General features: G+C 65.1%; 104 protein-coding genes, 2 tRNA genes and 2 pseudogenes (2 of these 108 only partly in view). 52 read left to right on the plus strand and 56 right to left on the minus strand.

Annotation, left to right across the window (positions count from 1 at the left end):
* The 5 genes from addB to ACVWY5_RS38470 form a co-directional block, all read left to right on the plus strand.
* On the plus strand, positions 1 to 2,792 hold the 3' portion of the coding sequence (gene addB / locus ACVWY5_RS38450; protein WP_028337551.1) for a double-strand break repair protein AddB. The gene continues 355 nt to the left of window position 1, outside the view; only the last 2,792 of its 3,147 coding nucleotides appear in the window; its start codon lies off the left edge, out of view; the stop codon is at positions 2,790 to 2,792.
* Positions 2,786 to 6,259 carry a double-strand break repair helicase AddA gene (addA, locus tag ACVWY5_RS38455; protein WP_028337550.1) on the plus strand — a complete coding sequence of 1,158 codons (3,474 nt, stop codon included), beginning with the start codon at positions 2,786 to 2,788 and terminating at the stop codon, positions 6,257 to 6,259. Before addB ends, addA begins: the two co-directional genes overlap by 7 nt.
* A gap of 116 nt (positions 6,260 to 6,375) precedes the next feature.
* Positions 6,376 to 6,696, plus strand: coding sequence for a thioredoxin (trxA, locus tag ACVWY5_RS38460; protein ID WP_016847387.1), 321 nt, complete (start codon positions 6,376 to 6,378; stop codon positions 6,694 to 6,696).
* A 96-nt stretch (positions 6,697 to 6,792) separates the two neighbouring features.
* Positions 6,793 to 7,857, plus strand: a complete 1,065-nt coding sequence (locus ACVWY5_RS38465) for an ATP-dependent DNA ligase (protein WP_321177134.1) — start codon at positions 6,793 to 6,795, stop codon at positions 7,855 to 7,857.
* A gap of 84 nt (positions 7,858 to 7,941) precedes the next feature.
* Positions 7,942 to 8,400, plus strand: a complete 459-nt coding sequence (locus tag ACVWY5_RS38470; RefSeq protein WP_028337548.1) for a DUF2231 domain-containing protein — start codon at positions 7,942 to 7,944, stop codon at positions 8,398 to 8,400.
* Between the two features lie 106 nt (positions 8,401 to 8,506).
* On the opposite strand, the gene ACVWY5_RS38475 is transcribed toward ACVWY5_RS38470, so the two are convergent.
* From ACVWY5_RS38475 to aroA, 12 genes are all read right to left on the minus strand, one after another.
* On the minus strand, positions 8,507 to 9,247 hold the full coding sequence (locus ACVWY5_RS38475) for a metallophosphoesterase family protein (RefSeq protein ID WP_028337547.1): 741 nt from the start codon (positions 9,245 to 9,247) through the stop codon (positions 8,507 to 8,509).
* A gap of 145 nt (positions 9,248 to 9,392) precedes the next feature.
* On the minus strand, positions 9,393 to 10,637 hold the full coding sequence (locus ACVWY5_RS38480) for a bifunctional folylpolyglutamate synthase/dihydrofolate synthase (protein WP_283090705.1): 1,245 nt from the start codon (positions 10,635 to 10,637) through the stop codon (positions 9,393 to 9,395).
* Between the two features lie 95 nt (positions 10,638 to 10,732).
* Complete coding sequence (gene accD / locus ACVWY5_RS38485; RefSeq protein WP_028337545.1) at positions 10,733 to 11,674, minus strand: acetyl-CoA carboxylase, carboxyltransferase subunit beta; 942 nt, start codon at positions 11,672 to 11,674, stop codon at positions 10,733 to 10,735.
* Between the two features lie 104 nt (positions 11,675 to 11,778).
* Entirely contained in the window at positions 11,779 to 12,615 is an 837-nt protein-coding gene (gene trpA, locus ACVWY5_RS38490) for a tryptophan synthase subunit alpha (protein ID WP_028337544.1), read from the minus strand.
* The gene (gene trpB / locus ACVWY5_RS38495; protein WP_028337543.1) at positions 12,612 to 13,829 is read right to left on the minus strand and encodes a tryptophan synthase subunit beta; all 1,218 of its coding nucleotides are present in this window, start codon (positions 13,827 to 13,829) and stop codon (positions 12,612 to 12,614) included. Before trpB ends, trpA begins: the two co-directional genes overlap by 4 nt.
* Before the next feature lie 120 nt (positions 13,830 to 13,949).
* Positions 13,950 to 14,651 carry a phosphoribosylanthranilate isomerase gene (locus tag ACVWY5_RS38500; RefSeq protein ID WP_028337542.1) on the minus strand — a complete coding sequence of 234 codons (702 nt, stop codon included), beginning with the start codon at positions 14,649 to 14,651 and terminating at the stop codon, positions 13,950 to 13,952.
* A gap of 76 nt (positions 14,652 to 14,727) precedes the next feature.
* Entirely contained in the window at positions 14,728 to 15,114 is a 387-nt protein-coding gene (locus tag ACVWY5_RS38505; RefSeq protein ID WP_028337541.1) for a lipopolysaccharide assembly protein LapA domain-containing protein, read from the minus strand.
* 84 nt (positions 15,115 to 15,198) lie between these two features.
* A complete protein-coding gene (locus tag ACVWY5_RS38510; protein ID WP_016847379.1) occupies positions 15,199 to 15,528 on the minus strand; it encodes an integration host factor subunit beta in 330 nt (109 codons plus the stop codon).
* A gap of 174 nt (positions 15,529 to 15,702) precedes the next feature.
* Positions 15,703 to 16,680: a signal peptide peptidase SppA gene (sppA, locus tag ACVWY5_RS38515; RefSeq protein ID WP_028337540.1), complete on the minus strand. Its 978-nt coding sequence runs from the start codon at positions 16,678 to 16,680 to the stop codon at positions 15,703 to 15,705.
* 470 nt (positions 16,681 to 17,150) lie between these two features.
* The gene (gene rpsA / locus ACVWY5_RS38520) at positions 17,151 to 18,860 is read right to left on the minus strand and encodes a 30S ribosomal protein S1 (protein ID WP_028337539.1); all 1,710 of its coding nucleotides are present in this window, start codon (positions 18,858 to 18,860) and stop codon (positions 17,151 to 17,153) included.
* A gap of 393 nt (positions 18,861 to 19,253) precedes the next feature.
* Positions 19,254 to 19,883 (minus strand): (d)CMP kinase, encoded by a 630-nt coding sequence (cmk, locus tag ACVWY5_RS38525; protein WP_018269281.1) that lies wholly within the window; start codon positions 19,881 to 19,883, stop codon positions 19,254 to 19,256.
* Positions 19,880 to 21,217, minus strand: a complete 1,338-nt coding sequence (gene aroA / locus ACVWY5_RS38530) for a 3-phosphoshikimate 1-carboxyvinyltransferase (protein ID WP_028337538.1) — start codon at positions 21,215 to 21,217, stop codon at positions 19,880 to 19,882. Before aroA ends, cmk begins: the two co-directional genes overlap by 4 nt.
* 145 nt (positions 21,218 to 21,362) lie before the next feature.
* On the opposite strand from aroA, the gene ACVWY5_RS38535 reads away from it, so the two are divergent.
* Both ACVWY5_RS38535 and ACVWY5_RS38540 read left to right on the plus strand, forming a co-directional pair.
* Positions 21,363 to 21,770 carry a TIGR02300 family protein gene (locus ACVWY5_RS38535; RefSeq protein ID WP_028337537.1) on the plus strand — a complete coding sequence of 136 codons (408 nt, stop codon included), beginning with the start codon at positions 21,363 to 21,365 and terminating at the stop codon, positions 21,768 to 21,770.
* Positions 21,771 to 21,864: 94 nt separating this feature from the next.
* Positions 21,865 to 21,940 (plus strand) — tRNA-Ala (locus tag ACVWY5_RS38540).
* A gap of 106 nt (positions 21,941 to 22,046) precedes the next feature.
* Here ACVWY5_RS38540 and ACVWY5_RS38545 read toward each other — a convergent pair.
* A complete protein-coding gene (locus ACVWY5_RS38545; protein WP_028337536.1) occupies positions 22,047 to 22,508 on the minus strand; it encodes a MarR family winged helix-turn-helix transcriptional regulator in 462 nt (153 codons plus the stop codon).
* A gap of 168 nt (positions 22,509 to 22,676) precedes the next feature.
* Here ACVWY5_RS38545 and ACVWY5_RS38550 point away from each other — a divergent pair, with 168 nt between their 5' ends.
* From ACVWY5_RS38550 to ACVWY5_RS38585, 8 genes are all read left to right on the plus strand, one after another.
* Positions 22,677 to 23,102, plus strand: a complete 426-nt coding sequence (locus tag ACVWY5_RS38550) for an organic hydroperoxide resistance protein (RefSeq protein ID WP_028337535.1) — start codon at positions 22,677 to 22,679, stop codon at positions 23,100 to 23,102.
* Between the two features lie 188 nt (positions 23,103 to 23,290).
* The gene (locus ACVWY5_RS38555) at positions 23,291 to 24,496 is read left to right on the plus strand and encodes a CaiB/BaiF CoA transferase family protein (RefSeq protein WP_028337534.1); all 1,206 of its coding nucleotides are present in this window, start codon (positions 23,291 to 23,293) and stop codon (positions 24,494 to 24,496) included.
* A 290-nt stretch (positions 24,497 to 24,786) separates the two neighbouring features.
* Positions 24,787 to 26,103, plus strand: coding sequence for a sn-glycerol-3-phosphate ABC transporter substrate-binding protein UgpB (gene ugpB, locus ACVWY5_RS38560; protein WP_028337533.1), 1,317 nt, complete (start codon positions 24,787 to 24,789; stop codon positions 26,101 to 26,103).
* Positions 26,104 to 26,266: 163 nt separating this feature from the next.
* Positions 26,267 to 27,148, plus strand: coding sequence for a sn-glycerol-3-phosphate ABC transporter permease UgpA (ugpA, locus tag ACVWY5_RS38565; RefSeq protein WP_028337532.1), 882 nt, complete (start codon positions 26,267 to 26,269; stop codon positions 27,146 to 27,148).
* Positions 27,148 to 27,996 carry a sn-glycerol-3-phosphate ABC transporter permease UgpE gene (ugpE, locus tag ACVWY5_RS38570; protein ID WP_028337531.1) on the plus strand — a complete coding sequence of 283 codons (849 nt, stop codon included), beginning with the start codon at positions 27,148 to 27,150 and terminating at the stop codon, positions 27,994 to 27,996. Before ugpA ends, ugpE begins: the two co-directional genes overlap by 1 nt.
* Positions 27,996 to 29,078: a sn-glycerol-3-phosphate import ATP-binding protein UgpC gene (locus ACVWY5_RS38575; protein ID WP_028337530.1), complete on the plus strand. Its 1,083-nt coding sequence runs from the start codon at positions 27,996 to 27,998 to the stop codon at positions 29,076 to 29,078. The genes ugpE and ACVWY5_RS38575 overlap by 1 nt, the downstream gene beginning before the upstream one ends.
* A gap of 170 nt (positions 29,079 to 29,248) precedes the next feature.
* On the plus strand, positions 29,249 to 29,674 hold the full coding sequence (locus ACVWY5_RS38580; RefSeq protein WP_021082592.1) for an Hsp20 family protein: 426 nt from the start codon (positions 29,249 to 29,251) through the stop codon (positions 29,672 to 29,674).
* A gap of 50 nt (positions 29,675 to 29,724) precedes the next feature.
* A complete protein-coding gene (locus ACVWY5_RS38585) occupies positions 29,725 to 29,994 on the plus strand; it encodes a BQ00720 family protein (RefSeq protein ID WP_016843536.1) in 270 nt (89 codons plus the stop codon).
* A 71-nt stretch (positions 29,995 to 30,065) separates the two neighbouring features.
* On the opposite strand, the gene ACVWY5_RS38590 is transcribed toward ACVWY5_RS38585, so the two are convergent.
* Positions 30,066 to 30,413 carry a DUF6665 family protein gene (locus tag ACVWY5_RS38590; protein ID WP_028337529.1) on the minus strand — a complete coding sequence of 116 codons (348 nt, stop codon included), beginning with the start codon at positions 30,411 to 30,413 and terminating at the stop codon, positions 30,066 to 30,068.
* Positions 30,414 to 30,686: 273 nt separating this feature from the next.
* On the opposite strand from ACVWY5_RS38590, the gene ACVWY5_RS38595 reads away from it, so the two are divergent.
* Positions 30,687 to 31,244 carry a cytochrome P460 family protein gene (locus tag ACVWY5_RS38595; protein WP_028337528.1) on the plus strand — a complete coding sequence of 186 codons (558 nt, stop codon included), beginning with the start codon at positions 30,687 to 30,689 and terminating at the stop codon, positions 31,242 to 31,244.
* Between the two features lie 117 nt (positions 31,245 to 31,361).
* On the opposite strand, the gene ACVWY5_RS38600 is transcribed toward ACVWY5_RS38595, so the two are convergent.
* The 3 genes from ACVWY5_RS38600 to ACVWY5_RS38610 all read right to left on the minus strand — a co-directional run bounded on the left by ACVWY5_RS38600 (position 31,362) and on the right by ACVWY5_RS38610 (position 34,985).
* On the minus strand, positions 31,362 to 32,891 hold the full coding sequence (locus ACVWY5_RS38600; protein WP_028337936.1) for an AMP-binding protein: 1,530 nt from the start codon (positions 32,889 to 32,891) through the stop codon (positions 31,362 to 31,364).
* A gap of 123 nt (positions 32,892 to 33,014) precedes the next feature.
* Positions 33,015 to 34,145, minus strand: coding sequence for a DUF5938 domain-containing protein (locus tag ACVWY5_RS38605; protein WP_028337937.1), 1,131 nt, complete (start codon positions 34,143 to 34,145; stop codon positions 33,015 to 33,017).
* Positions 34,146 to 34,181: 36 nt separating this feature from the next.
* Complete coding sequence (locus ACVWY5_RS38610; protein ID WP_028337938.1) at positions 34,182 to 34,985, minus strand: SDR family oxidoreductase; 804 nt, start codon at positions 34,983 to 34,985, stop codon at positions 34,182 to 34,184.
* A gap of 366 nt (positions 34,986 to 35,351) precedes the next feature.
* Between ACVWY5_RS38610 and ACVWY5_RS38615 the strand changes: the two genes are divergently transcribed.
* Positions 35,352 to 35,957 carry a TetR/AcrR family transcriptional regulator gene (locus tag ACVWY5_RS38615; RefSeq protein WP_026192040.1) on the plus strand — a complete coding sequence of 202 codons (606 nt, stop codon included), beginning with the start codon at positions 35,352 to 35,354 and terminating at the stop codon, positions 35,955 to 35,957.
* 226 nt (positions 35,958 to 36,183) lie between these two features.
* Here ACVWY5_RS38615 and ptsN read toward each other — a convergent pair whose 3' ends face one another.
* The 9 genes from ptsN to ACVWY5_RS38660 all read right to left on the minus strand — a co-directional run bounded on the left by ptsN (position 36,184) and on the right by ACVWY5_RS38660 (position 45,517).
* Entirely contained in the window at positions 36,184 to 36,645 is a 462-nt protein-coding gene (ptsN, locus tag ACVWY5_RS38620; RefSeq protein ID WP_016843543.1) for a PTS IIA-like nitrogen regulatory protein PtsN, read from the minus strand.
* 231 nt (positions 36,646 to 36,876) lie between these two features.
* Positions 36,877 to 37,476 carry a ribosome hibernation-promoting factor, HPF/YfiA family gene (hpf, locus tag ACVWY5_RS38625; protein WP_028337939.1) on the minus strand — a complete coding sequence of 200 codons (600 nt, stop codon included), beginning with the start codon at positions 37,474 to 37,476 and terminating at the stop codon, positions 36,877 to 36,879.
* Between the two features lie 185 nt (positions 37,477 to 37,661).
* Positions 37,662 to 39,317 carry an RNA polymerase factor sigma-54 gene (gene rpoN / locus ACVWY5_RS38630; protein ID WP_028337940.1) on the minus strand — a complete coding sequence of 552 codons (1,656 nt, stop codon included), beginning with the start codon at positions 39,315 to 39,317 and terminating at the stop codon, positions 37,662 to 37,664.
* Between the two features lie 205 nt (positions 39,318 to 39,522).
* A complete protein-coding gene (gene lptB / locus ACVWY5_RS38635) occupies positions 39,523 to 40,509 on the minus strand; it encodes an LPS export ABC transporter ATP-binding protein (protein ID WP_028337941.1) in 987 nt (328 codons plus the stop codon).
* Between the two features lie 342 nt (positions 40,510 to 40,851).
* Positions 40,852 to 41,583 (minus strand): LptA/OstA family protein, encoded by a 732-nt coding sequence (locus ACVWY5_RS38640; protein WP_038378080.1) that lies wholly within the window; start codon positions 41,581 to 41,583, stop codon positions 40,852 to 40,854.
* Positions 41,580 to 42,305, minus strand: a complete 726-nt coding sequence (lptC, locus tag ACVWY5_RS38645; RefSeq protein WP_028337943.1) for an LPS export ABC transporter periplasmic protein LptC — start codon at positions 42,303 to 42,305, stop codon at positions 41,580 to 41,582. Before lptC ends, ACVWY5_RS38640 begins: the two co-directional genes overlap by 4 nt.
* A gap of 154 nt (positions 42,306 to 42,459) precedes the next feature.
* Positions 42,460 to 43,074 carry a ribonuclease H-like domain-containing protein gene (locus ACVWY5_RS38650; RefSeq protein WP_028337944.1) on the minus strand — a complete coding sequence of 205 codons (615 nt, stop codon included), beginning with the start codon at positions 43,072 to 43,074 and terminating at the stop codon, positions 42,460 to 42,462.
* 215 nt (positions 43,075 to 43,289) lie between these two features.
* Positions 43,290 to 45,026, minus strand: coding sequence for an autotransporter outer membrane beta-barrel domain-containing protein (locus tag ACVWY5_RS38655; RefSeq protein WP_051376406.1), 1,737 nt, complete (start codon positions 45,024 to 45,026; stop codon positions 43,290 to 43,292).
* Positions 44,969 to 45,517 carry a hypothetical protein gene (locus ACVWY5_RS38660; protein ID WP_456671756.1) on the minus strand — a complete coding sequence of 183 codons (549 nt, stop codon included), beginning with the start codon at positions 45,515 to 45,517 and terminating at the stop codon, positions 44,969 to 44,971. Before ACVWY5_RS38660 ends, ACVWY5_RS38655 begins: the two co-directional genes overlap by 58 nt.
* A gap of 26 nt (positions 45,518 to 45,543) precedes the next feature.
* Between ACVWY5_RS38660 and ACVWY5_RS38665 the strand changes: the two genes are divergently transcribed.
* Positions 45,544 to 46,161 (plus strand): hypothetical protein, encoded by a 618-nt coding sequence (locus ACVWY5_RS38665; protein WP_456671757.1) that lies wholly within the window; start codon positions 45,544 to 45,546, stop codon positions 46,159 to 46,161.
* A gap of 357 nt (positions 46,162 to 46,518) precedes the next feature.
* Positions 46,519 to 47,785 (plus strand): annotated as a pseudogene (locus ACVWY5_RS38670) (MFS transporter).
* 84 nt (positions 47,786 to 47,869) lie between these two features.
* Here the strand turns inward: ACVWY5_RS38670 and ACVWY5_RS38675 are convergent.
* Positions 47,870 to 47,956 (minus strand) — tRNA-Leu (locus ACVWY5_RS38675).
* Positions 47,957 to 48,102: 146 nt separating this feature from the next.
* Here ACVWY5_RS38675 and ACVWY5_RS38680 point away from each other — a divergent pair.
* On the plus strand, positions 48,103 to 49,071 hold the full coding sequence (locus ACVWY5_RS38680) for a complex I NDUFA9 subunit family protein (protein WP_028337947.1): 969 nt from the start codon (positions 48,103 to 48,105) through the stop codon (positions 49,069 to 49,071).
* A 141-nt stretch (positions 49,072 to 49,212) separates the two neighbouring features.
* Here ACVWY5_RS38680 and ACVWY5_RS38685 read toward each other — a convergent pair.
* Positions 49,213 to 50,020, minus strand: a pseudogene (locus ACVWY5_RS38685) (undecaprenyl-diphosphate phosphatase).
* Positions 50,021 to 50,283: 263 nt separating this feature from the next.
* On the opposite strand from ACVWY5_RS38685, the gene ACVWY5_RS38690 reads away from it, so the two are divergent.
* The 3 genes from ACVWY5_RS38690 to ACVWY5_RS38700 are packed head-to-tail and all read left to right on the plus strand — an operon-like array spanning position 50,284 to position 52,947.
* Positions 50,284 to 50,976 carry a glutathione S-transferase family protein gene (locus ACVWY5_RS38690; protein WP_016839974.1) on the plus strand — a complete coding sequence of 231 codons (693 nt, stop codon included), beginning with the start codon at positions 50,284 to 50,286 and terminating at the stop codon, positions 50,974 to 50,976.
* Positions 50,925 to 52,115 (plus strand): tRNA epoxyqueuosine(34) reductase QueG, encoded by a 1,191-nt coding sequence (gene queG / locus ACVWY5_RS38695; protein ID WP_028337950.1) that lies wholly within the window; start codon positions 50,925 to 50,927, stop codon positions 52,113 to 52,115. Before ACVWY5_RS38690 ends, queG begins: the two co-directional genes overlap by 52 nt.
* A gap of 34 nt (positions 52,116 to 52,149) precedes the next feature.
* On the plus strand, positions 52,150 to 52,947 hold the full coding sequence (locus tag ACVWY5_RS38700; RefSeq protein WP_028337951.1) for an acyl-CoA thioesterase domain-containing protein: 798 nt from the start codon (positions 52,150 to 52,152) through the stop codon (positions 52,945 to 52,947).
* A gap of 127 nt (positions 52,948 to 53,074) precedes the next feature.
* Here ACVWY5_RS38700 and ACVWY5_RS38705 read toward each other — a convergent pair whose 3' ends face one another.
* Complete coding sequence (locus tag ACVWY5_RS38705) at positions 53,075 to 53,542, minus strand: nuclear transport factor 2 family protein (protein ID WP_028337952.1); 468 nt, start codon at positions 53,540 to 53,542, stop codon at positions 53,075 to 53,077.
* A 25-nt stretch (positions 53,543 to 53,567) separates the two neighbouring features.
* A complete protein-coding gene (locus tag ACVWY5_RS38710; protein ID WP_028337953.1) occupies positions 53,568 to 54,362 on the minus strand; it encodes an alpha/beta hydrolase in 795 nt (264 codons plus the stop codon).
* Between the two features lie 229 nt (positions 54,363 to 54,591).
* On the opposite strand from ACVWY5_RS38710, the gene infC reads away from it, so the two are divergent.
* The 3 genes from infC (at position 54,592) to rplT (ending at position 56,369) form a co-directional block, all read left to right on the plus strand.
* Positions 54,592 to 55,131, plus strand: coding sequence for a translation initiation factor IF-3 (gene infC / locus ACVWY5_RS38715; protein WP_028337954.1), 540 nt, complete (start codon positions 54,592 to 54,594; stop codon positions 55,129 to 55,131).
* 603 nt (positions 55,132 to 55,734) lie between these two features.
* Positions 55,735 to 55,935 (plus strand): 50S ribosomal protein L35, encoded by a 201-nt coding sequence (gene rpmI, locus ACVWY5_RS38720; protein WP_008539890.1) that lies wholly within the window; start codon positions 55,735 to 55,737, stop codon positions 55,933 to 55,935.
* A gap of 74 nt (positions 55,936 to 56,009) precedes the next feature.
* A complete protein-coding gene (rplT, locus tag ACVWY5_RS38725) occupies positions 56,010 to 56,369 on the plus strand; it encodes a 50S ribosomal protein L20 (RefSeq protein WP_018269297.1) in 360 nt (119 codons plus the stop codon).
* Between the two features lie 15 nt (positions 56,370 to 56,384).
* Here the strand turns inward: rplT and ACVWY5_RS38730 are convergent, their stop codons facing one another.
* Positions 56,385 to 56,795 carry a hypothetical protein gene (locus ACVWY5_RS38730; RefSeq protein ID WP_028335743.1) on the minus strand — a complete coding sequence of 137 codons (411 nt, stop codon included), beginning with the start codon at positions 56,793 to 56,795 and terminating at the stop codon, positions 56,385 to 56,387.
* Between the two features lie 208 nt (positions 56,796 to 57,003).
* Between ACVWY5_RS38730 and pheS the strand changes: the two genes are divergently transcribed.
* The 4 genes from pheS (at position 57,004) to ACVWY5_RS38750 (ending at position 62,535) form a co-directional block, all read left to right on the plus strand.
* Complete coding sequence (gene pheS / locus ACVWY5_RS38735) at positions 57,004 to 58,086, plus strand: phenylalanine--tRNA ligase subunit alpha (RefSeq protein WP_028335744.1); 1,083 nt, start codon at positions 57,004 to 57,006, stop codon at positions 58,084 to 58,086.
* A gap of 73 nt (positions 58,087 to 58,159) precedes the next feature.
* Positions 58,160 to 60,568 carry a phenylalanine--tRNA ligase subunit beta gene (gene pheT, locus ACVWY5_RS38740; RefSeq protein WP_028335745.1) on the plus strand — a complete coding sequence of 803 codons (2,409 nt, stop codon included), beginning with the start codon at positions 58,160 to 58,162 and terminating at the stop codon, positions 60,566 to 60,568.
* 210 nt (positions 60,569 to 60,778) lie between these two features.
* Positions 60,779 to 61,555: a sulfite exporter TauE/SafE family protein gene (locus ACVWY5_RS38745; RefSeq protein ID WP_028335746.1), complete on the plus strand. Its 777-nt coding sequence runs from the start codon at positions 60,779 to 60,781 to the stop codon at positions 61,553 to 61,555.
* 35 nt (positions 61,556 to 61,590) lie between these two features.
* Positions 61,591 to 62,535 (plus strand): MBL fold metallo-hydrolase, encoded by a 945-nt coding sequence (locus ACVWY5_RS38750; RefSeq protein ID WP_028335747.1) that lies wholly within the window; start codon positions 61,591 to 61,593, stop codon positions 62,533 to 62,535.
* A 268-nt stretch (positions 62,536 to 62,803) separates the two neighbouring features.
* On the opposite strand, the gene ACVWY5_RS38755 is transcribed toward ACVWY5_RS38750, so the two are convergent.
* The gene (locus tag ACVWY5_RS38755; RefSeq protein ID WP_028335748.1) at positions 62,804 to 64,213 is read right to left on the minus strand and encodes an FAD-dependent oxidoreductase; all 1,410 of its coding nucleotides are present in this window, start codon (positions 64,211 to 64,213) and stop codon (positions 62,804 to 62,806) included.
* A 199-nt stretch (positions 64,214 to 64,412) separates the two neighbouring features.
* Between ACVWY5_RS38755 and ACVWY5_RS38760 the strand changes: the two genes are divergently transcribed.
* Positions 64,413 to 65,294 (plus strand): YiiX/YebB-like N1pC/P60 family cysteine hydrolase, encoded by an 882-nt coding sequence (locus ACVWY5_RS38760; RefSeq protein WP_244978478.1) that lies wholly within the window; start codon positions 64,413 to 64,415, stop codon positions 65,292 to 65,294.
* A gap of 3 nt (positions 65,295 to 65,297) precedes the next feature.
* On the opposite strand, the gene ACVWY5_RS38765 is transcribed toward ACVWY5_RS38760, so the two are convergent.
* Positions 65,298 to 67,388 (minus strand): TonB-dependent receptor domain-containing protein, encoded by a 2,091-nt coding sequence (locus ACVWY5_RS38765; protein ID WP_080667155.1) that lies wholly within the window; start codon positions 67,386 to 67,388, stop codon positions 65,298 to 65,300.
* A 257-nt stretch (positions 67,389 to 67,645) separates the two neighbouring features.
* On the opposite strand from ACVWY5_RS38765, the gene nikR reads away from it, so the two are divergent.
* Positions 67,646 to 68,083 (plus strand): nickel-responsive transcriptional regulator NikR, encoded by a 438-nt coding sequence (nikR, locus tag ACVWY5_RS38770; RefSeq protein ID WP_028335750.1) that lies wholly within the window; start codon positions 67,646 to 67,648, stop codon positions 68,081 to 68,083.
* Between the two features lie 104 nt (positions 68,084 to 68,187).
* Here nikR and ACVWY5_RS38775 read toward each other — a convergent pair whose 3' ends face one another.
* Positions 68,188 to 69,135, minus strand: coding sequence for a hydroxymethylglutaryl-CoA lyase (locus ACVWY5_RS38775; RefSeq protein ID WP_028335751.1), 948 nt, complete (start codon positions 69,133 to 69,135; stop codon positions 68,188 to 68,190).
* A gap of 7 nt (positions 69,136 to 69,142) precedes the next feature.
* The gene (locus tag ACVWY5_RS38780; RefSeq protein ID WP_028335752.1) at positions 69,143 to 70,312 is read right to left on the minus strand and encodes a CoA transferase; all 1,170 of its coding nucleotides are present in this window, start codon (positions 70,310 to 70,312) and stop codon (positions 69,143 to 69,145) included.
* A 170-nt stretch (positions 70,313 to 70,482) separates the two neighbouring features.
* On the opposite strand from ACVWY5_RS38780, the gene ACVWY5_RS38785 reads away from it, so the two are divergent.
* The 3 genes from ACVWY5_RS38785 to ACVWY5_RS38795 all read left to right on the plus strand — a co-directional run bounded on the left by ACVWY5_RS38785 (position 70,483) and on the right by ACVWY5_RS38795 (position 73,860).
* The gene (locus ACVWY5_RS38785; protein WP_028335753.1) at positions 70,483 to 71,406 is read left to right on the plus strand and encodes a LysR family transcriptional regulator; all 924 of its coding nucleotides are present in this window, start codon (positions 70,483 to 70,485) and stop codon (positions 71,404 to 71,406) included.
* 184 nt (positions 71,407 to 71,590) lie between these two features.
* Positions 71,591 to 73,003: an MFS transporter gene (locus ACVWY5_RS38790; RefSeq protein ID WP_028335754.1), complete on the plus strand. Its 1,413-nt coding sequence runs from the start codon at positions 71,591 to 71,593 to the stop codon at positions 73,001 to 73,003.
* Between the two features lie 104 nt (positions 73,004 to 73,107).
* On the plus strand, positions 73,108 to 73,860 hold the full coding sequence (locus ACVWY5_RS38795; protein WP_028335755.1) for a sulfate transporter family protein: 753 nt from the start codon (positions 73,108 to 73,110) through the stop codon (positions 73,858 to 73,860).
* Here the strand turns inward: ACVWY5_RS38795 and ACVWY5_RS38800 are convergent.
* The 6 genes from ACVWY5_RS38800 to nth form a co-directional block, all read right to left on the minus strand.
* Positions 73,857 to 75,359: a DHA2 family efflux MFS transporter permease subunit gene (locus tag ACVWY5_RS38800; protein WP_028335756.1), complete on the minus strand. Its 1,503-nt coding sequence runs from the start codon at positions 75,357 to 75,359 to the stop codon at positions 73,857 to 73,859. The two genes, ACVWY5_RS38795 and ACVWY5_RS38800, sit on opposite strands and share 4 nt — an antisense overlap.
* Before the next feature lie 62 nt (positions 75,360 to 75,421).
* Positions 75,422 to 75,934 (minus strand): isoprenylcysteine carboxyl methyltransferase family protein, encoded by a 513-nt coding sequence (locus tag ACVWY5_RS38805; protein ID WP_028335757.1) that lies wholly within the window; start codon positions 75,932 to 75,934, stop codon positions 75,422 to 75,424.
* The gene (locus ACVWY5_RS38810) at positions 75,931 to 76,983 is read right to left on the minus strand and encodes a 3-oxoacyl-[acyl-carrier-protein] synthase III C-terminal domain-containing protein (RefSeq protein WP_028335758.1); all 1,053 of its coding nucleotides are present in this window, start codon (positions 76,981 to 76,983) and stop codon (positions 75,931 to 75,933) included. Before ACVWY5_RS38810 ends, ACVWY5_RS38805 begins: the two co-directional genes overlap by 4 nt.
* A gap of 140 nt (positions 76,984 to 77,123) precedes the next feature.
* A complete protein-coding gene (locus tag ACVWY5_RS38815; RefSeq protein WP_028335759.1) occupies positions 77,124 to 78,752 on the minus strand; it encodes an MFS transporter in 1,629 nt (542 codons plus the stop codon).
* The gene (locus ACVWY5_RS38820) at positions 78,739 to 79,884 is read right to left on the minus strand and encodes an HlyD family secretion protein (RefSeq protein ID WP_028335760.1); all 1,146 of its coding nucleotides are present in this window, start codon (positions 79,882 to 79,884) and stop codon (positions 78,739 to 78,741) included. The genes ACVWY5_RS38815 and ACVWY5_RS38820 overlap by 14 nt, the downstream gene beginning before the upstream one ends.
* Before the next feature lie 106 nt (positions 79,885 to 79,990).
* On the minus strand, positions 79,991 to 80,776 hold the full coding sequence (gene nth / locus ACVWY5_RS38825) for an endonuclease III (RefSeq protein WP_028335761.1): 786 nt from the start codon (positions 80,774 to 80,776) through the stop codon (positions 79,991 to 79,993).
* A 22-nt stretch (positions 80,777 to 80,798) separates the two neighbouring features.
* Here nth and ACVWY5_RS38830 point away from each other — a divergent pair, with 22 nt between their 5' ends.
* Positions 80,799 to 81,359, plus strand: coding sequence for a DUF2244 domain-containing protein (locus tag ACVWY5_RS38830; protein WP_028335762.1), 561 nt, complete (start codon positions 80,799 to 80,801; stop codon positions 81,357 to 81,359).
* Positions 81,360 to 81,466: 107 nt separating this feature from the next.
* Positions 81,467 to 82,363, plus strand: coding sequence for a methylated-DNA--[protein]-cysteine S-methyltransferase (locus ACVWY5_RS38835; RefSeq protein WP_028335763.1), 897 nt, complete (start codon positions 81,467 to 81,469; stop codon positions 82,361 to 82,363).
* A 96-nt stretch (positions 82,364 to 82,459) separates the two neighbouring features.
* On the opposite strand, the gene ACVWY5_RS38840 is transcribed toward ACVWY5_RS38835, so the two are convergent.
* The 8 genes from ACVWY5_RS38840 to dnaK all read right to left on the minus strand — a co-directional run bounded on the left by ACVWY5_RS38840 (position 82,460) and on the right by dnaK (position 89,556).
* Positions 82,460 to 83,083, minus strand: coding sequence for a 2,3-bisphosphoglycerate-dependent phosphoglycerate mutase (locus ACVWY5_RS38840; RefSeq protein ID WP_028335764.1), 624 nt, complete (start codon positions 83,081 to 83,083; stop codon positions 82,460 to 82,462).
* Positions 83,084 to 83,130: 47 nt separating this feature from the next.
* Positions 83,131 to 83,943: a 4-hydroxy-tetrahydrodipicolinate reductase gene (gene dapB, locus ACVWY5_RS38845; RefSeq protein ID WP_016841511.1), complete on the minus strand. Its 813-nt coding sequence runs from the start codon at positions 83,941 to 83,943 to the stop codon at positions 83,131 to 83,133.
* Positions 83,944 to 84,008: 65 nt separating this feature from the next.
* Positions 84,009 to 84,311, minus strand: coding sequence for a DUF1330 domain-containing protein (locus ACVWY5_RS38850; protein ID WP_028335765.1), 303 nt, complete (start codon positions 84,309 to 84,311; stop codon positions 84,009 to 84,011).
* Between the two features lie 21 nt (positions 84,312 to 84,332).
* Entirely contained in the window at positions 84,333 to 85,043 is a 711-nt protein-coding gene (gene pyrF / locus ACVWY5_RS38855) for an orotidine-5'-phosphate decarboxylase (RefSeq protein WP_028335766.1), read from the minus strand.
* A 6-nt stretch (positions 85,044 to 85,049) separates the two neighbouring features.
* A complete protein-coding gene (locus ACVWY5_RS38860; protein ID WP_028335767.1) occupies positions 85,050 to 85,628 on the minus strand; it encodes an NAD(P)H-dependent oxidoreductase in 579 nt (192 codons plus the stop codon).
* Positions 85,629 to 85,676: 48 nt separating this feature from the next.
* On the minus strand, positions 85,677 to 86,279 hold the full coding sequence (locus ACVWY5_RS38865; RefSeq protein WP_028335768.1) for a class I SAM-dependent methyltransferase: 603 nt from the start codon (positions 86,277 to 86,279) through the stop codon (positions 85,677 to 85,679).
* Positions 86,280 to 86,378: 99 nt separating this feature from the next.
* Positions 86,379 to 87,506 carry a molecular chaperone DnaJ gene (gene dnaJ / locus ACVWY5_RS38870; RefSeq protein ID WP_028335769.1) on the minus strand — a complete coding sequence of 376 codons (1,128 nt, stop codon included), beginning with the start codon at positions 87,504 to 87,506 and terminating at the stop codon, positions 86,379 to 86,381.
* 148 nt (positions 87,507 to 87,654) lie between these two features.
* Positions 87,655 to 89,556: a molecular chaperone DnaK gene (dnaK, locus tag ACVWY5_RS38875; RefSeq protein ID WP_028335770.1), complete on the minus strand. Its 1,902-nt coding sequence runs from the start codon at positions 89,554 to 89,556 to the stop codon at positions 87,655 to 87,657.
* Between the two features lie 567 nt (positions 89,557 to 90,123).
* Here dnaK and ACVWY5_RS38880 point away from each other — a divergent pair.
* From ACVWY5_RS38880 to ACVWY5_RS38895, 4 genes are all read left to right on the plus strand, one after another.
* Positions 90,124 to 91,059 carry a hypothetical protein gene (locus tag ACVWY5_RS38880; protein ID WP_028335772.1) on the plus strand — a complete coding sequence of 312 codons (936 nt, stop codon included), beginning with the start codon at positions 90,124 to 90,126 and terminating at the stop codon, positions 91,057 to 91,059.
* Between the two features lie 84 nt (positions 91,060 to 91,143).
* Complete coding sequence (gene pncA / locus ACVWY5_RS38885; protein ID WP_028335773.1) at positions 91,144 to 91,854, plus strand: bifunctional nicotinamidase/pyrazinamidase; 711 nt, start codon at positions 91,144 to 91,146, stop codon at positions 91,852 to 91,854.
* 22 nt (positions 91,855 to 91,876) lie between these two features.
* Positions 91,877 to 92,731, plus strand: coding sequence for a helix-turn-helix domain-containing protein (locus ACVWY5_RS38890; protein ID WP_028335774.1), 855 nt, complete (start codon positions 91,877 to 91,879; stop codon positions 92,729 to 92,731).
* Positions 92,732 to 92,799: 68 nt separating this feature from the next.
* Positions 92,800 to 93,225, plus strand: a complete 426-nt coding sequence (locus tag ACVWY5_RS38895; RefSeq protein WP_028335775.1) for a VOC family protein — start codon at positions 92,800 to 92,802, stop codon at positions 93,223 to 93,225.
* 49 nt (positions 93,226 to 93,274) lie between these two features.
* On the opposite strand, the gene grpE is transcribed toward ACVWY5_RS38895, so the two are convergent.
* Positions 93,275 to 93,880 carry a nucleotide exchange factor GrpE gene (grpE, locus tag ACVWY5_RS38900; protein ID WP_028335776.1) on the minus strand — a complete coding sequence of 202 codons (606 nt, stop codon included), beginning with the start codon at positions 93,878 to 93,880 and terminating at the stop codon, positions 93,275 to 93,277.
* A 166-nt stretch (positions 93,881 to 94,046) separates the two neighbouring features.
* A complete protein-coding gene (gene hrcA, locus ACVWY5_RS38905) occupies positions 94,047 to 95,135 on the minus strand; it encodes a heat-inducible transcriptional repressor HrcA (protein WP_028335777.1) in 1,089 nt (362 codons plus the stop codon).
* Between the two features lie 170 nt (positions 95,136 to 95,305).
* On the opposite strand from hrcA, the gene rph reads away from it, so the two are divergent.
* Genes rph through hemW form a run of 3 tightly spaced genes read left to right on the plus strand, consistent with a single transcriptional unit; the run spans position 95,306 to position 97,810 of the window.
* A complete protein-coding gene (gene rph / locus ACVWY5_RS38910) occupies positions 95,306 to 96,019 on the plus strand; it encodes a ribonuclease PH (protein WP_028335778.1) in 714 nt (237 codons plus the stop codon).
* A gap of 11 nt (positions 96,020 to 96,030) precedes the next feature.
* Entirely contained in the window at positions 96,031 to 96,666 is a 636-nt protein-coding gene (gene rdgB, locus ACVWY5_RS38915) for an RdgB/HAM1 family non-canonical purine NTP pyrophosphatase (RefSeq protein ID WP_028335779.1), read from the plus strand.
* Positions 96,653 to 97,810, plus strand: coding sequence for a radical SAM family heme chaperone HemW (gene hemW / locus ACVWY5_RS38920; RefSeq protein WP_028335780.1), 1,158 nt, complete (start codon positions 96,653 to 96,655; stop codon positions 97,808 to 97,810). Before rdgB ends, hemW begins: the two co-directional genes overlap by 14 nt.
* 192 nt (positions 97,811 to 98,002) lie before the next feature.
* Here the strand turns inward: hemW and ACVWY5_RS38925 are convergent, their stop codons facing one another.
* On the minus strand, positions 98,003 to 99,217 hold the full coding sequence (locus ACVWY5_RS38925) for a penicillin-binding protein activator (RefSeq protein WP_028335781.1): 1,215 nt from the start codon (positions 99,215 to 99,217) through the stop codon (positions 98,003 to 98,005).
* Positions 99,218 to 99,423: 206 nt separating this feature from the next.
* On the opposite strand from ACVWY5_RS38925, the gene rsmI reads away from it, so the two are divergent.
* From rsmI to ACVWY5_RS38945, 4 genes are all read left to right on the plus strand, one after another.
* A complete protein-coding gene (gene rsmI, locus ACVWY5_RS38930) occupies positions 99,424 to 100,377 on the plus strand; it encodes a 16S rRNA (cytidine(1402)-2'-O)-methyltransferase (RefSeq protein ID WP_028335782.1) in 954 nt (317 codons plus the stop codon).
* Positions 100,364 to 100,747, plus strand: a complete 384-nt coding sequence (locus ACVWY5_RS38935; protein WP_028335783.1) for a YraN family protein — start codon at positions 100,364 to 100,366, stop codon at positions 100,745 to 100,747. Before rsmI ends, ACVWY5_RS38935 begins: the two co-directional genes overlap by 14 nt.
* A 30-nt stretch (positions 100,748 to 100,777) precedes the next feature.
* Positions 100,778 to 101,725 (plus strand): glutathione synthase, encoded by a 948-nt coding sequence (gene gshB, locus ACVWY5_RS38940; protein ID WP_028335784.1) that lies wholly within the window; start codon positions 100,778 to 100,780, stop codon positions 101,723 to 101,725.
* Between the two features lie 187 nt (positions 101,726 to 101,912).
* The gene (locus ACVWY5_RS38945) at positions 101,913 to 102,884 is read left to right on the plus strand and encodes an MBL fold metallo-hydrolase (protein ID WP_028335785.1); all 972 of its coding nucleotides are present in this window, start codon (positions 101,913 to 101,915) and stop codon (positions 102,882 to 102,884) included.
* A 95-nt stretch (positions 102,885 to 102,979) separates the two neighbouring features.
* Here the strand turns inward: ACVWY5_RS38945 and fsrB are convergent, their stop codons facing one another.
* The 3 genes from fsrB to ACVWY5_RS38960 form a co-directional block, all read right to left on the minus strand.
* Positions 102,980 to 104,269 (minus strand): siderophore utilization protein FsrB, encoded by a 1,290-nt coding sequence (fsrB, locus tag ACVWY5_RS38950; RefSeq protein WP_028335786.1) that lies wholly within the window; start codon positions 104,267 to 104,269, stop codon positions 102,980 to 102,982.
* A gap of 26 nt (positions 104,270 to 104,295) precedes the next feature.
* Positions 104,296 to 106,287 carry a TonB-dependent siderophore receptor gene (locus ACVWY5_RS38955; RefSeq protein WP_028335787.1) on the minus strand — a complete coding sequence of 664 codons (1,992 nt, stop codon included), beginning with the start codon at positions 106,285 to 106,287 and terminating at the stop codon, positions 104,296 to 104,298.
* 1,165 nt (positions 106,288 to 107,452) lie between these two features.
* Complete coding sequence (locus ACVWY5_RS38960) at positions 107,453 to 107,602, minus strand: hypothetical protein (RefSeq protein ID WP_321176968.1); 150 nt, start codon at positions 107,600 to 107,602, stop codon at positions 107,453 to 107,455.
* Between ACVWY5_RS38960 and ACVWY5_RS38965 the strand changes: the two genes are divergently transcribed.
* Positions 107,601 to 108,431: a DUF3800 domain-containing protein gene (locus tag ACVWY5_RS38965; protein ID WP_038377714.1), complete on the plus strand. Its 831-nt coding sequence runs from the start codon at positions 107,601 to 107,603 to the stop codon at positions 108,429 to 108,431. The two genes, ACVWY5_RS38960 and ACVWY5_RS38965, sit on opposite strands and share 2 nt — an antisense overlap.
* A gap of 253 nt (positions 108,432 to 108,684) precedes the next feature.
* Here ACVWY5_RS38965 and ACVWY5_RS38970 read toward each other — a convergent pair whose 3' ends face one another.
* The gene (locus tag ACVWY5_RS38970) at positions 108,685 to 109,647 is read right to left on the minus strand and encodes an IS1595 family transposase (protein WP_028335790.1); all 963 of its coding nucleotides are present in this window, start codon (positions 109,645 to 109,647) and stop codon (positions 108,685 to 108,687) included.
* Positions 109,648 to 109,770: 123 nt separating this feature from the next.
* Between ACVWY5_RS38970 and ACVWY5_RS38975 the strand changes: the two genes are divergently transcribed.
* From ACVWY5_RS38975 to ACVWY5_RS38985, 3 genes are all read left to right on the plus strand, one after another.
* Positions 109,771 to 111,309, plus strand: a complete 1,539-nt coding sequence (locus ACVWY5_RS38975; RefSeq protein WP_028335791.1) for a YifB family Mg chelatase-like AAA ATPase — start codon at positions 109,771 to 109,773, stop codon at positions 111,307 to 111,309.
* Between the two features lie 131 nt (positions 111,310 to 111,440).
* Positions 111,441 to 111,962, plus strand: a complete 522-nt coding sequence (locus tag ACVWY5_RS38980) for a hypothetical protein (protein WP_051376239.1) — start codon at positions 111,441 to 111,443, stop codon at positions 111,960 to 111,962.
* A gap of 103 nt (positions 111,963 to 112,065) precedes the next feature.
* A protein-coding gene (locus ACVWY5_RS38985; protein ID WP_028335792.1) for a PAS domain-containing hybrid sensor histidine kinase/response regulator crosses the window boundary here: on the plus strand, positions 112,066 to 113,414 show its 5' portion. It continues 901 nt past the right edge of the window; the window shows 1,349 of its 2,250 coding nt (coding positions 1-1,349); the start codon lies at positions 112,066 to 112,068; its stop codon lies beyond the right edge, outside the window.

Consider the following 113,414-nt stretch of genomic DNA (forward strand, 5'->3'; position numbering starts at 1 on the left):
CCTGGGCGAAGACGCCGGTGTCGGCGCCGCTGGTGGTCGGCGGGCCGGCCTCGACGCTGCAACTCGCCGGCGATCTGGCGCGGCTGATGGACGACATGGTGACGCGCGGCGTCGACTGGCGCGCGCTCGACCGCCTGGTGCCGGACCAGCTCGACAAATATTGGCAGCACTCGCTCGACTTCCTGCGTATCGCGCGCGACGCCTGGCCCAGCTACCTCAAGGAGATCGGCCGGATCGAACCCGCGGCGCGGCGCGATCTCCTGATCGAGGCGGAGGCGGCGCGGCTGACCGCGCACCACGCGGGCCCGGTGATCGCCGCCGGTTCGACCGGCTCGATGCCGGCGACGGCGAAATTCGTGCACGCGGTGGCGAAGCTGCCGAACGGTGCCGTGGTGCTGCCCGGGCTCGACACCGATCTCGACCAGGGCAGCTGGGACACGATCGGCGGCGAGCGCGGCGACGACGGCAGGTTCGTAACGCCGCCCTCGTCGAACCATCCGCAATTCGCGATGCACGCTTTGCTCGACCGCTTCGGCATCAAGCGTCGCGATGTCGAGAGCCTTGCCGAGCCGGCGCCGCTCGGCCGCGAGGTGCTGGTGTCGGAGACGATGCGTCCCTCGACCGCGACGGCGCAGTGGCACGACCGGCTGGAACGGCCGGAGATCGTGGCGCGGATTTCCGCCGGGATGACCAACCTCACCGTGGTCGAGGCGCCCAATCCGGAAATGGAGGCGCTGGCGATCGCGGTGGCGATGCGCGAGGCGCGGCATCTCGGCAAATCGGCCGCGTTGGTAACGCCGGACCGCGCGCTGGCGCGCCGCGTGATGGCGTCGCTGACGCGCTGGAAGCTCGAGTTCGACGATTCCGGCGGCGATGTGCTGATCGAAACGCCGGCCGGCGTGTTCGCCCGCCTGACCGCGGAGGCTGCGGCCAAGGGGCTGGAGCCGCCGACATTGCTCGCGCTGCTCAAGCATCCGCTGTTCCGGCTCGGCGGTTCGCATGGCGCGCTGCGGCGCGCGATCGAGGTGCTGGAGATCGCGCTGCTGCGCGGCACGCGACCGCAAGCCGGGACCGCCGGCCTCGCCCGCGACTTCGCGCGCTTCCGCGCCGAACTGATCAAGCTGCACGGCGGCGAGACCTCGTCGCTGCACGCGATGGAGCCGCGCGCCCGGCTGCGCGACAACGAACTCAACCGGGCGCAGGACGTGATCGCCAAGTTGCAGGCGGCGCTGGCGCCGCTCGAAGGCATGGCGTCGTCAAAACCCTATGATTTCGCCGAGCTCGCCGCGCGCCACCGCGAGGCCCTGATTGCGCTGTCCGGCGATCAGAATGGCGTTGCTGTCGCGTTCGAGGAGCGCGCCGGTGCGTCGCTGGCGTCCGCGTTCGACGAGCTGCTCGCCAAGCAGCAGCCGAGCGGGCTGATGACGCCGCTCGCCGACTATCCCGAGGTGTTCCAGACCGCGTTCGCCGACCGCATGGTGCGGCGGCCGGAAGCGGCGCGCGCGCAGCTCAACATCTTCGGCCAGCTCGAAGCCCGTCTCACCGAATCCGATCGCGTCATCCTCGGCGGTCTGGTCGAGGGCGTCTGGCCGCCGGCGCCGCGGGTCGATCCGTGGCTGAGCCGGCCGATGCGGCACGAGCTCGGGCTCGACCTTCCCGAGCGCCGCATCGGCCTTTCCGCGCACGACTTTGCGCAGCTGCTCGGCCATGACGAGGTGATCCTCACCCACGCCGCAAAAGTCGGCGGCGCACCGGCGGTCGCCTCGCGCTTCCTGCATCGGCTCGAAGCCGTTGCGGGCGAGGCGCGCTGGAGGGCCGCGACATCGGCCGGCGAGACTTACGTGCAATATGCCGCCGAACTCGACCGGCCCGACAAGGTCGAGCCGATCCCGCAGCCGGAGCCGCGGCCGCCGCGCGAGGCACGTCCACTGAAAATGTCTGTCACCGCGATCGAGGACTGGCTGCGCGATCCCTACACGATCTATGCGCGCTACATCCTGCGGCTCGATCCGCTCGACCCCGTCGACATGCCACTGTCGGCGGCCGATCGCGGCTCGGCGATCCACGAGGCGCTCGGCGAGTTCACGCAGGTCTATGCCGACGCGCTGCCTGCCGACACCCTGCGCACGCTGCGCGAGATCGGAGGCAAATATTTTGCGCCGCTGATGGAGCGGCCCGAGGCGCGGGCGCTGTGGTGGCCGCGCTTCCAGCGCATCGCGGGGTGGTTTGCCGAATGGGAGCAGGCCCGGCGCGGCAATATTGCTGCGATCAAGGCCGAGATCCGCGGCGAGATCGGTATCCCGCTCGACGCTGCCAGGACCTTCGTCCTCTCGGCGCGCGCCGACCGCATCGAGCGGCGCGACGACGGCAGCTTTGCGATCCTCGACTACAAGACCGGCCAGCCGCCGACCGGCAAGCAGGTGCGCATGGGCCTGTCGCCGCAGCTCACGCTGGAAGCGGCGATCCTGCGCGAGGGCGGCTTCGCCGAGATCCCGGCCGACTCCTCGGTCGGCGACCTCGTCTATGTCAGGCTGAGCGGCAACAACCCGCCGGGCGAGCAGCGTTCGCTGGAGCTGAAGATCAAGACCAGCGACACGCCGCAGCCGCCCGACGAAGCCGCCGACAGCGCGCGGCGCAAGCTGGAGGCCCTGATCCGCGCCTTCGACGACGAGCAGCAGGCCTATACCTCGCTGAACCTCTCGATGTGGGCGAACCGCTACGGCGCCTATGACGACCTCGCGCGCATCAAGGAATGGTCCGCCGCCGGCGGCCTGGGGATCGAGGAATGGTGAAGGCGCCACGTCCGATCCCGCCCGCGGTGCGCGACGCGCAGGCGCGTGCGTCCGATCCGAAGGCATCGACCTTCGTGTCGGCCAATGCCGGCTCGGGCAAGACCCATGTGCTGGTGCAGCGCGTGATCCGCCTGCTGCTGTCGGGCGTGCCGCCGGAAAAGATCCTCTGCATCACCTTCACCAAGGCCGCCGCGGCAAACATGGCCGAGCGCGTGTTCACGACGCTCGGCCACTGGGTGACGCTCGACGACGCCGGGCTCGACGCCGCGATCCGCGAGGCCGGCATTGCCCATCCTTCCGCCACGTTGCGGCGCGAGGCGCGCAAACTGTTTGCCTGCGCGCTGGAGACGCCCGGCGGCTTGAAGGTGCAGACCATCCACGCGCTGTGCACCCGCCTGCTGCAGCAGTTTCCGTTCGAGGCCAACGTGCCGGCACGCTTCGCCGTGCTCGACGACCGCGACCAGAACGAGATGATGGAGCGCGCCAATCTCGCGGTGTTCCTCGAAGCGTCGCGGATTCCCGACAGTCCCATCGGCCGCGCGCTGCGGACGGCGATCGCAAATGCCGCCGACGTCACCTTCAAGGAGGTGGTCCGCGAGGCCTGCCTCAGCCGCGACCACTTCATGGCCTGGACCGATGCGGCCGGCGACGCCGCGGCCGCCGCCGCGCAGATGTCGGCCGCGCTCGGCGTCTCCTCTGACATTCGCATCGAGGAGGTCGAGCGCGAGATCGTCGACGGGCCGAACCTGCCACGATCGAGCTGGAAGGAGATGGCGACGCTCCTCGACACCAGCAGCAAGGCGGATCAGAAGCAGGCCGAACGGCTGCGGAGCGCGCTGACCTTCACCGGTGCAGCCCAGGTCGACGAATATCTCGGCGTATTCCTCACCGACGAGCGCGCGCCGCGCGCGTCGGTCGTCACCAACAGTTTCATCAAGAAGAATTCGGTCGCGGGCCATCGGTTCGAGGCGGAGATCGATCGGCTCGGTCCCTTGATCGAACGCCGCCGCGCCGTGGTCGCGCGCGACCGCACCGAGGCGCTGATCCACATCGCGACCGCGGCCGCCGCGCACTACCGGCGCGAGAAGCTGGAACGCGGCCTGCTCGACTATGACGATCTGATCGACAAGACGCTGGCGATGCTCGACCGCGTCTCGTCGGGCTGGGTGCACTACAAGCTCGACCGCGGCGTCGATCACGTGCTGATCGACGAGGCGCAGGACACCAGCCCGCGGCAATGGGACATCGTCGCGCACATCATCTCGGAATTCACCGCCGGCGCCGGCGCACGCGACGGCCTGGTGCGCACGGTATTTGCGGTCGGCGACGAGAAGCAGTCGATCTTCTCGTTCCAGGGCGCGGCGCCGCGCGAATTCGACCTGCGCCGGCGCGAGCTGAAGCGGCGGTTCGAGGAGGCCGGGCTGAAATTCGACCCGGTGTCGTTCACCTATTCGTTCCGCTCGGGGCCGGTGATCCTGCATTCGGTCGACCATGTGTTCCGCGAGCAGGACATCTTCCGCAGCATTCATGCGGTCGAGAACGGCTACCCGATCCACAACGCGATGGCCGATGCCGGCCCCAGCCAGATCGAGCTGTGGGATCTCGCGGTTGCCGACGATCGCCAGGACATCGAGGGCTGGCGCGCGCCGTTCGACGGCGTCTCGGTGACCAGCCCCGAGGTGAAGCTGGCACGGCGCATCCAGGCCGAGATCAAGCGCCTCGTCTCCAGCGGCACCATGACCGGCAGCGCCGGCGAGCGGCGGCCGCTCAGCTACGGCGACATGCTGATCCTGGTGCGGCGGCGCGGCAACGCGTTCGACGCGGTGATCCAGGCGCTGAAGCACGCGGGCATCCCGGTCGCCGGCGCCGACCGGCTGAAGCTGACCGAGCACATCGCGATCATCGACCTGATGAACCTCGCCGACGCGCTGCTGCTGCCGCAGGACGATCTGGCGCTGGCGGTGGCGCTGAAGAGCCCGCTGTTCGGCCTCGACGACGACGATTTGTTCAAGCTGGCGTATCAGCGTCGCGGCCCGCTGCGCGAGGCACTGGCCGCGCAGGCGCCGACCAATGAGCGCTTCGCGGCCGCGCTGCGGCGTCTCGAACAATGCGAGCGCCGCTTCACCCAGGAGACGCCGTTCGCGTTCTACGCCTGGCTGCTCGGCGGCGACGGCGGGCGGGCGCGCATCCTGCGCCGGCTCGGCCATGAGGCCAACGACGCGCTCGACGAATTCCTCGAGCTTGCGCTGAGCTATGAGCGCAAGGCGCCGGCCTCGCTGCAGGGCTTTGTCGCCTGGCTGCGCGCCGCCGACACCGAGGTGAAGCGCGACATGGAGATTTCGCGCGACGAGGTTCGCGTCATGACCGTGCACGGCGCCAAGGGCCTCGAGGCGTCGGTGGTGTTCCTGGTCGACACCACGACCTCGCCGTCGGACACGCAGCGGCTGCGGCTGATCCATCTGCCGCAGGGCAACGCCGCGCCGAACGCGCCCGGCGTCGTGGTGTGGGCCGGCAAGAAGGCCGAGGATCCGCCCGGCGTCGCCGAGGCACGCAAGGCGATGCTCGGCGACACCGAGGACGAGTATCGCCGCCTGCTCTATGTCGCCATGACCCGCGCCGCCGACCGGCTGATCGTCGGCGGCTGCATGCCGGGCAACATGAACACGGTGCGCAAATCGTCCTGGTACGATCTGATCACCAGGGGGCTCGCCAATTCCGGGCTCAAGCTCGAGGAGCTGGAGACGCCAGGCGGCAAGGTGATGCGCTATTCGCGGCCGGATGACGTCACCGATCTCACCGGCGCGACGGCCTCAGCGGCCGCGGTGCCGATCGCATTGCCTTCCTGGCTGCGTGCTGCGGCCGCACCGGAATCAGCAGCGAGCATGCTGCGTCCGTCCGATCCGGCCGATGACGACAGCCATCCGATCCGGACCGGCGAATCGGTGCAGTTGCGTGCTCGCGCCCTGCAACGCGGCACGCTGGTGCACCGGCTGCTGCAGTCGCTGCCCGACGTCGTCCTTGAGCGGCGGCGCAGCGCGGCGCTCGGCTACCTCGCGCGCAATGCCGATGGCTGGAACGAACAGGAGCAGGCCGCGCTCGCGGATCAGGTGCTCGGCCTGATCGCCGATCCGCGCTTTGCCGCCGTCTTCGCGCCCGGCAGCCGCGCGGAAGTCTCGATCGTCGGGCGGCTGGAGCGGCCGGGCCAGCCGAAGGCGCTGGTCTCGGGCCAGATCGACCGCCTGGTGGTGACGCCGACCGACGTCCTGATCGTCGATTTCAAGACCAACCATGCCCCGCCCGGGACCGCCGCCGAGGCGCCGCGGGGCTATGTCCGGCAGCTCGCGCTGTACCGTGCGGTGCTCGCCAGGCTTTATCCCCAGCTGCCCGTGCGGGCCGCCCTGCTCTGGACCGAAACGACTGAAATCATGGAGATTTCCGCCTCCGCGCTGGACGCCACCCTGGCATAAGTTCATGTCGGCGTGAGCAAGCTTGACCCGGCAAGGGGGCATTCATACGTTTGCCTCATGCTCCCGGGCGCGATTCTCAACCGCGCCCTTTTGTCCCAACCGAACGAGGTACTCACATGGCCGTTGGCAAGGTTTCTGACGCCGATTTCGAAGCCGAAGTGCTTAAGGCGACCGGGCCGGTGGTCGTCGACTTCTGGGCCGAGTGGTGCGGCCCCTGCCGCATGATTGCGCCCGCTCTCGATGAGATTTCCGGCGCGATGGGCGACAAGGTCAAGATCGTGAAGCTCAACGTCGACGAGAGCCCGAAGACCGCGTCGAAGTATGGCGTGATGTCGATCCCGACCCTGATGATCTTCAAGGGCGGCGAGATGGCGTCCCGCCAGGTCGGCGCCGCTCCGAAGGCCAAGCTGCAACAGTGGATCACTGCCGCGGTCTGATCCCGCTCCTTCTGATTAATAAATTCGTGCACGGCCGGCGGATTCGCCGGCCGTTTGCGTTGGGACCGTGTGTGTTGCGTTTGAAGGTCCCCGCACTTGCCCTCCCCGCGTCAAAAGCCCGCTTCCAGGTCCACGCCGCTCGTCGCGATGGAAGCGCGCTCGGTCGATGCCATCCCGCGCGGCAAGGAGTGGCAGTACGAACCCAAATGGGACGGCTTCCGCTGCCTGCTGAAACGCGAGGGCCACAAAGTCGACCTGCGCTCGAAATCCGGCGAAGACCTCGCCCGCTATTTCCCGGAGCTGGTCGCCGCGGCGCTGAACGTGAAAGCCAGATCGTTCGTGCTCGACGGCGAGATCGTGGTGCCGCACGGCCGAACGTTCTCCTTTGACGATCTCCTGCAGCGCATCCATCCTGCCGCCAGCCGGGTGACGCGGCTCGCACAGGAAACGCCGGCCTTGTTTCTGGCGTTCGATCTCTTGGCCGCGCCAGCCAGGACGAAGCTTTCCGGTCAGCCCTTGAGCGAACGACGACCGCAGCTCGAGGCGATCGCCAGGTCGCAACTGAAGTCCAATTCCAGCTTTCGGCTGTCCCCGGCGACGACAAGCTACGCGCTTGCGAGGAAATGGCTGGCGCGATCCGGCGGCGGCTTCGACGGCGTGATCGCCAAGCGCCTGGACCTGCCCTATCAAGCCGGCAATCGCGACGGCATGCAGAAGATCAAGAGGTTTGGGAGCGCCGACTGTGTGGTCGGCGGCTTTCGCTACGCCACCAACAGGACCGGCGGCCGCAACGTGGTCGGCTCGCTGCTGCTCGGCCTCTATGACGACGACGGCTTGTTGCATCATGTCGGCTTCACCTCGGCGATCAGGCAACAGGACAAGCCGGCGCTCACCGACCGCCTCGAGCCGTTGATCGCCAAGCCCGGCTTCACCGGGAATGCGCCGGGCGGTCCGAGCCGATGGTCGACCGAGCGCTCGGCACAATGGTGTCCGCTGAAGCCGAAGCTCGTGATCGAGGTCTGCTACGACCATTTCAGTGGCGATCGTTTCCGCCACGGCACCTCGATCCTGCGCTGGCGTCCAGACAAGGCGCCGAAGCAATGCTCGTTCGAGCAACTGAAGCAGAAGGCGGCCGATCCGATGAAGCTGTTGCGGGGGTAACGGCACTGCTGGTGCGCTGCAGCGAAATAGGAACCCGGACAGGCGGTCCATGTTGAGGGATCAAATGGCCCTCAGGAGGGATCCATGTCGAACCCCAGATCAACCGCGCAGGTCGCGGGACATCCTATCCATCCGATGCTTATTCCGTTTCCGGTCGTATGCTTTGTTTTGACCTTCGTTGCCGATCTCGCATTCTGGAAGACGGGCACTGACTTCTGGGCCAGCGCCTCACTCTGGCTGCTTGGTATCGGCCTGATCATGGCCGGGCTCGCCGCCGTCGCCGGCGTGATCGATCTCCTCGGAGACGATCAGGTCCGCAACCTTTCCGATGCGTGGCAGCATGCCGGCGGCAATGTCATCGCGGTGCTGATCGAGCTGTACAACTGGTATTCGCGCTTCGAGCACGGCACCTCCGCCATCGTGCCGACCGGTCTCGCGCTATCGTTCATCGTGGTCCTGATCCTGCTGTTCACCGGCTGGAAGGGCTGGGAGATGGTCTATCGCGAGCATGTCGGCGTCTCGGATGAGGCACACATCCATTAAAGCGCGATGAGATTAGGTTGAATCGTCATCGCGCCTTAGCTCTTTGTTTGAGCATGATCTTTTGGGAAAACCGCTTCGCACTTTTCCGGATCATGCTTTAGGCAAGTCAGCGTATCCATCCCGTCGCCAGCGCCGAGGCGAGTTCGGCCTGGCCGTGCTGGCGCGCCAGCGCCGCCATTGCCGCGTGGTCGTAGGGGATGTGGCGGAAGGTTACGTCCCAGCCACCATCGATCCGCTCGAGGATCGCATAGCGCGCATCGGGCGAACCGGCCTCCACGACATGCGGATGCGGCTTGCCGGCGCGATAGCCGGGCGAGCCGACGCTGCCGGGATTGACGATCAGCCGGCCGTCGCGAAGCCGCACGGCGCGCGCAGTGTGCGTGTGTGCACAGAGGATCAGCGATTGCGGCACGCCCGCCGCTCTCGCCTCGATCGCTTCCAGCGAGGACATGCAGACTTCGCCGCCCGGCAGCACCGTCTCGAGCCAGTAGGTCTCGTCATCCTGGGGCGTTGCGTGACAGAGGAAAACCTCGTCGCGATAGATCGAATTCGCCGGCAGCGTGCGCAGCCAGTCGAGATGCCGCGGCTCGAGCTGGGTATAGGTCAGCCGCTCCCAGGAACCCATTTTCTCATGCGGGCGGTCGATCAGGTAGCGATCATGATTGCCGAGCAGATGGACCGCATCGAGCGCCATCAGCGTATCGATGGTGGGCCGGGCGTCGAGCGGCCCGCTCACCATGTCGCCGAGGTCGACGATGTCGGAAATGCCCTGCGCGCGGATGTCCGACAGCACGGCTTCGAGCGCGAGATGGTTGCCGTGGACGTCGGCGATCGCGGCAAAACGCATGGTGTTTCATCCTTAGGCGCAACGTTTCCTGAGCGCAGGTTCACGCAAACCGAGCCCGGATGGAGCGAAGCGTAATCCGGGGCCCTGTGTCCGCGGTCGAGCTTCCCGGATTTCGCTTCGCTGCATCCGGGCTACAACACAGACGTTATGCAGGAGGCGTGCCGTTGGCCGCAAGCACGGGACCGGCAAGATACAGCGAGCCCGTGATCAGGATGCGCGGCGGCACCTCGTAGGCCAGCGCGGCGAGCCGCCGCAAGGCGGCGGCGACGCCATCAGCGATCTCGACCCGCATGCCGAGCGCCCGCGCGGCATCGGCTAGTCTGTCCGGCGCCATGCCGTTGTCGCGGCCGGGCACCGGGACCGCGATGATGTGGCGGGTCAGTCCGGCGAAATTGGCGAGGAATGCGTTGGCATCCTTGTTGGCCATCATGCCTGCGATCACGACCAGCGGCCGCGACACGCGCTCCTCGAGATCGCCGAGCGCCGCGGCCGCGACGCGGCCGCCCTCGGCATTGTGCCCGCCGTCGAGCCAAACCTCGGAGCCCTGCGGCCCCTGGCCGACCAGCGCGCCGGAAACCAGCCGCTGCATTCGCGCCGGCCATTCCGCATTGACGATGCCGGCTTCAAAGGCCGCGATGTTGAGCTTGAATGCGTCGATCGCGCGCAGCGTCGCAATCGCAAGGCCAGCATTGTCGAACTGGTGCCGGCCGAACAGTTTTGGCGCGGCGAGATCCAGCAGGCCGCGCTCGTCCTGATAGACCAGCCGGCCCCGCTCGACGCCGACATGCCATTGCTGGCCGGCAGCGTGCAGCGGCGCGCGCATGCGGTTCGCCTGCGCCTCGATCACGGCCATCGCATCCGGCGCCTGCTCGGCCGAGATCACCGGCACCTTGCGCTTGATGATTGCGGCCTTCTCGCCGGCGATTGCCGTCAGATTGTCGCCGAGGAATTCCATGTGATCCATGCTCACCGGCGCGATCACCGAGGCGAGCGGCGCTTCGACCACATTGGTCGAATCGAGCCGGCCGCCGAGCCCGACCTCGAGCAATGCGACGTCGGCAGGATGCTTGGCGAACAGGCAGAACGCCACCGCCGTTTCCATCTCGAAGATGGTGATGGGATTGCCGGCGTTGATGCGCTCGCAGTGCTCGAACGTCGCGCGCAGCTCGTCGTCACCGACGAGCTTGCCGCCGCCGACAGCGCCCAGCCGGTAGCATTCGTTGATCCGCACCAGATAGGGCGAGGTGAAGACGTGCACGCGCAGGCCCGATGCCTCGAGGATTGCGCGCAGATAGGCGATGGTCGAGCCCTTGCCGTTGGTGCCGGCGACATGGATCACCGGCGGCAGCTTGCGCTCGGGATGATCGAGCCGCTCCACCAGGCCGCGCATGCGATCGAGGCTGAGATCGATGCGCTTGGGATGCAGCGCCGATATCCGCGCGATCAACGCCTCGAACGAGGCTTGCGATGGGACGGCGCTTGCGGTCACGCGTGCGGCGCAGCCGGCACCGTCTCCGGCGCCGTGACGATCTGGGCCGGCTCGATGACCGGTGCCGTGGGCTTCGATGCGGATTCGAGCGCCGGCGCCTTGGTCAGCAGGCGGCACAGCCGCGCCAGCGTGGCCTTCATCTCGTGGCGGTGCACGACCATGTCGACCATGCCGTGCTCGCGCAGATATTCGGCGCGCTGAAAGCCGTCCGGCAGCTTCTCGCGGATGGTCTGCTCGATCACGCGCGCGCCGGCAAAGCCGATCAGCGCACCGGGCTCGGCGATCTGGATGTCGCCGAGCATCGCATAGGACGCGGTGACGCCGCCGGTGGTCGGATTGGTCAGCACCACGATGTAGGGCTGGCGCGCCTCGCGCAGCATCTGCACGCCGACGGTGGTGCGCGGCATCTGCATCAGCGACAAGATGCCTTCCTGCATCCGCGCGCCGCCGGATGCGGCGAACACGATGAAGGGCGACTTCTTCTCGACCGCGAGCTCGAGCCCGCGCACCATGGCTTCACCGGCGGCCATGCCGAGCGAGCCGCCCATGAAATCGAAATCCTGCACCGCGACCACGACGCCGGCGCCCTCGAGCTTGCCGTAGCCGACCTTGATCGCGTCGTTCAGCCCGGTCTTGGTGCGGGCATCCTTGATGCGGTCGACATATTTGCGCTCGTCGCGGAATTTTAGCGGATCCGCCGTCACCTCGGGCAGCGCGACGTCGAACCAGGTCTCGTTGTCGAAGATCGACTTCAGTCGCGCCACCGCGCCCATGCGCATGTGGTAATTCGAGCCGGGGATCACGAACTGGTTGGCCTCGACGTCCTTATAGAACACGAGCTGCCCGGAATCCGGGCACTTGATCCAGAGGTTCTCCGGCGTCTCGCGCCGCAGGATGTTGCGGATCTTCGGCCGGACGACGTTGGTGAGCCAATTCATGGTTCGCTCCGAAATGCGGATCGGTTCCGCACCAGCTGGATATATGGCGGGCCGGGCGAGCCCGGCAAGCCGCCATCGGCGGCCTTGTTGCCGCAAAATGTGGCTTATTCAGCGGCCTGTTTGGCGCCCCGGACCCCCTGCGCCAGCGCCGACACCAGGTCCGCCACCGCGCTCACGGTCTTCGGCGTCGCGCGGCCCTCGGCATCGAGATTGGCACGCACCACATCGACGATCGCGGTGCCGACCACCGCGCCGTTGGCGTTCTCGGCGATCGCGCGCGCCGTCTCCGGGGTGCGGATGCCGAAGCCGACGCAGACCGGCAGCTTGGTGTGCCGCTTGATGCGGGCCACGGCTTCCGCGACCACCTTCGAATCGGCCGTCGCGGCGCCGGTGATGCCGGTGATCGAGACGTAATAGACAAAGCCCGAGGTGTTGGCGAGCACCGCCGGCAGCCGCTTGTCGTCGGTGGTCGGCGTCGCCAGCCGGATGAAGTTCAGCCCGGCCTTCATCGCGGGGATGCAGAGCTCGGTATCTTCCTCCGGCGGCAGGTCGACGATGATCAGGCCGTCGACGCCGGCGGCCTTGGCATCGGCCAGGAAGCTGTCGACGCCGTAGATGTAGATCGGATTGTAGTAGCCCATCAGCACGATCGGCGTGGCGTTGTCCTCCTTGCGGAAGTCGCGGACCATCGCCAGCGTCTTGCGCAGCGTCATGCCGCCCTTCAGCGCGCGCAGCCCGGCGGCCTGGATCGACGGGCCATCGGCCATCGGGTCGGTGAAGGGCATGCCGATCTCGATGACGTCGGCGCCGGCCTTCGGCAGCGCCTTGAGGATGTCGAGCGAGGTCTTGGCGTCGGGATCGCCGGCCATCACGAAGGTGACGAAGGCGGAGCGGCCCTGCTGCTTCAGCTCGGCGAAACGTGCGTCGATACGGGTGGTCACTTCTTCCTGCCCTTCAAGATGTCGCCGACCTGCGGCACGTCCTTGTCGCCGCGGCCCGAGAGGTTGACCACCATCAGGTGATCCCTGGGCCGCTGCGGTGCGAGCTCGGACAGTTTCGCGATGGCGTGCGCCGATTCCAGCGCGGGGATGATGCCCTCGAGCCGCGACAGCAGCTGGAATGCGGCCAGCGCCTCCTCGTCGGTCGCCGAGAGGTACTTCACGCGGCCGGTCTCGTGCAGCCAGGCGTGCTCCGGGCCGATGCCGGGATAGTCGAGGCCCGCCGAGATCGAATGCGCTTCCTCAATCTGGCCGTCGGCGTCCATCAAGAGATAGGTGCGGTTGCCGTGCAGTACGCCGGGACGCCCGCCGGCGAGCGAAGCGGCATGCAGCTGCGTCAGTCCGTGACCGGCAGCCTCGACGCCGAAGATCTCGATCAAGGGATCGTCGAGGAACGGATGGAACAGACCCATCGCATTGGAGCCGCCGCCGATGCACGCGATCAGCGAATCCGGGAGGCGGCCCTCGGCCTCCTGCATCTGCTTGCGCGTCTCGTGGCCGATGATCGACTGGAAATCGCGCACCATCATCGGATAGGGGTGCGGACCCGCCACCGTCCCGATGCAATAGAAGGTGTTGTGCACGTTGGTAACCCAATCGCGCAGCGCGTCGTTCATCGCGTCCTTCAGCGTGCGCGCGCCCGACTGCACCGGGACGACCTTGGCGCCCAGCATCTCCATGCGGATCACGTTCGGCTGCTGCCGCTCGACGTCGACCGCGCCCATATAGACCACGCATTCGAGCCCGAACCGCGCGCACAGCGTCGCCGTCGCCACGCCATGCTGGCCGGCGCCGGTCTCGGCGATGATGCGCTTCTTGCCCATGCGGCGCGCGACCATGATCTGGCCGAGCACATTGTTGACCTTGTGCGAACCGGTGTGGTTGAGCTCCTCGCGCTTCAGATAGATCTTGGCGCCGCCGAGATGCTCGGTGAGCCGTTCGGCGAAATAGAGCGGCGAGGGCCGGCCGACATAGTCCTTCAGATAGACGTTCATCTCGGCCTGGAACGCCGGATCGGCCTTGGCGTCGGCATAGGCTTTTTCGAGATCGAGGATCAGCGGCATCAGCGTTTCCGCGACGAAGCGTCCGCCGAAAATGCCGAAATGCCCGCGCTCGTCGGGACCGCTGCGGAAGGAATTGGGCAGGTTTGGATTCATCGAACCATCAGTTCTTCTTGCCGGCTTGCGGCGCTGTTTCCGCTCCCTCGCCCCGCTCTTGCGGGGAGAGGGCTGGGGTGAGGGGTTTCTCCGCTCGCTCGATCATCGTTGCAAGCCCCCTCACCCGCCCGCGCGTTGCGCGGCCGACCTCTCCCCGTTCACGGGGAGAGGTGAAGAAGGCTGGGTTGCGCGCGCGGCGCGGATGAAGGCGCGGATCAATTCGGGATCCTTGACGCCGGGCGTGCGCTCGACGCCCGACGAGACATCGACGCCGCCGGCGCCCGTGACGCGGACAGCTTCAGTGACGTTGTCGGCGTTGAGCCCGCCGGAGACCATGTAGGGCAGCGCAAGATCGAGATTTTCCAGCACGTGCCAATCGAAGGGCGCGCCGAGGCCACCCGGCCGCGTGGCATCCTTCGGCGCGCGGGCATCGAACAGGATGCGATCGGCGACGCCGGCATAACCCGGCAGCGGCGCAAGGTCGGCTGACGTCTCGACCGGCAGCGCCTTCATCAGCGGCAGGCCGAACTTCGCCTTGATGTCGCGCAGCCGCGCCGTGGTCTCCTTGCCGTGCAATTGCAGGATATCCGGCCGCAGCGTCTCGACGATGTTTTCCAGGGTCGCATCGTCGGCATCGACGGTCAGGGCGACCTTGACGGCGCGGCCCTTGGCGCGGCTGCCGAGCTCGCGCGCGGTCTCGAGGCCGATGTGACGCGGCGACGGCGGAAAGAATACGAACCCCACCATGTCGGCGCCGCCCTCAAGCGCGACGTCGAGCGTCTCGCGCGTGGACAGGCCGCAGATTTTGACGAGCAGGGGCATGGTCTCGAAACGGGTCTCAAAACGGGTTTTCGGGCGGCCGGAACCGGGGGCGGTCCCCGGTGCGACGGGGCGGGTTCTACAACGTCGCGCCCAGCTTGTCTCGCCCGGCGGCCCCGTAAAAACCTGATAGGGCCGGGGCCGGACGGCGCTGCGCGTCGTCCCGGGAGGCGGCGGCCCTGAGCTCGGCGAGCTCGGCGCGGACATGGCGGGCGTCGGCCTCGTGCTGCCGGGCCGCGCGGCGCCAGCGCCCTTGCTTGAACCAGGTTCCGATGCCGCCCGCGATCACGCCCAGGATCGCGGAGGCGATAATAACGACGAACAGCGGCAGTGTGACTGCAACCGTCGGGGTCACCGAATTGAAGGGATCGAACGACACCGTCACCCAGTGACGGTTGGCGACTGCAAAAATGATGAAGATCAGTCCAAGCGGAATGACGACCACTGCCGTGAAGAACTTTCGCATGACCATCTCTCGCAGCGATGGAGAAAGTGCGGGCATATCGCCCGCAGCACGGCAACGCCTGACGTCGCGCCTTAGGCGTCGGCCTTAAGCATCAGCCTTGGGCGCATCGACCTTGGCAGCGCCCGCCTCGGTCACGTCGCGGTTGAGACGCTCGCGCATTTCCTTGCCGGTCTTGAAGAACGGCACGCTCTTCTGGTCGACCGGCACATGCTCGCCGGTGCGTGGATTGCGGCCGGCGCGCGCCGGGCGGTGCTTCACCGAGAATGCGCCAAAACCGCGCAGCTCGACACGGTCGCCACGTGCCAGCGCCGCGACGATTTCATCGAGAATCGCATTCACAATGTTCTCGACATCCCGCTGATAGAGGTGCGGGTTGTGCTCGGCGATGCGCTGAACAAGTTCGGATTTGATCATCGAAAGTGGGATCCGGGCTCTTGCGGAAACCCATTTCCGTGAAAATGCCGTGCACTGTCAAGACGCTAAATCGATTTAGGGCGCCGTGAAATCACGTGACAAATAGCCCAATTGGGGCATGCGGCGATTCCCGCAAAGCGGGAATAGCCTGATGAGCACGCCTTTGGCAGCCGATCAGTTGGTTCCGGCCGGGCTCCACAGCGCCAGCATGCCGTCCAGCCCGAACCGGTCGACTGCCTCGGCCACGCCGCCCTGCTCGATCCGCCGCGCGATCGCGCCAAGACCGAACGCATCGAGCGTCACGGACGCCGCCGTACGCAGGAAGGTCAGGTCGCCGAACCGCGGATTAAGCTTGTAATTGCGCACCGGCAGGTCGCTTTTGACCTTCTTCTCGGCAACCAGCCAGGCGATCGCGGTCTTCTCGTCCCCCAGCTGATCGACCAGCTTGAGATCGACCGCCTGCCGGCCGGTGAAGACGCGACCGTCCGCGACCTTCTCCAGCAGGTCATCGTCCATGCCGCGCCGTTGCTTCACCAATCCACGGAACCATGCATAGGAGTCCTTGACGAGACCGTCGATCGCGGCGCGGGCCTCCGGGCTGGTGGGTTCGAAGCCGTTGGGCGCGGCCTTCAGCGGGGAAGATTTGATCTCCTCCATTTTCACGCCGACAGTCTTGAGCAATTCCGAAACGTTCGGATACTGGAAGAGAACGCCGATCGAGCCGACCAGCGAGGTCTGCTGGGCGACGATATGATCGGAGGCGATCGCCGTGATGTAGCCGCCCGAGGCGGCCAATCCCTCGACCACGACGACAAGCGGCTTCTTCGCCTTCAGCTGCATCAGCGAGTCGTAAAGCTGCTCGGAGCCCGCAGTGGTGCCGCCAGGCGAATTGATGTGCACGACAACAGCCGCATAGCTCGACTTGCCGAGCCGCTCCAGCGCCTCGACGCGATCCTGGTCGCTACGGATCAGTCCGTCGATATTGACCCGCGCGATCGTGTTCGATGTCGAGAAGCCGCCGCGCCCGCCGGCGGCGATCACGCCCACGCCGACAATGGCCGCGATCGCAATGACCGCGGCGGCGACGCGCCAGAACGTCAGTTTGCGCCTGATGCGGCGACGATCGACGATCACGTCTGAATCCAGCGACATCGGATCTCTCCAGAAATGGTCAGCGCGCAATCCGCGCGTTTTGCAGTCGCAGCGTCACTATCAGCTTAGCCAAATACATCAATTGCGACGCAATATGAAGAAAACAAGGCCCGGTATTCGGAGACACTCGTAGCCCGCGTGCACGTGCCCTTCATCCCGGTCGCGCCTTAACCTCCCCTTGAAAAGGGAGGTCGCTTTGCTCGCCAGAGCAAAGCGGGTGGGGATGGGATCAGCTCTCTCCATGAGCAGCATCGCCTGTGGCTGACCCCCATCCCGACCTTCCCCCTTTCAGGGGGAAGGGGAAGAGAAATCGGTAGCCCGGATGAAGCGAAGCGTAGTCCGGGAGGCTTCAGCAGCGCGGATTGAAAGTCCCGGATCGCTTCGCTCCATCCGGGCTACGCGGCAAGATACACAAAAGGGGCCCCGGCTTGCGCCGGGGCCCCGATTGTTCGCTCAAATCACGCGAACGCTTACTTGTCGGTGCCGCGGTTCTTCAGCGCGGTGCCGAGGATGTCGCCAAGCGTCGCACCCGAATCGGAGGAGCCGTACTGCGCGATGGCCTCCTTCTCTTCGGCGACTTCCAGCGCCTTGATCGAGACCTGCACCTTGCGGGCCTTCTTGTCGAACTGGATGACGCGGGCATCGACCTTCTCGCCGACGGCGAAGCGCTCGGCGCGCTGGTCGTTGCGATCGCGGGCCAGCTCGGACCGCTTGATGAAGGTGGTGAACTCGGTGCCCGAAATCCGGACCTCGATGCCGCTCTCCTTCACTTCGAGCACTTCGCAGGTCACGACCGCGCCCTTCTTGACGTCGCCCGGCTCGGCGAAGGGGTCGCCTTCGAGCTGCTTGACGCCGAGCGAGATCCGCTCCTTCTCGACATCGACATCGAGCACCACGGCCTTGACCATGTCGCCCTTCTTGAAGTTGTCGATGACCTGCTCGCCCGGAAGCTTCCAGTCGAGGTCGGAGAGGTGGACCATGCCGTCGACATCGCCCTCGAGACCCAGGAACAGACCGAACTCGGTCTTGTTCTTGACCTCGCCCTCGACCACCGAACCGACCGGGAACTTCTCGACGAAGACTTCCCAGGGATTGCGCATGGTCTGCTTGAGGCCGAGCGAGATACGGCGCTTGACCGAATCCACTTCCAGCACCTGCACTTCGACTTCCTGCGAGGTCGAAACGATCTTGCCGGGGTGCATGTTCTTCTTGGTCCACGACATCTCGGAGACGTGGATCAGACCTTCGATGCCCGGCTCGAGCTCGACGAACGCGCCGTAGTCGGTGATGTTGGTGACGCGGCCGGTGAAGCGGGCACCCAGCGGGTACTTGCCCTCGATGCCCTGCCACGGATCATCCAGCAGTTGCTTCATGCCGAGCGAGATGCGGTGCGTCTCGTGGTTGATCTTGATGATCTTGACCTTCACGGTCTGGCCGATGGTCAGCACCTCGGTCGGGTGATTGACGCGGCGCCAGGCGATATCGGTCACGTGCAGCAGGCCGTCGATACCGCCGAGATCAACGAACGCACCGTAATCGGTGATGTTCTTGACCACGCCGTCGATCACCTGACCCTCTTCGAGGTTCTGCACCAGCTCCTGGCGCTGCTCGGCGCGGGTCTCTTCGAGTACCGTGCGGCGCGACACCACGATGTTGCCGCGGCGGCGGTCCATCTTGAGGATCTGGAACGGCTGCGAATTGTTCATCAGCGGCGCAACGTCGCGGATCGGACGAATGTCGACCTGCGAGCGCGGCAGGAAGGCCACCGCACCGTCGAGGTCGACCGTGAAGCCGCCCTTGACCTGGTTGAAGATGACGCCGTTGACCTTTTCGTTGTTCTGGAACGCCTTCTCGAGCTTGCCCCAGCTTTCCTCGCGGCGCGCCTTGTCGCGCGACAGCACAGCCTCGCCGAGCGCATTCTCGATACGGTCGAGGAACACCTCGACTTCGTCACCGACCTTGAGATCGCTTTCACGGCCGGGGCCGGCGAATTCGCGCAGCGCAACGCGACCTTCGGTCTTCAGGCCGACGTCGATGACGGCCATGTCCTTCTCAATTGCAACCACCTTGCCCTTGATGACCGAGCTTTCCTGCAAATTGCCGCCGGCAAAGGACTCATCAAGCATCGCCGCGAAGTCGTCGCGGGTGGGAGTATAGGAAGACGCAGAATTCGAAACCATTTGTTCTCCAGATGCGGGATCTTGCCGGCCGTTCGGGTTGATCGGCGCACCGTGCGTGAAGTGTCGGGGTTCCGCAAACCCTGACGACCGCTCATTGCAGGAGGTGCAACAGCGGGCCGGCAGCAAGACTGCACGTTCGGTACGTATGATTGATCCGGAACCTGAAACGAAAATATCGACTGCAAGACCTGGGAGCGGGCGTTCCTCCAGATGCGGCGTTGGTTTCGTTTGAGGTTGACTCAAACCCATCGCCGGCCCGCTCAGACACGGCCTCGACATCGTCGATGCTGCTCCGAACGGCGCTGATATAGCCCTGCATGCGACTTTCGGCAAGCAGGAAATGCCCCATTTTGCTGGGTTTTCGGGCCGAAAGCGCCGCGACGGCCCGCGATTCTAGCGCCTGGCGCGCGCGGCCTCGACGATGGCGATGGCGGCACGCACGCCGGCCTCGATGTCGAGGTTCGAATTGTCCAGCGTGTGGGCGTCCGGAGCCGGCCGCAGGGGCGCGATCGCCCGGTTCTTGTCCCGCTCGTCGCGCTTGAGGATGTCGGCGAGCACCGCCTCTTCGTCGGCGTCCTCGCCGCGGGCGCGCGCCTCCAGCGTGCGCCGCCGCGCCCGCACGCGGGGGTCGGCGACCACGAAGATCTTCACGTCGGCATCCGGGCAGATCACGGTGCCGATGTCGCGTCCGTCCAGCACTGCACCGGGCGGATCGGCGGCGAACTGGCGCTGAAAATTCACCAGGACCTCGCGAACCTGCGGAATCGCCGACACCACGGAGGCGGCATCGCCGACCTTCTGGGTCTTCAAGATCGGATTGCCGAACTTTTCGGGGTCGAGCTCGAGCGCCGCGGCCACGGCCAGCACCTCGTTGCTGAGCTCGGCGCCGGCCTGCATCATCGCATAGGCCACCGCGCGGTAGATCACGCCGGTGTCGAGATGACGATAGCCGTAGTGGTGGGCGAGTCGCTTGCCGAGCGTGCCCTTGCCCGAGGCGGCGGGTCCGTCGATGGCGATGATCATGCGAAATCAGCTCCGAGCGCGCGCATCATCGGGATGAAATCCGGAAAACTGGTGGCGATGAAGGCGGTATCGTCGATCTTCACCGGCCGATCGGAGGCGCAGCCCATCACCAGCGCCGACATCGCGATGCGGTGATCCATATGCGTGGCAACGAGGCCACCGCCTGGAACATGGCCGTGGCCCTCGACGATCAGATCGTCGCCGGACACCTCGACCTTGACGCCGTTGACCCGCAGCATGTCGGCGGTTGCTTCAAGGCGATCGGATTCCTTGACGCGCAGCTCCTGCAGGCCGCGCATGATCGTGGTGCCCTCGGCGAAGGCGGCCGCGACCGCCAGCACCAGATATTCGTCGATCATCGACGGCGCGCGCTCCGGCGGCACCTCGACGCCCTTCAGCTTCGAGGCACGCACCCGCAGTTGCGCCATCGGCTCGCCGGCATCACCGCGCACCTCGCTCTCCTCGATCGAGGCGCCCATCTCGCGCAGCGTGGTGAACAGGCCGGTGCGCAGCGGATTGGTCATCACGTCGGAGAACACGACATCGGAACCTGCGACGATCAGTGCGGCCACGATCGGGAATGACGCGGAGGACGGATCGGCGGGCACTACGACGTTGGCGCCGTGCAGCTCGGGCTCGCCGTGCAGCGAGATCCGGCGGCCGTGGCTGCCTTCCTGGTCGGAGGAGATCTCGGCGCCGAAATGCTTCAACATCAGCTCGGTGTGGTCGCGGCTCGCCTCCTGCTCGATCACCGTAGTGATACCGGGGGCGGAGAGCCCCGCCAGCAGCACCGCGGACTTGATCTGAGCCGAGGCGACCGGCGTCTTGTAGACGATCGGCACCGGATAGCGGGCGCCCTGCAGGGTGAGCGGCAGCCGGCCGCCCTCCCTTATGTCGCTGGTTCGGGCGCCCATCAGCTCCAGCGGGTCGAGGATGCGGCGCATCGGCCGCGAGCGCAGCGAGGCGTCGCCGTCGAAAATGGCGGCGATCGGGCAGCCGGCCACCGCGCCCATCACCAGCCGGCAGCCGGTGCCGGAGTTGCCGAAATCGAGCGGCGCGGCGGGCTGTGCGAAGCCGCCGACCCCGACGCCGGAGACCGTCCAGGCGAACGGCGCCGTCCGCTCCACTTTGGCGCCCAGCGCGCGCATGGATTTGGCGGTATTGAGGACGTCCTCGCCCTCCAGGAGGCCGGAAATGCGGGTCTCGCCGACCGAAAGCGCCCCCAGGATCAGGGCACGGTGGGAAATCGATTTGTCGCCGGGAACGCGGACCGTGCCGGCCAGGGGGCCGCACGCGCGCGATTCCAGCGGGGTCGGGGTGTCAGAATGGGCCAAGATTGTGTCCTCTCGCGCCGCGGCAGGTATCACATAGGCAACACCGCGTCACGCGCCCGTCAAATGCGCGCAGACCGCTATTGACAGCGGCCCCTCAACTAGCCAAGTGAAGCTCCGTTTTTCAGGAAAATTCTGGGATTACCACGTGGCCAAGTCCGAGCTCGGAACCAAGCGCATTTGCCCGACCACGGGCAAGAAGTTCTACGACCTCAACAAGAATCCGGTGATCTCGCCCTATACCGGCGAAGTCGTGCCGATCGCGCCGGTCGCCCCGCCGCGGGGCCGTGGCGCCACCGTCAGTTCGCCTGCGACCGCAGCCGACATGCCGGAGCCCGCCGAGGCCGAAGAGATGGTCTCGCTCGAGGAGGCCGATGCCGAGGAGAACACCGGGAAGGTCAAGGCCCAGGTTCCCGAATCCGAGGACGATATCGAGGTCGATGAGACAATCGATGACGATGACGACGACGATTCGACCTTCATCGCCGACGAGGAAGAGGGCGATGAGGACGTCACCGACATCATTGGTGACGTCGGCGGCGACGAAGAGACTTGAGATCGGCGCCGATCTATGATCAACGGTGCTGCCGCGCGAGTCGTCTAGGCCTCGCGGCCGGGATCGATCCCCCAGGATCATCCCAACTGGATAAGGGGCCATAGCTCAGCTGGGAGAGCGCTTGCATGGCATGCAAGAGGTCGGCGGTTCGATCCCGCCTGGCTCCACCAACCTTCGCTCGCCTCGCGAGCTACGGCTCGGCAAGCCCGGAAAATCCATCGTAGCGAAGTGAGCGCGAAGGCTGCCGCGGCGTAGCCCGTAGGGCGAAGACGCCCCCTACTCCCCCAGCACCGCATTCAGCCGGTCGCGCAGCGCGACGATCTCGTCCTTCATCGCCATCAGTTCGCCGACGGTGCAGTCCGAGGCTGCGAGAATCGACTGCGGCACGGCCTTGGCCTTTTCACGCAGCGCGTGGCCCTGCGGCGTCAGCGCGATCAGCACCACCCGCTCGTCCGCAGTGCTCCGGGTCCGCCTGATCAACTCGGCCGCCTCCAGCCGCTTCAAGAGCGGCGTCAGCGTGCCGGAATCCAGGAACAGGCGCTCGCCAAGGTCCTTCACCGCCACGTCGTCGCGCTCCCACAGCGCCAGCATCACGAGATACTGCGGATAGGTCAGCCCGAGCCGGTCGAGCAGCGGCTTGTAGACGCGGTTGAAGGCGTGCGCGGTCGAATAGACCGCAAAGCAGATCTGGTTATCGAGCCGCAATGCCTGATCCGCCGCCGTCGGTTTCCTGGCCATGATTCCCATCGAATCCATCTCGTTTCCGGGTCATTCTGGGCTCACGGGACCGCGGATTCAATTGCGAACAATTAAATGTGAGGCCGCATATTTTATATTGTGCGCAATATATTTGCGTGCAATACACGTGTCGTTGAATTCAAGCCCAACCCACCAAGGGAGACCACGATGTCTGTGAACGTGCTCTACAAGACCAGCGCCAAGGCAACCGGCGGCCGCGACGGCCATGCAGCAACGCTCGACGGCGCGCTCGACGTCAAGCTCACGACCCCGAAGGAACTCGGTGGCGGCGGCGGTGCCGGCAACAATCCGGAGCAGCTGTTCGCGGCCGGCTATGCCGCCTGCTTCATCGGCGCGATGAAGTTCGTGGCCTCGCAGGGCGGCCCCAAGGTTCCCGCCGACGCCTCGGTGACCTCGACGGTCGGCATCGGCCCGCGCTCGGAAGGCGGCTTCGGCCTCGCCGTCGAGCTCGCGGTGTCGCTGCCCGGCCTTGAGCGCAACGATGCCGAAGCGCTGGTCGAGAAGGCCCACCAGGTGTGCCCCTATTCCAACGCGACCCGCGGCAATGTCGACGTCAAGCTGAGCGTCGTCTAATTCCACACCACGCAATGGTCCGCCGCGACGCGTGGCGGACCATGCTCTTTCAGCGGCTGGTTCGCTTGGCGAACGCATGCGCCGCCTGCCGCATGGGCCTGCGCCGACGGAAGCATTGCTGGGCCGGCTGAAGACCGTTAGCTCTGGGACCCTCGTTATCTGATCCCAACTGAGCGAAGGTTGTTTCCATGAATACCCCAGCGGCTACGGGCGCGATGACCGGCCTGCGCGTGATCGATCTGACGCGCGTGCTCGGCGGTCCGTATTGCACCCAGATTCTCGCCGACCACGGCGCCGACGTGATCAAGGTCGAGCCGCCCGCCGGCGACGAGGTGCGCGACTGGGGTCCTCCCTTCCATGACGAGGATGCGGCCTATTTCGTCGGCATCAACCGCAACAAGCGCTCGATCGGCCTCGACCTCGCTTCCGAGGGCGGGCGCGCGGTGCTGATGAAGATGCTCGAGACCGCCGACGTGCTGATCGAGAATTTCAAGCCGGGCACGCTCGACAAATGGGGCATCGGCAACGACGTGCTGCGCGCGAAATTTCCGCGCCTCGTGCATTGCAGGATCTCCGGCTTCGGCGCCGACGGCCCGCGCGGCGGCAATCCCGGCTATGACGCGATCATCCAGGCGATGACCGGCATGATCGCCGCGACCGGCTCGCCGGAGAGCGGTCCGATGCGGATCGGCGTGCCGCTGGTCGACATCACCACCGGGCTCTACGCCACGATCGGCATCCTGATGGCGCTGTCGGAGCGGCAGCGCTCGGGGCTCGGCCAGTTCATCGAGACGACGCTGTACGAGACCGGGCTCGCGATCATGCATCCGCACACCGCGAACTACTTCATGCACGGCAAGCCGCCGTCGCTCACCGGCAACGAGCATCCCAACCTCGTTCCTTACGCGATCTTCCCGACCAAGACCGACAACATCTTCATCGGCGTCGGCAATGACGGAACCTTCCGCAAGCTCGCCAAGGAGATCGGCAAGCCCGAGCTCGGCACCGATCCGCGCTTTGCCCGCAACAAGGACCGCATCGCCAACCGAGATGCGCTCCGCGTCGAGCTGGCCGCGGTATTCAGCCAGCACGAGGCCGAGCCGCTGTGCAACCGGCTGCTCGCCGCCGGCCTGCCGGCAGGCCCAGTGCAGAAGATCGACCAGGCGCTGACCAACCCGCACACCATCCACCGCGGCGACGTCATCGAGAAGGATTGGTACAAGGGCGTCGCCTCGCCGATCCGCCTCGAACGCACCAAGCCGAACCTGCGCCGCACACCGCCAAAGTTCAGCCAGCACGCCGCGGAAGTGCTCGGCGAGTTCGGCTACTCGAAGGACGACATCAACGGCCTGGTTGAAAAGGGCGTGGTCTGCGGTCCTCAGCGTAAGCGCTAAAGGCGTTTTCGAGCCTGTCCCGCACGTGATGCGCGATGGGCACCGGTTCGCGTCAGAACAAAGCTGGAGCGTCGGCCCGTCTCGAACCGGCCGACGCATCAACACTGCGGTGCAACGTCGCGGCCGGCGTTGCACCGCACGGATGCGGCTGCGGTCTTCGCCTTTTTTACCGCTTCCCTTCGCTTCGGCTTCCCCCCTACCATGACTTTCGTTTATACGGTCATTTGAACGTCATCCGGCGCTGATAACGCGCGCAACGAAAGACGACGTTCCAATTGGGAGGGGTTTTGATGTTCTTTCGACGACTAGGCGCTGCCGCGGCAGCCGCTGCCGCGCTTGCATTCGCGTCGCCCGCGTTCGCGGTGACCGAGATCCAGTGGTGGCACGCGATGACCGGCGCCAACAACGACGTCATCGTCAAGCTGGCCAACGACTTCAACGCCTCGCAATCCGACTACAAGGTGATCCCGACCTACAAGGGCGGCTACGCCGACACCATGAACGCCGGCATCGCCGCGTTCCGCGCCGGCAACGCACCGCATATCATGCAGGTGTTCGAGGTCGGCACCGCGACGATGATGGCCGCCACCGGCGCCGTCAAACCGGTCTACAAGCTGATGGCCGACGCCGGCGAGAAGTTCGATCCGGGCGTCTATCTGCCCGCGATCACCGGCTACTACTCGACCTCCAAGGGCGAGATGCTGTCGTTCCCCTTCAACTCGTCGTCGACGGTGATGTGGATCAATCTCGATGCGCTGAAGAAGGCCAACATCGCGGAGATTCCGAAGACCTGGCCGCAGGTGTTCGACGACGCCAAGAAGCTGAAGGCAGCCGGCTATAACACCTGCGGCTTCTCCGGCTCGTGGGTCACCTGGGTCAATCTCGAGCAGCTCTCGGCCTGGCACAATGTGCCGCTCGCCAGCAAGGCCAACGGCCTCGACGGCTTCGACACCGTGCTCGAATTCAACGGCCCGCTGCAGGTCAAGCATCTCGAGAACCTCGTCGAGCTGCAGAAGGACAAGACCTACGACTATGCCGGCCGCACCAACACCGGCGAAGGCCGCTTCACTTCCGGCGAATGCCCGATCTACCTGACCTCGTCGGCCTTCTTCGGCAACGTCAAGGCGCAGGCCAAATTCAACTTCACCGCGGCGCCGATGCCGTATTATCCCGACGCCAAGGGCGCGCCGCAGAACTCGATCATCGGCGGCGCCTCGCTCTGGGTGATGGGCGGCAAGTCGGCCGAGGAATACAAGGGCGTGGCCAAGTTCCTGACCTTCCTCTCGGACACCGACCGCCAGGTCTGGATCCACAAGGCCTCGGGCTATCTGCCGATCACCAAGGCCGCCTATGCCAAGGCCAAGGAAGAAGGCTTCTACAAGGACCAGCCCTATCTCGAGACCCCGCTGCTCGAGCTCACCAACAAGGAGCCGACCGCGAATTCCCGCGGCCTGCGCCTCGGCAACATGGTGCAGCTGCGCGACATGTGGTCGGAGGAGATCGAGCAGGCGCTGGCCGGCAAGAAGACCGCCAAGCAGGCGCTGGACGCCGCCGTCGAGCGGGGCAACCAGATGCTGCGGCAGTTTGAAAAGACCGCCGTCCGCTGACATGATGCCTTCGGGCTTGATCCAAAAAGGTGCGAAGCGGTTTTCCGAAAAGATCATGCCCAGACGACAAGCTAAGGCGCGATGACGATCCAACCTCATCTCATCGCGCTTTAGGGCCATCAACCGGCAGGCCGCATCCGCGGCCCGCCCTTCTTCCGAACCCATGCAAAAGCAAGCGATTTTCCAATCAAAGCTGTTGCCTTACGCGCTGGTTGCCCCGCAACTCGCGATCGTCCTGATCTTTTTCTACTGGCCGGCCGTGCAGGCGGTGATCCAATCCTTCCTGCTGCAGGACGCTTTCGGTCTCTCCACCAGCTTCGTCTGGTTCGAGAACTATCTCGATCTGTTCAAGGAGCCGGCCTATTTCGCGGCGATCGTCCGAACCTTCGTGTTCTCGTTCGCCATCGCGGTCTCCTCGCTGTCCTTCGCGCTGCTGCTCGCTGTCATGGCTGACAGGCCGCTGCGCGGCTCGACGCTGTATCGCACGCTGCTGATCTGGCCCTATGCGGTGGCCCCGCCGGTGGTCGGCGTGCTCTGGGTGTTCATGCTGCACCCCTCGCTCGGCGTGCTGTCGCGCTATCTGCGCGCCATGGGCATCGACTGGAATCCGCTGCTCGACGGCGACCAGGCGGCGGCCCTGATCATCCTCGCCGCGGCCTGGAAGCAGATCTCCTACAATTTCCTGTTCTTCCTCGCCGGGCTGCAGAGCATCCCGAAGAGCGTGATCGAGGCCGCCGCGATCGACGGCGCCCGTCCGATGCGGCGGTTCTGGACCGTGATCTTCCCGCTGTTGTCGCCGACCATCTTCTTTCTCTTGGTCATCAACATCGTCTACGCCTTCTTCGACACCTTCGGCATCATCGACACCATGACCCGCGGCGGTCCCGGCAAGGCGACCGAGACGCTGGTCTACAAGGTCTATACGGACGGCCTGCTCGGCGGCAATCTCGGCTCGTCGGCGGCGCAGTCGGTCATCCTGATGGTCATCGTCGTCATGCTGACGGCGATCCAGTTCCGGTTCGTCGAGCGCAAGGTGACCTACTGATGGTCGAGGAGGAGGGCTTTCAGCGCTATCTGGCTCACGTCATCCTGTGGATCGGGATCGCGATCGTGGCCTTCCCGGTCTATCTCGCGCTGGTCGCCTCGACCCAGGACAACGCCGTCATCGCCAACGGCCAGATGTCGCTGCTGCCCGGCGGCCATTTCCTCCAGACCTACTACCAGACGCTGTTTGTCGGCACGAGCGGCTCGACCCGCGAGCCGGTGCTCCACATGATGCTGAACTCGCTGATCATGGCGCTCTTGATCGCGGTCGGCAAAATCGCGATCTCGATCATCTCGGCCTACGCGATCGTGTATTTCCGGTTTCCGTTCCGGATGGCGATCTTCTGGATCATCTTCATCACCTTGATGCTGCCGGTCGAGGTACGCATCTATCCGACCTACAAGATCGTCGCCGATCTGCATCTGCTGGACAGCTATGCCGGCCTGTCGCTGCCGCTGATTGCGTCAGCCACCGCGACGCTGCTGTTCCGCCAGTTCTTCATGACCGTGCCGGATGAATTGCTGGAGGCTTCGCGCATCGACGGCGCAGGCCCGTTCCGCTTCTTCTGGGATACGCTGCTGCCGCTGTCGCGCACCAACATGGCGGCGCTGTTCGTGATCCTCTTCATCCTCGGCTGGAATCAGTACCTCTGGCCGCTGTTGATCACGACGCGCGACGACATGCAGACCATCCAGGTCGGCATCCGCAAGATGATCACGACGACCGATGCGCTGACCGAATGGCCGATCGTGATGGCGACGGCGTTGCTCGCGATGCTGCCGCCGGTGTTCGTCGTCGTCGTGATGCAGAAACTGTTCGTGCGCGGATTGGTGGAGACGGAAAAGTAATGGCTAACGTCACGCTGCGCAGCGTCCGCAAGACCTATCCAGGCGGCTTCGAGGCCATCAAGGGTGTCGATGTCGACGTCGGCGACGGCCAGTTCTGCGTGCTGGTCGGCCCATCCGGCTGCGGCAAGTCCACGCTGCTGCGCATGGTCGCGGGGCTCGAGACCATCACCGGCGGTGAGATCGACATCGGCGGCCGCGTCGTCAACCAGGTCGAGCCCGCCGATCGCGACATCGCGATGGTGTTCCAGAACTACGCGCTCTATCCGCATATGAGCGTCTACAACAACATGGCCTACGGCCTGCGCAACCGCGGCATGGCCGAGGCCGAGATCAAGACCCGCGTCGAGGAAGCCGCGCGTGTCCTCGAGCTGTCGCCGATGCTGGAGCGCAAGCCGCGCCAGCTCTCCGGCGGCCAGCGCCAGCGCGTCGCGATGGGCCGCGCCATCGTGCGCCAGCCGAAAGTGTTCCTGTTCGACGAGCCGCTGTCGAACCTCGACGCCAAGCTGCGCATCGCGATGCGGGTCGAGATCCGCAAGCTGCAGCGCCGGCTCAACACCACCTCAATCTACGTCACCCACGACCAGCTCGAGGCGATGACGCTCGCCGACATCCTCGTCGTCATGAACGGCGGGCAGGTCGAGCAGATCGGTAATCCCCTGGAGATCTACCAGAAGCCGGCAACCACCTTCGTCGCCTCCTTCATCGGCGCCCCGCCGATGAACCTGATGCCGCTGCGCGCGGACGAGCTGAAGTCCCAGATCACGGGCGCCGACGGCGCCGGCATTGTCGGGATCCGGCCGGAGGATTTCGTGATCTCGAGCGAGACCGGATCCGGCGGCGTCGCGCTTGGCCTCACGGTCGAGGCGATCGAGCATGTCGGCGCCGAGACCTTCGTCTATGGCAGCCGCCAGCGCGAGGAGCAGGGCGTTGCCGCCAATCCGGGCGAGCTGCCGCCGGGCGAGGTGATCGTCCGGGTTCCCGGCGTCTCGGGTCCAGCCATCGGCGAGCGGATCCGGGCCGTCGCCCCCCGTGACAAGCTGCATCTTTTTACCGCCGACGGCCGCAAGCGCGTCGGGGAGTAACCGATCGGGAAGAATTTACCCCCATGTTGCGGGCGTTTAGGCTGGTTTCGGGGCTGCTTGAACGCTATCCAGATCGCCCCCATATCCCTCACTGACCGGAGGCCGGACGGCCCGCCGGTTGCATGGGGCGCCGCAAGGGCCCCTCAAAGTCGCTTCGAGAGGACTTTGTAATGTCTCGTGTTCCATCGTTGTCCAGTCCGTTCCTTTTGGGATTCGACGAGATCGAGCGTGCGCTCGACCGCGTCGTGAAGGGCGCCGACGGCTATCCTCCGTACAACATCGAGCGGTGCGACCGTACCAACGGGCAGCCTGAACGGCTGCGCATCACGCTGGCGGTGGCGGGCTTCACCCGCGACCAACTCGATGTAACTATTGAGGAAAATCAGCTCGTCATCCGCGGCCGCCAGCAGGACGACAAGGCTCGGCAATACATCCATCGCGGCATCGCCGCGCGCCACTTCCAGCGCACCTTCGTGCTGGCGGAGGGGATGCAGGTGCTGGGCGCGGATCTGAAGAACGGGTTGTTGTCGATTGATCTGGCCAGGCCGGAACCTGAACGGGTCATTAAGACAATCGCTATCAATGAGCACGAATAATAGAAACAACGAGCGGACTCGACCGCTTATCTGACTGAGGAGTCGAGACCATGAGTGAACTGAGTACCACCACCATCGAATCCGAGAGCGTCACGCCGGAAGCGCTGGCCCATCTGGGCGAAGGTCATATCGCCTATGTGAAGCAGGTCCGCTCCGAGGACGTGCCGGATCTCTTTCCGCAGGCGCCGAAGATCGCGCCGGGCCTCAAACTGTTCGCACTGCACGCCGCCGACGGCACGCCGATCATGCTGACCGACAGCCGCGAAGCCGCCGTCGCGAACGCATGGAGCAACGAGCTGCAGGCCGTCAGCGTCCACTGACGCAGGGTTGAATTAGCATCCGCGAATTCAATGCGCGGGCAGGCCTCGACACCGAGGCGCCCGCGCATTTTTTATGGCGATGTGGTCGATGTGGCGAGCATCGGGCCCATGCTGAGTTGCACCTCGCCGGGGACGTTGTAGTCGCGCATCAGCATGCGGTTGTTGCGCAGCCCGCAGGCCTCCCGCTGCACCACGAACATCCAGAGCGCATGGCCGGCCTCCCGCACCAGGAGGCGCCGTGCCTGTCGTGTTGACGGCGGTGCTTCCGTGCGCGGATGGGCAGTATCGAACTCGCGCAGCTTGGCGAGCGCCTGTTCCAGCGCGCGACCCATGCGGCCGAGCGCACTCGCCCTCTCCTCGGAGAGCTCGTAAGCGAGAACGTCGACGGGAACGCGATCAAGGCGAAAATCGCGGGACATCAGTCATCCCTGGTTCGCACACGCAATGTTGCGCGCGTCCGTCTTCCGGCGTCATCGGCTGGTTGTCAATAAGTGCTCGTGTCTTCGACCGCCAAGCGAAAGCTCGCTCAACTTGAGCAATTCATTGCGCAGCCTTGGGCAGCGGACCATGGCCGCGGCTCGATTTCGCTCTGTGCATTTCCGTGCTGTGATAAGTTCCCGCGAGAAGCACTGCGACAGGGGAATTTCCAGCAAGAATTATTCGCCGCCAAATCGATTGAAGGAGATGCGACCATGCAGAAGAGCTCGCTGATCAATCTCGTTGCTTCAGTGTCGATTTCCGTCCTCGCGACCGGCGTCGCGATTTCCGCGCAGGACAAATACAGCCTGCAAGTGCCCAATGGTCTCGCGTTCTCCGAGTTCAGGGGATACGAGGACTGGCCCGTGATCGCGATCAGCGAGAACGAAGGCGTCATCGCCGCGATCCTGGGCAATCCGGCGATGATCGGCGCCTTCCGGGAAGGCATACCCGGCAATGGCAAGCCGTTCCCGGACGGCGCCAAGATGGCGAAGATCCATTGGATCCCGAAGAAGCAGGAGGCGTATCCCGGTCAGCCGACGGTGCCGGGCGCGCAGCACGACGTCGACTTCATGGTCAAGGACAGCAAGAGGTTCGCGGACAGCGGCGGATGGGGATACGGCGCGTTCGAGTATGACGCGGCGTCGGATGTATTCAGGCCCGCCACCACGGCGGACAATCCGCCCCAGGAAAATGACGCGAAGTGCGGCTATGCGTGCCACACGGTGGTACAGAATCGCGACTACGTCTTCACCGAGTACGGCAAGAGGTAGACACCGGATCGCACGGCTAAAGCGCGATGAGATTAGGTTGAATCGTCATCGCGCCTTAGCTCTTTGTTTGAGCATGATCTTTTCGGAAAACCGCTTCGCACTTTTCCGGATCATGCTTTAGCGTTGCACCAGCCGCGCGCGGATGTCCGGCTTCAGCACCTTGCCGACCTTGGAACGCGGGAGATCGTCCCAGACCTCGATCTGCTTCGGCGTCTTGATGCTGCCGATCTGCTGCTTGACGAAGGCGGCCAGCGCGGACGCATCGACGGTGTGGCCGGCGCGCGGTTGCACCACGGCGACGATCCGCTCGCCCCATTTGTCGTCGGGCAATCCGATGACGGCGCAATCCTGCACCGCCTCATGGGCACGCAACGCGTTCTCGACCTCGATCGAGTACACGTTGAAGCCGCCGGTGATGATCATGTCCTTGGCGCGATCGACGATGTACAGGTAGCCGTCGCCGTCGATGTAGCCGATATCGCCGGTGTGGTGCCAGCCATGCGCCGAAGCCTCGCGCGTGGCCTCGGGGTTCTTGTAGTAGCCTTCCATGACAAGCGATCCGCGCACGACGATCTCGCCGCGCGATCCCGCCGGCAACAGCTTGCCGTCGCCATCCATGATGCCGGCCTGCACCAGCGGGCCTATCCGCCCAGCCGACGAGAGTCGCTCCATCGCGATGGTGCCGTCCGGATTGTAGTGATCGGCGGGCGGCATGATCGAGATCATCATCGGCGCCTCGGTCTGGCCGAACAGCTGCGCCATCGGCCCGATCCGCTTCAGGGCTTCGGCGAGCCGCGTCGCCGAGATCGGTGCCGCGCCGTACCAGAAACATTGCAGAGAGCTGCGATCGGCCGCGTCGAGCCCGGGATGATCGAGCAGCATGTAGATCACGGTCGGCGGCAGGAAGGTGTGGGTGACGCGGTAGCGCTCGATCAGCGCCAGGAACTCGCCGATGTCAGGGTGGTGCATGATCACGACGCGGCCGCCCAGCGTCATGATGGGGAAACAGAGCACGCCGGCGGCATGCGTCAGCGGCGCCAGCGCGAGATAAATCGGACGGCCCTTGAACGGATAGCCCATCAGGGTCAGCGCGGTCATCGCCTCGATGTTGCGTCCCGACAGCATCACGCCCTTCGGCTTGCCGGTGGTGCCGCCGGTGCCCGGGATCATCGCGAGATCGTCGATCGTGGCGCGCTGATAGACATCGTCGGCGAGCCCGCCGAGCCAGCGGTCGAATGACGGCGCGAACGGCAGCTCGGCGTCGAGACAGACCAGCGCGCGCAGCTTGGGCAGGTCCTGCCGGACCGCTTCGGCCATCGGCGCGAAGGTCGAATGAAACAGCAGCAGGCTGCAATCGAACTGGTCGAGAATGAACTTGTTCTCGGCGGCCTCGTTGCGCGGATTGATCGGACACCACACGGCAGCCGCGCGCGAGATGCCGAACACGCAGGCGAAAGCGAGCGGATCGTTGCCGGACAGGATCGCGACCTTCTCGCCGGGAGCGATGCCCGACCGGTCGAGCCCGCGCGCGATCCGGTAGCTCAGCCGCTGCACCTCGCCGTAGCTGAGGTCGCGCCCGTCCATGGTGAGGCATGGCGCGTCGGCGCCGAGCGAGGCACCCTTGTCGAGATAATCGATGAAGCGCATGGCAGGTCTCGCGCAAGAGGCGGGTGACGCGCTAGTGCGTCACCCGCGAAGGTGCGTTTTCGAGCAAAACGAAAACGCTTCAGGGAACGGAGTGTTGAGCCCCGATCCGATCGGGGCTCAAGCTCAATCATGCACGGTCAGGACCGGCTTGCCGACCAGGCCGAAGCTGCGCAATTGCCCGAGCAGCTCGCGATGGCCGAATGCCTGACAGCCGGAGGCGAAGCCTACGCGCTTGGGCGGCTGCTGCAGCAGGTGCGCGGCAGCATAGGCCTGCAGCATGCCGGTCTGCTTGTAGTTGCTGTTGCCGTAGATGACGCAGTGCGCGCGCCCCAGCGGGCCGGAGGCATACACCGAATCCAGCGACTTGTTGACGCGCGGATTCTCGCGCGGCGGCATGGTGTTCATCACGCCGGCAGCGGTCTGCGCCAGCGCGGCGTAGCGCTCGTCGGGCTTCATGTCCTTGGTCGCCTCCAGCGCGGCGGCGACGATCTGCGGCACGCCCAGCATCAGCGCCCGATTGAACACGCCGCCCAGCACCTTGACGTTGGCCACGCGCGGATCCTGCTTGAACCACACCGGGTGCGAGGTGCCGCCCCACGGCAGCGCCAGCGCCAGCTCGTGCTGGCCGGGGATGGCGAGGTTGTAGAGGCCGGCATCGGGCTGATGCTCGACGTACTTGTTCTGCTCCAGGTAGTAGGCCTTGGCCATCGCGGCGTTGACCAGGATGGTCTGCGTCGAGGCGATGGTCGGGCTGCCGCCCCAGAACACGGCGATGTCGAGCGTGTCGAGGCCGGGCGTTTCCAGGCACAGCTGCGCGGCGATCTCGCCGGTGGTGTACATCTGCGCGATGCCCGGCGCCAGCAGCAGGCCGGCATTGGCGAACCTCGTGCCAAACTCATGTTCGAGCGTGATCAGCCAGTCCTGCTCGCCGGTCGTATCCGTATAGTGGCACTTGGCAGCCAGGCAGGCCTGTACCACCTCGCCGCCGAACTTGGCGAAGGGGCCCACGGTGTTGAGCACCACGGAGGCGCCCTTGAACAATTCGGTCAGCGCGGCCACGGTGTGCGGCACCGACACGACTTCGTAATCGGCGGTCTCGATGCCGGCCACGTTCGACTTCATCGCGGCGTTGAGCTTCTCGGCGCTGCGGCCGGCGGCGATGAAGGGGATGTTGTACTCGCGCAGATATTCGCAGACCAGCCGGCCGGTATAGCCGGAAGCACCATAGACGATGACGGGCTTCTTCTCGCTCATTGCGATCCTCCGAAATGCTTGTTGTCGGCTTTGTTGCTACATGCCCATGCCGCCATCGACCGGCAGGCCGATGCCGGTGATGAAGCGCGCATCGTTCGAGCACAGGAACACGGCGGCGTCGGCGATATCGGAGACCTCGGCGAGCTTGCCGAGCGGCGTCTGCTCCACCACCGAACCGACGGCGGCGTTGACGTCGGGCGCGAGACCGATCTTCACGATGTCATTGGCAAGCTGCAGGCCCATGTCGGTCGGGATCAGGCCGGGATAGATGCAGTTGACGCGCACGCCATAGCCGAGCTTGCCGGCTTCCATCGCGCCGACGCGCGTCATACGGTCGACTGCGGACTTGGTGCCGGAATAGACCGCGATGCTCGGGAAGGCGATCGTCGCCGCGACCGAAGCGATGTTGACGACCGCGCCGCCCTTGCCCGCGGCGCCGCCCGGCCGCATCGCGCGGAAGGCGTGCTTCATGCCGAGCACGGTGCCGACGATGTTGACGTCGCACATGCGGCGCGCGTCCTCGGCCTTGATGTCGGCGACCAGCGAGGTGATCTCGATGCCGGCATTGTTGATCAGGATGTCGAAGCCGCCGAGGGTTTCGACCGTCGCGGCGGCGGCGCGCTCCCATTGCGCATCGTCGGTGACGTCGAGCCTGGCGAAGCCGGTCTTCACCCCCGACTTGACGATCTCGGCCGCACTGGCCTTGCCGGCGTCATCCAGAATGTCACCGATCATGACCGCGGCGCCGGATCGCGCCAATGCCTGCGCGATCGCCGCGCCAATGCCCCGGGCGCCGCCGGTGACCAGGGCTTTCCTGCCTTCAAGGCTCTTCCCACTCATGACGTAGTCCTCCCTTTGCTTGCCGATTGATGGTGGTGCTGACAGAGGCAGCGCGGGCCGGGGCCTGCGCATTTGGAGCGCAATGGTGATCGCGGCCGACGTCGGCAGGGCGCGGCGTTGGCGCGCCCCGGCGGTTGCATTTCCTCCTGGTTCGTCGATTGGTCAGCCGTCTTGACGGTTGTCCAAATTATTTCGCCAACCCTCGTCCAGGAACTTGACACTTGTCAAGTCTGAATTTGACAAGTGTCAAAGAGGATGATTGTGAAGAGATGGAGCGCGCCGCGGTCGTCGCGGTATAGTTGCTAGAGGGAAGAAGCAGAGGAAAGGCACGGAATGGCGCGGCAAGCGACAGGAGCGGCCCAACGCGTGGCCGTAGCGGCCGAGGCGCTGCGCGACGAGAAGTTCAACGCGCGGCGCGTCGAGCTCGCGGAGGCCGCGCTGGAGACGCTTGGCGAGCTCGGCTTCGCGCGCACCAGCCTGCGCGAGATCGCGCAGAACTCCGCATTCACGCACGGCGTGTTTCACTACTACTTCAGCGACAAGCTCGACCTGATCTGCTGCTGCGTCCGCCACTACAAGGCGAAATGCGTGACGCGCTATGACGAGGTGGTGACGACAGCACGCAGCCGCGACGAATTGACCGAAGGCTTCCTCGCCAAGCTCGCGGCCACGCTCGAGAACGAAGCGCGCATGCATCGGCTCTGGTACGATCTGCGCTCGCAGGCGATGTTCGAGCCCGCGTTCCGCAAGGACGTGCTCGAGATCGACAAGAGCCTGGAAGCGATGATCTGGCGCATCGCCACGCGCTACGCCGAGCTCGGCAACAAGCGGCCGGCATCGTCACCGGCTGCGCTGTACGCGCTGTTCGACGGCCTGTTCCAGAGCGCGCTGCTCCGGCATCTCGCCAATGACGAGAAGGCTATCCCCGATCTGCTCGACGAAGTCCGCCGTCTGCTGCCGACGATCTGCTGAGGGAATTGCGAAGTACGCAGCTTCGTAGCCCCGATGAAGCTTCGTAGCCCGGATGGAGCGCAGCGAAATCCGGGATTCTCGCCAGTTGCAAGATTTCCCCGGATTGCGCTTCGCTCCATCCGGGCTACGGAGATTGAAACGATCGCGCATTGACGTGCGCCACCGCGTGGCGCGCAGTCTATGTCTTGATAACAAGTTGGGCGAACGAATTCGCGAATGCGAACGTTTACGCCGCGCTCGCCGGCGGCAGCGCGAGCACCGAGTAGATCGCCTGGGCATCGCGTGAGGCACGCAGCTTCTTGGCGACGTCCTGGTCGCGCAGCAGGCGGGCGATCCGCGCCAGCGCCTTGAGGTGGTCGGCGCCGGCGCCTTCGGGTGCCAGCAGCAGGAAGATCAGATCGACCGGCTGGCCGTCCATCGCCTCGAAATCGATCGGGCGCTCGAGGCGGGCGAAGAAGCCGAACAGCTTCTCCAGCTTGGGCAGCTTGCCGTGCGGAATGGCGACGCCATAGCCGACCGCCGTGGTGCCGAGCTTCTCGCGCTGCAGCAGCACCTCGAAGATGGCGCGCTCATTCTGCCCGGTCAGAGCGGAGGCACGCGCGGCGAGTTCCTGCAGCGCCTGCTTCTTGCTGATGACTTTCAAAGCAGGGAGAATCGCCTCGGGTGCGACCAAATCGGTAATCGGCATTGGGACGTTCCGAGGTGAATGACCGTCAGGTTGCGAAATAGGCTTTACAGCGGCGGCGTCAAGAAGATGAGGTGGGATGCGGGCTTAGCCCGGGTCCAGTTGGCAGGGCTTCTACTCCAACGTATCGGCGGTGCCAACACCTGCGAACCCTGTTCCGCCCCCCTTGTTCCTGGAGGCGGCGGACCATAAGCAGGGCCGGCTTCGGACGTCAATGCCATCTGCCAACTATCCTCAGGGGCTCACCGCCGGCGGATCGACCCAGCCGACATTGCCGTCCGTACGGCGGTAAATGATGTTCAACCGGCCGCTGCCGCCATGCTGGAACACCAGGCAGGAGGCGCCGGTCAGATCGAGCTCCATCACAGCTTCGCTGACCGACAGCCGCTTCAGCGCGGTGGTTGCCTCGGCAATGATCACCGGGCTGTATTCGGTGACCTCGTCCTCGTTCTCGGGCGCCTCGATGACGTAGCTCGGCGCGTCGAGCCCGACGCCGTTCAATTCGGCAAGCGCGGCAGTCGCGGCATAGGTCTTGCGGGCGGAGCGATCCTTGAGCCTGCTCTTGTAGCGGCGCAGGCGCTTCTCGATCATCAAAAGCGCGGCGTCCGCGCTGGCATAGGCGTCGGTGGCGTTGGATTCGGCTTCCAGCGTGATGCCGGAATCCAGATGCAGCGCGCAATCGGTTCGGAAGCCGAAGCCATCCTTGCTCAGCGTGATGTGACCCGAATAGTTGCCATCAAAATACTTTCGCAGGACCTCGTCGGTGCGCTCGCTGACGCGCGCGCGAAGCGCCTCGCCGATGCTGATGCTCTTTCCCGAGATTCGAAGGGTCATTTGATGCCTCAATTGCTGGATGCCTCGATCACTCTTGCAGGAGCATGATGCTTGCTGGGCTTCCGGTTACCTCCCTTTCTGGACGACGCTCGGCCTGGAAAGATTGAGACTATCCCGATTTGGCGCGAACGCAACGAGCGCATGGCCCGGTCCGTACCCGAACGGGGTCACGCTCAAGAAGTAACCTAAACGGAGGCTGTATCGCGCGACCGGTCGGACGAGGAGGCAGGAGCCGAAAGGGCATTACCGAGCATGCTCTGTTTGTCACGGCGGCGCTGCACCGAGGATGGTATCCGCATCGCCTCGCGATACTTCGCGACGGTACGGCGGGCGATATCAATGCCCGAGGCGCGCAAACGTTCCACGATCGTGTCGTCGGACAGGATCGCCGACGGGGCCTCGCCGTCGATCAATTGCTTGATGTGATGACGCACCGCTTCGGCCGAATGCGCCTCGCCGCCGTCGGCCGACGCGATCGAGGCGGTGAAAAAATACTTCAATTCAAAACTGCCGCGATTGGTCGCCATGTATTTGTTGGCGGTGACGCGCGACACCGTCGATTCATGCATCTGGATCGCGTCCGCGACCGCCTTCAGATTGAGCGGCCGCAAATGCGCGACGCCATAAGTGAAGAAGCCATCCTGCTGGCGGACGATTTCGGTCGCGACCTTCAGGATGGTGCGGGCGCGCTGATCGAGCGCGCGGACCAGCCAGGTCGCATTCTGCAGGCAATCGGTGAAGTACGACTTGTCACCGTCCTTGCGGATCGTCTTCGACAGTTCAGCGTAATAAGTCTGATTGACCAGCACGCGCGGCAGAGTGTCGCTGTTGAGCTCGACATGCCAGCCGCCGTCGGGACCCGGACGTACATAGACGTCGGGCACCATGGTTTGCGTCCGCGCGGTGCCGAACTTCAGTCCGGGCTTCGGGTCGAGCCGGCGGATCTCGGCGATCATGTCGGTGATGTCTTCGTCGTCGACGCCGCAGAGCTTTCGCAAGGCCGCGATATCGCGCTTGGCGAGCAGGTCGAGATGCTCGACCAGCGCCTGCATCGCGGGATCGTAGCGATCGAGCTCACGCAGCTGGATCGCCAGGCATTCGCTCAGGTTTCGCGCGCACACGCCCGGCGGATCGAATTTCTGCAGTACGGCGACGACCTCGTCGACCGCTTGCTGCGACGCACCGAGCCGCTCGGCGGCCTGGCCGAGATCGGCCGGCAGGTAGCCAGCGTCGTCGACCAGGTCGATCAGATACTGCCCGATCATGCGCTGCGCCGGCGCCGAGAACGCCACCGCGAGTTGTTCGGCGAGGTGGTCGGCAAGCGTCAGCTCGGCGGCCACGAAAGCTTCGAGATTGTACTCGTCGTCGCTGGAGGCGCCGCCGCCCCATTCGGTGTAGACCGATGGCGGTGCATCCTGCGCGGCGCGCGCCGCCGCTTCCGCCGGCTCCTCGGAAAACACGTTGTCGAGGCGGGTATCGAGCGTCTGCTCGATCTCGGCGCGGCTGCCGAGGTCGCGGTTCAGCCATTCCTCCTGGCCAGGCTCGAAGCCGGCCTCGCCGCCCGGGCCTGCGGCCATGTCGGAGGCGTCGCCATCGTCCCCATAGCTGCCGGAACCGTCGGAATCGCCGTAGTCCGGCCGCTCCATGGCCGGCTCGCCCGCCACCGGCGGCTCCGGTCCGTCGGCGGCCCGCTCCAGCAGCGGATTGCGCTCCAGCTCTTCCTCGACAAAGGCCGACAGATCCAGGTTCGACAGTTGCAGCAGCTTGATCGCCTGCATCAGCTGCGGCGTCATCACCAGCGACTGCGACTGGCGGAACTCTAGTCTTTGGGTCAGCGCCATGGAGGCAAGAACGGTCCTGAAAGTTGGCTCGATTCTTGCTTATATTAGTCCGAAGCCCTTGTACACGGCTTGACGGATTGGAAAATAGCGATAAGCGCGATCAGCAAAAGTGGACGCCCAGGTTTTGCGTCCGATCGCGCGTCAAATTCTTTAATTAGCGCATGATCTTATCGCCAAACCGCTTCACACTTTGGCGGATCATGCGCTACAGGCGGAATTCCTCGCCAAGGTAAAGCCGACGTACATCGGGATCATTAACGATCTCCTCCGGGCTTCCCTCAGTCAAGATTTCACCGGCATAGACGATATAGGCGCGGTCGGTCAGGCCGAGCGTCTCGCGGACATTGTGGTCGGTGATGAGCACGCCGATGCCGCGGTTGGTGAGATGGCGGACGAGGTCCTGGATGTCGCCGACCGCGATCGGGTCGATGCCGGCGAACGGCTCGTCGAGCAGCATGTAATTGGGGCGCGTCGCCAGCGCGCGCGCAATCTCGACGCGGCGGCGCTCGCCGCCGGACAACGCGATCGACGGGCTCTTGCGCAGCCGCGTGATGTTGAACTCGTCGAGCAGCGAATCCAGCTCGTGCTCGCGCTTCTTCTTCGAGGGCTCGACCACCTCGAGCACCGCGCGGATGTTCTGCTCGACCGACAGGCCGCGGAAGATCGAGGCTTCCTGCGGCAGATAGCCGATGCCAAGGCGCGCGCGCTGATACATCGGCAGCTTGGTGACGTCGTGGCCATCGAGCTCGATCGCGCCGCGATCGGCCTTGATCAGCCCGGTGATCATGTAGAACACGGTGGTCTTGCCGGCGCCGTTGGGCCCGAGCAGGCCTACCGCTTCGCCACGGCGCACATAGATGCTGACGCCGCGCACGACCTGGCGGCTGCCGAAGCTCTTTTCCACGCTATGCACAGCCAGATAACCCGGCCGTTTGATCAGCTGCGGCGCGGCAGGCGCGCTGTTCCTGGCCGGCCTCGCACGCGCCGGCGCGGGCGCTGCTGCCGGTTGGGATCGCGGCAGCTCGACGCCGGGAGCCGACGCGGCGCGCGCCATCGGCGGCGCATCACGCACCTGCGACGTCAGCATCTCGCCGAACTGGTCCCCGAGCGCCGTGATGTCGTCATGCGAGCGCGCAAATCCGGTACTGCGTTTCGCAGAGCGCCGCCGGAACATGCCGAGAAAATCCACCATCCCCGCTTCGCTTCAGCCTTTCACGGTGATCCCGCGACCTCGCCTGCGCATCGATCGATTCGCGTGCGAAGCCGCAAGCATGAGCCGGAAATCTGAATACCGGCCTTCCCGCGCGACAAAAGCGGACGCGTTTGCGCGGAGATCATGCTCGAACAACACGGCAAAGCGCGATCACCCGCGCCTTGAATGAATGGATGCCCCTGTCCCGGCCGACATAATTCCCCTCGAGGCGCATTGTTCGGCCGGGCCGCTGCAGTAGATACAGTCTCGCCCCGCCGGCTTCAACCACGCGGCCGCAGAATATTATCTAACTGATTGATTCTGCTTGACCTTACGTGAGGCTTACTTGGACTTGCCGCCCGGAAGCAGCTGCAGCGGCGATGGGGCCGGGGCTGAGCCGGGGGCGGCCGGCGTGCCGCACTTGCCGCTCTGTCCGCCCGGCGACTGGATGAACAGGCCCTGCACCTTGCCATTGTCGGCTTCGACGCGCGAGACGCCGGTGGTCATGTCGACCAAAAGGCGGTCGCCGCGCAGCACATTCTGGCACTGGGTCAGCACCACCTGGCTGCCGCCGCCGCCAAGCATCGTGATCAAATTGGTCTTGGTGTCGAAGATCGCGGTCTCGCCGGTGACGACCTGATCCTTCTGGGTCACGACGACGTTACCCTTCGCCTCCAGCCGCTTGATCGAGGAGGCGCCGCCGGGGCCCGGGGTTGCCGTCTGCATCGGCGCGGCGCCCTTGGCGGCTGCCCCCTTGGTGCCGGCCGGGGCAGGCGCCGGCGCCTGGGTCGATTTATCCTCATAGAACACGACCAGCGTCTTCGACGTCATGGTGGTGTCGCCCTGCACGACCTTCACATTGCCGGCGAAGGTCGCCTCCTTTTTCTTGTCGCGCATTTCGAGCGAAGCAGCCTCGATCTGGATCGGCTGGTCGCGGTTCTGCGAGAAGCCCTGCATGGCGTTGGGCACGCCGCTCATCGAGCCCTGCGCGAACGCAGCGCTCGCGGCGAAAAGCGCGAGCAGGAACGCCGCAATTGCCATGCCGTGCGGAAAACGTCTCATCATCAAAATCATTTCGTGTTGGCGGATTTGCGCGGCTTCGGCGGCGGCGGCGGTGGAGCGGGCTCGGCCGGCGGGGCAGCATTGTTGTCGCCGAGCTTGTCGAGATTCATCACGACATTGCCTTCGAACCGAACCAGCTCGCCGCTGTTGTAGATCCGGAGCCTGTCGGCGGTCAGGGTGCCGTCGAGCAGCTTGACGTCGACATGCTCGTCCGACGACACATTGCCCTTGTTGATGTCGACGAAGGCCTGCGTCAGCCTGGCCTCATAGCCGGTGGACGACTGCAGGAAGATGTCCTGGCGCAAGTCGAGCAGCTGCTTCTTGTTGTCGAAGAAGCCGGTGCGCGCATCCATCGTCACCGTCGACTGATCCTGCTGCGCCACCTTGGCGCGGATTGTCTTCAGCTCGACATGGTCAGGATCGGTGACGTCCTGGATTGCGGCCTTGGCCCACATTTCATAGGGTCGTCCGTCGTTGGAGAAGCCTGCGATATGCGGCGCTTCCATCGTGATCTTGGTGCCGGACACGACGAGGTTATCCATCTCGAGCGGCAGCTTGGGAATCAGGTCGTGGAACGGATTGAACAGCGCGATGTAGATGATCACTGCCATCGCCAGCCCGACCATCGCGGGAACCGCTACGCGCAGGACCCGCACCATGCGGCTGTGCCGCGCGGCGGCAGCAAAGCGCGCCTCGAGGCCCGTGACATAGGCTGGATTCTGAACCGAATTCACCTGAGCTCCAGAGGCGCGAAACTGCCCCTATTCTAGCCGGAGCCGCCCAAATATGCAGCCCGGACCTCACCTCGCGCCCCTGCACCGGACCACGCGTGAACAGTTTGGCCGAAACGGGGCGGAACTGCCCCGGCCGCGACGAATTCGGCGCTCATCATGAATGGGCGAAAATGTCCTCGGCCTCCCAGCCGTCGAGATCGAGCCTGGCGCGGGCGGGAAGGAAGTCGAAGCAGGCCTGGGCGAGATCGGTCCGTCCCTCGCGCGCGAGCATGACATTCAGCTTGTCGCGCAGCGCATGCAGGTGCAGCACGTCGGAGGCCGCGTAGGTGAGCTGAGCCTCGCTGAGGCTTTGCGCGCCCCAGTCGCTCGACTGCTGCTGCTTCGACAATTCGACGTTCAGCACCTCGCGCACCAGATCCTTCAGGCCGTGGCGATCGGTGTAGGTGCGCGACAGGCGCGAGGCGATCTTGGTGCAATAGACCGGCGTCGGCATCACGCCGAACGTGTTGTAGAGCACCGCGACGTCGAACCGTGCGAAATGGAAGATCTTGGTGATCTTGGGATTGGCGAGCAGCGCCTTCAGGTTCGGCGAATCGGTGTGGCCCTTCGGAATCTGGATCACGTCGGCGGTGCCGTCGCCGTTCGACATCTGCACCACGCAGAGCCGGTCGCGGTGCGGATGCAATCCCATGGTCTCGGTGTCGATCGCAACGGAGTCGGTGTAGCGGGACAGATCGGGCAGGTCGCCGCGATGCAGGCGGATGGTCATGCTGTCAAAAACCTCGTCGAATCGCTCTCGGGACAGGCTATCGTCCAATTCCCCGACAGGCGAGCGTGCCTCAAGCTTCGGGTTGCGTGCCGGCATCAGGCCCGAAACGGGCCGAACGCCGCCGCTTGTTCCGCTGGCACGGATAGCTCAGGGTGTAGCGCTATTGTGCTGCGGAGACAATGGCTTGGGTGGCCCACCGCCCCACACCTGCGCCATTATTGCCAGCTGACGCGAAGGCCGAGCCGGCCGGTGACGTCCTCGCGATGGGTGCTGTCCACCGAGGCTGTGTAGCCCATGCTCGCATAGGCGCTGACCGCGTGATTGAGCTGCGCGGCGAAGCCGGCCCCGATCTCGACCGCGGTGCCGCGGCTCTGCACACCGATCAAATCGGTCGCAGCGAAGGCGATGCTGCGGTCGTTCGCGGCCGTGTGCCAGAGATTGGCCTCGAGGTAGGGACGCAGTTCGGAGGTGCCGGCGATGAAGGTCGCAGGGACGCGCACGCCCAGCCGGCCGGTCAGCGTATCGGCGCTGCCGGGCGCGACGCTGGAGAAGATATCGTTGAAGCTGTCGAACGACTGGCGTTGCCAGATCAGTTGCGCCTGCGGCTCGATCGCGAGGAAGCGGTTCAACGGGATCGGCACGCCGGCTTCCAGCGATGCCGCGACGCCGGTGCCCGACAAGCGCGCGCCGACCTGGCGATCCGACTGCGGACTTGCGCCGTAGAAGCTGCCCATCAGCACGGCGTCGACATACCAGCCCGAGGGGCCGATATGGGTCCAGTAGCCGCCGATATTCTGACTGTCGATCGAGAGCGTGCCGGTGCGGACGTCGTTCCTGCCGAGCGCGAAGCCGTTGATGGTGCCGCTGGCCCAGCCATAGGCATAGAAGAAGCCGGCGCGATCATGATGTTCGGGCGCGGACTGGAAGCGCAGAATATCGACGCCGACCTGCACGCCGGCCATGGTGCCGTCGAAGGCGGGACTGACCGTGCCGGCCCAGCTCTGCGAGCTGTGCGAGCCATAGGCACGCGCCCACGCCGCCGGCTGTTCGCCGCTGCTGGTCAGCAACGCCTGATCGCCCTGGCGCTGGTGGAAGGTGCCGAGCGTTGCCAGCCCGAGCTTTTGCGCCACCTGCGGCAGCGCCGAATAGACCGCGACTTCCTCACGGTAGAGCTGGACCGGCGCGGCGCCTGCCGGCGGCGGCGTCAGCGACGACAGGTCCTCTGCGGGCAGCCCCGCGGGCGGCGGCACCACGCCAGGCGATGACGGCGGCGCCGGTGCGGGCGCAGCCGGGGGCGCGGGCGACGCCGTGCCGGGCAACAATGTCGAGCGCAGATACCAGTTGTCGGCGCTGCCGGCGGAGACGCCGCCGCGGAACAGCAGGTATTCGTGCGCGCCCGCCACGACCGCGTTGGAAAGGCCGAATGCGCCCGCAGCCGTGGTGCCGCCGTTGACGGCCTGCACCACCATGATGCCGTCGGCGGTGGTCAATGCGCCCGCGCCACCGGCATTGGTGACGGTCACCGCGGTCGAGCCCGACGCATTGCCACCGGAGATGACGAGGCGATCCGATGGCGAACCATCGCCGCCGAGCACGGTGCGCAGATAGAGCCCGCCGCCATTGCCGACGTAGTTGCCGGCAATGGTCAGGCTGTTCGCCGCGGTGGCGCCGCCATTGGTCAGGTTGATGACGCCGGCATTGGTGACGGTGATCGGCGGGCCGCCCGGAAACGGCGTGATCGACGGATTGGCGCCGTTGCCCGCCAGCAGGCTGGTGCCGGCCGCAATCGACACATTGCCGGTCAGCGACGTCTGCAGCGTCAGCGAGCCGCTGTTGACGAAGGTGTTGGCGAAGGTGCCGGTGCCGGCCCAGGTCCAGTCACTGCCCTCCATCGTCAGCGTCTGGAATCGCGCGAACGCAGTGTTGGCCGTGCCGCTGCCTTGCAGCCGCACCTGATTGTATTGTTGCCGCCGCCGCCATCGGCAAGGCCGACGATCTGCGAGCCGGTTTGCAGGATCATCGTCACCGCGCCGCCGCCGCCCGCGAGCGCCGTGCCGCTGTTGCCGGCGATCAGGCCGGCATTGACGATGGTGGTGGTGCCGTTGAGCGTGCGGATCGCGGGCCCGGCCTGGCTGATGATCTTGCCGCCGGCGAGATTCTCGATGCGGGCGGTGAACGACGATCCGGCGGTGTTGGAGAACACGCCGTCGGCATTGACGCCGCGCGCCTCGATCGTGCCGCTGTTGCGCAGCACGCCCGCATTGCCTTGCATGAACACGGTGTTGTTGGCGGTGCCGCCCGCGTCCCCACCGGTCGTCAGCAGCGTGCCGGTATTGGTGATGCTCGCGAACTGGCCGGCGGAGAAGATCGCACGCGCGCCTGCGCCCGGCCGTGGTGATGGTGCCGCTATTGGTGAAGGTGTTGCTGTCGCCGGTTTGCACAAAAAGGCCGTGCGACTGCGGGCCCTGGGTGGTGATCGTCCCGGTATTGATCAGCGTGTTGTTGTTGTGCTGCGTGAGCCCGGTGATGGCAAGGCCGCGCGAGGTGCCGTTCTGCGTCGTGATCGCGCCGTTGTTGATCAGCGTGTTGCCGTTACTGCTGGCGGCGATCGCATTGCTGCCGGCGCCCGAGGTCGCGATCACACCCGACGCGCCGTTGGGGAAGACATTGCCGTCGCCGCTGCCGAAGATGCCGGTCCCGCCGCCGCTGACGGTCAACGTGCCGTTGTTGGTGGCGGCGCTGCTGGAGACAAGGCCGATCGCGGTCGCTCCGCCGCCCGGCGCGATGCCGGCGCCCTGCAGCACGTTCACGGTGACGTTCGAGCTGCCGGCAGCGGCCTGCACGCCGGCCGGCGAGGGATTCGGCGCTGCGATCGAGCAGGTGACCGTCTGCCCGCTTGCTGGCGCGAGGCTGTCGCAGGCGGCCAACGCCGACGAAGCGGACAACAGGCAACCGCCACTTAAAGCCGTGCACGACAGGATCGCCGCGAGCCGCGATGAAACCATGTCCATCTTCCAACGCCGGCGCGAATCCGAGCCCACGGCCTCGCGCCACCTGCTACCCCCGCCCCGCTCTCAGCTACGCTGATCCGCTCCGTTCAAGCTTGAAACGATTTGCAGCGACGGTGTTGCACGACTGCCACAGACGGAACCATGAGATGCATCAACATGATTCACATCCTCGACGTGTGTACGCTTCCAGGGTTGTGGAGTACAGCATTCACCCGTTGCAGCCCTCATTCGATACAACCGGAAACAATTGCCTTCGCGCGTCGGGCATCCGGCCGGTCCCTTTCCCCGCCAACCTCGACGTGGTTCGCACGACCAGCCATCGCCCGCGCACTTTCGATTTCGATGGAACTGTTGCCCCCGCGCCCCGTGAAATCGTCCCGCGCCCACCCTATCTGTTGCCGGCCCGAACCCGCCTTGCAATGAAACGAGCCTTATGTCCGACCAGACCATCGCCGCGCCAATCGACGACCAGCAGGAGCGCGGCTTTTCGCGCTACCAATCGTTCCTGATCGCGCTGCTTGCCTTCACGCAATTCACGCTGATCCTCGACTTCATCATCATGTCGCCGCTCGGCGCCATCCTGATGCCGTCGCTGAACATCACGGCCGGGCAATTCGGCGTCGCGGTCTCGGCCTACGCGTTCGCAGCCGGCATTTCCGGCGTCCTCGCCGCCGGCTTTGCCGATCGCTTCGACCGCAAGCGGCTGCTGCTGTTCTTCTATGTCGGCTTCATGCTCGGCACCGTGCTCTGCGCGCTGGCGCAGAATTTCCACGTGCTGCTGCTCGGCCGCATCGTCACGGGCGTTTTCGGCGGGGTGATCGGCTCCGTCGTGCTTGCCATCGTCACCGACCTGTTCCCGCTGCAACAGCGCGGCCGCCGCCATGGGGGTCCTGCAGACGGCATTCGCGGCGAGCCAGGTGCTCGGCGTCCCGGCCGGCCTGTTCCTGGCCAATCACTTCAACTGGCACATCTGCTTCGTGGCTATCGTCGGCCTGTCGATTGTCGCGATCGCGGCGATTGCAATCGCGATGCATCCGGTCGACGCCCATCTCAAACTGCAGCACGACAGCAATCCGTTCCGCCATCTGATCGCAACCGTGGGGCAGCCGCGCTACACGCTGGCCTTCCTGGTGACCACGCTGCTCGCGACCGGCGGCTTCATGCTGATGCCGTTCGGCAGCGCCTTCACCGTGCATAATCTCGGCATCGACATCGTTCACCTGCCGACGATCTATCTCGTCTCGGGCCTGTTCAGCATCATCATCGGGCCGCTGGTCGGCCGCGCCAGCGATGCGTTCGGCAAATATCCGACCTTCGCGTTCGGCTGTGTGGTGACCGTGATCATGGTGCTGATCTACACCAACCTCGGCCACGTCTCGCTGCTGACCGCGATCGTGGTCAATGTGCTGATGTTCATCGGCATCTTCTCGCGCATGATCCCGTCCCAGGCGCTGATGTCGGCGATTCCCGACGCCAGCCAGCGCGGATCATTCAGCGCGATCTCCGCGTCCGTGCAGCAGCTGTCGGGCGGGCTGGGATCGGTGGCTGCAGCCGCGATCGTCGCCGAGAATCCGGACGGCTCGCTGCTGCATTTCGACCGGATCGGCTATGTCGTCGTGGCGAGCTCGATGATTTCGATGATCGCGATGTACTTTGTGCAGAAGCCGATCGCGCGGCGTGCGGGACGGCGGATCGTCTAACGAGACTGCGTCCGCCTCGGCCGATTACGGCTACGCCGCACCGACCTTACGAATGCAAGCGATTTCAACCGCTTATAAAGGGGGTGGTGCCCAGGAAAGGACTCGAACCTTCACGGCCGTTAAGCCACTGGCACCTGAAGCCAGCGCGTCTACCAATTCCGCCACCTGGGCATGTGGAGCGGCTTAGTAAGGATCGGTTGCGCGCTTGTCAAATTCGCGATTGGAAATTCAAATACCCTGTACAGGATAAGGCCGATGGCGTATCGCCAGACGGTTAACCTACGTCAATCGCTCTCGAATCCCACAGGAATCACCCCATGGCATCGAACCTGGACACGCTGGTCACGGTCTTCGGCGGATCGGGTTTTCTGGGGCGGAACGTGGTCCGGGCACTCTGCAAGCGCGATTACCGCATCCGAGTCGCGGTGCGGCGGCCTGAACTGGCCGGCCATCTGCAGCCGCTCGGCCGGGTCGGGCAGATCCATGCCGTCCAGGCCAATGTGCGCTACCCGGCCTCGGTCGAGGCGGCGATGCGTGATTCGCATATCGCGATCAACCTGGTCGGCATCCTGGCCGAGGGCGGCGGGCAGAGCTTCGATGCCGTGCAGGTGAAGGGCGCCGAGACTATCGCCAAGGCGGCGGCCGCCGCCGGCGGGCGGATGGTCCATGTCTCGGCGATCGGGGCCGACGCGGACTCGCCCTCGAGCTATTTCCGCGCCAAGGCGGAGGGCGAGGCGGCGGTGCTGGCGGCCTTGCCGTCGGCCACCATCATGCGGCCGTCGCTGCTGTTCGGGCCCGAGGATCAGTTCACCAACCGCTTTGCGGCGCTGGCGCGGATCTCGCCGGTGCTGCCGCTGGTCGGCGGCGGGGTCAACACGGTGCAGCCGGCCTATGTCGGCGACGTCGCGAACGCCGTGGCCCATGCCGTGGACGGCAAGGCGAAGCAGGGCGCAGCTTACGAGCTCGGCGGGCCGGAAGTGCTGACCATGCGCGAGGTGATGCAGATCATCCTCAAGATCACCCAGCGCGATCGCATGCTGGCGCCGCTGCCGTTCGGCCTCGCCAAGTTGCAGTCGTACTTCCTGCAGTTCGCGCCGGGGCCGTTCACGCTGACGCCGGACCAGGTCGCGATGCTGCGTTCGGACAATGTGGTGTCCGACGCCGCCAAGGCCGCCGGCCTGACCTTCGCAGGCCTCGGCATCTCGCCGGATTCGATGGAAGCGATCGCCCCGCAATATCTCTGGCGCTTCCGCGCGACTGGGCAGTTCCAGAAGAAGAGCGCGTAGGCACTCTCCACCCGTCGTCCCGGCGAAGGCCGGGACCCATAGCCACCGATGTCCGAGGTGTGGAACGCTGGGGCCACGGCTATTCGCGACCGCAATAGCCGTGGTTATGGGTCCCTGCTTTCGCAGGGACGACAGAGTGCCTTACCTTCCCATCGCCAGCGCGATCAGGCCGAGCGTGCCGACGATCACGCGCCACCAGGCGAAGAAGGTGAAGCCGCGGCGGGTGACGAAGTTGAGGAAGGCCCGCACCACGATCATCGCCGTGATGAACGACACAACGAAGCCGACCGCGATCACGCTGAGATTGTCGGAGGTGAAGTCGGCCCGGTTCTTGTAGAAATCATAGGCGAACGCGCCGACCATGGTCGGGATCGCGAGGAAGAACGAGAACTCCGCCGCCGAGCGCTTGTCGGCGCCGAGCAGCATCGCCGCCACGATGCTGGCCCCCGAGCGCGACACGCCGGGGATCATCGCCAGGCACTGCGCGACGCCGATCCAGAAATACATCAGCAGCGGGAAGCGCGTCGCATCGTCCTCGTACACTTTGAGATCGAGCTGATCGACCCACAGCAGCACGGCGCCGCCGACGATCAGCGTGAAGCAGACCACCCACGGATTGAACAGGAACTCCTTGATGTATTTGCCGGCGATCAGGCCGATCACGACCGCGGGCAGGAACGCCACCAGCACGCCGATCACGAAGCGGCGGTCGTCGGGATTGGTGAACATGCCAAGCGCCACGCGCCACAATTTGACGAAATAGAGCGCGAGGATCGCAAGGATCGCGCCGAGCTGAATCAGGATCGCAAAGCTCTTCCAGAAATTGCCTTCGCCCAGATTGAAGAAGCGCTCCGCGAGCAGCAGGTGGCCTGTCGAGGAGACCGGCAGGAAGCTCCGTGACGCCCTCGACGATGCCGAGAATCACCGCCCGCAGCATATCCGTCATCATGTCGTGGCCTGCCCTGTGTGGAAAACGGGATTCTTCTCGCTTATTCGCACATTGGCCGCAATCGCAAAAAATCGTCAAACAATGGGTTACCCGACCGATTTGCTGAGCTATAGCGTTTTTGTGACCCGCACCATCTGCGGGGATGGCTACCGGTTTGCGTGCTGACGCGACATAGAGACGACCGGAACTGGTCTGGCCAAAGCACAGGTCCAGATCGCACAGGTTGATGATTTCTTAAGCGCCGCGAAACTACCAAGGGCTTCATGTATACGCTGTATCACCATCCGTTCTGTCCGCATTCGCGCTTCATTCGGCTCGTGCTCGGCGAGTATGGGCTCGATTTGCGCCTTGTGGAGGAACGGGTATGGGAACGGCGCGAGGCGTTCCTGGCGCTCAATCCGGCAGCCACCACGCCGGTGCTGATCGCCGAGGGCTTTCCGCCGATTCCGGGTGCACCTGTGATCGCCGAATATGTCGACGAGGCGCACGGCCTCGATGCCGGCGACCGGCGGCTGTTGCCGACGTCGACGGCCGAGCGTGTCGAGGTGCGCCGGCTGATGGCGTGGTTCAACGAGAAATTCTTCGAGGAAGCCTCCAACCCGCTGGTGACCGAGCGGATCTACAAGCGCTTCATGAGCGAGGACAATGGCGGCGGCCCGCCGGCGCCTGACATCATGCGCGCCGCCAAGGTCAATGTGCGCTATCATCTGAGCTATATCGGCTGGCTGGCGAAGACGCGGAACTATCTCGCCGGTGACCGCCTGACCTACGCGGACCTCGCCGCCGCAGCGCATCTCTCGGCGATCGACTATCTGGGCGACGTGCCATGGAGCGAGGACGACGCGGCAAAGTCGTGGTACGCGCGGGTGAAGTCCCGCCCGTCGTTCCGCCCGCTGCTCAGCGAATGGCTGGCGGGGGTGCCGGCGTCGCGCACCTATGTGGACCTCGACTTCTGAACCCGTCGGTCAGGCTCTCCCCTTCCGATCTCAAGGCAGCGCTTCAGCGCGAGGCGCATGCGCTCGGCTTCGATGCCATCGGCTTCACCGCGCCTGATGCGACCAGCGAGGCCGGAAAATATTTCCTCGAATTCCTCGGCTCCGGCGGCCATGGCGACATGGACTGGCTCGCGGCCAATCCGGAGCGGCGCGCCGATCCGCGCGTGCTGTGGGGAGGCGTGCGCTCGATCATCATGCTCGGCGTCAATTACGGGCCCGACGACGACCCGCTCGACATCCTTGCGCGCCGGTCGCATGGCGCGATCTCGGTCTATGCGCAGGGCGACGACTATCACGACGTGATCAAGAAGCGGCTGAAGGCCCTGGCGCGCTGGCTCGCCACCATCACCGGCGATGAGGTGAAGGTGTTCGTCGACACCGCCGCTGTCATGGAGAAGCCGCTCGCCCAGGCGGCCGGCATCGGCTGGCAGGGCAAGCACACCAACCTCGTGTCGCGCGACTTCGGCTCGTGGCTGTTTCTCGGCGCGATCTATTCCGCCGCCGAGCTGCCGCGCGATATTGGCGAAGTCGATCATTGCGGCAGCTGCCGCGCCTGCCAGGACATCTGTCCGACCGCGGCGTTCCCCGCGCCCTACAAGCTCGATGCGCGGCGCTGCATCTCGTATCTGACGATCGAGAACAAGGGTCCGATCCCGCACGAATTCCGCAAGAGCATCGGCAACCGCATCTATGGCTGCGACGATTGCCTCGCGGTATGTCCGTGGAACAAGTTCGCGCAAGCGGGGCGCGAGCAGAAGCTCGCCGCGCGCGATGCGTTGCGGACGCCCGCGCTCGCCGATCTGGCACGGCTCGACGATGCGGCGTTTCGCGCGCTGTTCACGAAATCGCCGGTCAAGCGCATCGGCCGCGACCGCTTCATCCGCAACGTGCTGATCGCGATCGGCAACTCCGGCGATGCAAGCCTTGCCGGCGAAGCGCGGCGTTTGCTCGACGATGCGAGCCCGCTGGTGCGCGGCGCCGCGGTGTGGGCGCTGTCGCAGCTGATCACGCGCGAAGCGTTCGCGGCGCTGGTATCGCGCGCCGGCGGCGAGCCCGACGTCACGGTGCAGCAGGAGTGGCGCGCCGCGGCGGCCTCTTGATTTCATCGCGCCATTCCCGTCATGGTCGCACGCCATGACAAACCAGCCCTTCTTCACCAGGCACGGCGACGGCTTCATGCCGACATCCGTTGCGAACGGACCGTGGAGTCCGGAATCCCTGCACGGCCGCGTCGTGATCGGCCTGCTCGCCTTCGTCATCGAGGAGCGCCACGGCTCCGACGAGTTCGTCCCGGCGCGGCTGACGGTCGACATGTTCCGGCTGCCCAACATCACGACGCCGATCGAGGTGACGACGAAGCTCGTGCGCGACGGCATGCGCATCAAGATGATCGAGGCCGAGTTTGTCTCCGGCGGCACCAGCATGGCGCGCGCCTCCTGCCAATTGTTGCGCCGGACGGAAAACGCTCCCGGCAATGTGTGGTCGCCGCCGAACTGGCAGGTGCCGGCACCGGCGGAGATTCCGAAGCCGACCGATCCGAGGCTCGGCATGAACGGCAAATGGGAGACGCGGCCGATCGTCGGCCATATGGGCTCGCTCGGCGAGCGCCGGCTCTGGATGAGCGAGGTGCGCGAGCTCGTCGACGGCGTGAGGATGACGCCGTTCGTCCATGTCGCGACCGGCGCGGATTTCGCCAGCCCCTTCGCCAATGCCGGCGACCAGGGGCTCGGCTACATCAACAGCGACGTCACGATCTATCTGCATCGCTTGCCGGTGACCAACTGGATCGGCTTCGAGGTCGTCAACCACCACGCCACCGACGGAATCGCGATCGGCGAATGCTGGCTCTATGACGAGCAGGGCCCGATCGGCACCTCCACGGTGGCGGCGCTCGCCCAGCGCAAGCCGATGACCAATCCGCCGCCGCCATGACTGTCATTCCGGGGCGATGCGCAGCATCGAACCCGGAATCCATCGGGCCGCAAAGACCAACGGAGAAATGGATTCCGGGTTCGCGCTTCGCGCGCCCCGGAATGACGACGGGGGATTGAGGCCTAAACTAAGCCAGATGCCGCTGCATCTCCGGCCGCGCCTTAAGCTCCGCGCCCTGCTTGCCGACGATCTTGGCGATGCGCTCCGGCGCGAAGTTCAAATCGACGAAGGCCGGCGCGGTGTTGGCGACCTCGTGGTACTCCCTGATCCTGCCGTCACGCAGCCGCATGATCGCGACGCCCTCGAACATCGCACGCGCCCCCTTGGCTTCCGGCAAGGTCGAGCGGTAGCTGAACGTGTAGCGCGCGTAGAGCGTCGTGCCATCGCTCACGGGATCATGCATCACCCAGCGGAAATCAGTCGCGGTCCGATAGAACCAGTCGTCGATCATTTCGGCGATTTTGCCGTGGCCCTTGAAGGCACCGTAAAACACGTCGTGATAGACGCCGTCGTCGGTGAAAAGGCTCGCAAAGGCCTTGCCGTTGCGCTGCTCGACCGCGTCGCAAAACGCGCGCAGCATTGTCGTGGTGTCCATTGGCGCTTCCCCCTCTACGGAGAGCTTAGCCGATCTCCGCCACCGCGGCGATGATCCGGGCGATGTCCTGCGGACGCGAGAGGCGATGGTCGCCGTCCTGGATCATGGTCAGCACGACGTCCTCGGCCGGCAGGCGGTGTACCAGCGCGAAGGCGTGCTTCCACGGCACGTCGGGATCCTGCGCGCCCTGCAGGATGCGCACCGGGCAGCCGACGTCGATCTTGCTTCCGAGCAGCAAATGATTGCGGCCCTCCTCGATCAGGTTGCGGGTGATCGGATAGGGCGTGCCGTCGCCATATTCAGACGGACGCAGCCACATGCCCCTGGTCTCGATCTCGGCGCGGACCTCCGGCGAGAAGGCCTTCCACATCAATTCCTCGGTGAAGTCGGGTGCCGGCGCGATCAGCACGAGGCCGGCGAGCTGTGCCTTCCCGTTCCCGCGCCGCATGATCTCACGCGCAAGCAGCAGCGCCATCCAGCCGCCCATCGAGGACCCGATCACGACCTGCGGCCCGCTGCAGAACTGCGAGAACACCGCCACGCTCTCCTCGAGCCAGCGGCCGATGGTGCCGTCGGCGAACTCGCCGCCGGATTCGCCATGGCCGGAATAGTCGAACCTGACGCAGCCGCGACCATGCTCGGCCGCCCATGCATCGAGCGCGAGCGCCTTGGTGCCGGACATGTCGGACTTGAAACCGCCGAGCCATATCAGTCCGGGGCTGCTGCCGGCACGGGCGCGCACCGCGATCCGGCGCGCCTGACTGCCCTCGCCGACCTCGATGAAGGCTGGTTCCTGTTCCGATGCGGCGGTTTGGCTCATGGTTCGGTCACTCGGGTGTCAGACATCTGCTTTTCAATTGTCGCGCGGCACCGGTCAACGGCTCCGAGTCCCGTCTTGCGGACCGGACGCGCCCGCTATATGTGCCGGGCGTGGCCAAAATGCCTCGCAATTGGCGGTTTTGCCGCTTAAAGAAGCGAGTTCGCTTGCCCGTTGCAGCATCTTGCTTCAAAATATCCGCCTTCCCTTTCACAACTTTGGAGAGTTACCCATTCGCCGTCCCAATAGAGCCCCGCCCACAGTCGCCAAAGAAGGGCCGCGCACCAATGACGAGATTCGCAACGCGCAGATCCAGCTGATCGATGCGGATGGTGTCAATCAGGGCACCGTCGAAACCATGGTGGCCATCAAGATGGCCATGGAAGCCGGCATGGATCTCGTCGAGATTTCGCCGAATACCAGCCCTCCCGTCTGCAAGATCATGGACTACGGGAAGTACAAGTATTCCGCGCAGAAGAAGGCTGCCGAAGCTCGCAAGAAGCAGAAGGTCGTCGAGATCAAGGAGATCAAGCTCCGCCCGATGATCGACGATCACGACTATGACGTGAAGATGCGCGCGATGCAGCGCTTCTTCGAGGAAGGCGACAAGGTCAAGATCACCTTGCGCTACCGCGGTCGTGAGATGGCGCACCAGGAGATCGGCACCAAGCTGTTGGACAAGGTGAAGGCCGACGTCGCCGAATTCGCCAAGGTCGAGCAGGACGCGAAGTTCGAGGGCCGCCAGGTCGTGATGGTGCTGGCGCCGCGCTAGTGTGCTGAATGCGAAGTTCGTGCGATTTCGCGGCAGCCACTTTCACGAACTTCGCATTCATAAAGCACACTAGAATCATAAGTTTGCTAGTGTTATCGAATCCGAAGCTCGCTCCGAAGGTGCGGCAAATGATGCGAACTTCGGATTCGGGACACTAGTTCGAATTTGTCGCTTTGTTGAAATGAAATGGCCCGTCAGGCGATCTGGCGGGCTGTTTCGTATTTTGGGCACCGCTCATGGCCCGGTGGTGCCAACCTCCCCTTGAAAAGGGGAGGTCGATTTGCTCGCCAGAGCAAAGCGGGTGGGGATCTACTCTCTCCACGAGCAGCGGCGCCGACGGCCGCCCCCCATCCCGGCCCCCCTTTCAGGGGGAAGGGGAAGACCGATCCGCCCGGATTCCCCGCCTGAAACGTTGCAAAACCGCCGATCCTCTGTCATAAGCCGGGCCTTCGCCGCCCGGCTGATCAAGGGCTGCCGTGGCGACGGTTCGTGCAGGTTCTTTCAATTCGGAAAAAACCCTAGCACTTTCAACGCTCTAACGAGCATTTTAGCCGGCCGGACGCCTCTCGGGGCGATTTTCGTGCTGTGCGACAGGAGAGCCAAATGCCCAAGTTGAAGACCAAGTCGGGCGCTAAAAAGCGCTTCAAGGTGACCGCCACTGGCAAAGTCATGCACGCCCAGCGCGGCAAGCGCCACGGCATGATCAAGCGGACGAAGAAGCAGATCCGTCAGCTTCGCGGCACCCGCGTGCTGTTCAAGACCGACGGCGACAACGTCAAGAAGTACTTCTTGCCGAACGCCTGATCGCACCGATCGCTTGAACCCTCGCCGCGACTGCGCGGCGCCCCGTCACCTCTTCCAGATCAAGGATTTCCGTCATGTCTCGCGTCAAACGCGGTGTGACCGCTCACGCCAAGCACAAGAAAGTCTACAAGGCCGCCAAGGGCTATTACGGCCGCCGCAAGAACACCATCCGCGTCGCCAAGCAGGCCGTCGAAAAGGCCGGCCAGTATGCCTTCCGCGACCGCAAGCGCAAGAAGCGCACCTTCCGCGCGCTCTGGATCCAGCGCATCAACGCCGCGGTCCGTCCGTTCGGCATGACCTACAGCGTGTTTATCAACGGCCTCTCCAAGTCGGGCGTCGTCGTCGACCGCAAGGTGCTGTCGGATCTCGCGATCCACGAGCCGGTTGCGTTCCAGGCGATCGCTGAAAAGGCCAAGGCCGCGCTGGCCGCCTGATCCTAGCGGGCGGCCCTAACGCGATTTGGGGCCCGCCTTCAGCGCCTTCTGCGAATAGCGCTGGGCGACGATCGCCCGGCAGAACGCCGTGAACGAGCGGTACATGGTGCCGCTTTCGTTGTCGTATTTGTGGTCGCAGCGCTTGAGCTGGCCGGCATAGGCCTTCTTCTGCGACGCTCCGAGGCTGGACAGGAAGTCCCCCTCGCACCTCTTCTCGACCACGGCGCCGAACTGGACGTCTCCGCTGGCGCCGTATTCGCACGCCTCGAAGATCTTCATCGCGCGGTTGCAGCTCGGCGCCTTCTGAAGCTCCGCGATGATGTCGTCCATCTGGGTCGATTTGGCAGGACATTCCTCGGTCGCGGCATGCGCCGTGGTGAGCATCAACAGCAGCGCCGGCATGGCCAGGCAAGATCGCAGCAACATCGCGTGGGCCTCCTTGAACTCCCCTTGGGTAGCCCGGCCTCCGCGCGGGGTTCAATGCTGCCGGCCATCGGCCCGAAATGACCGGCTTTTTGCTTGACGTTACCGCCTTCGGGCGGCGACAACCCAGCCGAATTTTGGCGCATGGTACCGGTTCGGGTAGCGGTTCTTCCCACCGGATCATGCTTCCGCTCAAGCGCAGGAATTGACCGTGTCCGACCTCGCAACGCTCGAACAATCCATCCTCGACCAGATCGCCTCAGCCGCTGACGAGGCCGCCCTCGAGACGGTGCGCGTCTCGGCGCTCGGCAAGAAGGGCTCGATCTCGGCCCTGCTCGCCACCCTCGGCAAGATGTCGCCGGAGGAGCGCAAGACCGAGGGCGCCAAGATCAACCTCGCCAAGGATGCGGTGACGCAGGCGCTCGCGGCCAGGCGCGACGTGCTGAAAGCGGCCGCGCTCGATGCGCGCCTCGCCGCCGAGACCATCGACGTCACGCTACCGCTGCGCGAGGCGCCGGCGGAGACCGGCCGCATCCATCCGCTGAGCCAGGTCTGGGACGAGCTCACCACGATCTTCGCCGACATGGGCTTTGCGGTCGCCGAAGGTCCCGACATCGAGACCGACGACTACAACTTCACCAAGCTGAACTTCCCCGAAGGCCATCCGGCGCGCGAGATGCACGACACCTTCTTCTTCAACCCGAAGGAGGACGGCTCGCGCATGCTGCTGCGGACCCACACCTCGCCGGTGCAGGTGCGCACCATGCTGACCCAGCAGCCGCCGATCCGCGTGATCTGCCCGGGCCGCACCTATCGCATCGATTCCGACGCGACGCACACGCCGCAATTCCATCAGGTCGAGGGCCTGGTGATCGACAAGGGCTCGCATCTCGGCCACCTCAAATGGATCCTGCACGAGTTCTGCAAGGCGTTCTTCGAGGTCGACCACATCAACATGCGGTTCCGGCCGTCGTTCTTCCCGTTCACCGAGCCGTCGCTCGAGGTCGACATCCAGTGCCGCCGCGACAAGGGCGAGATCCGCTTCGGCGAGGGCGAGGACTGGCTGGAGATTCTCGGCTGCGGCATGGTGCACCCCAACGTGCTGCGTGCCTGCGGCCTCGATCCCGACGTTTACCAGGGTTTTGCCTGGGGCATGGGCATCGACCGCATCGCGATGCTGAAATACGGCATCGCCGACCTGCGCCAATTGTTCGACAGCGACGTGCGCTGGCTCAGCCACTACGGCTTCAAGCCGCTCGACATCCCGTCGATCGCGGGCGGGCTGAGCACGTAACGTCTACGCGACGTTGCGGAGCGAGCGATCAAGATAACCTAGTCAACACCAACAAGAACCGAGGCATGCAGCCGTGAAGTTCACCCTCTCCTGGCTGAAGGAACATCTCGAGACCGACGAGCCGCTCGACAAGCTCGCTGACAAGCTCACCATGATCGGGCTCGAGGTCGAGAACATCGAGGACAAGGCGAAGGCGCTGGCGCCGTTCACCATCGCGCGTGTGATCTCGGCCGAGCAGCATCCGAATGCGGACCGGCTGCGCGTGTGCATGGTCGACACCGGCGACGGCGGCGCGCCGGTGCAGGTGGTGTGCGGCGCGCCGAATGCGCGTGCCGGGCTGATCAGCGTGTTCTCGCCGCCCGGCACCTACATCCCCGGCAAGAACATCACGCTCGGCGTCGGCACTATCAGAGGCGTCGAGAGCCGCGGCATGCTGTGCTCGGCGGCGGAATTGCATATCTCGGAAGACCATGACGGCATCATGGAGCTGCCGGCGGACGCGCCGCTCGGCAAGGGCTATGCCGACTGGGCCGGGCTCGGCGATCCCACCATCGAGATCAACTTGACGCCGAACCGGCAGGACTGCACCGGCGTGCACGGCATCGCGCGCGATCTCTCCGCCGCCGACATGGGCAAGTTCAGGGATCCCGGCATCAAGCCGGTCAAGGGCGAATTCCGCTGTCCGGTCGAGGTGAAGGTGGAAGACGCCACGCTGTGTCCGGGCTTCGCGCTGCGCCTGGTGCGCGGCGTGAAGAACGGCCCGTCGCCGGAATGGCTGCAGAAGCGGCTGACCTCGATCGGGCTGCGCCCGATCAACGCGCTGGTCGACATCACCAACTTCATGACCTACGACCGCGCCCGCCCGCTGCACGTGTTCGACGCCAAGAAGGTGCAGGGCAACCTCACCGTCCGCCGCGCCAAGGACGGCGAGACGCTGCTCGCGCTCGACGGCCGCACCTACACGCTCGACAGCAACATCTGCGTGATTGCCGATGAGCACGGCGTCGAATCGCTCGCCGGCATCATGGGCGGCGAGGCCTCGGGCTGCGACGACAACACGACCGACGTGCTGATCGAATCGGCGCTCTGGAACGAGATCAACATCGCGCAGACCGGCCGCAAGCTCGGCATCAATTCGGACGCGCGCTATCGCTTCGAGCGCGGCGTCGATCCGGCCTTCATGGTGCCCGGGCTCGAGCTCGCGACCAAGCTGGTGCTGGAGCTGTGCGGCGGCACGCCGTCCGACAACGTCGTGGTCGGCAAGCAGTTCGGCGAGGATCGCGTCATCGACTTCCCGCTCAGCGAAGTGAAGCGCCTCGCCGGCATCGAGGTGCCGCTGGTCGAGGTGAAGCTGATCCTCACCCGGCTCGGCTTCATGCTGGCCGGCAACGGGCCCGTGGTGAAGATCGCGATCCCGTCCTGGCGCACCGACGTGCACGGCAAGGCCGACATCGTCGAGGAGATCGTGCGCATCGTCGGCGTCGACAAGGTGCCGATGACGCCGTTCGAGCGCGGCGAGGAGCCGCGCAAGCCGGTGCTGACGCCGATGCAGCTGCGCACCCGCCGCGCCAAGCGCGCGCTCGGCGTGCGCGGCATGGTGGAAGCCGTGACCTGGTCGTTCATCACCAATGACGCGGCAAAACTGTTCGGCGGCGGCCAGAGCGAGCTCGTGCTCGCCAACCCGATCGCGGCCGATCTCTCCGACATGCGGCCGAGCCTGCTGCCCGGCCTCGTCGCGGCGGTTCAGGCCAACATCAACCGCGGCTATCCTGACGTGGCGCTGTTCGAGGTCGGCCAGGTCTTCCGCGGCGACCGTCCGGAGGACCAGCTGGTCGCCGCCTCCGGCGTGCGTCATGGCTTCGCCTCGTCGAAGGGGATCGGACGGCACTGGACCGGCTCGGCGGCGGCGGATGCGATGGATGCCAAGGCCGACGCTTTCGCCGTGCTGGCGGCCGCCGGCGCGCCGATGCAGGCGCTGCAGATCGTCCCCGGCGGTCCGGCCTGGCTGCATCCGGGGCGCTCCGGCACCATCCAGATCGGCCCGCAGAATGTGCTCGGCACTTTCGGCGAGCTGCATCCGCGTGCGGCCGAGGCGCTCGGCGCCGACGGCCCGATGATCGTGTTCGAGGTGATCCTCGAGCGCATCCCGCAGGGCAAGCAGCGGGCGACGCGTGCCAAGCCGGTGCTGGAGCTCTCGGCATTCCAGCCGGTGTCGCGCGACTTCGCCTTCATCGTCGATCGCAGCGTCAAGGCGGGCGATATCGTCCGCGCGGCGCAGAATGTCGACAAGAAGCTGATCACCGATGTGACCGTGTTCGACGTCTACGAAGGCAAGGGCATCGACCCCGACAAGAAGTCGATCGCGATCGCGGTGACGATCCAGCCGCGCGAGAAGACCATGACCGACCAGGAGATCGACGCCGTCGCGGCCAAGGTCGTCGCCGAGGTGACCAAGAAGACCGGCGGCACGCTGCGCGGGTGATGCTCCTCTCCCTCTCCCCGTTCTTACGGGGTCGAGACGAGCGTAGCTCGCTCTTAGAGGGTTGGGGTGAGGGGCTCGTCCCGCAGACACGGTGAACACGGAGCTCGCGGAGACCCCCCTCACCCGAAATTCAAGCTCCGCTTGAATTTCGACCTCTCCCCGCAAGCGGGGCGAGGTGAAAAACACGGATCACCCCGCGCACGCCCTCCCATGACCTCCTTCTCCCTGATCCCCTCCGACATCTCGACCAGCATCGCGCTCGCGATCTGTGCGATCGCCTTCGTGTCGGGCACGGCGCGCGGCTTCTCGGGCTTCGGCTCGGCGCTGATCTTCATGCCGCTCGCGAGCAGCGTCGCGGCGCCGCGGCTGGTGGCGGCGCTGCTGCTCGTCATCGACTTCATCGCCGCCACGCCGCTGCTGCCGAACGCCTGGACCCATGCCGACCGCAAGGCGACCGCGGTCATGGTCGCCGGCGCGCTGGTCGGCGTCCCTATCGGCACCTATTTCCTGACCGTGCTCGAGCCTGTCACGACGCGCTGGATCATCTCCTGCTTCGTCGCGGCGCTGCTCGCACTGCTGCTGTCGGGCTGGCGCCATCACGGCAAGGAGCACGTCGCCCTCTCCGTTGGCGTCGGCGGCCTCTCCGGATTTTGCAGCGGCCTCGCGCAGACCGGTGGACCGCCGATCGTCGCCTACTGGCTGGGCCGCCCGATCTCGTCGGTGATCTCGCGCGCCAATATCGTGCTGTTCTTCGGCGCCTCGGACTTCTTCTCGCTGGTCAGCTACTGGTTCACCGGCTTGATCACGATCGAATCGGTCAAGTTCTCGCTGATCGTCGGCCCGATCTACGGCATCGGCGTCTGGTTCGGCGCCGCGCTGTTCGGCAAGGCGAGCGAAAAGGTGTTTCGCGCGATCTGCTACGCGCTGATCGCGGCGGCCGTCATCGTCGGCCTACCGGCGCTTGATGGCATCCTGCGCGGCAGCTAGGGTCGCAGCACTCAAAAGAGACTAGGGAGACACCGATGATCGATCGCCGCAACGCATTGAAACTGGCGCTCGGCAGCGCCGCCGTGCTCGCGGCGCCTCACGTGCGCGCGCAAACCGACAAGGCGCGGACCCGCATCGTGTTCCTCGGTACCAAGGGCGGGCCACGCGTCGGCAACGGCGCTTCGAACCCCGCCAATCTCGTCGTCGTCAACGACACCCCGTTCGTGATCGATTGCGGCATGGGCGTCAGCCGCCAGCTTGTGCGCGCGGGCGTGCCGATCCCGCAGCTCAAGTACATCTTCATCAGCCACCATCATTCCGATCACAATCTGGAATACGGCAATCTGTTCTACAACGCCTGGGCGGCCGGCCTCTCGACGCCGATCCATTCGTTCGGCCCCAAGGGCATCGAGGCGATGACCAAAGAATACTGGGAGCTGAACAAGTTCGACGTCGAGACCCGGATCGAGGACGAAGGCCGCCCGGACCCGCGCAAGCTGCTGATCGCGAAAGACATCAGCGACGACGGCGTGGTGCTGAAGACATCGGATGTCACCGTCACCGCGTTCCGCACGCCGCACCCGCCGATCACGGATAACTTCGCCTACAAGTTCGAGACCCCGGACGGCACCATCGTGTTCTCCAGCGACACCGCCTACAACCCGAAGCTCGCCGAGTTTGCCAAGGGCGTCGACGTACTGGTGCACGAATGTCTTTACGTCCCCGCGGTCGACCGTCTGGTTGCCACGACCAAGAACGGCGCCACGTTGAAGAAGCATCTGCTCGACAGCCACACCTCGACCGAGGATGTCGGCCGCATCGCAGCCGCCGCCGGCGTGAAGACGCTGGTGCTCAGTCACTTCGTCCCCGGCGACGATCGGCAGGTCACCGATGATGACTGGACGAGGGACGTGAAGAAGAACTATTCCGGCCGCATCGTGGTGGCCAAGGATCTGATGGAGCTGAAGCTGCCGGTGTGATCGGACAAATCATGTCACGAGAATGCGGATGTGTGACCACCGGCCGCGCAACATCTTCGGTGTCGTCCCAGCGAACGCAGGGACCCATAACCACGAATAGTTATTGCTGAACGATGGTGGAACGACGAGTCCCGATCACAACATTTGCCGCGGCGTATGGGTCCCTGCTTTCGCAGGGACGACACCTGTTGTGCGGCAGCACTCGCCACCAAATCACCGCACACACCACGGTAGGCCGACCACGCTCAACCGTCTCCTCTCACGATCATCAATTCATCGCCCCGGAGCGAGGCGACGTGCGGCGCTTGTGTTTTGCGGCGGGCGCTGCGGGCGCCGGTGTCGCTTCCTTCGCCCCGCCGATCCTGCGCAGCGCGGCGTCGGCGGCGCGCTCGCCGCTGTCCCAGGCGCCGTCGATCGTGCCCCACAGCGTTTCGTGGGTGGCCTCGCCCGCGAGATACATCGCGCCGATCGGCTCGGCCAGGATCCGGCGCGAGAATTGTGCGCCGGGTGCAGCGGCCGACATCGCGCCCATAATGAAGGGCTGTGCATTCCAACGCGTCGCGCTGGTCTTCTTCACGGCGGCGCCGACCTCGCTGCCATAGAGCTTGGTCAGCCATTCCGCCGCGAAAGCCGACATCGCCTGCTCGCCCTGCGCCGACAGGTCGCGGCCGAACGAGCCCGCGACGTCGATCGTGCACAGCGAGGAGCCCGCGATATTGCCGTAGAGTAGCGCCGTCTTGGTCGAATTGCTCTGCTCGATGATGACGTCATCGCGCGACAGCCCGAGCGGATTGCCGGGAATCTGCAGCGCGATGCGATCGTAGCTGCCGAGGCTGAGCTTGGCGGCGGCATCGAGCGTGCGCTTCGGAAGCTCCGGTGCGAACTTGATGTTGCCGCTCGCAAGCACGTTGCTCGACACGGTGACGATGGCGGCGCGCGCGGTGATCTTGCCGGAGGGCGTCTCGACCATGACGTCGCGATTGCTCCACAGGATACGCTGCGCCGGCGTCGACAGCGCCAGCGGCAGCCCCTCGCCGAGCTTTGCGATCAGTGCACCGAGCCCCTGCCGGCAGGCGATCGCGGTGTTGCGATCCTGCGCACGCACCTTGTCGACGGCGGAAAGATCCTTCAGATCCTTGCCGCAGAAATTGGGCCCGAGCAGGAATTCCGCGGTGCCGGCCCAATCGCCGAGGTCCTTCGGCATCGCCGCGGCGCAGGCGATATCGGCCTTGCGCGCAGCGTCGTCGATGGCGCGATTGGCGCGCACCAGCGCCGCCAAAAACTCCTCAGTCTCGCCGGGACGGGCGTAGCGCCGGCCGATGCGAATCTTTTGCCCCGCAGGCGCCGTGACGATGTCGAGACCCGCGGAGCGGGCCAGCCGGATCATCGGATTGGTTTCGGGATTGTGCATCCAGCGCGCGCCGCGGTCGAACGGCACGCCGAATGTCGACGCGTCGGTCTGGCAGCGACCGCCGACCTGGCCCGCCGCCTCCACCACGATCACCTTGCGGTTGGCGGCAACGATCCGGCGCGCCGCAGCGATGCCTGCGGCCCCTGCACCGATCACGACGACGTCGGCCTCGCGCGGCGGCGGCGCCGCAAGCACCCGGCCGCCCAGCGCGGGCACCAGCGCGAAAGCCGCGGACGCCGACAGGAAATCGCGGCGGGTCACTGTCATGACATAGCTTCTGGCATGGTTTCCGGGGACTTGCGGAGAACGGGAACGCTTCGCGAACTGTGCCGCATCTCACCGACCGCAGCAACCATCATGGTAAATCAATCATGATTGATCCGCCGATGGCATGAACTAAATTGCAACAGCTTGCGACCATGATTAAGTGAAACACAAGCGGTCATAGAACCGCTTCGGGGAATCCATGGGCCTAATGCTCGATACCGTCGGTAAATGGATCGCGGGGTACCTGCAGAAGGAAGTCCCCGGTTACGAGCCGTTCACGCCGAGCGACCCGGACCATCTGCGGAGCATCATGCAGCCCGGCGACGTGCTGCTCGTCGAAGGCAACAACCGGATTTCGGGCATCATCAAATACCTCACGCAGTCGACCTGGTCGCACGCGGCGCTGTTTGTCGGACCGATCGACGGCGCGTTCGAGCCGGACGGCGAACAGCATGTGCTGATCGAGGCCAATATCGGCGAGGGCGTGACCTCCGCGCCGCTGTCGAAATATCTCGCCTATCACACCCGCCTCTGCCGTCCGGTCGGCCTGTCGTTCGAGGACCGCACCACAGTGTGCCGCTACGCCATCAACCGCATCGGCTTCGGCTACGACACCAAGAACATCGTCGATCTCGCGCGCTATCTGTTTCCGCTGCCGATCCCGCAGCGCTGGCGCCGCCGCATGATCGCGTTCGGCTCCGGCGATCCGACCAAGATCATCTGCTCGGCGCTGATCGCCCAGGCGTTCGACGCCGTGCGCTATCCGATCCTGCCCAAGATCACGCGCGCCGCCAGTCGCAAGGCGCGACGCGAGATCCTGCATATCCGCGATTCCTCGCTCTACATGCCGCGCGACTTCGACATCTCGCCCTATTTCGAAGTCGTCAAACCCACCATCGTGCACGGTTTCGACTACACGGCCCTGCACTGGGCCGACAAGCAGAAGCCGCTCCAGGAGGTGGCGGGCGAATTCGGTGTGTTTCCAGAACGTAAGTCGCCGCCGCTTGTTCCTGAAGCGACTGACGAAGAGACGGCGCTTCCGGCTGCGGAAATGACCGCCGAAGGTCGCGCGCCGGTGTGACGATCAGAATGTTGCCGCAAGCGTCAGCCGAACGGCAAGCGGCTCGGCAGGATGCACATGGCGGTCGGCGACGCCATCGATCGGTTCGCCCGGCAGCCGCGACAGATAGTAGTATTCGATCTGGTTGGTTTGCGCGTTGAAGAGATTGAGGACGTCGAGCTGCAGCCGCATCCCGTTGTCGAATTTGTAGCCGGCGCGGGCGTTGACGATGAATGACGATAGCGAGCGCACGCTGTCGTCCTCGATCAGCGGGCGCGGGCCGAAATAGCGGGCGCGCAGGCTGCCGAACCAGCCGGTGTCGCGGCCGAAGGTGACGCCGCCGCTGGCAACCCACGCTGGCGCACCCGGAATGAAATCGCCGGCCGGATCGACATCCGTGAAGCGGCCGCGGGTATAGGCGAGATCGAAATCGAGGCTCATCCACGGCAAGAGCTTGTACTGGTTGGTCCACTCGACGCCGACCCGCCGGCTCGGCCGGCTCGGCTCCGTGGTGCCGGCATCGCCGACGAACAGCAGTTCGGAATCGAAGTCGAGCACGAACACGGCGAGCGACGAGGTGAGACCGTCGATCGCCCTGGTGCGGATACCGAGCTCGGCGCCCTTCGAGCGCACCAGCAGCGGCACGCGATCGAGCGGCGTCACCTTGTCATTGGGATCGACGGTGATGGTCGCGCCCCTGATATCGTTGGAGTGCAGGCCGAAGCCGGCATTGCCGTAGAACTCGGTTTTGTACCATGGACCAAGCACCATGCCGGCCTTCGGGCTCGTCAGCGCCGCCTGCGCGTTGCCGGAATTCTGCGGCGTGTCGCTCAGCACGTGGCCGGCGAAATAATCCTCGCGAATGCCGACCGTGGTGCGCAGCCAGTCGGTCCAGCGCGCGGTGCTGTCGGCCCACAGCGCGACACTGCCTTCCTGGACCTGATCATTGCGCACCGTGGACAGGATCTCGCGCTGCACGGTCTTGAACAGGCCGACATTGATGTCGTCGTAGCGGGTCTGCACGCCGACCCGCGTCTGGGTATCGATGCCGGCGACGCGGACATCGACGGCGTGGCTGGCATCAAGGCCGTAGACGGTACGCCTGTCGGTCTGGCTGAACTGGTCGCCATTGACGGGGTCATCGAGGAAATAGGTGAAATCGTTGTAGAGCTGCAGCGACGAGCGGATCACATAGGCGTTGAGCTTGGTCTGCCCGTAGTCGCTCGACTGCGCCCAATTGCTCGACAGGCTGAAGCGGCTGGCGGTGCCGCCATCGGTCGGATTGAGCGTGCCATAACGGCCGATCAGGCCCTGGTCGATCGCACGTTGCGCGATCTGGTCGGTCGAATTCCAGCCATTGGAATAGGCCATCGCGGTCAGCGAGAAGCCGTCGGTTGCGGTGCCCTGACTGTAGCGCAGCACGCCGTTGAGCTTGCGAATGTCGTCGGGCACGTCCCACGGGCCGTTGTATTTGTTGGCCTCGAAGGCAGCGAGCAGCGTTCCGTCGCCGACGTGCGTCGAGCCCGCGGCCAGCGCGCGCTGATAGCCGAAGCTGCCGGCGGTCAGTTCCACGATGTTCTTCGAAAGCCTGTCGAGATAGTTGATGTCGACGGCACCAGCGGAGGCGAAATCGCCCTTGTCCGCATAGTACGGGCCCTTGCGGACATCCATCGATTGGATGAGTTCCGGGATCAGGAAGTTGATGTCGGCATAGCCCTGGCCGTGACCATGGGTCGGCATGTTGACCGGCATGCCGTCGACGGTGATGGCGAGATCGGTGCCGTGATCGAGATTGAAGCCGCGCAGAAAATATTGATTGGCTTTGCCCTCGCCGGAATGCTGGGTGACGATCAGGCCCGGCACCGCTTCAAGAACTTCGCCGACGCGCGAGATCGGCCGCGCGTTCACTTCGTCGCCGCTGATCTGCAGCGCGCTGGCCGCGGTCGGCTGCAGAGTGGACGCAGGTACGGTCGCCGAGCCGCCGGTAATGCCGCTGGTCGCAGCGGTGGATTGGCGCGGTTGCGGTGCTACCGGCTTGCGGCCGGTGGCGGCATGGCGCGGACGTTGCGACGGCTTGGCGTGTTTGGGCGAGGCCTGGTCGGGCGACGTCACCATGACCGGCGGCAACTGCTCGGTCGTGGCGGCGACGGTCTGCGCTTCGGCGACCGGCGCGAATGCTGCAATGGATGCGGCGGCGGAAAATATCCGCCATGCAGTACGACGCAACGCCCATGCCCTCGCATGATACCTGTTACAGTCACGCGACGACCGCACCAGTCCAACCAACCCGGCAAAGCAACGCTAGCAAGCACAGTATGACGTTACAAGAAAAATGTCATACCGCCAGGCAATCGAGCCACCACGGATAATCCATGCAACGCATCACCATCACCATCGAGGATGATCTGCTCGCGGAGATCGACGCCGCCGCCGAGGCGCGCGGCTATCAGAACCGCTCCGAGATCATCCGCGATCTCGCACGCGCCGGCCTGCAGCAGAGCGCGGAGACCGCGCCGTCAGGACAATGCGTCGCCGCGCTGGTCTATGTCTACGACCACGCCGCGCGCGATCTGTCGAAGCGGCTGGTGCAGAGTTTCCACGGCCATCACGACCTGTCGCTGGCGACGCTGCATGTGCATCTCGACGACGACAGCTGCATGGAGGTGACGGCGCTGAAGGGTGCCAGCAGCGAGGTCCGCCACCTCGCCGATCACGTCATCGCCGAACGCGGCGTTCGTTACGGCCGCGTCGTGATGATCCCGACCGCGCCGGACAAGAAGCCGCGCAAGCGAGCGCATCGGCACGATTGAGGTTTCGTAGCCCGGATGAAGCGCAGCGCAATCCGGGGCCCTGGTGCCGCGAACGAAGTGTCCCGGATTGCGCTTCGCTCCATCCGGGCTACGAAACGAATACGCTACGCCGCCCTCGCCTTGGTGCCACGCGGCAGGCCGGCGCGGGCGAGGCCGCCATAGAGCGCCTCGTTCGGCATCTCCGATTTCAGGATCGCGCGCACCTCGACCAGGCGATCGAGATCGATGCCGGTCGGAAATCCCTTGCTCTCGCAGAGGAAGACGAGGTCCTCGAACACGACATTGCCGGTGGCGCCCGGCGCGAACGGACAGCCGCCGAGACCGCCGAGCGAGCCGTCGAGCACCCGGGCGCCCTCATCGAGCGCGGCGGAAGCATTCGCGATGCCCATGCCGCGGGTGTCGTGCAGATGGACGCAGACCGGCTTCGATCCCGCGATCTTCACCGCGCCCCGCGTCAGCTCGCCGACCTGCTTCGGCCCGGCATAACCCACCGTGTCGGCAATCGCGACCATGTCGACGCCGACCTCGTAGAGCTTCTCGGTAAGGCGCAGCACCTCGTTCGGATCGACGGCGCCGACGATCGAGCAGCCCAGTGCCATCGAGATCGCGGCATTGACCAGCGGCTTGTGCGCGCTGGCGTCGCGCAACTCGCAGAGCCGCCTGATGTTCTCGATCGCCGATTCGCGCGAGCGGTTGGCATTGGCCTGGCTGTGCTCCTCGGTCGCCGATACCACCGAGGCGATCTCGGCGACGCCGGTGGCCAGCGCCTCGTTGACCCCGCGTTCGTTCAGCGCCAGCGCGACGCCGTGCGCGCCGGGCAGCGCGGCGATGGTGGCGACCACGTCGCGGACATCGACGAATTGCGGGAAGGTCTTGGCCGGCAGGAACGAGCCGACCTCGAAATGGCGTACGCCGGCGGCGTATTCATCGCGCACCCAGCGCTGTTTCGCCGCGGTCGACGGGAACGTCTTCACGAGCTGCAGCCCGTCGCGCAGGCCGACTTCGCGCAGGCTCACCTTGTCGCTCGGATAGATATCGTGGACGCGGGTCATGTCAGCCTCACGCAGCGTTTCCGGTTGATGAAATTTTCTGTTGTGCGAGCTCGGCGCGCACCGCCTCGGTATCGGCGCCAAGCACCGGCACCTTCAGGCCTTCGCCGATATTGCGGCCGTTCCATTCGAGCGGCAGCGCGGGGACGCGAAACGACTTGCCGTCGGCGTTCAAATTGTTGACCAGCCCGCCGGGACGCAGCACATGCGGATCCTGCAGCAGATCCTCCGGCCGGTTGATCGGCGAGAAGCAGATGTTGAGCGCATCGAGCCGCGCCGAGAGGTCCGCCACATTCCAGCCCTTGATCACCGCGGCAACGCGCGGAATGATCCGGTCGCGCGCCATGATGCGGTCCGTGGTCGAGCGCAGCGTCGGATCGTCAGCGAATTCCGTGAGGCCGAACTCGCGGCAGAAGCTCTGCCAATGACCTTCGGTGACGACGCCGATGAAGATGCGATCGCCGCCGGCGGCATCGAAGATGTCGTAGATCGGCCAGGCATGCTCGCGTTCCGGCATCGAGCGCGGCTTGCGGCCGGTCATCTCGTACTCGACCATGTGCTGGGCGACCAGGAACAGGCAGTTCTCGAACAGGCCGATGCGGATGTCGGCGCCATCAGCCTTGCCGCCGCGCTTCTGATAGAGCGCGGCGAGGATCGAGATCACCCCGAACATGCCGCCCATGATGTCGTTGGCGGAGGACCCGACGCGCTGCGGCTTTTCGCGCGTGCCGGTCATCGCCGCGAGCCCCGACATCATCTGCACGACCTCATCGAGCGCCGGGCGATGATCGTAGGGACCGGACAGAAAGCCCTTGTGGCCGGCGATGATCAGCTGCGGATATTTTTGGCGAAGCTCTTCGGCGCCAAGCCCCTGCTTGTCGAGCTGGCCGTCGCGGAAATTCTCCAGGAACACGTCGGCGCTGGCGAGCAGCCGGTGCATGGTGTCGCGGTCCTCGGGCTTGGCGAAGTCGAGCACGATGCTGCGCTTGCCGCGGTTGAACAGCGGGAAGAACGAGACCCCCATGCCGCCGAGCGAACGGGTCTTGTCGCCGGCGGGCGGTTCGACCTTGATCACCTCGGCGCCGAGTTGCGCCAGGATCATGCCGCAGGTCGGCCCCATCACCATGTGGGTCATCTCGACGACCCTCACGCCTTCCAGCGGCAGTCCGTTCCCGGTCATCGGTTTCTCCGTGCTCGTTGCGCTCTTGTTCTGACGCGTTTCTTCACGCGAACCGGTACCCGCTTCGCTCGAAAACGCTTTGTGATCGGCGCAGGTTAGGCTTCCGCACGCTATCTGAAAAATATAATCTGTCGAATAGTGTATTCGTGGTTCTAGAACGCTGAACCCTCATGGATTCGCGCCAGCTTCGCTATTTCATCGCGGTTTACGAGCAGCGCAACCTGTCGCGGGCTGCGGACCAGGCCAACGTCGCGCAATCCGCGCTCAGCCACCACATCGCCAATCTGGAAGCTGAATTCGCCACGCCGCTGTTCGAGCGCAAGCCGCGCGGCATGGAACCGACCGCGGCGGGCGAGCGGCTCTATGAGCATGCCCGCATCATCCTGCGCGCGATGGCGGCGGCCGAGCGCGAAATCAAGGAAGGCGCCAGCGTCATCGCCGGCGACATCTCGATCGGCATGGCCAATTCCGGGATGAAGGCGATCGGCGTGCCGCTGATGCGGACCGTGCTGACGAAATATCCGAACCTGAAGCTGTCGCTGACCGAGAGTCTCTCCGGCGCGACGCTGCTGCATCTGCTGAGCTCCGAGGTCGACCTCGCGCTGGTCTACAATCCGCCTTCGGACAAGGACCTGATCGCCGAGCCGGTGCTGGAGGAACAGATGTTCTGCGTCGGCACCGAGAAGCTGATCGGCAAGAAAACGCCAATTCCCTTTGAAGAAGTGACGCGGCTGCCCCTGATCCTGTTGCGATACGGACTATCGGCGCGCGCGCTGCTGGATGACCCCGTGCTGCTGAAGCGTCTCGAGGCCAACGCGATCATGCATCTCAACTCGACCAGCGGCATGATCGGCGCGCTGACCGCGGGTTTGGGCTGCACGATCGCGACGACCCATTTCGTCAGCGAGCCGTTGAAGGCCCGACTGCTGGTCGCGCGCGAAGTCATCGAACCAAAACTGACCCGCACCCTCTATCTTTGCCGCTTGCGCAACCGCCCGATGACGTACGTCATGGAGGAGATGTGCCGCCTGATCCGCGCCCTGATCGCAGACCAGGTGGGCCGCGGCGCCTGGGAGGCGACGCTTCTGATCTAAGGCGCTTTCAAGCGAAGTAGGCACCGTTCGCGTGAAGCAGGCGCGTCAGAAACTGCGCCATCGAAAATATCGAACGATTCCTTCGATATGTTCGTCTGGATTTCTGGCTTCCGGCTGCCAAACATGCGCGACCGGTACGCCTTCGCAAGAAGGGCGGCCGTTGCACCATTCGGGGAGGATCATCATGAGCGCCGTCGAACTCGGCTCGGTCGCCGATCTCGCCACCACGACAAGCGGACCCGACGAGATTTCGCGACGGCTCGAGGCGCTGCCCACATCCGACTACGTCTGGCGGCTGGTGATCCTGCTCTCGCTCGGCGGCTGCTTCGAAATCTACGACCTGTTCTTTACCGGCTATATCGCGCCTGGCCTTGCCCGGAGCGGATTGATGACCACGACGACGCAGGCGTTCTTCGGCTTCTCCGGGATCGGCGCCTTCGTCGCGGCGACCTTCGCCGGCCTGTTCATCGGCACCTTCTGCCTCGGCTTCCTCGCCGATCGCTTCGGGCGCAAGGCGGTCTTCACCTGGTCGCTGCTGTTCTACAGCGCCGCATCGGTGATCATGGCGTGCCAGACCACACCTGGCGGCCTGCTGCTGTGGCGCTTCATCGCCGGGATCGGGATCGGCATCGAGGTCATCACCATCGACGCCTATATCACCGAGCTGGTGCCGAGCTGGATGCGCGGCCGCGCGTTTGCGATCAACCAGGCGGTGATGCTGTCGGCAGTGCCGATCGTCGCCGCACTTGCGTGGTGGCTGGTGCCGCTCTCGCCGCACGGCATCGACGGCTGGCGCTGGGTCGTACTGATCGGCGCCGCCGCCAGCATGATCATCTGGGTATTGCGACTCTACGTTCCGGAAAGCCCGCTCTGGCTGGCCCGCCATGGCCGCGCTGCCGAGGCCGAGACGATCATGCGGACGCTCGAGGCCGCATCGCCGACGGCGGCGCCGCGCCCGACCGCCACGGCCGCGATGATACCGGCACGTGCGCCGGCCGAGACCGGCTATGCCGACCTGTTCAGGCCGCCCTACGTCTCGCTGGTGGTGCTGTTCATGATCTTCAACCTCTGCCAGGCGTTCGGCGTCTACGGCTTCTCCAACTGGGTTCCGGCGCTCTTGGTGCAGAAGGGCATCAACGTCACCAAGAGCCTGCAATATTCCTTCATCATCGCCTTCGCCTATCCGCTCGCGCCGCTCCTGGCCGCAACCTTCGCCGACCGCTTCGAGCGCAAATGGATCATCTGCGGCGCGGCCGCGGCGATCTCGGTGTTCGGCCTCGCCTTCTCGCAGCTCACCGAGCCGGTGCTGCTGATCGCCAGCGGCGTGCTGGTGACGGGAGCCAACATGACGCTGTCCTACGCCTATCACGCCTACCAGACCGAGGTGTTCCCGACCGCGATCCGGGCGCGCGCCGCGGGCCTCGTCTATTCGATGAGCCGGCTCAGCGCGACCTTCTCCGGCTTCATCGTGGCGTTCATGCTGAAGGAGGCCGGCGTCGGCGGCGTGTTCGGCCTGATCACCGCGGCGATGGTCATCGTGATCATTGCTATCGGTGTCTGGGGGCCGAACGTCCGCGGCAGGCCGCTCGACGCCTAGAGCAATTCGCTCGAAAACGCTCTCACCGCGGCACAAACGGCACTTGCCGAAGCCATATTGGGTGTCTACCTCTCGCGGGTCATTTGTGCAGAGGTAGCCCAGTCATGTTAGCCGCCGCCGTCAAGGCGCTTTCGCAAATCCTGTCGCCGCCGATGCGCTCGATCCTGTGGCGCTCGATCGGGCTTGCGCTGGTGCTGATCACCGTGCTGGCGATCGGATTGCAGCGGCTGCTGAGCTGGTTTGCCGACACTGGCGAGGTCTGGGCCGAAGGCATGCTCGGCCCCAACTTCCATTCCACGCTGCACGTGCTGTCCTGGATCGTCTCGATCTCGGCGGGCCTTGGCGTCGTGCTCGGCGGCATCTTCCTGATGCCCGCGATCACCTCGCTGGTGGCGAGCCTGTTTGTCGACGACGTCGCCGACCATGTCGAGCGCGAGCATTATCCGGCCGACCATCCCGGCGTGGCGCTGCCGGTCACGCTCGCGACGATCGAGGGCGTCAAGACCGCGCTGCTGACGATCCTGGTCTATCTGGTCGCGCTGCCGTTCGTGCTGTTCGCGGGCGCGGGCTTCATCATCTTCTTCATCGCGACGGCCTGGCTGCTCGGCCGCGAATATTTCGAGCTTGCCGCGATGCGGTTCCGCTCGCCGGCGGATGCCAAGGCGATGCGCAAGGAGAACGCGGCGACAGTGTTTACCGCGGGCCTGTTCATCGCGGCCTTCGTCTCGATCCCGATCGTCAATCTGGCGACGCCGCTGTTCGGCATGGCCTTCATGGTGCACATGTACAAACGGCTGTCGGGCCCGCGGCGCGAGCTGATCGAGCCGGCGCGGCGAACCAACGTGTCCTCGGTCTAGGTGGTATCCGGAAGCACCGGCAGCGATGCCGGTACCCGATCGCTTGCGAATGGCACGAGCAGCAGTCCGACGATCGCCACGCAGGCGAGCATCGCCCATGCCTCGTTGACGGTGAGTGCGAGCGACGCCCGTTCGACCAACGGCCGGATGAACGCCACCGTGGCGTCGTCCGGCAGACCCGGCGGGCGATCGATCAGCAACTTCGGATCGAGCCCGATCGCCTGCGCCGCGGTGACATCCCCCGCCAGCAGCCGCACGCGGAAATCCTCGCCATAGATCGGGCTTCGCCCATAGAGGATGGTATCGATCAGGGTGATCCCGATCGCACCGCCCAGATTGCGCATCAAATTGAACAGTCCGCTGGCGTCGGCGATGTCCGCCTCCGGCAGGGCGCCCAGCGCAATGCGCGTCGGCGGCAGCAGGCAAAACATGATCGCGACGCCGCGCACGACCTGCGGCCAGAACATCTCGGCAAAATCCGCCGTGCGCGGTTGAAAGGCGCTCCAGCCGAGGCCGAGCGCGAACAAGGCGAAGCCCGCGCCGGTCAATTGCCGCGCGCCGACGCGGCTTTCCAGGATCGCCGCAAGCGGCGCGGCGACGAGCTGCGCAACCCCCGTGACCAGCATGATCGTGCCGATCTCGAAGGCGTCGTGGCGGCGGACGAAACCGAGGAATACCGGCATCAGATAGGTCGATCCATACAGACCAATGCCGAGGCAAAAGCTCAGTGCGCAACCGATCGCGAACGGACGCCGCCTGAAAAGCGTCAATTGCGCGATCGGATTGGCCGCGCGAAGCGTGCGCCGGATCAGTAGCATCAACCCCGCAATGCTTGCGATCAGCAGGCCGAGGCAAGGCATCGAGGCCCAACCGCGTTGCGGCGCTTCCTTCAGTCCGATCATGAAGCTTGCGAGCGTCGCCGCGAGCAGGACAAGGGACCATTTATCCAGTCTGGAGAACGCCCGAAGCTGCACGCCGTCCCTCGGAAGCAGCAACGGCGTGACCGAGGCTGCCACCGTTCCCGGAACCAGATTGATCAGGAACAGCCACGGCCAGGACCAGGTCTGCGTGATCCAGCCGCCGACGACGGGTCCAAGGGTCGGCGCGAGCACCGCGACCACGCCGCCGATCGTGGTGGCCGCCGTGTGAAGCCGCGCCGGGAACAGCGTGAACACGGCGGAGAACACTACGGGGATCAGGACGCCGCCGGAAAATCCCTGCAGCACCCGAAATGCCAGCAGCGCGGCAAAGCCGCCGCTGAGGGCGCAGCCGACGGACGCGACGGTGAACAGGCTCACGGCAAGCGCAAACAGCCATCGCAACGACAGCGCATGCGTGAACAGGCCGGTGAGTGGGATCGCGATCACCTCCGCGATCAGATAGGCGGTCTGGATCCAGCTCATCGCCGCCGGCGAGATCGCAAGCGCGCGCTGGATCGTCGGCAACGAGGTTGCGACGACCTGGATGTCGAGAATCGCCATGAACATGCCGAAGCACATCAGGAGAAAGCCGGCCCAGGTCGCAGCCGATGGGCTGTCGGTTCGGTGATCCGCGCTCTTGCTCATGGCGTGCTTGTACGTGGCCAATCGGAAACGGATAGCGCGCGGTTCTCGACCCGAATCCGGACCGCAAGCACCGCGAGGTTGAGGAGGGTAAAGATCAGCGCCAATCGCGGCAGATGCAGCGCGAGGGGTAGAAGCGCGATTTCACCGACCACGACGGCGTAGTTCGGGTGCGGGAAATATCGGTACGGCCCGGATGCCACCAGCGGCGCGCCCGGCAGCACGACGATTCGCGTGGTCCATCGCGGCCCGAGCGCGACGAGGATCCATATCCGCAGGCCTTGCAGCACCAGAAAACCCGCCAGCGCGGCCAGGTTGACGTCCTGGTCGCGGCCCCAGATCCACAGCGCGGTCAGCCAGCCGGCGTGAATCAGGACAATGAGCGGGTAGTGATTGGCGCCGACCTCGACCGCGCCTCGCGCGAGAAGCCGCTCGGTGTTGCGACGTGACAGCACGAGCTCGCCGAGACGCTGCAGCGTGACCAGAGCGAGGATGACCGACGCGAAGCTCACGCCGCGTGCCTGAGCGCAACGCAGCTGAGCGTGAAGCCCGGCCCGAGCGCCGTGAGCAGCGAGCGCGGCGGCAATCCCTTGGCGCAGGCGCGTTCGAGAACAAACAGAACCGTCGGGCCCGACATGTTGCCGCAAGCCGCGATGACGTCGCGTTCGTGATCGAGCGTGCCCTGATCGAGCGCGAGCGCCCGCTCCAGCGCGGCGATGACCTTGGCGCCGCCGGGATGGCAGAGGAAGCGGTCGATGTCATCGGCAGTCAGCTGCATCCGCGCGAGGATTTCGGCAACGGCCGGCCCAACATGGTCGCGGACGAAATCCGGAATGGTTCGCTGAAAGACCACGCCGAATCCTTCCGGATCGACCGTCCAGCCCATGATATCGAGCGTATCCGGCCACAGCTTTTCGCCCGTCGCCTCGATCCGCGTCGCACCACCGTCCCCGGCTCGCAGCACGATCGCGGCCGCGCCATCGCCGAACAGGCTGGCCGCAACGATATTTGCCTTGGTGAGCTCGTCGTGCCGGACCGCGAGCGTGCAGAGTTCGAGCGCAACCAGCAGCACGTTCGCTCCCGGCCGCGCTTCGGCCAGCCGCGCCGCGATCGACAGGCCGGACACACCGCCCGCGCAGCCGAGGCCGAACACCGGCACGCGCGACACATCCGTCCGCAGACCGAGCTTGCCGGCGACGCGTGCCTCCAGCGTCGGCGTGGCTATACCCGTCGAGCACACCGTGACCACGATATCGATGTCCCTGCCGGTCAGGTCGGCACGCGCAATCGCCTTGCGGGCCGCATCGACGTACAGCGTCTCCGCGCCCTCGAGAAACGCCAGCGTTCGCTCCGGCCAGCCGCGCCGTTCGAGATACCATTCGATCGGCTTGACGCCGTAGCGATGCTGAATGCCGGTGTTGGCGAACAGGCTGGAGAGCGTCTCGAACTCGGCATAGCGGTCGGCGAGGAGATTGCGCGCGGCCTGCAGGACCTGTCCCTGATGGAATAGATGCGGTGGAACCGCCGTCGCCAGGGAAACAAGCGCGGCCGTCTGCTTTATCTCGATCATCGTGGCTCCATTTCCCCCGCTCTTGGAACCGCGCGATGAGCAAAATATTTCAACACGCCTGCGACATAGCGCGAGCGCGGTATTCACTATAAATTGACCCGGCGCCGATATCCGCGCCGCCTGTTCGCAAATCAGGAAGCGGTGGCGCCCAGCCTGCGCATCACGTTCTTCACCAAGCCAAGCGGCGCCGGCGACAACGGGCCCTGCGGCGCGCGCGTGATGAAGGCGACCAGGACCAGCGCCAAGATCGCGAGCCAGAAGCACAGCCAGAAGCCGTCGATATAGGCGAGCGTGTTGGCCTCGCGCTGCACCAGCGCCGCCAGCGTGCCGACGGCGCGCCCTGTCGCTGTCCCGATGCCGTGGCCGGAAAATTCACCTGCCAGCCGCTGGAGCAGGTTCACGACGTCGATATCGCCGTTCTGCACGTGCTGTCCGAGATAGTTGGAATGGATCTGCTCGCGGACCCGCAGCCAGGTCCCCATCAGCGCGACGCCGATCTCAGCGCCGCCGAGGCGCATGATCTGGATATAGGCCGCGAACGCCGTCGCCCGCGACGGATCGGAATTCGACAGCGCCATGATGATGATCGGCAGCAGCGTGAACGCCTGCCCGATCGACGTGAGCAGGACGATGCCGACAAAGTCCTCGCGCGCCCAGACGTGGCTCAGCTGCGTGCCCCAGAGATTGGCCGCCGCGAATGCCGAGAAGCCGAGCACCACGACGATGCGCGGATCGAGGTGGCGCAGCAGCAGAATCGAGATCGGCACCAGCACGAACATCGGCAGCGCGCCGTAGGTGAACAGCAGCACGCCCGACTGCTCCGGCCGCAGCGCGCCGACGGTGCCGAGGAAGTTCGGCACCAGCGACGAATTCGACAGGCTGGTCAGCGTGTACAGCAGGATGACGACCAGCGAGAGTCCGATATTGCGCGAGAACAGCACGTTGAAATGGGCCCAGGGCCGGCGCGCGACCATTTCGTTGATCATGAAGGCGACGATCAACAGCGCGCCGCCGATCAAGAGCGCCATCACCGTGCCCGACGACAGCCAGTCCAGCCGGTTGCCCTGATCGAGCCCGGCATAGACCATCGACACCCCGGCGCCGAGCAGCAACATGCCGCCCCAATCGGCATGGTGCAGCAGGTCGCGATTAACCGGCTCGTTCGGCGTGCCGAGATACACCATCAGGCCCATCAGCGGCGCGATCACTACGCCCTGCCAATACAGCCACTGCCAGCCGAGATGCTCGACATAGAAACCGACCAGCGAGCTCGACGAGTCGAGCGCGAAGCCGACGCGGATCGAGTACATCGCGATCGCCGGCAGCCACCATCGGATCGGCAGGTTGCGCAGGATGATCATCAGCGTCGCCGGCACGAAAGTGCCGAGCAGCATGCCGTGGGCGATGCTGAGCGCGATCAGCGTCGTGTAGTCGCGCACGAACGGGATGGTCAGCGAGACCACCGCATAGACCAGGCTCGGAATACCGAGCACGCGGCGCAGGCCGAACACGGTGGCGAGCCAGGCCACCGCAGGCGCGACGAAGATCTGCGAGCCGATGGCGGCCGTCGAGAGCCATGCGCCCTCGTCGAAGCTGAGCGAGAATGCGCCACGCAGATCGGGCAGGCCGACCGAGGTCAGGCGGCTGTCGAAATTCGCCAGGAACGCACCGAGCAGCACGGCGACGACCGCGAACAGCGGATAGCGCGCGACGTCGCCGCGCGAGACCGGACCACGGTCGCGGTCGTCACTTTCCGCCATTGGCGACCGCCTCGCCGGTATCGATCCGCGTGACCACCGACATGCCCGGCAGCAGGCGCTCGAGCAAGGGCTGGCCCTTGTCGAACTGGATCCGCACCGGGATGCGCTGCACCACCTTGGTGAAATTGCCGGTGGCGTTATCGGGCGGCAGCAGCGCGAATTGCGATCCGCTCGCCGGTGCGATGCGCTCGACGACGCCGCGCAGCTTTTGGCCCGCGAACGTATCCACGGTGACCTCGACCGGCTGGCCCGGCTTGACGTTGGTCAGCTGGGTCTCCTTGTAGTTGGCGATCACATAGACGTTCGGCAGCGGCACGACATTGATCAGATTGGCGCCGATGTTGACGTAGTCGCCCGGCTGCACCTGGCGCTCGCCGGTGACGCCGTCGAACGGCGCGACGATCTTGGTGTAGCCAAGCTTGAGCTTGGCCGATGCCAGCAGCGCCTTGGCGGCGTCGAGATCGGCGGCACGCTGCTTCTTGGTACCTTGCAGGACCTCGAGTTGATGGCGCTGCGCCGCGATGACAGCGCGGCTGGCGCGCACGTCGGCCTCCGCCTTGGCGTAGGATGCGGTCGCCTGCTCGAGCCGCTGCCGCGTGCCGGCGTCGGTTTGCGACAGCGACTGCTGACGCTCTTCCTCCTGACGTGCCAGGGTCTGCTGCGCCTCCGCGGACAGCCGCGCAGCTTCGGCCTGCGCGATGGTCGCATATTGCAGCTCGACCTGGTTGTTGAGGTTGTCCAGCACGGCCTGGGCGCCGACCACGCCGGCCTCGGCCTGCGCGACCTGCGCCTGGTAGTCGGCGGGATCGATCTGCACCAGGAGATCGCCGGCCCTGACGCGCTGGAAATCGGAGACGGCGACGGTGAGCACCTCGCCGGACACGCGGCTGGAGAGCTGGGTCAATTCGGCGCGCACATAGGCATCATTGGTGGTCTGGATCGTGGCGCTGCCGACCCAGGCATCCCAGCGACTGGTCGCCACCGCGACGAACACCAGCGCGACGAGCACGGCAAACAGCGGAATCGCGAAGCGGCTCCAGAAGCCGCTTGCTGAAGATTGCGGCTTGGCGGGCGCCGCAGCAGGCGCGGTCTGGCTGGCGGGTGACGGACCATCTTCAACCTGCTCTGCCACACCGCACTCCCTCAATCACGCACCGGAACAACCGACAAACCTATCGCGCGAACCGGCATCCACTTCGCTCGAAAATGCTCTGATAGCACATGACGACGATCATGCCTCAGACGGTCTTTTCCGGCCACCGGCAGAGATCATTGATCAGACATACGTCGCAACGTGGACCGCGGGCGAGGCAGGTGTAGCGGCCATGCAGGATCAGCCAATGATGGGCGTGCAGCATGAACTCGGTCGGGATCACCTTTTCCAATCCCAACTCGACCTCGAGCGGCGTCTTGCCGGGCGCGAGCCCGGTGCGGTTGCCGACGCGAAACACATGGGTGTCGACCGCCATCGTGTGCTCGCCGAATGCCATGTTGAGCACGACATTCGCGGTCTTGCGGCCGGCGCCGGGCAGCGATTCGATCTCGGCACGCGTGCGCGGCACCTCGCCGCCGAACTCGGCGATCAGCTTCTGCGACAGCGCGATGACGTTCTTCGCCTTGTTGCGATAGAGCCCGATGGTCTTGATGTAGTCGCGCACCCTGTCTTCGCCGAGCTCAAGCATCTTCTCCGGCGTGTCGGCGACCGCGAACAGCGCTCGCGTCGCCTTGTTGACGCCGGCATCGGTCGCCTGCGCCGACAGCACCACCGCAACCAGCAGCGTGTAGGGGTTGAGGTGCTCGAGTTCGCCCTCGGGCTCGGGATTGGCTTTGCGGAACCGGTCGAAAGCCTCGTAGACCTCCTCCGATGTCCATGGCTTCGGCTTTACGGTTCGCTTGGCGGCCTTCTTGGCCGCCTTCTTTGCCCCGCGTTTGGGCAGCAGCCTTGCCGCTTTCGCAGGCTTCTTCTTCGGTGCAGACCGAACGCTTGATGTGCTGGCGCGTTGAGAGCGGATGATTTTGGCCATGAACCGGATATACTGATACGCCATGACCGCAGGCAACGACTTTGATCCGGGCGAAGACCTCAGGGCCAATGACCTCGCGGCTGATGCCGCTGAGGCCGAGCCCAAACTGTTCTCGGCATTGCTGACGCCGCACCGCTCGCTGAATCGCACCGGCTTTATCGTGCTGATGTCGTTCGTCACCGTGGTCAGCTTCATTGCCGGCGCGGTGTTCTGGTGGCTCGGCGCCTGGCCGATCTTCGGCTTCTTCGGCCTCGACGCGCTGGTGATCTATTGGGCGTTCAAGGTCAATTTCCGCACCGCCAAGGCGAGCGAGGAGATCACCGTTACGGCATCGGAACTGCGGGTGCGCAGGATCAGCCATCGCGGCCATGTGGCGGAATGGGTGCTCAATCCGCTCTGGGTACGGTTCGAACAGATCTCGCATGAGGAGTTCGGCATCGAGCGGCTTTATCTGGTCTCCCGGGGCCGCCGGGTCAGCGTCGGCAGCTTCCTGGGTCCGGACGAAAAGGCTAGCTTCTCCAAGGCCTTGACGGCGGCGCTCAACGCCGCGAAACGCGGCCCGACTTACAACCCCATCCACTAGGTCTTATTTGAGCATGATCTTTTCGGAAAACCGGTCTCCACTTTTCCGGATCATGCTTGTCAGAAATCGGGTGGTTTGGACGCGCCATGGCTCCTAAATCAGACACTATGATGACACTCGCCATACACGACCAGCGCCTGGCCAAGCCGGGCCTCCAGAGCGCCGCGCTGCGCGACTATGACTCGGTTCGGCGCGCCATCGCGTTCATCTCGGAGCATTGGCGCACGCAGCCGACAATCGAAGCGATGGCCGATGCCGCCGCCGTCACGCCGGATGAATTGCACCATCTGTTCCGCCGCTGGGCCGGGCTGACGCCGAAGGCTTTCATGCAGGCGCTGACCCTGGACCACGCCAAGAACCTGCTGCGCGATTCCGCCAGCGTGCTCGATGCGGCACTCGACTCCGGCCTGTCAGGGCCGGGACGGCTGCACGACCTGTTCGTCACGCATGAGGCGATGTCGCCGGGCGAATGGAAGACCGGCGCCGGCGGCATGACGCTGCGCTACGGCTTCCACCCCTCGCCGTTCGGCACCGCGATCGTGATCGCAACGGATCGCGGGCTTGCGGGGCTTGCCTTCGCCGACCACGGCGACGAGCAGACCGCATTCGCCGACATGAAGCGGCGCTGGCCGAACGCGACCTATGTCGAGGACACCGACGGCACCACCGCGCTGGCGCAGCGCGTGTTCGATACAAGGTTGTGGCGGGCGGACCAGCCGCTGCGCGTCGTGTTGATCGGCACCGACTTCGAGGTGCGGGTGTGGGAAACGCTGCTCAAGGTCCCGATGGGCCGCGCGGTCAGCTATTCCGACATCGCCTGCAAGATCAACAGCCCGAAAGCTTCGCGCGCGGTCGGCGCCGCGGTCGGCCGCAATCCGGTGTCGTTCGTGGTGCCCTGCCATCGCGCACTCGGCAAGAGCGGCGCGCTGACCGGCTATCACTGGGGCATCACCCGCAAGCAGGCGATGCTGGGCTGGGAAGCCGGCCAGGTCGGATTGCACTAGCTCAATTGCAGGATGGGTAGCGCGAAGCGAAACCCATCGTCTTTATCCTCATTGCGTGATTGATGGGTTTCGCTTCGCTCTACCCATCCTGCGGGCCTACCCCGCGAGATCGACCTTTGAAGCAACGGTGGAATCGGCATTGAGCAGATAGACCACCGGCGCGCCGGTCGCGAGCTCGCGTTTGAGGATCTGCTCGGGCGTCAGCTTCTCCAGCACCATGATCAGCGCGCGCAGCGAATTGCCGTGGGCGGCGATCAGCGTGCGCTGGCCGCGCAGCACGCCGGGCAGGATCTCCTGCACGTAATAGGGCAGCGTGCGCGCCAGCGTGTCCTTCAGGCTTTCGCCGCCGGGCGGCGGCACGTCGTAGGAACGGCGCCAGATCAGAACCTGGTCCTCGCCCCACTTCTTGCGGGCGTCGTCCTTGTTGAGGCCGGAGAGATCGCCGTAGTCGCGCTCGTTGAGCGCGAGATTCTTCGTGGTCGGCAATCCGGTCTGGCCGATCTGTTCCAGCATCAGCTTCAGCGTGTGCTGCGCACGGGTGAGATCGGAGGTGAACGCGACATCGAACGACAGGCCCTGCGCCTTCAGCTTGCGGCCGGCCTCCTTGGCTTCGTTGACGCCCTGCTCGGTGAGATCAGGGTCCTTCCACCCGGTGAACAGGTTCTTCAGATTCCAGTCGCTCTGACCGTGACGAACGAGCACAAGGAGACGATCACTCATTTCAGATTCCGTTTTCGCTTAGCTGGATTTCATTCCGTCGAGCGGTATCAGTCGCTCAACCCGAGGACGTCGGCCATCGAATACATGCCGGGCTTCTTGCCATGCGCCCACAGCGCCGCCTTCAGCGCGCCCTGCGCGAACAGCGCGCGGTCCTCTGCATGATGCGAGAGCGTGATGCGCTCGGAGGGGCCGGCAAAGATCACGCTGTGGTCGCCGGCCGCAGTGCCGCCGCGCAACGAGGCAAAGCCGATATCGCCCGCGCGCCGCGCGCCGGTGAGACCATCGCGGCCGCGCGCCGAATGCTGGTCGAGCGCGATTCCGCGTCCCGCGGCCGCGGCTTCGCCGAGCATCAAGGCGGTGCCCGACGGCGCATCGATCTTGGACTTGTGGTGCATCTCGAGAATTTCGATGTCAAAGCTCTGGTCGAGCGATTGGGCGACGCGCTTGACGAGCGCGGCGAGCAGATTGACACCGAGGCTCATATTGCCGGATTTCACCACGATGGCGCGGTTGGTCACGCTGCGGATCACCGCATCGTCGGACGGCGACATCCCGGTGGTGCCGATGACGTGAACGAGGCCGCGCTCGGCCGCGATTGCGACATTGGCGATGGTCGCGGCCGGCACGGTGAAATCCAGGATGCCGTCGGCGCCGGCCGACATCGACCACAGATCGGCCGACAGCTTGACGTCATTGGCGGGAAGGCCGGCGAGCACGCCGGCGTCCTTGCCGAGCAGTTCCGAGCCCGGCGCTTCCAGCGCACCGACCAGCACCGCCCCCGGGGTCTCGGAAATCACCCGCGTCAGCGTGCGGCCCATCCGGCCGCCGGCTCCCGCAACGATCAAACGCATGTCAGCCATGGCTCACCTCTCCACGCGATATAGCGAGCCAAGGCTGTTCCGGCAACCGAACCGGCTACCCGCGATCAGGGCTGCGGGCCGTCATAGCCCTCGATGATGATGAGGTCGGCGATCGAATGCGGCTGCCGCACCTTGATGTTGGCCTGGTATTCCGGGGAGTTGTAGCAGGCCATCGCGGTTGCGTAGTCGGGGAATTCGATCACGACATTGCGGGAGCGGCTCTCTCCCTCGACGCAGTTGAGCTGGCCGCCGCGCACCACGTAACGGCCGCCGAACTTCTTGAAGATCGCAAGGTTGGCCACCGCGTATGGCTTGTAGCCCTCGTCATTGTGAACGTCGACGCGTCCAATCCAGTATCCCTTCGCCATCTCTGTTCTCCCTCTTGTTGTTCAGGCGAGCGCCTGGGCGATTTCGGCGTGAATGGCTTCGGCTGAAGCCTTCGGATCGGCGGCTTCCATCACCGGGCGTCCGACCACGAGATAGTCGGCGCCGGCGGCGATGGCGCGAGCCGGCGTCATGATGCGCTTCTGGTCGCCGCTCGCCGAGCCTGCGGGGCGGATGCCCGGCGTCACCAGGTTCATCTGATCGCCGACGATCTTGCGCAAGGCGGCGGCCTCCTCGGGCGAGCTGACGAGGCCGTCAACACCAAGCGCCTGCGCCTGCCTGGCGCGCGCTTCGACGAGATCGGAGACGTTGAGGCGATAGCCGGCCGCATGCAGGTCGGTGTCGTCGTAGGAGGTCAGCACCGTCACCGCGAGGATCTTCAGGCCGGACCCGGCGCGTGCCTCGACCGCCGCCTTCATGGTCTGCGGGTAGGCATGCACGGTGAGAAAGGTCGCGCCGAGCCCGGCGACGCTTTCGACCCCGCGCGCGACGGTGTTGCCGATGTCGTGCAGCTTCAGATCGAGGAAGACCTTCTTGCCGCTGCCTGCAAGCTGCTTCGCCAGGATGAGGCCGCCGGCATAACCGAGCTGATAGCCGATCTTGTAAAAGGTGACGGCATCGCCGAGCCGGTCGATCATCGCCTCGGCGCTGGCGACGGACGGCAGATCGAGCGCCACGATCAACCGGTCTCTTGGAGCGATCCTGGCTGGCTGCATGTCACCTCACATCATGCGTTGGGATTGGTCGATCAGCTGCCGCACCAGCGCCTGCATCGCGTCGATGTCGGCCTGGTGCTTCAGATGATCCATATCGTCGTAGGCCTGCTCGGCGAATGACAGCGCGAGCTGGTTCGGGATCACGATGGCGTGGCACGCCGTGAGGATCAGGCGCAGCGCAGCCAGCGCGCGCGTGCCGCCGAGCCGGTTGCCGGATGCGGCTGAAATCGCGAACGCGCGGCCGTGGAACACCTGACCTCGCACCTCATGCGGATCCTGCACGCGGCTCACCCAGTCGATCGTGTTCTTCACCAGCGCCGGCACCGAGGAATTGTATTCCGGCGTCACGATCAGCACGCCATGATGGGCGCCGATCATCCGCTTCAGATTCACGGCATGCTGCGGCACGCCGGATTTCGCCTGCAGGTCGCCGTCATAGATCGGCAGCGGAAAATCGCCGAGCGAGATGCGGGTGACGTCGGCGCCGGATTGCGCCAGTTCGTGCGCCAGCACGGCCGCCAGCTTCGCATTGAGCGAGCCTGACCGAAGCGATCCGGGGATCACGAGGATTTTCAGCGCGGACATTTTGAAATCGCAGGTAAGGCGCACGCCCGGCGCGACGGCGCCGGGTGGTCAGCCCTTGCGATACACCCAGACCCGCGCGGGCGGAAGGTTCATCCAGATCCGCTCGGAGGCCTCTGTGGACACGCCCGGCAGCGACTTCGGAATCGGAGGCACCACCGAATAGGTGAACTGAATGAACGGCGCGCCGGGTGCGAGCGCCAGGAAGGCGTCACGGACGAGCCTCAGGCGGGTCAGCATCGGCTTGGTGACGAGCGGCAGACCGGAGACCACGGCCGAGGCGGGAGATTTCAGCACCTCCCACAGCGTATCGCGCAGCCTATAGGCGTCCCCCTGGACGACCCTGGCGTGCGGGTAGCGTTCGCGCAGCAAGGCGCAGAAGCCGGGATTGTATTCGACCAGGACGAGACGCTTTTGATCCACGCCGTGCTCGATCAGCGCGTTGGTAATCGCCCCGGTGCCGGGTCCAAGTTCGACGACCGGCCCTTCGGCGTCGGGATCGACATATTGCGCCATGGTGCGGGCGAGCAGCCGTCCGGACGGCATCACCGCGCCCATATGCAGCGGCTTCTCCATCCATGAACGGAGAAATCGAACCTCGTCGTCGAGACGGAGGGGCTTCTTCGACGCACGCACGGACGATTGCAAAGGCATGTCGCTACCAGGCGGGGACCGCACAATCGAGCGGTTGTCAGAAAACAGTCACAAAGACGTATAGGTCGAAGTCGTTACGGTCAAGCATAACGACTGCGGCTAGACGGAGCGATTGCCAAAGAAGTCCTTGACCTTAGAGAAGAAACCCGCTGCCTCCGGCTGGGTTGCGCCGGACGACAGCTTTTCGAACTCCATCAGCAGCTCTTGCTGTTTCTTGGTCAGATTCTGCGGCGTTTCGACCACGACCTGGACATACATGTCGCCGGTCTGACGCGAGCGGAGCACCGGCATACCCTTTGATGCGATGCGGAATCGCCGGCTGGATTGGGTGCCGGCCGGCACCTTCACCTTGGTCTTGCCCTTGTCGATGGTCGGCACCTCGAATTCGCCGCCAAGCGCTGCGGTCACCATCGAGATCGGCACGCGGCAGTGCAGGTCGGCGCCGTCGCGCTGGAAGAACTGGTGCGTGGTCAGCGATAGGAAGATGTAGAGGTCGCCGGGCGGTCCGCCGCGGACACCGGCCTCGCCTTCACCGGCGAGACGAATGCGGGTGCCGTCCTCGACGCCGGGGGGAATGTTGACCGACAGCGTGCGCTCGCGCGTCACCCGGCCGGAACCGGCGCAGGAGGTGCAGGCATCCTCGATCGTCTGGCCGCGACCCTGACAGCCGGGACAGGTCCGCTCCAGCGTAAAGAAGCCCTGGGCCTGCCGGACACGGCCGGCGCCGCCGCAATGCGAGCAGGTCTTCGGCTTGGTGCCGGCCTTGGCGCCGGTGCCCGAGCAGGATTCGCAGGTGACCGAAACCGGAATCTCGATCTGCGCGGTCTTGCCCTGGAAGGCCTCCTCGAGCGTGATCTCCATGTTGTAGCGCAGATCGGCGCCGCGCTCGCGGCCGCCGCTGCGGCGCTGCCCGGCCATGCCGAACAGGTCCTCGAAAATGTCGGAGAAGGATGAGGCGAAGCCGGCGCCGAAGCCGGGACCGCCGCCGCCCATGCCCTGCTCGAAAGCGGCATGGCCGAAGCGGTCATAGGCGGCGCGCTTGTCGCCGTCCTTCAGCACCTCATAGGCTTCGTTGATTTCCTTGAACCGGACTTCGCTGGTGGCGTCGCCCGGATTCTTGTCCGGATGCCATTTCATCGCGAGCTTGCGGAAAGCCGATTTCAGCTTGGTCTCGTCCGCGTTCCGCTCAACCTCGAGGGTCTCGTAATAGCAGCGCTTGGTGGACATCCTTCAATTCCGTCCGAAGTTCGTCGCCATCGCCAAGGATTGCGCCTGTCTGGAAGATGCAGTGATCGCCTTAAAGAAAAATGACCCCCACTCCTCCGAGACGCGGCGCGTGCTCTTTGGTGTGAGGGCCATGATCGCAAGCCCGCGCCTAAGCAGACTTCTTGTTGTTCTTGTCGTCGTCGACCTCGGTGAACTCCGCGTCGACAACGTCATCCTTAGCAGCGTCCTTGGCCGCATCGGCCTCGGCCTGCTGCTTGTACATGGCCTCGCCGAGCTTCATCGAAGCCTGCGCCAGCGTGTTGGTCTTGGCCTTGATCGCCTCGGCGTCGTCGCCCTTCAGCGCTTCCTTGAGGTCGCTGACGGCGTCTTCGATCGCGCGGCGCTCGGTGTCGGCGATCTTCGAACCGTGTTCGGCCAGAGCCTTCTCGGTCGAGTGAACCAGACCGTCGGCATGGTTCTTGGCGTCGACAGCCTCGCGGCGCTTCTTGTCCTCGGCCGCGTTGACCTCGGCGTCCTTGACCATCTTGTCGATGTCGGCCTCGGACAGACCGCCGGATGCCTGGATCCGGATCTGCTGTTCCTTGCCGGTCGCCTTGTCCTTGGCCGAGACGTTGACGATGCCGTTGGCGTCGATGTCGAAGGTCACCTCGATCTGCGGCATGCCGCGCGGAGCCGGCGGAATGCCCATCAGGTCGAACTGGCCGAGCATCTTGTTGTCGGCCGCCATTTCACGCTCGCCCTGGAAGACCCGGATGGTGACGGCGCCCTGATTGTCTTCGGCGGTCGAGAACACCTGGCTCTTCTTGGTCGGGATCGTGGTGTTGCGGTCGATGATGCGGGTGAACACGCCGCCCAGCGTCTCGATGCCCAGCGACAGCGGGGTCACGTCGAGCAGCAGCACGTCCTTGACGTCGCCCTGCAGCACGCCGGCCTGGATCGCAGCGCCGATCGCGACGACCTCGTCGGGATTGACGCCCTTGTGCGGCTCCTTGCCGAAGAACTGCTTCACGACTTCCTGGATCTTCGGCATGCGGGTCATGCCACCGACCAGCACCACTTCGCCGATCTCGCCGGCGGTCAGGCCGGCATCCTTCAGCGCCTTGCGGCACGGCTCGATGGTCTTCTCGACGAGATCGGCCACCAGCGCCTCGAACTTGGCGCGGGTCAGCTTCATCGTCAGATGCTTCGGACCGGTCTGGTCAGCCGTGATGAACGGCAGGTTGATTTCGGTCTGCGTGGTCGACGACAGCTCGATCTTGGCCTTCTCCGCAGCTTCCTTCAGGCGCTGCAGGGCGAGCTTGTCGTTGCGCAGGTTGATGCCCTGCTCCTTCTGGAATTCGTCGGCGAGATAGCCGACCAGGCGCATGTCGAAATCTTCACCGCCGAGGAAGGTATCGCCGTTGGTCGACTTCACCTCGAACACGCCGTCGCCGATCTCGAGGATCGAGACGTCGAAGGTGCCGCCGCCGAGGTCGTACACGGCGATCGTGCCGGACTTCGACTTGTCGAGACCGTAGGCGAGCGCGGCAGCCGTCGGCTCGTTGATGATGCGCAGCACTTCGAGGCCGGCGATCTTGCCGGCGTCCTTGGTGGCCTGACGCTGCGCGTCGTTGAAATAGGCGGGAACCGTGATGACGGCCTGCTCGACCTTCTGGCCGAGATGCGCCTCAGCGGTCTCCTTCATCTTCTGCAGAATGAAGGCCGAAACCTGCGAGGGCGAATAGGTCTTGCCATCGGCTTCGACCCAGGCGTCGCCGTTCGATGCCTTGACGATCTTGTAGGGAACGAGCTTCTTGTCCTTCTCGACCATCGGGTCGTCATAGCGGCGGCCAATGAGGCGCTTCACCGCGAAGAACGTACGCTCGGGATTGGTCACCGCCTGGCGCTTCGCCGGCTGGCCGACGAGGCGCTCGCCATCGTCAGTGAAGGCAACGATCGACGGCGTCGTCCGCATGCCCTCGGCATTCTCGATCACCTTGGCGTTCTTGCCATCCATTACGGCGACGCACGAATTCGTGGTGCCGAGGTCGATCCCAATGACCTTACCCATGGTTTTCATATCCTCTTTGCTACGGCAGGTTGGTTGGGCCCTGACGGCGCTCCGTACCGAACCCCCAGACGTTCACATACTCGCGATATTGCGACGGTGAGCCTGATATAGGAGAGAGGGTCCTGCCCGCAAGGACTGGACGCAACGTTGAGGCCTGAAAAGACTGACGTTTGAAAGATTGTGTCAGCCCGGCTGCAGCGCCGGTTCAAGCCCGATCCAAGTTAACAAGTCGGCAATGATGCCGCCGGCCGTCGACCGCGAACATCCGCCACGCGACGTCCGCGCTGTTGAGTGAACACTCACAAACGTCGTATGCGAGAGCGGCGCACAGGCCGAGGGCGCGCTGTTTGGCCGCTGGTGGCCGATCGTCGGAAACGTCGGGAAACTGGAAAGTGCCAGCCAATCGGGACGAAAAGCCCATGGAATCGGGCCTGCAGGCCCGGAGCGCGGCTTTGGCGGCCTGTTGCAGGGTCATCAAAACCGCTAAAAGCGGTCCGACTGAAAGAGGCGATCCAGCCCTGCACCGGCCCCGTTGCGCGGCCACCAAGCAAAACCGGTAGATCCCCCATGACGCCTTTCCGACTTCTCGTTGCGGTTGCCTTGCTGCTTGCTGCCACCTGTCGTGGCTTTGCCGCCGACGTGGTGTTTCCGCCGGGCGCGCATGTCGGGATGAAGCCGCTGGTGGGCCTCAACCGCGCCAGGTCGTTCATCGGCTTCGAGACCGAGGACCAGGGCGTGAAGGTCTTGATCGCCGATCTGCCCGCGGACGCCTACAACGAGGTCGTGAGCGCCTTCAAGGCCAACCCGGCCGGTAGCGGAAACATCAAGCCGGAGAGCCTCGAGACGCCGGCGGGCCTCGCCTATTACACCGTGGAGAGCGCGCGTGACGGCACCACCAATGTGCGGCGCTATTCCATGATCCTGCCGGGACCGACCTTCTCCGGCTATGTCGCGGTCCAGGTGCCGGAGAACGCCAGCAAGATCTACACCGACGACGCCGTGCGGCAGATGTTCGCCACCGCCCAGATCCGCAAAGAGGTGCCGGTCGACGAACAGCTCGGCATGATGCCGTTCAAGGTCACCGAGCTCGGCAGCTTCAAGAATGTCCGCATGCTGGCGCCGGGCGCCGCGCTGCTGATGGCCGACGGCGACGACAGGGGCCTTGAGACCAAGCCCTTCATGCTGCTTGGCATCATCGGCTCGGCCCCGGCCACACCGGATGATCGCGGCCGCTTCGCCCAGCAGATCGCCACCACCATCCCCGGCGTGCGCGACGGCCGGATCACAATGTCCGAACCGATCCGGATCGACGGCCAGCCCGGCTTCGAGACGCGCATCGACGCCGTCAGCGGCAAGGACAATACTCCGGTGACCATCGTGCAGTGGCTGCGGTTCGGCGCACAGACATCGATGCGCATCATCGGCAGCTCCCCGCGCACCGATTGGGAGAAGGCCTTCCCGCGATTCCGCGCGGTGCGCGACGGCATCCAGCCGCGCGGCTGACAGGCCCGCCGAAAAATCGGACTTTCGCAGCTCCACGAACGGAACTAGCCTCCTCGCACGGTTATCAGAGCGAGGAGGGGCGCGATGTTGGATCGACGACAGGTCGTTGCAGGGCTCGGTACGCTGGCGCTTGCCGCGCTGGTTCCAAAACATCTCTGGGCGGCTGCGATCAAGCCCGACGACGGCGCCGCGCTGCTCGTGATCGACGTCCAGAACTGCTTCCTGCCCGGCGGCAGCCTCGCGGTGAAGGACGGCGAGCAGGTGGTGCCGGTGATCAACCGGATCGCCAAGAGCTTTGCCAATGTGGTGATGACGCAGGACTGGCACACGCCCGGACACATCTCCTTTGCCTCGACCCATTCCGGCAAGAAGCCGTTCGAGACCGTCGACCTTGCCTATGGCAAGCAGGTGCTGTGGCCCGACCACTGCGTGCAGGGCACCGACGGCGCTTCGCTGTCGAAGGAACTCGCGATCCCGCAGGCCGAGCTGATCATCCGCAAGGGTTTTCACAAGGACGTCGACAGCTACTCCGCCTTCACCGAGGCCGATGGCAAGACCACCACCGGGCTCGCCGCCTATCTGAAGGCGCGCAACGTCGAGCGGGTTTTCGTGGCCGGGCTCGCCACCGATTTCTGCGTGGCATGGACCGCGCTCGATGCGCGCAAGGCCGGCTTCGAGACCTATGTGGTGGAAGATGCCTGCCGCGGCATCGACACCCAGGGATCGCTCGCCAAGGCCTGGGACGACATGGCCAAGGCCGGCGTCAAGCGCATCCAGTCCTCGGATATCGCGTAGGACGCTGCCTCGCGAGATCCGCATGGCCGAGTCTGCGTCACCCCTTGCATTCGATCTCGCGCAGCGCCTGCCATCGCCGCGCCTGGCGGGCCTGATCGTCCGGATCACCGGTTATCGCGAGACCGCAACCGGCCGGTTCGCACAACGACAGACCGCGCCGCTGATCGTCCCGCTGATCATCAGTTTCGGCTCGCCGTTCCTGATCGCGCTGTCGCGCGAGCCCGGCGCGGCCGATCGTCAGCTCAGCTTCGCCGCCGGCCTGCATGCCGGGCCTGTCTACATCGAGTCCGACGGCCACGCCGCCTGCGTGCAGGTCGATTTCACTCCGCTCGGCGCCTACGGCTTCTTCGGCGCCGCCGTGACCGATCTGGTCGGGCGCATGGTCGATATCGACGATGTGCTCGGCCATGATGGCCGTCGTCTGCGCGAGCAACTCGGCGCCGTGACGTGCTGGCAGCGCCGCTTCGACCTGATCGAGGCGTTCGTGCTGCGCCGCGCCGGCCACATGCCGTCTCCCGAAGTCGCGTTCGCCTATCGAAGACTGGCGCGGGCGGCCGGCACTATCAGCATCACGGCATTGGCCGACGAGATCGGCTGGAGCCGCAAGCATCTGGCCGGCCGGTTTCGGTCCGAACTCGGCCTCGCCCCCAAATCGCTGGCGCGCATGATGCGGTTTCACCGGGCGAGCCGGCTGGCACAAAGCGGCGCAGCGCTCGGCTGGGCGGGGATCGCGGCGGAAAGCGGCTATGCCGACCAGGCCCATCTCGCCCGCGAGTTCGTCGAATTCGCAGGCGAACCGCCGACCGCCTGGGCGCGCCGCCAGGCGCTGACCGACCGCCGGCTGGTTCACGCCGGCGATGGGCTGGCAGACTGGTAACAAACCTTCAAGCCAACGCCGCGTTGCCTCGTGCAGGATGGCGCCGTCAGCCAAGGAGGTGAGCGACCATGACGCACGACATCGAACCGCCCCGCATCTACCCGACCCTGCGCTGCAAGGACGCCGAGGCGATGACCAATTGGCTCACGACGGTGCTTGGGTTCAGCGAACACGTCGTCTACCGCGATGGCGGCGTGATCCATCACGCCGAGCTCGCTTACGGTTCCTCGATGCTGATGCTGGGCCAGAGCCGTGACGACGCATATGGCAGGCTGGTCGGCGACCTCGACCACCGCCGCACCGACTCGATCTATATCGCCATCGACGATCCCGACGCGCTGCACGCGAAGGTCAAGGCTGCCGGCGCCAAGATCGAGATGGAACTGCGAGACACCGACTATGGCAGCCGCGACTTCGCCTGTCGCGATCCGGAAGGCAATCTCTGGAGCTTCGGCACCTATTGGCCGAAGGCACACGAGAAGCCGCGACCGTGAGCCCGCGCAATCCGCGAGCTCACAAACGGGCAGCCGGGATCGGGACGGATCAGGCGGTGATGTCGGCGGTCGGGGCGGCCTTGGCGCCGCCCTTGGAGACGCCGACCAGGGCCGGACGCAGGATGCGCTCGCCGATCATGTAACCGGCCTGCACGACCTGCACTACGGTGCCCGACGGCACCGACGGATCAGGCACCTCGAACATCGCCTGCTGGAAGTTCGGATCGAACTTCTCGCCGATCGGGTCGAACTTCTTGACGCCGTTCTTCTCCAGCGCGTTGAGCAGCGAACGTTCGGTCAGCTCGACGCCTTCGATCAGCGCCTTCAGGCCGGGATCGGCGGCCTCCTTGGTCTCGGCCGGCACCGCGTCGAGCGCGCGCTGCAGATTGTCGGCGATATCGAGCACGTCGCGGGCAAAGCCGGTGATGCCGTAGGTCTTGGCGTCGGCGACCTCGCGGCGGGTGCGCTGGCGGAGGTTCTCCATCTCGGCCAGCGTGCGCAGCGTCCGGTCCTTCGCCTCGGCGAGTTCCTTGATCAGCGCCTCGGCCGATCCGGCCTCGGGCTCGTCAGGCATGATGTAGGGCTTCGAGACCACGGGCTCACCCGTCGGCGCCGAATTCTCGGTGTTGTCATTGGCCCGGTTCGGATCGGTCATGGCTTGCCTTCTCGAAAACTCGCGTCGGTTCAAATCTTGGGGATTGCTTGGCCGGGATATCGTGCTTTGGGCGGCGAAAATCAAGCGCAACATACCGGTCTCGGGAACTGGGATCTCCGGCTTGGGTGAAGAAAACCCGTCAAATGGAAGCGAAATCGCCCTCCGGTCAGCCGCCCAGCATCTTGCTGACGATGCGCGCGGCATAGTCCACCGTCGGGATCACCCGCGCATAGTTCAGCCGCGTCGGTCCGATCACGCCGAGGACGCCCACGATCCGCCCCTGGGCGTCGCCGTATGGCGCGATGATGGTCGAGGAACCCGACAGCGAGAACAGCTTGTTCTCCGAGCCGATGAAGATCCGCACGCCCTCGCCGCGTTCGGCGCGGCCGAGCAGATCGATCACGCCGCGCTTGGTTTCGAGATCGTCGAACAGCGACTTGATGCGCTCGAGGTCGTCGAGCGCATGCAGGTCCTCGAGCAGATTGGCGTGACCGCGCACGATCAGCTGGCGGTCCTCGTTCTTGCCGCCGGACCAGCTCGCGATGCCCGCCGCGACCACCTTTTGCGTGAGCTGATCGAGCTCGGCGCGGTTTTGCGTCAGTGCCGTCTCGAGCTCGAGCCGCGCTTCGGCCAGCGTCCGGCCGCGGATCCGCGCATTGAGGAAGTTGGTTGCTTCGGTCAGGGCCGAGGATGGAACACCCGGCGGCAGCGCCAGCACGCGGTTTTCGACCTGGCCGTCTTCGCCGACCAGCACGACCAGCGCCTTCTCCGGCTCGAGCCGCACAAACTCGATGTGCTTAAGCCGCGCATTCGACTTTTGCGTCAGCACCACCGCCGCGGCGCGGGTCAGTCCCGACAGCCGCGTCAAGGCTTCGCCAAGCGCGGCCTCGACAGATTGCGCGCGTCCGACGGCAGCAAGCTGGGTCTGGATCGATTGACGCTCGGCCTCGGTGAGGTCGCCGACCTGCATCAGCGCATCGACGAAGAAGCGCAGCCCGAGTTCGGTCGGCAACCGGCCGGCGGAGGTGTGCGGCGCATAGATCAGGCCGAGCTGCTCGAGATCCGACATCACATTGCGGACCGAGGCCGGCGACAGCGGTAATGCGATCAGGCGTGAAATGTTGCGCGAACCGACCGGCTCGCCGGTCGCGAGGTAGCTTTCGACGATTTGACGAAAAATGTCGCGCGAACGCTCGTTGAGCTGGGCGAGCCCGGCATGCGGCGCGATCAGGCCAATCGGATCGTGGTGAGTCACACTCCAGTCCCTCACAATTACTGCATAATTTGTCGATCCGGGAGGCCGATGACAAGCATGCATTCGGCCCCCTCGTACCGGACCATACCGGGGCCGAAAACCCTTGCCGCTGCCCCTTCCCGCTCCTACAAGCACGGCCAGCCAATTTTCTCGGATTTCTGGAGGATTTCATGCGGCCAAGCCGCCGTGCACCCGATGAACTGCGTCCCGTGTCGCTGGAACGCGGCGTCGTCAAATATGCCGAGGGTTCCTGCATGGTGAAGTTCGGCGACACCCATGTGCTGGTGACCGCCACGCTGGAAGAGCGGTTGCCGCCGTGGCTGAAGGGACAGGGCCGCGGCTGGGTCACCGCCGAATACGGCATGCTGCCGCGTGCCACCCTGGAACGCACCCGCCGCGAGGCCTCGGCCGGCAAGCAGGGCGGCCGGACGGTCGAGATCCAGCGGCTGATCGGCCGCTCGCTGCGCGCGGCGGTCGATCTTGAGGCGCTCGGCGAACGCCAGATCACGGTCGATTGCGACGTCATCCAGGCCGACGGCGGCACCCGCACCGCCTCGATCACCGGTGCCTGGGTGGCGCTGGCCGACTGCATCAACTGGATGAAGACCCGCAACATGCTGAAGGCCAATGTGTTGCGCGACAATGTGGCGGCGATCTCCTGCGGCATCTACCAGGGCACGCCGGTGCTCGATCTCGACTATGCCGAGGATTCCGAAGCCGACACCGACGCCAATTTCGTCATGACCGGTGACGGCCGGATCATCGAGGTGCAGGGCACCGCCGAGAAGACGCCGCTCTCGGAAGGCGAATTCCTGGCGCTGATGGCGCTGGCGCGCAAAGGTGTCGCGCGTCTGGTCGACTTGCAAAAGATCGCGGTGGCGTAGTCAGATTGGCCATGCACCGCCGAATCACCGGAAAGCTCGTCATCGCCACCCATAATCCCGGCAAGCTTGCCGAGATGCGGGAACTGCTGGCGCCGCACGGCGTGGAGGTGGTGTCGGCCGGCGAGCTCGATCTCGCCGAGCCCGAGGAGACCGGCGACAATTTTCGCGCCAACGCGGCGATCAAGGCGATCGCGGCTGCGAAGGCGACCGGACTGCCCGCCTTCGCCGACGATTCCGGCCTCGTGGTTGACGCGCTCGACGGCGCGCCCGGGATCTACTCGGCGCGCTGGGCCGGCGAGGGCAAGGACTTCATGGCGGCGATGACGCGGATCGAGCGGCTGCTGCAGGAACGCGGCGCCACCGCACCGGACCGGCGCAAGGCGCACTTTGTGTCGGCGTTGTGCGTGGCCTGGCCCGACGATCATCTCGAGGAGGTCGAGGCCCGCGTCGATGGAACCCTGGTCTGGCCGCCGCGTGGCAGTGCCGGCTTTGGCTACGATCCGGCTTTCCTGCCGGATGGCTACACGCGGACCTTCGGCGAGATGACCAGCATCGAGAAGCACGGCCTGCCGCCGCTCGGGCTCGGCCTGTCGCATCGCGCCCGCGCCTTCGTGAAGCTCGCGGAGATCTGCCTTGAGCCACGCTGACCGAGAAGCCTTCGGCGTCTACGTGCACTGGCCGTTCTGCCTGTCGAAATGCCCGTATTGTGATTTCAACAGCCACGTGCGGCATGCGCCGGTCGACGAGGAGCGTTTCGTGCGCGCGTTCGCCCGCGAGATCGAGACGACCGCCGCGCGCGTGCCGGGGCGGCAGGTGTCCTCGATCTTCCTCGGCGGCGGCACGCCGTCGCTGATGCAGCCGCAGACCGTCGGTGCCGTGCTCGATGCCATCGCCAAGCACTGGACGGTGGCGCGCGATGTCGAGGTCACGCTCGAGGCCAATCCGACCAGCGTCGAGGCGACGCGCTTTCGCGGCTATCGCGCAGCCGGCGTCAACCGCGTCTCGCTGGGCGTGCAGGCGCTCGATGACGCCTCGCTGAAGGCGCTGGGCCGCCTGCACACCGCCCGCGAGGCGCTCGACGCGGTCGCGATCGCGCGCGCTGCGTTCGACCGTTACTCGTTCGATCTGATCTATGCCCGCCCCGACCAGACGCCGCGGATGTGGGCCGATGAACTGAAGCAGGCGATCTCGGAAGCGGCCGAGCATCTGTCGCTCTACCAGCTCACGATCGAGGAAGGCACGCCGTTCTTCGGACTGCATGCCGCCGGCAAATTGCAGACGCCGGATGAAGCGACCGCGCGCGCGCTCTACGACGTGACGCAGGAGGTCTGCGCCCGCGAGGGATTGCCGGCCTATGAGATCTCCAATCACGCCCGCGCCGGCGCGGAGTGCAAGCACAACCTCGTCTACTGGCGCGGTGAGGAATATGCCGGCATCGGCCCCGGCGCACATGGAAGGCTCGACATCGATGGCGTCAGGCACGCGACCGCAACCGAGCGGCGCCCCGAGGCTTGGCTGTTGAACGTCGAGGAGCGCGGTCACGGCGTTGTCAGCGATGACAGCCTCAACAGCGAAGAGCGCGCCGACGAGTTTCTGCTGATGGGGCTGCGGCTCGCCGAGGGCATCGATCCCAAGCGCTATGCGAAGCTCTCCGGCCGCCAGCTCGACCCGCACCGGATCGCGACGCTGCGCGAGGAAGGCGCGATCGCCGTCGACGCCGACGGACGGCTCCGCGTGACCAAGTCGGGATTCCCGGTGCTCGACGCGGTCGTTGCGGATCTCGCCGCCTAAAGCATGATGAGATTAGGTTGAATCGTCATCGCGACTTAGCTCTTTGTTTGAGCATGATCTTTTCGGAAAACCGCTTCGCACTTTTCCGGATCATGCTTTAGGTGCACGCTGCCAAAATATCGAAAACAACCCCATGCAAAGGAGCCGGCGGGTGCCGGCGCTCGACAAGGCAGCTTGACCGCCCGACGAAAATTAGGCGCCAAAACTCTTCGGCGAGCCTGCGACCGGCGTGCTGCCGCCTGAGGCCACCTTCATGACCGCAAGGCCGCGCTCATTGGTGCCGTCGGAGCGGAAGCGGAACAAACCGTCGATACCGGCAAAGCCGGACGGATTGGTCAGCGTCTCCGGCGCAAAGCGCTGCGCCCCTTGCGTGCGTGCGAGCGCCGCCATCAGCGCCACCGCATCATAGGCAAGCGTCGCGGTGCGCACCGGCTCGCCGCCATATTTGCTGCGGTAGCGGCCGGCGAAGCTGCGGAAGCCGGACGGATCGGGCGCGGCGTAGAGGCCGCCCTGCAAGACGGGGCTCGCGAACACCCGCGGATTGTCCCACAGCCCGGTGCCGAGCAGCTGGATGTTGCGCAGGTTGGCGCCGGCTGCGGTCAAGGCATCGGCGGTCGCGACGACCGAATCACCATCGTCGGCGATCAGCAGCGCATCGGCCTGGCCGAGCGCCTGCGCCACGGTTCGCGCCGGCGTCGCGCGATCGGCGCCATATTTCTCGAATGCGACGACGCGGCCGTTCTTGCGGCCGACCGCCTGCTTGAACGCGGCCTCGACCACGTTGCCATAGGCATTGTCCGGCACCATCGCGGCGAACGAGCGCTTTCCGATCCCCGCCGAGTAGTCGACGATGCGGTTGATATCGGACTCGGGCAGGAAGCTCAGCAGATAGACGCCGCGCCCGGCCACGCTCGAATCGGTGGAGAACGCGATCACCGAGGTTCCGCGCGGCCGCGTCAGTTGCGCGACGGCCGGCACCGAGCCTGCGAACAGCGGCCCCAGAATGATCTCGGCGCCTTCGGACAGTGCCTGCTGGGCACCCTGCGATGCGCCCTGCGGGCTGCCGCCATCGTCCTTGATCAGGAGCTGGATGTTCGGGTTCTGAAATTCCGCCAGCGCCATTTCGGCCGCGTTCCGCATCGACTGGGCGGCAAGCCCGGCATTGCCGGAAGCCGACAGCGGCAGGATCAGGCCGATCTTGACCTGCCCGGTGCCGACCGCCTGCGGTTGCTGCTGCGGTCCGGCGGGACCGCCTTCCTGGTTGCCGCCGAACGGAGTGGAAAACTGGCTCAAGCTCTGCTGCACGCCGGAACACGCCGTCAGCAACGGCGCGCCCACGATGAGGCCGAGCGCGGTCCGCCGGGTGGTGCCCGACGGCGGGGACTTGCGGTGATGCGGGCCTTCCATCGTCTCTCTTCTCTTGGCCGACCGTGATCAGCCAGGACTCCATCCAGCTCTGATGAGGCGGGTGGATTCAGGCATATTCTCGGCGAATAGTTAACTAAAACAAAAGGATTATGGCCCCGCGGGCCTCCATTTCCCCGTCAGGCAGCGTTCCGTCACCGCCGTTTGCGGATGTGGCGCAAGCGCTGCCATCCCTCTAGATTGGAATTATGCGCGCAAAAGCCAGTTCCCTCCACAGTTCGGATGCCACGACAGGCGCTGCGGCCAGAACCTTTTCGATCGGCGGCCAGCAATTGGCCGCGCCAAGGGCTGCACCCGGGCTCCATCTGGTCGCGACCCCGATCGGAAATCTTGCCGACATCACCCTGCGCGCGCTGGAAACGCTGGCCGGTGTCGACGTCATCGCCTGCGAGGACACAAGGATCACGCGCCGGCTGACCGAGCGCTATGCGATCGCCGCCGAGCTCGCGCTCTACCACGAGCACAATGCGGCCCAGGCCCGCCCCAAGATCCTGGAGCGCCTGGCGCAGGGCGCCGCGATCGCGCTGGTCTCGGACGCGGGCACGCCGCTGATCTCCGATCCCGGCTTCAAGCTGGTGCGCGACGTCTGCGCCGCCGGGCATGCCGTCATCGCGGTGCCGGGGCCATCATCGGTGCTGACGGCGTTGTCGGTCGCGGCATTGCCGACCGACCGGTTTTTCTTCGAGGGATTTTTGCCCGCGAAGGAGCACGCGCGTCGCGCCCGGCTCAACGAGCTGGCGAGGGTCGATTCGACGCTCGTGATGTTCGAATCGGGCAATCGCGTACAGGACACGCTGCGCGATCTCGCCACGATCATGGCCGGCCGCGATGCCGCGATCTGCCGCGAGCTGACCAAGCTGCACGAGGAGATCACGCGCGCGCCGGTCGCCGAGCTGGCGGCAAGCGCGGACGCGCTGGAAACACGCGGCGAGTTCGTGCTGGTCATCGGACCTCCGGCCGATGATGCCGGGGTGATGGACCAGGATACGCTCGACGATCTGCTGCGGGCGCAGCTCGGCCGCGGCAGCGTCAAGGATGCGGTTGCCCATGCGGTCGAACTGTCGGGCCGGCCGCGCCGCGAGGTCTATGCCCGTGCCCTCGAGCTTGCGAAGACCATCGGGGACGGCAATGGCGAAGACTGACAGCGCCTCGCCCGAGCGCGTCGCGGCGTTCCGGACCGGCATCTCGGCGGAGAGCCGCGCCGCAGCCCTTCTGATCGCCAAGGGCTATCGCATCCTAGCACGACGCTTCCGTACCCCCTTTGGCGAGATCGACCTGGTGGTGCGCCGGCGCAATCTGCTGGCCTTCGTCGAGGTCAAGGCCCGTGCCAGTCTCGACGACGCCGCCTATGCGGTGACGCCGCGCCAGCAGCTGCGCATCATCAATGCCGCCCAGGCCTGGCTGATGGCGCATCCCGAACATGCCGAATTTGAGCTCAGATTCGACGCCGTGCTGATTGCGCCGAAGAGCCTGCCGCGCCATCTGTTAGCGGCATTCGATGCAAGCCCTTAACGTTATCCTCAGACCTCGCGGAACATGCCTATGAAATTGAAGATCGCCGTCCAGATGGATCCCATCGCGCGCATCAATATTCGCGGCGATTCGACCTTTGCGCTGCTGCTCGAGGCGCAGAAACGCGGCCACGGCATTTCCTACTACACGCCCGACAAGCTATCGCTGCGCGGCGAGGAGCTGGTGGCGCCGGTGCAGCCTCTCACCGTGCGCGACGAGGTCGGCAATCACTTCACACTGGGCGAGCCGAAGCGCGAGGCGCTCAACGGCTTCGACGTCGTGCTGCTGCGTCAGGATCCGCCGTTCGACCTCGCCTACATCACCTCGACTCATTTCCTCGAGCGCATCCATCCGAAGACGCTGGTCGTCAACGACCCGGCCAGCGTGCGCAACGCGCCGGAAAAGCTGTTCGTGATGAATTTCCCGCAGCTGATGCCGCCGACCCTGATCTCGCGCGATCTCGACGAGATCAACGCATTCCGCGACCAGCATGGCGCCGTCGTCATGAAGCCGTTGCACGGCCATGGCGGCGCCGCCGTCTTCCGCGTGATGCCGCAGGACATGAACTTCGGCTCGCTGTTCGACATGTTCTCCGTCACGTTCAAGGAGCCCTGGGTGATCCAGCGCTTCCTCCCCGAGGTGAAGCATGGCGACAAGCGCATCATCCTGGTCGACGGCGAGTTCGCCGGCGCCGTCAACCGCGTGCCGGCGGCGGACGATCTGCGCTCCAACATGGTCCGTGGCGGCGCAGCCGCTGCGACCGAGCTCTCCGATCGCGAGCGCGAGATCTGCGCCACGCTCGGACCTGCGCTGCGCGAACGCGGCCTGCTGTTCGTCGGCATCGACGTGATCGACGGCAACCTCACCGAGATCAACGTCACCTCGCCGACCGGCATCCGCGCAATCCAGCGGCTCAATGGCCCCGACGTCGCGGCGATGATCTGGGATACCATCGAGAAGAAGCGCGCCGCCAGATAACCCTCCCTTGTGCGCCGCACAGCCGGCTGAAATCCAGTCGGCGTTCGACCACGCATGCGTTCTCCTTATTCTTCTTGCCAGCTTGCGCAGGCGAGGGCAGCATCCTCTTGCCTGCGTCAGGTCAAGCAGCGGGTCAACGCGCGGGCAACAACGCGAAAATATCATAAAAATTGTGGAGGAAGACGTTATGACGCTCAATGTCTCACGACGATCCTTGCTCGCGCTCGGTGCCGGTCTCGGCGCCAGCACCCTGCTCGGGGGCACCGCACAGGCACGCGCGCCGAAGCTCGGCACGCAGACACCCTACTGGCACCGCTTCATGCTCGGCGAAGCCGAAGTGACCGTCGTATCCGACGGGCCGCTTCCGCTCGGCGACCCCTCCGGCACCTTCACAGGTGTGCCGAAGGAGGAGGTGAAGAAGATGCTCTCCGACAACTTCCTCTCGCCCGACAATGTCGTGCTCGAGCAGAATTCGCCGATCGTCAACACCGGCGACAAGCTGATCCTGTTCGATACCGGCATGGGCACCTCGAAGGCCTTCGGTCCGACCACCGGCCGGCAGCAGAAGAGCATGAAGGAAGCCGGCATCAAGCCGGAGGACATCGACGCGGTCGTGCTGTCGCACGCGCATATCGATCATATCGGCGGCATTGTCGGCGCCGACGACAAGCCGCTGTTTCCGAATGCGCAGTACTACATCGCCCAGAGCGATCTCGAGTTCTGGACCGACGAAGGCAAGATGGGCAGCCCGTTGAAGGATTTCATCGTGCATGCCCGCAAGAACCTGCTGCCGGTGCGCGACCGCATCGTGTTCTTCAAGGACGGCCAGGAATTCCTGCCCGGCGTGACGGCAATCGCAGCGCCCGGCCACACCGTGGGCCACACCATCTTCATGGTGAGCTCGGGCGGCAAATCCTTCGCGTTCCTCGGCGACCTCTCGCATCACGCGGTGCTGCTGCTGGAGCGTCCGCGGATGGAATTCTCCTACGACACCGATCCGAAGCAGGCGGCCGCGTCGCGGGTCAAGCTGCTGGAGATGCTGGCCGCGAACAAGACGGCCGTGATGTCCTATCACTTCGCCTGGCCGGGCTACGGCCACGTCGCCAAGGTCGGCGAAGGCTTCCACTACTATCCAGAGCCGATGCAGATGAACCTGTGACGGGCTGATTGCGAAGATGGACTGCCTCGGGAGCGGCCGCCGCCGCTCCCGAATGCATTTGCCGCCCGGTGTAATGAGACCACGGGACGACCGGCCTATTCGGCCGGCGCAAGGCGGCTCTCGGAGCGAGTGCGCATCGTCTCGCGCGCGCCAATCCGCGCACGACGTTTGCGCCACCAGATCACGACGCCCGTCACCGACAGCGCCGCGACCACCAATCCCATCAGCGAGATCAGGATGCGCCCGGGCAACCCGGCGATCCGGCCGGAATGCAACGGAAACTGCATCTGCACGAACACGTCGGCCGCGGTGCCGACCCATGGCAGCCGCTCGCCGAGCGGACGGCCGTCCTCGCTGTCGTAGTAAAGCTGCGCCGGCCCGACGCCCGCGGCGCCGTGTTCGTCGCCCCGCTCGAAGAATGCGACCGCATAGACGCCGTGGGCCGGACCATAATTGATCGAACCGATCGGTGTGATCCAGCCGCGGGCCTTGCCGTCGGCCGCGGCCCGCGTGGCGATCTCCGCGTAGGTCATTCTTGGCTCGATCGGATCGTCAAGATGACGGTATGGTCGCTGCTCGTAGGGCGTCGGCGTGTAGTTGGACACGGTCTTCATCAACGGCGAGAACACCTCAAAATAGAGGTTCAGCGAGAATGCCGTGAATGCGATCACGAACAGCAAGGCCCAGGTCCACAGGCTGAAGGCGCGATGAATGTCGAAATTGATTCGATAGGCGCTGCCTGAGGTCTTGATCTTCCAGGCCGGCGCCCAGCGGGTCCAGAAACCCTTGCCGCGCCGGCCTGATATCACCGACGCCCGTTCCGCCTTTGCACGCCGCCGCGACGGCAGGGTCAGGTAGAAGCCGACCAAACAATCGATCGTCCAGATCACGGCGATGACGCCGAGGAAGCGCATGCCCCAGCGATCGCTGCCCCAGAATTCGGGGATATGCATCGTGTAGTGCAGTTTGTAGAGGAACGAGACGAAGTTTTCGCGGGTCACCGGCCAGACCGCGCCCCAATAGCGGCGTCCGAGCTCGACGCCGGTGTTCGGATCAAGGAAGACCTGGTTGTAGTCGACCGCGTAACGTGTGCCGGTCGCCGGATCGATCCGCGGCAGCACGAAGAACCACAGCGACTCTCCTTTTTCCGCCGTCATGAACATGTGGACGACCCGGGCGCGATGATCGCGCTGCTCGATCAGCCGGACGAGCTCGACCGACGGGATCGCGGGTCCGGAGCTCGTCACCTCGAACAGCTTCCTGTTGAGCACATCGTCGATCTCGTGGTCCCACGAGATGATCGCGCCGGTGATGCCCGAGAAGAACAGGAAGGCCGCGGTGAGAAGGCCTGCCCAGCGATGCAGTCGTCCGAAGATGGGTCTCATGGGGATTTCAGCAAGTTGTGGGGTGATCACCAGCGATAGGTCAGCTTCGCGATCGCCTTGCGGCCCTCCGCGTAGAAGCAGCTGGTGTTGCCGTAGCAGGCTGCCACGTAGCGCGTATCGGCGAGGTTGGTGACGTTGAGCGAGAGGCGATAATTGTCCCTGGTATAGGCGACGAGCGCATCGACGACCGTGGATGCCGGCACCTTGAAGGTGTTGGCGTCGTCACCGAACGTCGATCCGACATAGCGGACGCCGCCCCCGAACTGGACGCCGGCGAGCGGGCCGCCCTGAACGGTGTAATCGCCCCACAGCGAGAAGCGATTGAGCGGCACGGTGGTCGGCGCCTTGCCGACATTGACTGGATCCTTGGTGACGACCGCGTCGACATAGGCGTAGCCGCCGCGGATGTTGACGCCCTCGACCAGCGTCGCGGTGCCTTCGAGCTCGACGCCGCGCGACCTGACCTCGCCGGTCTGCTCCGCGAAATAGAACGGCGGGGCGTAGGTGACGACGTTGGATCGGGTCAGGTCGAAGGCGGCCAGCGTGATTAGCGCGTTGATGCCGACCGGCTGGTACTTGACGCCGACTTCGTACTGGACGCCGCTTTCCGGCTTCAGCAGCTCGCCGGCGGCATTGACGCTCAGCACCGGCAGGAATGATTCCGAATAGCTGAAATAGGGCGCGATGCCATTGTCGAAATTGTACATGACAGCGGCGCGGCCGGTGAATGCCGAGGCGTCGGTCGACGTCGACGTTTTCGCGAGATTGTTGTCGAGGTCCGTGGTGACGAAATCCTGCCGCCCGCCAAGCAGGAACGACAGCCGGCCGAGCTGGATCTGGTCCTGCAGATAGAGGCCGGCCTGCGACTGCTTGATGCCGGTGTCGTCATACGGTCCGTTGTTGGTCCAGGTGTTGGTATAGACCGGCGCAAAGACGTTGAGCTTGCCGGTGCTGTAGCTCGAGGCCATGTCGCGGAACGAGGTGTTGCGGTAATCGACGCCGAACAGCGTCGTGTGGCTTAGCATGCCGGTGACGAACTTGCCCTGCAGCTGGTTGTCGACCGCGAAGGAATCGATCGTCGAGCTGCCGCCGGCGCCGCCGCGCGACAGCAGGCCCGCGGCCTCGTCGGCGGCCGATGCATAACCGGTGCCGTAGAAGCTCTTCTGCTCGTTGTGCATCCACGAATAGCGCAGGTTCTGGCGGAAGGTCAGCGCGTCGTTGATGTCGTGCGACAGCATGTAGCCGACCGAGGATTGTTCGGTGTCGAACTGGTTGAAGCCGGGCTCGCCGACGAAGCGCGTATTCGGAATGTAGCGGCCGTTATTGGCCCAGACGGTGCCGGACGGCGGCAGGAATTGCAGGCCCCAGCCGGTGCGTTCCTTCTGGTAGTTCGCGAGGAAGGTGATCGTGGTGTCCTCGTTCGGCTTCACGGTGACGGCGGGCGCGATGAAGACGCGATTGTCTTTGGTGTAGTCGACCTGGGTCTCACCATCGCGCGCGACGCCGGTCAGGCGCCACAACACCGTTCCTTCCTTGTTGGCGCGGCCGCCGATATCGAACTCGCCCTGATAGCGGTTGAAGCTGCCGCCCGACAGCGACACTTCCCCGAACTCGCGTGCAGTCGGCAGCTTGCTGACATAGTTGAGGATGCCGCCGGTGCCACTGCCGCCAAACATCGCCGACGATGGCCCCTTCAGGACCTCGAGACGCTCGGCTCCGTACGGATCGAGCCCGAGGAAGTGCACATAGTTGCTGCTCGGCAGCCGCAGGCCGTCGAGATAGAGTCCCGGCATCGTCATGTCGAAGCCGCGGATCTGCAGGCCGCCGAAGCGGGTGTCCGATCCGCCATTCACGTCGCCGCTGACACCGGCGGTGTAGCGCAATGCCGCGCCCACCGATTCCGCACCCTGGTTCCTGATCTGGTCCGTCGTGACGACCGAGATCGATTGCGGGATTTCGATCAGCGGCGTGTCGGTCTTGGTCGCCGAGCCCGAACGCGTGGCAACGAACCCAACCACCGGACCGCCGGCTCGCTCACCGGCGCCGGCACCGGATCGTGCCGCCGCTGGCGGCGTCGCCTGCTGGGATCGAGCCACACGATTGGCGCGGCTCGCGCGTGCGGTCACTGGACGACGAACCGGTTTTGCATTCGCAGTGATCGCGCGCTGCTGAGGTGCATCCACGCTGACCGGCGGCAGTTCCGATTGCGCGTCGGCGCGTTCGATCGTGACACCTGCGGCAAGGACGGCAGCGGTACACAGACCGATCGTTCGCAGCGCTGGATGTTGACGGGTGGAATGCGAAGCAAGTCGATCGATCACGCGAAGGCGCCCCTGATGTCAGCCTGGATGGATTTGTGATCCGGCTCTACAGCGCGGGGCTCGCGAGTACAGACCTCGGCAGTTGGAATAGATCGAGACTGCGCGCGCGATCAGTGTGCGATCACTGAAACAGCAAGCAAATCGACGACACGCTGCGACAATAAGCGCGCGATGCCCGTCGTGCTGGAATGATTCTTGAAAATGATTCCTGCAGTTGTCGACGACGCGAGCTGTGTTCGATCGCGCGAGGCGCGCGTCATCGCGAGCGACGCCTGACGCTTCCGCGCCGGCCGGAAGCGAATGCGCCGCGCGGTGAATTGGCACCGGGCGACCAGCCCTCGGCGCCGCGAACGTTCTTGTAATGTTCTTGCACTTGCCGCCGGGATTGTGCACTTTGCACACCCAAACGGTGGATAAGCCTTATTTTATAGTGGGTTGAGTAGGATTCGATTTTACGAAATCGCCGCTCTGGATCATGAGTCACGCAGGTTGTTACAACCGAGTCGACTCAACCGGAGATTCGCGCGCCGTGAACCCAAACCATCCGATCCCCAAAATCGTGGACGATCCATCGGTCAGACCGGTCTTCATCAATAAGGTGGTCACCGTACAGATGGACATTGAAGGGACCATTCTCCTGACCTTGGGAGACACGAGGCACGTTCCAGCTGAGGCAGTACAGCCCGGAATGACCGCCCAAATCCCCAACGCCTACATCACCACTCGCCTTGCGATTTCGCCGACGGGTGCAGCAGAGATAGTGCAGGCGCTCCAGCAGCCGCTTCAACATCTCAAAGCACTCGCCGCAGGCAGGGCAGTGAATCCATCGCCAGCGCCTCCGGGACCAAAGAACTAAGACCGGTCATTTGGCTTTGCGCTTTTTCGCGGGCGGTTTTGGTTTCTGTTTGGCGATCCTGCCCAGCCTCTCATTGAACCGCTTTTCGTTGTCGTCCGCTTCGAGGTCGCGGGCGGCTTGCTTAAACTTCTCGATTTGAGACTTTTTGACAGCCATGCCTAAAGTTTCCTACGTGGCGTACATTGACGAATCTGGCGATGATGGAGTCGCCAGTGTTCGTCCGATCGATCCGAACGGCGCGAGCGAATGGTTCGTTCTCTCCGCCTTGGTTGTCCGCTCGGAAGCTCAGCGCGAGACCGTTTGGGTGCGCGATATCCTAAAGCAGATTCGCTTAGAACAGCGCCGGACGCTGCATTTTCAGCCCCTAGACGATTGGCGGCGCGCAATGGTTTGCGCCAGCATCGCTAAACTACCAGTTCGCTGCTTTGCGGTCATCTCGAACAAAGCCAATATGCACGGCTACCGGAACAAGAAGGCGGAAGCTGCTTCGGCGCTTGCCGGCCGAACCTGGTTCTACTGGTGGATTACGCGCCTCCTATTAGAACGCGTAACCGACTTCTGCGAGCAGCGATCCTACCGCGACTATGGAGAGCCGCGCACTGTCCGGCTTGAATTTGCACGCCGTAAGGGCCTGAGATACGGGCATCTACAAGCGTATCTTTGTTGGCTCAGAATGCAGAGCAAAGCGAACGCATTATTTTTGCGGCGGGGCGATCTCAAATGGTCCGTGGTAGATCCAATTCACCAGATCGCAGCCATCGACAATTCCGAACGTGCAGGCCTTCAATTGAGCGATTCAATCGCTTCGTCGTTCTATCAGTCTGTTACCAGCTCGGACGTCTCTCCAGCAATCGCACTGGAGCCGCGTATGGCGCGAGGTCGCAACGGTCAGGTTTTTGACTACGGACTGAAGCTGATGCCCGACAACTTTCTCAGCCGCGCGACCCCTGAGCAGAGACGCATTTTCGATCACTACAAAAAGTGAGGCAGGCCCCCGGACCCTGAGGACACCGCTGGTTTGTAGTCTCACCGTCGCGGTGAGGCATCCATACGGCTGTCATGCAAAGCATGACTCGGGTTTCTTCCGGCGTTGCCTGCCTCGTGATTCTGTACCAGATTCTCGCTGTCGAATCAAGTAGTTAGCTAACCTATTGACTGCGAATCACTTTTCGCGCCGCAGGAAAGCGAACACCAGCTGTTCGCCCTTGGCGCGCATTCGATTCGCTCGCCGCTCCAGCTTACCGGGTCGGTGAGCGATCAGCGGCACGATACGTGAGTCGCTTGCCAGTCGCACCACGGATGGCTTTCTCGGCGCGATCCTGATCGTCCACTCCAAGTGCAACGCGGTTGCTGTAGCGGAAGTCGAACTCCGCCAGATAGCGATGCAAATGCTTCTCGCCGCAGTGCTGGTAAACGCCCTTCATGCCGCGCTTGAAGATCGAATAGTAGCCTTCAACGGTATTCGTCGTGATCGTCTCGGCACCGTCCTGATAGCGAACGTATTCTTCCTGCCCGTGGTTCACCGCGTCATGACTCGCATACTCGCGGCCGACCTGACGATAGTGCAGCGCCTCGTCCGTCATCAGCTTGGTTTCCCGGCTGATGTTGGCACGCAGGATCGGCGCAATATCGGCAATCGACGTGCTGTCGATATGGAAGCTGCGCGCGGAGCCGCCGCGCTCAACCAGCGTAAGCACGATGTTCTTATGCGCCGCACCGCCACGGCTGTTTTTCTTCTGACCCTGTAGACGGCCGATATAGGTTTCGTCCGACTCCACTACCTTGCCAGCGCCACCCAGAGGGCTCAGGGAGCCATCGCGCATTGCTTCGCGGATACGGTGCGCCAAGAACCACGCGCTCTTGTACTGGACTTCCAGAATGCGGTGCAGCTGGTGGCTGGAAATGCCCTTCTTGCTGGACGCGATCAGGTGCACCGCCTGCAAGCATTTGTGGAGCGGAATGCGGCAGTGCTCGAACACCGTACCGACCCGGACGGTGAACTGCTTGCGGCACTTGCCCTCGTAGCACTTCCAGAGGCCAAGCCGGGATTTGCCGTTCTTGCCCTTCACATCCTCCAAACGGCCCGCTTTCCCGACAACGCCGCAATGCGGGCACACAACGCCATCCGCCCAGAGCAGCTTTTCAAGATGCCGGAACGCGGATTTTTCGTTGTGAAAATAAGGCTTTGCAAGGATCGACATGGCGACAACCAAAATAACTAACCAATGCCAATAATCTACCCTAGGTCATTGGGTTTGTAAAGTACATAATTGTCACTTGCCGCCCGGTTCCGCTACCTTCGATTGCGGAAGAATAGGGGCAGCATGGTCCAGCGCGTTTCCACCGTCGCATTCGAGGGGATCGAGGCCCGCGCGGTCGACGTGCAGGTTCAGGTCGCGCCGGGCTTGCCGGCATTCGCGATCGTCGGCCTGCCCGACAAGGCGGTGTCGGAAGCCCGCGAACGCGTGCGTTCGGCCTTGATCGCCTCCGGCCTCGCGCTTCCTGCCCGCCGCATCACCGTCAACCTCGCGCCCGCCGACCTGCCCAAGGAGGGCAGCCATTACGACCTGCCGATCGCGCTCGGCCTGATGGCGGCGATCGGCGCGATCCCGCCGGATGCGCTGAACGGCTTCACCGTGCTCGGCGAGCTCGGGCTCGACGGCTCGATCGCGCCGGTGGCGGGCGTGCTGCCCGCGGCAATCGGCGCCAATTCGCGCGACGAGGGATTGATCTGCCCGGCCGCCTGCGGCTCGGAAGCCGCCTGGGCCAGTCCGGACATCCAGATCATCGCGGCACACTCGCTGATCCAGATCGCCAACCACTTCAAGGGCACGCAGGTGCTGTCGCGCCCGCAGCCGAAGGTGCATGAGCGCGAGGAAGCGCTGCTCGACCTGCGTGACATCAAGGGCCAGGAGAGCGCGAAACGCGCGCTCGAGATCGCCGCCGCCGGCGGTCATCATCTGTTGATGATCGGCTCGCCCGGCGCCGGCAAATCGATGCTGGCGGCGCGACTGCCCTCGATCCTGCCGCCGCTGTCGCCGTCGGAGCTGCTCGAAGTCTCGATGATCGCCTCGGTTGCCGGCGAGATCCGTGACGGCGCCTTGACCGCGCGACGCCCGTTCCGCAGCCCGCATCATTCCGCCAGCATGGCCGCGCTGACCGGCGGCGGCATGCGCGCCAAGCCGGGCGAGATCTCGCTGGCGCATCAGGGCGTGCTGTTCCTCGACGAATTGCCGGAGTTCGATCCGCGCGTGCTGGATTCGCTGCGCCAGCCGCTGGAGAACGGCGAGGTATCGGTGAGCCGGGCCAACCACCGCGTCACCTATCCGGCGCGCTTCATGCTGGTCGCGGCCATGAACCCGTGCCGTTGCGGCCACGCCTATGAGCCCGGTTATTCCTGCAAGCGCGCACCTGTCGACCGCTGCACCGCCGACTACCAGATGCGGATCTCCGGCCCGCTGATGGATCGCATCGACCTGCGGATCGAGGTGCCCGCCGTGACTGCGGCGGATTTGATCCTGCCGCCGCCGGCGGAAGGATCGGCCGAGGTTGCCGCCCGCGTCGCGGCCGCGCGCGACATCCAGCTCGCTCGCTATGCGGCTGCCGGCATGCCGCATGTCCGCACCAATGCGGAAGCGCCGAGCTCGCTGCTCGAGACCATCGCGCAGCCCGACGCGCATGGGCAGAAGCTGCTGCGCGAGGCCGCCGACACCATGCACCTCACCGCGCGCGGCTATCACCGCGTGCTGCGGGTGGCGCGCACGCTTGCCGATCTCGACGGCGCCGAGACGATCGGCCGGCTGCACCTTGCCGAAGCGCTGTCCTATCGTGCATTGGCCGACGATGTGCGCCGCGCCGCGTGATCCGAAGCGCAGCCCCGTCCCGATTCGTGCCGCAATGCCCCGCGTCAACGCGGCGGTAACGAGTTTTGTTTACGCTCCGCAAACCATAAGCACCGCGATCGGCGGCAAGCTTGGGTCGAGCGAGTTGTGTCATGTTGCGTTTGAAGATTTTGACCTCGGTGGTCCCCCTTGCCGTGGCCGCGGTCCTTGCCCGCGTCGAATTCCTGCCGGGCCCCCGGCCCTGCATCGAGGTGGGCGGCGCCGCGATGCAGATCGCATCGGTCCCCTGGCTGGCGCAACTTCACGTCAGCTTCACTGACGACCCCGGCCAAGCCACCGTCCGGGTCCAGATCGCCGACAGCGCCGACGCCGCCGACTTCACCGTGATCGACGACATCGACGATGCCGAGGCCGGCGCCTGCGAGAGCAGCGCGGCGGCGCAGCTGATCGGGATTTCCAGCGATGCCTCGGCAACCGGCCCCGTCATCTATCTGACGCATGATGACGGTCCGTCCGACTACCGTGTCTTCGTGCAGTCGAAGACGTTCTCGGTGCGCGATGCCGCGGCCCTGATCGTCAGCGCCCGGGGCGGACACCGCCGCCTTGAAGCCGCATCGCCGGAACCTGACACGCGCGTCCCGAACCGGGTCATGGCGGAATTAACCCCCCGCTAACCTTGTTCTGAGGGCGGCGCGAAATGGCCACCAACTTCAAGCACTTTGCAAGCTGGCCGACGCATCGTCAGCGCCAGATCAAGCTGTCTCAAGGTCACCATTGATGGGGCGTTTCTTCCGGATCAAGTTGCGCCTTCGCCGCTTCCTCCGGCGCCATTCCTGGGTCGCGACGATCGTCCGCTCGTTCACGATCTTCTCCGTCGCGTTCGGCAGCGCCTTCGGGTTCATTTCGGGCGCGCTCTCGCAACAAAGCGGCTACGATCCCAATGCATTCGCGATTGGGGTCAGCTTCCTGTTCGCGCTCGCCTGCCTCTGGATCGTGACGCTCGGCATCCGCCTGCGGCTGATGCGCAAGCGGCTGCGCACCATCGCCATGCACAATGAAGCGATGGCCGACCGCAACTGGGAACTGCAGGAGGCCGAGCAGCGCGCCTCTACCCTGTTCGAGGCGCAGGACGATCTGATCGTGCTGCGCGACCTCGACGGGCTCATCACCTATGCCAACGATGCCTATTGCGAGCTGGCGCAGAGGCCCCGCAGCGAATTGATCGGCAGCAACGCCACGCTGAAGGTGCTCGAGCAAGGCGACACCGCGCTCGAATCCAACGGCACGCGGGTCTACGACCAGAAGATCGAGGGACCGCTCGGGCCACGCTGGATCGCCTGGCGTGAGGGCCTCGTGCGCAACGATGCCGGCGCGCCCGCGGAGATGCAGAGCGTCGGCCGCGACGTCACCGACCGCACCGAGAGCGAGCGCGCGCTCACCGAAGCGCGCGATCAGGCCGACGCCGCCAACCGCGCCAAGTCGCGCTTTCTTGCGATGGCGAGCCACGAGATCCGCACTCCGCTGAACGGCATCATCGGCATGAGCGGATTGCTGATGGATACGCAGCTGACGCCGGAGCAGATGACCTACGTCAAGGCGGTCAAGACGTCGGGCGACGCGCTGCTCGCGCTGATCGAGGAGTTGCTCGATTATTCCAAGATCGAGGCCGGCAAGATCGATCTCGAACACCGCGCGTTCGCGCTGTCCGGCCTGATCGAGGACATCACCGAGCTGCTGGCGCCGCGCGCGCAGACCAAGGGCATCGAGATCGCCGCCTATGTCGACGAACGGCTGCCGATGCAGGTGACCGGCGACGCCGCGCGGCTGCGGCAGGTGCTGCTCAATCTCGCCGGCAACGCCATCAAGTTCACCGCGACCGGTGGCGTGGCGCTGATCGTCGAGCCCGGCATCTGGCCGAACGAGATCAGCTTCCTGGTCCGCGACACCGGCATCGGCATCGCACCGGAAGCGCAGCAGCGTATATTTCGGGAGTTCGAGCAGGCCGATGACCGGATCGCGCGCAGCTATGGCGGCACCGGGCTCGGCCTTTCGATCAGCGACCGCATCATCAAGCGGATGGGCGGCCGCATCACGCTCGCAAGCACGCCGGGCGCCGGCTCGACCTT

Source organism: Bradyrhizobium sp. USDA 3256, assembly GCF_054058275.1.

Bases quoted from the DNA above. Each gene is read 5' to 3' on its own strand.
- ACVWY5_RS38550 (WP_028337535.1), top strand. From the start codon at position 22,677: ATGTCTGTGAACGTGCTCTACAAGACCAGCGCCAAGGCAACCGGCGGC.
- ACVWY5_RS38925 (WP_028335781.1), bottom strand. From the start codon at position 99,217: ATGGAAGGCCCGCATCACCGCAAGTCCCCGCCGTCGGGCACCACCCGG.
- ACVWY5_RS38480 (WP_283090705.1), bottom strand. From the start codon at position 10,637: ATGCGCGGCCTGGTGGAGCGGCTCGATCATCCCGAGCGCAAGCTGCCG.
- ACVWY5_RS38880 (WP_028335772.1), top strand. From the start codon at position 90,124: ATGACGCCTTTCCGACTTCTCGTTGCGGTTGCCTTGCTGCTTGCTGCC.
- rpsA (WP_028337539.1), bottom strand. From the start codon at position 18,860: ATGGTTTCGAATTCTGCGTCTTCCTATACTCCCACCCGCGACGACTTC.
- dapB (WP_016841511.1), bottom strand. From the start codon at position 83,943: ATGGCTGACATGCGTTTGATCGTTGCGGGAGCCGGCGGCCGGATGGGC.
- ACVWY5_RS38975 (WP_028335791.1), top strand. From the start codon at position 109,771: ATGGTCCAGCGCGTTTCCACCGTCGCATTCGAGGGGATCGAGGCCCGC.
- ACVWY5_RS38865 (WP_028335768.1), bottom strand. From the start codon at position 86,279: ATGCCTTTGCAATCGTCCGTGCGTGCGTCGAAGAAGCCCCTCCGTCTC.
- sppA (WP_028337540.1), bottom strand. From the start codon at position 16,680: ATGTCGCTGGATTCAGACGTGATCGTCGATCGTCGCCGCATCAGGCGC.
- ACVWY5_RS38970 (WP_028335790.1), bottom strand. From the start codon at position 109,647: ATGTCGATCCTTGCAAAGCCTTATTTTCACAACGAAAAATCCGCGTTC.
- ACVWY5_RS38600 (WP_028337936.1), bottom strand. From the start codon at position 32,891: ATGCGCTTCATCGATTATCTCGACAAGGGTGCCTCGCTCGGCGCCGAC.
- ACVWY5_RS38860 (WP_028335767.1), bottom strand. From the start codon at position 85,628: ATGTCCGCGCTGAAAATCCTCGTGATCCCCGGATCGCTTCGGTCAGGC.
- ACVWY5_RS38775 (WP_028335751.1), bottom strand. From the start codon at position 69,135: ATGACCCGCGTCCACGATATCTATCCGAGCGACAAGGTGAGCCTGCGC.
- ACVWY5_RS38935 (WP_028335783.1), top strand. From the start codon at position 100,364: ATGGCGAAGACTGACAGCGCCTCGCCCGAGCGCGTCGCGGCGTTCCGG.
- ACVWY5_RS38835 (WP_028335763.1), top strand. From the start codon at position 81,467: ATGATGACACTCGCCATACACGACCAGCGCCTGGCCAAGCCGGGCCTC.
- rplT (WP_018269297.1), top strand. From the start codon at position 56,010: ATGTCTCGCGTCAAACGCGGTGTGACCGCTCACGCCAAGCACAAGAAA.
- ACVWY5_RS38960 (WP_321176968.1), bottom strand. From the start codon at position 107,602: ATGGCTGTCAAAAAGTCTCAAATCGAGAAGTTTAAGCAAGCCGCCCGC.
- ACVWY5_RS38595 (WP_028337528.1), top strand. From the start codon at position 30,687: ATGCAGAAGAGCTCGCTGATCAATCTCGTTGCTTCAGTGTCGATTTCC.
- hpf (WP_028337939.1), bottom strand. From the start codon at position 37,476: ATGACCCTTCGAATCTCGGGAAAGAGCATCAGCATCGGCGAGGCGCTT.
- ACVWY5_RS38750 (WP_028335747.1), top strand. From the start codon at position 61,591: ATGATCGATCGCCGCAACGCATTGAAACTGGCGCTCGGCAGCGCCGCC.
- ACVWY5_RS38780 (WP_028335752.1), bottom strand. From the start codon at position 70,312: ATGACCGGGAACGGACTGCCGCTGGAAGGCGTGAGGGTCGTCGAGATG.
- ACVWY5_RS38745 (WP_028335746.1), top strand. From the start codon at position 60,779: ATGACCTCCTTCTCCCTGATCCCCTCCGACATCTCGACCAGCATCGCG.
- rph (WP_028335778.1), top strand. From the start codon at position 95,306: ATGCGGCCAAGCCGCCGTGCACCCGATGAACTGCGTCCCGTGTCGCTG.
- ACVWY5_RS38475 (WP_028337547.1), bottom strand. From the start codon at position 9,247: ATGCGTTTTGCCGCGATCGCCGACGTCCACGGCAACCATCTCGCGCTC.
- ACVWY5_RS38705 (WP_028337952.1), bottom strand. From the start codon at position 53,542: ATGGACACCACGACAATGCTGCGCGCGTTTTGCGACGCGGTCGAGCAG.
- ACVWY5_RS38510 (WP_016847379.1), bottom strand. From the start codon at position 15,528: ATGATCAAATCCGAACTTGTTCAGCGCATCGCCGAGCACAACCCGCAC.
- ACVWY5_RS38830 (WP_028335762.1), top strand. From the start codon at position 80,799: ATGACCGCAGGCAACGACTTTGATCCGGGCGAAGACCTCAGGGCCAAT.
- ACVWY5_RS38500 (WP_028337542.1), bottom strand. From the start codon at position 14,651: ATGCCCCTGCTCGTCAAAATCTGCGGCCTGTCCACGCGCGAGACGCTC.
- nikR (WP_028335750.1), top strand. From the start codon at position 67,646: ATGCAACGCATCACCATCACCATCGAGGATGATCTGCTCGCGGAGATC.
- pncA (WP_028335773.1), top strand. From the start codon at position 91,144: ATGTTGGATCGACGACAGGTCGTTGCAGGGCTCGGTACGCTGGCGCTT.
- ACVWY5_RS38815 (WP_028335759.1), bottom strand. From the start codon at position 78,752: ATGGCGGAAAGTGACGACCGCGACCGTGGTCCGGTCTCGCGCGGCGAC.
- rpmI (WP_008539890.1), top strand. From the start codon at position 55,735: ATGCCCAAGTTGAAGACCAAGTCGGGCGCTAAAAAGCGCTTCAAGGTG.
- gshB (WP_028335784.1), top strand. From the start codon at position 100,778: ATGAAATTGAAGATCGCCGTCCAGATGGATCCCATCGCGCGCATCAAT.
- ACVWY5_RS38605 (WP_028337937.1), bottom strand. From the start codon at position 34,145: ATGAGCGAGAAGAAGCCCGTCATCGTCTATGGTGCTTCCGGCTATACC.
- rpoN (WP_028337940.1), bottom strand. From the start codon at position 39,317: ATGGCGCTGACCCAAAGACTAGAGTTCCGCCAGTCGCAGTCGCTGGTG.
- ACVWY5_RS38555 (WP_028337534.1), top strand. From the start codon at position 23,291: ATGAATACCCCAGCGGCTACGGGCGCGATGACCGGCCTGCGCGTGATC.
- ugpB (WP_028337533.1), top strand. From the start codon at position 24,787: ATGTTCTTTCGACGACTAGGCGCTGCCGCGGCAGCCGCTGCCGCGCTT.
- ptsN (WP_016843543.1), bottom strand. From the start codon at position 36,645: ATGCCGATTACCGATTTGGTCGCACCCGAGGCGATTCTCCCTGCTTTG.
- lptB (WP_028337941.1), bottom strand. From the start codon at position 40,509: ATGGTGGATTTTCTCGGCATGTTCCGGCGGCGCTCTGCGAAACGCAGT.
- ACVWY5_RS38640 (WP_038378080.1), bottom strand. From the start codon at position 41,583: ATGATTTTGATGATGAGACGTTTTCCGCACGGCATGGCAATTGCGGCG.
- ACVWY5_RS38765 (WP_080667155.1), bottom strand. From the start codon at position 67,388: ATGGTGACGTCGCCCGACCAGGCCTCGCCCAAACACGCCAAGCCGTCG.
- dnaJ (WP_028335769.1), bottom strand. From the start codon at position 87,506: ATGTCCACCAAGCGCTGCTATTACGAGACCCTCGAGGTTGAGCGGAAC.
- ACVWY5_RS38470 (WP_028337548.1), top strand. From the start codon at position 7,942: ATGTCGAACCCCAGATCAACCGCGCAGGTCGCGGGACATCCTATCCAT.
- cmk (WP_018269281.1), bottom strand. From the start codon at position 19,883: ATGATCATCGCCATCGACGGACCCGCCGCCTCGGGCAAGGGCACGCTC.
- ACVWY5_RS38965 (WP_038377714.1), top strand. From the start codon at position 107,601: ATGCCTAAAGTTTCCTACGTGGCGTACATTGACGAATCTGGCGATGAT.
- ACVWY5_RS38890 (WP_028335774.1), top strand. From the start codon at position 91,877: ATGGCCGAGTCTGCGTCACCCCTTGCATTCGATCTCGCGCAGCGCCTG.
- ACVWY5_RS38690 (WP_016839974.1), top strand. From the start codon at position 50,284: ATGTATACGCTGTATCACCATCCGTTCTGTCCGCATTCGCGCTTCATT.
- grpE (WP_028335776.1), bottom strand. From the start codon at position 93,880: ATGACCGATCCGAACCGGGCCAATGACAACACCGAGAATTCGGCGCCG.
- ACVWY5_RS38680 (WP_028337947.1), top strand. From the start codon at position 48,103: ATGGCATCGAACCTGGACACGCTGGTCACGGTCTTCGGCGGATCGGGT.
- addA (WP_028337550.1), top strand. From the start codon at position 2,786: ATGGTGAAGGCGCCACGTCCGATCCCGCCCGCGGTGCGCGACGCGCAG.
- rsmI (WP_028335782.1), top strand. From the start codon at position 99,424: ATGCGCGCAAAAGCCAGTTCCCTCCACAGTTCGGATGCCACGACAGGC.
- ACVWY5_RS38585 (WP_016843536.1), top strand. From the start codon at position 29,725: ATGAGTGAACTGAGTACCACCACCATCGAATCCGAGAGCGTCACGCCG.
- ACVWY5_RS38785 (WP_028335753.1), top strand. From the start codon at position 70,483: ATGGATTCGCGCCAGCTTCGCTATTTCATCGCGGTTTACGAGCAGCGC.
- pyrF (WP_028335766.1), bottom strand. From the start codon at position 85,043: ATGCAGCCAGCCAGGATCGCTCCAAGAGACCGGTTGATCGTGGCGCTC.
- ACVWY5_RS38580 (WP_021082592.1), top strand. From the start codon at position 29,249: ATGTCTCGTGTTCCATCGTTGTCCAGTCCGTTCCTTTTGGGATTCGAC.
- ACVWY5_RS38850 (WP_028335765.1), bottom strand. From the start codon at position 84,311: ATGGCGAAGGGATACTGGATTGGACGCGTCGACGTTCACAATGACGAG.
- ACVWY5_RS38790 (WP_028335754.1), top strand. From the start codon at position 71,591: ATGAGCGCCGTCGAACTCGGCTCGGTCGCCGATCTCGCCACCACGACA.
- fsrB (WP_028335786.1), bottom strand. From the start codon at position 104,269: ATGAGACCCATCTTCGGACGACTGCATCGCTGGGCAGGCCTTCTCACC.
- ACVWY5_RS38710 (WP_028337953.1), bottom strand. From the start codon at position 54,362: ATGAGCCAAACCGCCGCATCGGAACAGGAACCAGCCTTCATCGAGGTC.
- queG (WP_028337950.1), top strand. From the start codon at position 50,925: ATGGCTGGCGGGGGTGCCGGCGTCGCGCACCTATGTGGACCTCGACTT.
- ACVWY5_RS38840 (WP_028335764.1), bottom strand. From the start codon at position 83,083: ATGAGTGATCGTCTCCTTGTGCTCGTTCGTCACGGTCAGAGCGACTGG.
- ACVWY5_RS38545 (WP_028337536.1), bottom strand. From the start codon at position 22,508: ATGGCCAGGAAACCGACGGCGGCGGATCAGGCATTGCGGCTCGATAAC.
- ACVWY5_RS38505 (WP_028337541.1), bottom strand. From the start codon at position 15,114: ATGCGAAAGTTCTTCACGGCAGTGGTCGTCATTCCGCTTGGACTGATC.
- ACVWY5_RS38700 (WP_028337951.1), top strand. From the start codon at position 52,150: ATGACAAACCAGCCCTTCTTCACCAGGCACGGCGACGGCTTCATGCCG.
- ACVWY5_RS38760 (WP_244978478.1), top strand. From the start codon at position 64,413: ATGGGCCTAATGCTCGATACCGTCGGTAAATGGATCGCGGGGTACCTG.
- ACVWY5_RS38610 (WP_028337938.1), bottom strand. From the start codon at position 34,985: ATGAGTGGGAAGAGCCTTGAAGGCAGGAAAGCCCTGGTCACCGGCGGC.
- ACVWY5_RS38755 (WP_028335748.1), bottom strand. From the start codon at position 64,213: ATGACAGTGACCCGCCGCGATTTCCTGTCGGCGTCCGCGGCTTTCGCG.
- ugpA (WP_028337532.1), top strand. From the start codon at position 26,267: ATGCAAAAGCAAGCGATTTTCCAATCAAAGCTGTTGCCTTACGCGCTG.
- ACVWY5_RS38795 (WP_028335755.1), top strand. From the start codon at position 73,108: ATGTTAGCCGCCGCCGTCAAGGCGCTTTCGCAAATCCTGTCGCCGCCG.
- ACVWY5_RS38800 (WP_028335756.1), bottom strand. From the start codon at position 75,359: ATGTGCTTCGGCATGTTCATGGCGATTCTCGACATCCAGGTCGTCGCA.
- accD (WP_028337545.1), bottom strand. From the start codon at position 11,674: ATGAATTGGCTCACCAACGTCGTCCGGCCGAAGATCCGCAACATCCTG.
- ACVWY5_RS38575 (WP_028337530.1), top strand. From the start codon at position 27,996: ATGGCTAACGTCACGCTGCGCAGCGTCCGCAAGACCTATCCAGGCGGC.
- ACVWY5_RS38650 (WP_028337944.1), bottom strand. From the start codon at position 43,074: ATGACCATCCGCCTGCATCGCGGCGACCTGCCCGATCTGTCCCGCTAC.
- rdgB (WP_028335779.1), top strand. From the start codon at position 96,031: ATGCACCGCCGAATCACCGGAAAGCTCGTCATCGCCACCCATAATCCC.
- nth (WP_028335761.1), bottom strand. From the start codon at position 80,776: ATGGCCAAAATCATCCGCTCTCAACGCGCCAGCACATCAAGCGTTCGG.
- trxA (WP_016847387.1), top strand. From the start codon at position 6,376: ATGGCCGTTGGCAAGGTTTCTGACGCCGATTTCGAAGCCGAAGTGCTT.
- ACVWY5_RS38590 (WP_028337529.1), bottom strand. From the start codon at position 30,413: ATGTCCCGCGATTTTCGCCTTGATCGCGTTCCCGTCGACGTTCTCGCT.
- trpB (WP_028337543.1), bottom strand. From the start codon at position 13,829: ATGAATCCAAACCTGCCCAATTCCTTCCGCAGCGGTCCCGACGAGCGC.
- ugpE (WP_028337531.1), top strand. From the start codon at position 27,148: ATGGTCGAGGAGGAGGGCTTTCAGCGCTATCTGGCTCACGTCATCCTG.
- ACVWY5_RS38895 (WP_028335775.1), top strand. From the start codon at position 92,800: ATGACGCACGACATCGAACCGCCCCGCATCTACCCGACCCTGCGCTGC.
- ACVWY5_RS38730 (WP_028335743.1), bottom strand. From the start codon at position 56,795: ATGTTGCTGCGATCTTGCCTGGCCATGCCGGCGCTGCTGTTGATGCTC.
- dnaK (WP_028335770.1), bottom strand. From the start codon at position 89,556: ATGGGTAAGGTCATTGGGATCGACCTCGGCACCACGAATTCGTGCGTC.
- ACVWY5_RS38980 (WP_051376239.1), top strand. From the start codon at position 111,441: ATGTTGCGTTTGAAGATTTTGACCTCGGTGGTCCCCCTTGCCGTGGCC.
- ACVWY5_RS38945 (WP_028335785.1), top strand. From the start codon at position 101,913: ATGACGCTCAATGTCTCACGACGATCCTTGCTCGCGCTCGGTGCCGGT.